This window comes from Paenibacillus sp. FSL P4-0127, from assembly GCF_038007325.1.
Lineage (GTDB): Bacteria > Bacillota > Bacilli > Paenibacillales > Paenibacillaceae > Fontibacillus > Fontibacillus macerans.
In genome coordinates, this window is record NZ_JBBOWY010000001.1 from 1,497,406 (window position 1) to 1,612,748 (window position 115,343).

Here is a 115,343-nt window from a genome sequence, read left to right on the forward strand (position 1 = left end):
CATGCCGCTAATCCATATGGTGATGGGAAAGCATCTACGCGAATTGTCAATGCGATTTATCACTATTTTGGAATAACGGACGAGCGTCCGGAGGATTTTCACAGAAAGTTCACAAATTGACGAAAATTTGTTTTGATCGCAAGCATAAAAAAGTATACAGTATTACTGTACGCTGTATGCGTTTGCCCCAGGATTGCAAGGACAAATTTAGCATTTCACGACTTTAAACCGCTAAAAAACCTCAATTGACAAGAACTGTTCACAGTTAGTAAAATAAATTGGGATTATTAGGGTGAATTGAAATGGAGGATCCGATAAAACCTGGAGGCAACAACAGTGTATGGAAGGTTGCCGCTTTGGTAACGGCCTTAGGGACGAATTTTGCCATATGCACGATCGGCGGTTTCTACTTCGGTTCCTGGTTGGATAAGCTTTGGCTGACGAATGGTGTCGGTATCGGTCTGGGCGTTCTAACAGGAATTGCGGTCGGGATCGTCGGCATCGTAGCGCTGATCAGATCGGTCATGAGGGGGAAATAATGGATGAGCTGTCGAAATTAAGCCGCGCTTTGACAGCCGGGACGCTTGGTTTCTTGGCCCTTTGCTTTTTGGGAGGCGCTTTATTGCCGGGATTGCAAAGCATTATGCTCGGTATGGCGCTGGGTGCGGCGGTAAGCTGGATCAATGCGTATTACCTGGGCCGAAAGGTGCGGCGTCTGGGTGATGCGGCTGCGGCCGGCGAAGCCAAGCGGATCAACATGGGTTTTCTTACCCGGACGGCTACGGCGGTCTTGGCGGTATTCGCCGCCATGAAATATCCGCAGTACCTCAACGTGTATGCGGTTGCCGGGAGTCTGGTTTTTGCGCAACTTTACCTTCTTATTATAGGCATCAAATATTCTCGCAAACCTTGAGTTGTATTCAACCTGAGATTGGGGGTGAGAAAACATGCATGAAGCTCCGATTATTGAATTGGGCGGCCTGCGTTTCGACTTGTCGATCATTTTGATGCTGGTCGTAACTTGCACCATCGTTTTTGTGCTGGCGAAATTGGCTACGCGAAACCTGTCTGTCGAGAATCCCGGAAAATTGCAAAATTTTTTGGAATGGGCGGTTGAATTCGTTCAGAACATGATTTCAAGCACGATGGACTGGAAGAAAGGGAAGCCTTTTTTATCCCTGGCTATGACGATGATTATGTTCATTTTTGTGGCCAATATGCTTGGACTTCCGTTAGGGATCGCCACGGAGTATACCGACCCGGCAAAAGCAACCATTTTCGGACACGAAATTACCTCCGTTGTGAAGGTGCTTGAGGAAGAACACGCGAAGCACCCGGATGAGGAAGCGCACGCCGAAGTGGCCTGGTGGAAATCCCCGACCGCGGACGTAAGCGTGACAATGGGGCTGGCATTGCTGGTATTCCTGATATCCCACGGACTTGGACTTACGAGAAACACGAAAAATTATTTGAAGCACTATATCCAACCGTATCCGTTTTTCCTGCCGATTAACATCATTGAGCAGCTGTCGAAGCTGCTGACGCACGGCGTTCGTCTATTTGCCAATATTTTTGCGGGCGAGGTGTTGATCTCCACGATCATGACTTTGGCGAAGGCCAGCGTCATCGGGATGATCGCTTCTGTACCGCTGCTGATGATTTGGCAGGGCTTCAGTATTTTCGTCGGTGCGATTCAGGCGTTTGTGTTTGTCATTCTGATGATGGTGTATATTTCGCAGAACCTGGAGAGCCATGAAGAAGAGCATTGATAACATGAGATTTACGCTGCAAGGTTTTAAAAATCAGTTTCAAGTTACGGAATGGAGTACTGCTTCATCCTGACTGAACTATACAAATTGAATTTATTTTTAAGGAGGATATACAAATGGGAGCAATGGCATTATTGGCAGCAGCTATCGTAGCAGGTTTGGGCGCGTTTGGCGCAGCGCTGGGTAACGGGATGGTTATCAGCAAAACGGTCGAAGGGATCGCGCGTCAACCGGAAGCGAAATCCACTCTGCAAACGACGATGTTTATCGGCGTTGGTCTGATCGAGGTCCTTCCGATCATCGGCGTGGTCTTGGCCTTCATGTTCTATGGTTTGGCCGGCTAAATGAAAAGGGAAAGAAGAACTGGCGGGGAAGGCCACAGCCGTCCACGCCTTCTTTTTAGCCCAGGCAGAACGATCTCGCTATATGCGGATAGGCTTCGGAAAGGAGTGACTTGAGATTGAGTTTCGTATGGGAAAATACCGTCATCGCACTGATTGCGATCGGAATTCTATACTTCTTGTTAAATAAATATGCTTTTGGCCCGCTGTTTTCCGTGATGGAAAAACGCCGCGAGCTCGTGCAGCAGCAGCTGAACGAAGCCGCGCAAACCCGCGAGCAAGCAAGCGCTTTTGTGGAGGAGCAGAAGGCGGCCCTGCAGCAAGCGCGTAAAGAGGCGTACGACATCATCGAGCAGTCCAAGCAAACGAGCAGCAAGCAAGCGGCTCAAATGCTGGAGCAGGCCAAAGATGAGGCCACTCGTTTGAAGGAAGAGGCGCTGCGCGATATTCAAAACGAGAAAAACCGTGCGGTGGAACAGCTTCGCAACGAAGTGGGAACTGTCTCCGTGAAGATTGCTTCCAAGCTGATCGAAAAAGAGGTCAGCGATACCCAAGTTCAAGGCGAACTGGTTGACAAGTATCTTAAAGAGGTCGGTGGCCGCTCATGAGCCGCGAATCCGTAGCAGCCAAACGGTATGCCAAAGCGTTGTACGAGATCGCGGCGGGGGAAAACCGGACGCTGGAAGTGGAAGAAGAGCTGAAAGCGCTCGTCGGCGCCTTCCGGTCCGGAGCAGAAGTCTCGCATTTTATTTCTTCGCCGAACATCACCGAAAGCCAAAAATGGGAAGTGATATCCCAAGCGATCGAGGGCAAGTTGTCCAAGTCCGTCGTCTCGCTGGCGAAGCTGTTGGTGGAACGGGGAAGAATCGGGATTTTGCCGGAACTGCTGGACGCTTACATCAAAATCTCCAGCGATGCTCTTGGAATCGCCAATGCGGTGGTGTTGACCACGTATCCGCTCAACGAAGAAGAAAAAGGGCAGGTTGCTGCCGAATTCGGCGCGCTCGTGGGCAAAAAAATCCGCGTCGAAAACGAGATCGACAAATCGCTGCTCGGCGGCATGAAGGTCAGAATCGGCGATACATTATACGATGGAAGCTTGGCCGGCAAGTTGGAACGGCTTGAAAAGTCTTTTCGAAGACAAGCACTGTAGATAGGGGTGAAACACTTGAGTATCAGACCTGAAGAGATCAGCACGCTGATTAAAAGTCAGATCGAACAATATAAATCGGAAATCGAAGTGGCCGAGGTCGGCACCGTTATTCAAGTTGGCGACGGTATCGCCCGTGTCCACGGACTTGAAAACGCCATGGCAAACGAGTTGCTTGAGTTTGAAAACGGCGTTTTTGGTCTTGCGCTCAACCTGGAAGAAAGCAATGTCGGTGTCGTTATCCTTGGCCCTTACAGCGAGATCCGCGAAGGCGATCAAGTAAAACGCACCGGGCAGATTATGCAGGTTCCGGTCGGGGAAGCTATGCTGGGACGCGTCGTGAACCCGCTCGGCCAGCCGGTTGACGGCAAAGGGCCGATTGAGACGACGGAATTCCGTCCGGTAGAAAACAATGCGCCGGGCGTTATTGAACGGAAATCGGTACATGAACCGATGCAGACCGGGATCAAGGCAATCGACTCGATGGTACCGATCGGCCGCGGCCAACGCGAGCTCATTATCGGCGACCGTCAAACCGGTAAAACGGCGATCGCCATCGATACGATCATTAACCAAAAAGGCAACGGCGTGAAATGTATTTACGTAGCCATCGGGCAAAAGCAATCCACCGTCGTAAACGTGGTGGAAACGCTGCGCCGTCACGGCGCGTTGGATTACACGATCGTAGTAACGGCTTCCGCTTCGGAACCGTCGCCACTCTTGTACATCGCTCCATATGCCGGCGTTGCCATGGCGGAGTACTTCATGTACAAAGGCGAGCATGTTTTGATTATCTATGACGACTTGTCGAAGCAAGCCGCGGCTTACCGCGAATTGTCCTTGCTGCTTCGCCGTCCTCCGGGCCGCGAGGCGTTCCCTGGCGACGTATTCTATCTGCACTCCCGTCTGCTGGAACGCGCCGCGAAGCTGAGCGACGAGCTCGGCGGCGGCTCGATTACCGCGCTGCCGTTCATCGAAACGCAGGCGTCCGACGTCTCGGCCTATATTCCGACGAACGTTATTTCGATCACGGACGGTCAGATCTTCCTGGAGTCCGACCTGTTCTATTCCGGTCAACGTCCGGCCGTTAACGTCGGTATTTCCGTTTCCCGGGTAGGCGGCTCGGCGCAAATCAAAGCGATGAAGAAGGTTGCGGGCAGCCTGCGCCTTGATCTCGCCCAATATCGCGAGCTTCAGGCGTTCTCCCAATTCGGTTCCGATTTGGATAAATCGACGCAAGCGCGCCTGACGCGCGGTTCGCGGATGATGGAGATCCTCAAGCAGGGCGTAAACCAACCGCTTGCCGTTGAACTGCAGGTTGTCAGCCTTTATACGGCGGTTAAAGGTTATCTGGACGATATCCCGCTGGGCGATGTGCGCCGTTTCGAAACGGAATTCCTGTCCTTCATCCAAAACAATCATGACGATGTATTGCAGTCGATCCGCGATACGAAGGATTTGACCGCAGACAACGAAGAAAAGCTGAAACAAGTGATCGAGCAATTCAAACGCGGATTCGCGACGAAGGCATAAATGAGTTGAAGCATAAACCGGCTTTGGCTTTATGGGCAAACGCCGGTTTGTGGCTGTGTAAAACAACTTTGGCTTCGCCAAAGTTCAAGCACTTGCTTACGAAGCGGTTTTGGCCCCGCCAAAACTTAGACTATGCTTACGAAGTAACTTTGGCTCCGCCAAAGTTTTGAGGTGGTGAAATCATGGCAAAAGGGATGCGCGAAATCAAGCGCCAGATCAAAAGCGTTCAGAACACCCGGCAGATCACGAAAGCGATGGAAATGGTAGCCTCGGCCAAGCTGCGCAAAGCGCAGGAAAGAGCGCAGGCTTCCCGCCCTTATGCGGAAAAGTTGAAAGAGGTCGTTTCCAGCATTGCCGCCGGAACTCAAGGGGTTAGCCATCCGATGCTCGAATCGCGTCCGGTGAAGAAAACGGCGTATATCGTCATTACTTCGGACGGCAGTCTGGTCGGTGGCTACAACGCGAATATTTTGCGGAAAGTAACGGATCTGATCAAGAGCAAGCACACCTCTTCGTCGGAATACGGCATCTTCGTGATCGGACGAAAAGGCAGAGACTATTTCAGACGCCGCAATTATCCGGTCGTTGAAGAAGTGACCGAACTGTCCGATACGCCGAAATTCGCGGACATCAAATCGTTGACGTACGCGGCCGTTCAAGGTTTTGAGACGGAACAGTTCGATGAAATTTACGTTTGCTATAGTCGGTTTATCAATGCGATTACGCAGCTGCCGACGGTCGAGCGCTTGCTTCCGTTCGAGTCCGTGCAAGCGGAAGGTCCAACCAGCAGCTATGAGTATGAGCCTTCGCCAGATGGTGTGCTCGAAGTGCTGCTTCCGAAGTATGCCGAAACGTTGATTTTTGGCGCGCTTCTTGACGGCAAAGCGAGCGAGCTTGGCGCCAAAATGACGGCGATGGGCAGCGCGACGAAAAACGCGACGAAAATGATCAATGAGCTTACCCTGACATACAACCGCGCTCGTCAAGCCGCGATTACCCAAGAAATTACGGAGATTGTCGCAGGGGCGAACGCGCAAAGCTGATAGTTCCGAAAGCATTATCTAGGAGGGAAACGAAGATGAACAAAGGACGCGTTGTCAGCGTAATGGGTCCGGTTGTTGACATCGAATTTCAGCGCGGTCAACTGCCGGAAATCTTCAACGCAATAAAAATTGAGAAACAGGATGGCCAGTCCGCCCTGGTTCTGGAAGCTTCCAATCATCTCGGCGACAACCTGGTGCGTTGTATCGCCATGGCCTCGACGGACGGTCTTGTGCGCGGCACGGAAGCTGTCGATTTAGGGGCGCCGATTTCGGTTCCGGTAGGGGAAGTGACCCTAAGCCGCGTATTTAACGTCCTTGGCGAAACGATCGACAATAAAGGCGAAGCCGCAACGGAATTAAGATATCCGATCCACCGCGAGCCGCCGAAGTTCGAAGAGCTCTCGACGCAAGCGGAAATGCTGGAAACCGGGATTAAGGTTATCGACCTGCTGGCGCCTTATGCGAAAGGCGGCAAAATCGGCCTGTTCGGCGGCGCCGGCGTAGGGAAAACCGTTACGATCCAGGAACTAATCAACAATATCGCGCAAGAACACGGCGGTATTTCCGTGTTTGCCGGTGTAGGGGAACGGACGCGTGAAGGGAACGACCTTTACATGGAAATGACCGAATCCGGCGTAATTTCGAAAACGGCCATGGTATTCGGGCAGATGAACGAACCGCCGGGTGCGCGCTTGCGCGTAGCTCTGACCGGCCTTACGATGGCCGAGTATTTCCGCGATCAGGAAGGCCGCGACGTGCTGCTGTTTATCGACAACATTTTCCGGTTTACGCAAGCCGGTTCGGAAGTATCGGCCCTGCTCGGCCGGATGCCTTCCGCGGTAGGTTATCAGCCTACACTGGCTACGGAAATGGGTCAGCTGCAAGAACGGATCACCTCGACCAAAAAAGGTTCCGTTACTTCGATTCAAGCCATTTACGTGCCTGCGGACGACTACACCGACCCGGCGCCGGCTACGACGTTCGCCCACTTGGATGCGACGACGAACCTCGAGCGGAAAATTTCCGAAAAAGGGATTTTCCCTGCGGTTGACCCGCTGGCTTCCAGCTCGCGGATTTTGACTCCGGAAGTCGTGGGACAGGAACATTACGATGTTGCCCAAGGGGTAAAACAAATTTTGGCTCGTTATAAAGAGCTTCAGGATATCATCGCCATCCTCGGTATGGATGAACTTTCCGATGACGACAAGACGCTGGTGGCCCGCGCCCGGAAAGTCGAACGTTTCCTGTCGCAGCCGTTCCACGTAGCAGAGCAGTTTACCGGCTTCAAGGGCAAATATGTGCCTGTTGCCGAAACGGTCCGCAGCTTCAAGGAAATTCTGGACGGCAAACATGATGATCTTCCGGAAGCCGCGTTCCTCTTCGTTGGTACGATTGAAGAAGCTGTCGAAAAAGCAAAGACGCTGTAAAACCGCGCCGTTAAAGCGGATGCTTCAGAAATGAACTATCCCGCGAACAGGAGGGATAACAAGTGAGCACCTTTTTATTGGAAATCGTCACGCCGGAGCATGTGGTGTTCTCGCAAGAGGTGGACAGTCTGACTGTCCGGGGCAGCGAAGGGGAGCTTGGCATTATGCGCGGCCATATCCCCCTTGTAACGCCGCTCCAGGTGGCACCGATCGTGGCCAAAAAAGGCAAGGAAACCCGTTTGATCGCCGTACACGGCGGATTCATAGAAGTGCAAAGCGACAAAGTGATCGTACTCGCCGAAAGCGCCGAGCTGCCGGAGGAGATCGACGTGGAGCGCGCCATCGCCGCCCGGGAACGGGCCGAACGCAGATTGGCTTCGCGCAGCAACCAGGACCGTATCGATCATCGCCGGGCCGAGCTTGCGCTGCAGCGGGCGGTCACGCGGATCAACGTATCCTCTAAAGCTAAGAAATAGGCCAAAAAGACCGGGCACCCTTAGGTGTCCGGTTTTTTTGGCGATTAGTACGTTTTGCTTATTTGATTTCGCTTAAAATTAGGACTTTCGCAGGAAATCTTGCCGTTTATGAAGAACATACTAGGAGAACATACTAAAAATACGGTTTTTCAGCAAGAGAAATCCTTAAAAAATTGATATTTTGTAACCCTTTGCAGACAAAGAAATGCTGGATTATTCCTTCGCGGGCAAGTATGATATATAAGGTTCTATATTTTTGACCAAAATCAAAAATCGGGAGCATAAGCGAAAAGGACTGCTTTGCAAAGAGGCATTAACCGATTAGGTGCTTGCAGCATAAATATAAAACGTAATGGAGTGGATGTAAGCATGAGCCCGGTCGAGACTGTGTCAACCTCGGTTGGAGTGAATGGCTTGACGGCGATCCTTGTTTTATTGGCCTGTATCGCCATCTCCTGGTGGTCGCTGCAGAACTTGAAGCTGGACCTTGTCATCCGGCATCCGAAAAGCCCGCAAGGAAAGCTGCTGCAGCTGCTGCTCGCCATTGTGCTTGGGCGATTGGTCGCCGACTTTGTAATGGAATATTGGGGTTATACCCAAATGTTGAAGTATATGTTTTGAAACACCCGTGGCAAGAAAATGTCGAATAACATCATTTCATTGTGTCAACAATGGTGAATAAGGACTACGGCTCAAAAGCAAGCCCGAGAACTGGACAAAAGCCAGTTTTCTAGTCAAAATGAGCTTATTCGACAAGATTAGCGCCTTGTACGCCTTAAATGACAGGTGATATGATGGAATTTAGGGTATATACGGGATACCTTCTTCCAATCGGGGAAAAAAAGTGAAAATGAACGCGCGGAGGGAACCATGATGAGCAAATTTATCGTCCGCGGTGGCAATGTATTGGCCGGGAACGTAAAAGTAAGCGGTGCTAAAAATTCAGTGCTACCGATCATTGCAGCGTCTTTATTAGGTGAGGAAGGAATCAGCGTCATTCGCGATGCTCCTCCGCTTGACGATGTAATGACCATCAATAAAGTTTTGGAGTCACTTGGAGCGACAGTTACATATGACCGGGAAGTGATCACGGTGAACGCGCAGCACATCGCTTCATGTGAAGCCCCTTATGAATGGGTGCGCAAAATGCGGGCGTCTTTTCTTGTCATGGGTCCTTTGCTGACACGGATGGGTTTCACCCGAATTTCGCTGCCGGGAGGATGCGCAATCGGAACGAGGCCGATTGACCAGCATCTAAAAGGGTTTGAAGCGATGGGAGCGGAAATCAACCTTGGTCACGGCTTTATTGAAGCCAAATCGCAGGGGCGGCTTCGCGGCGCTAAAATATATCTCGACGTGGCCAGCGTCGGAGCGACGGAAAACATCATGATGGCAGCAACGTTGGCGGAAGGGACGACCGTCATCGAAAATGCGGCCAAGGAACCGGAAATCGTCGATCTGGCCAATTACTTGAACGGAATGGGCGCGAAAGTTCGCGGCGCGGGAACCGGCGTCATCCGCATCGAAGGCGTGGAGAAGCTGCACGGCTGCGAGCATACCGTCATTCCCGACCGCATCGAAGCCGGAACCTTTATGATTGCCGCCGCCGTTACGGGCGGAAACGTGTTTGTCGAAGGGGCGATCGCCGATCATTTGGGGCCGGTCATTTCCAAACTGGAAGAGATGGGCGTGATTGTGGAAGTCCAGGAAAACGGCGTCCGCGTCATCGCCGGCAAGCCGCTTAAAGCGGTAGACGTCAAAACCTTGCCGTACCCGGGATTCCCGACCGACATGCAGTCGCAAATGATGGCCCTGCTGCTCGTGTCCCAAGGAACGAGCGTAATTACCGAGACGGTTTTCGAAAACCGGTTTATGCATGTGGACCAATTCCGCTTGATGAATGCGGAGATTAAGGTGGAGGGCCGCAGCGCAATCGTCACCGGCGAGTCCAAGCTGAGCGGAGCCAAAGTTTGCGCGACCGACCTGCGCGCGGGTGCGGCGTTGATTATCGCCGGGCTGGCTGCCGACGGAACGACGGAAGTGAGCGGAACGCATCACATCGACCGGGGTTACGTTCATTTGGCCGAGAAATTGTCCGGACTTGGCGCGGACATTTGGCGGATCTCCGTAGACGAGAAACAGACCTCGCAGGAAGCCGAAAAAGTTCCGGTAACCATCAAGGAGGAAATGCCTGTTTTGAAAATCCAGCCTTCCTGGGCGTAATGAAGCAAGCTTTTTTCCGTGCATGACCGAAATGATGGTTATTATCATAGGAGTGAAAAGAACCATGCTGGTGGCAGCATGGTTTTTTGTTTAAAGATATCAGCATCCTGATAACGGAAGGAAAACTACCGCGAGGGTGAACCGTTGAATAGTTGCAAAACATAAAGTTATTAATACGGATATGTAGCCAAGCGCTTGTATAATTGCAAACCCTACAATTATATCTGATTAATCAGCAAGGCTGGCGGACATGTTTGGGTGTAGATGCAGGAAATACATTTAAAATATACAAATCCGTATCTTGGATTAAATCCAGTTGTAACTTTTGCAACTAATCGTCCAAGTACGTTGGTCAACTAAAGTTCTCTAGAACGATTTTGCCGATGGTCCGGCCTGTTTCCACCATGGCGTGAGCTTGGCGCAAGTTGGCGGCATTGATCGGTTCCAGCTTTTCAGCTATCGTTGTACGAATTTTGCCCTTATCCACGAGCCGGGACAACTCGCTTAGCAGCTTATGCTGTTCGATCATGTCTTCCGTTTGAAACATCGGGCGGGTAAACATCAGCTCCCAGACGAACGTTGCGCTTTTATCCTGCAGGAGCGTCAAATTCAGCAGCTCATCGGTTTCCACGATCGAGCAGATTTTTCCTTGCGGGGCGATCGCTTCCGCCATGTTTCCCCAATGCTTTTCCGTGCTATTCAGGCAGAAGATGTAATCCGCGTGCTTAATGCCGATCTTTTGGAACTGCGGAACAAACGCTTCATAATGATTGATAATGTGATCGGCTCCCATTTGTTTGGCCCAATCGGCGGACTCGGGCCGCGAAGCGGTGCCGATGACCGTCAACCCGGCGAGTTTGGCCAACTGCGTGGCGATGGAGCCGACGCCTCCGGCAGCGCCGATAACGAGCAGCGATTTGCCGGCGTTATCGCCAGCGTTTTGGGAGATGCCAAGCCGGTGGAACAGGCCCTCCCAGGCGGTAATCCCGGTCAAAGGCAGAGCCGCCGCCTCGGCAAATCCTAGCGATGCCGGCTTGCGTCCGACGATCCGTTCATCCACAAGGTGGAATTCGCTGTTTCCCCCGGCCCGGACGATGCTCCCGGCATAATACACTTCATCGCCAGGCTGAAACAACGTCGTTTCCGGACCAACTTGCTCCACAATCCCGGCGACATCCCAGCCGATTACGCGCGGCGTTTGTTCGGTACGGTTTTTGGGGGAACGCACCTTAACGTCTACCGGGTTTACGGAGATCGCTTTGACTTTTACCAGCAAATCTTTGCCGCCCGGCACCGGCTTTTCAATTTCCACATCCAGCAGACTTTCCGGATCGTTAATCGGTAAATACTTATAGAACCCTACCGCTTTCATCATTTCTTTAGCCATCTTTATGAACCTCCGTATCTGATTAAATGGATTTTCCCTTAACACTTGTTAATGTAATGCATGTGCTTTAAAATTGTAAGTACGCACAATCATGTTATGTAGTATTCATTTGTATACTATTAATGCGAATTTAATAATGCGAATTCAAAAAGTCGGATTTTAGCCGAGGCGGGCGCACAAACTTGGGAGACAGACCGCGTTAGCGTTGTTTTTCTTGCGATGAAGGAAGCTAAGGCTAGGACATCTGTTTCTTTCTTAATGCCTTCAAAAGATGACTTTTTGAACCGCCTCTATTAAGGAGTTGAATAAGGATGCGCGATCGCAAAAGCGGCTACGGTGCCTGTCCTAATGAAGAAGGCTGCCCGGTCGAATATACGCTGGACGTCATCGGCGGCAAGTGGAAAGGCTTGCTGCTGTATCATTTAATCAACGGACCGATCCGGTTCAATGAATTCCGGCGGATTTGCCCGACAATCACCCAACGGATGCTGACGCTGCAGCTCAGAGAACTGGAGCAGGACGGCATCGTTCACCGCGAGGTTTATCATCAAGTGCCCCCGAAGGTGGAATATTCGTTAACCGAATTCGGCCAGACCCTGGTCCCGATCATTCTAAAAATGAAGGAATGGGGCGAAACCTACAAAAGCCAGAAGCCGCTCCCGAAATCGGCGGAGGTACAGTCCTAGTTTCAGCTTTAAGCTGGGAAGGAAACGGGATGAGCAGTGTGAAATGGATGGGCAAAGGTCAGGCAAGTGAAATAGATAGGCGGACTAGATTAATGATCTAAACAAGTAATTGGACAAATCATTAAATAAGCTAATCAGATAAGTAAGCTCGATGAGCAGCTTGAAGACGGTATGGTATTCCATGCCGTTTTTTTGTGCCCAAAACAGTCATGAGCTTTGCGCGGAGCGCCGGGGTCAATTCGGCCATCGCCGTGTTTGCCCCATATCCTTAACGGGCATAGTAGGCGGGAAATGGCCAAACCGAGGGCGGGAACACTGGCGTTGCGTAAACTCAAACTCCTGCACAAGACAACTTGTTGTCTTGATACATTTCAGTTTTCCCGCAAAGGCTTAGTGTTCGAAATAAAAGTGGGCTTGCAGGAAATCTAACGGTCGTAGCAGCGGCTATTTTCCGAAAAAAGCCCTTTTCAAAATTTTAACGGATGTGAGAAGCGTTATTTGCCTGAGTTTAAGCAAAATGAGCCGGGTGTCAGTGAAATAAGCGCTATAGTAACCGTTACAATTTGAAATCAACGTTTTTTGAGCGGATAGCGGTTGTGGCAACCGTTAGAATAGTTGTGGCTTAATGCAGCGCTAGTGGGGGAGAGAACTTTTTCGGACCTAGGAGCTGCTTGTATCATCAAATTAACGGAAGTCGCCTTATCGGGATCTTTGCAGTCTGAACCGCAGCTGCTTTTGATTTGTTATGCTTTTTTGTCCTGAAACGAACCTTTCAAAACATCGGAAATTCGGTAGCTTGCCGTCACATTCTAAGTTTTTCGGTTCTAGCAGATTCTGAAAACTCATATCTATGAGTATAGCGATCAAACGATATAACGGGGCAAAAGCTAGGATGCGATCGTTATGGAAGATCGCGGCAGTCAGAATCCGATGGAGGTAACTCAGTTGCTGCAGGAAAAAACGCATTCTTTGAAAATAAACGTCGCGCCAAGGCAGGAGAGGCCGGCGGGCAGTACGGCGGAGGGAAGGCCGCCGGCGGCACGGGCAGACGGCCGTAAGCCGGAGGAGGCGGTTGGCGGGGCGAGGCTGGCGCTGGCGGGGAAAGCCGCTGGCGATGCAACGGCAACGGTGGCAGGGAAAAGCGCGAGTGATGCCAAGCTCGCGGGGGCGACAAAGGCTGCAAGCGGTGCGCAGCTGCAAGCAGTAGGAGGGGGCGAGCGCGGAGCGAGGACGGGGGCAGTGGAAGAAAGTGTTAGCGGTGGGAGACCGCAGATAGCAGTAGAGACCGTACGTGGCGCGAAGCCGGGGACAGCAGAAACCGCAAGCCGGGCAAAAGCGGGTGCGGCGATAGAAACAGCGAGCGGGGCGAAGCCGCGGGTAGCGGGAGGGGCCGTGCGCGGGGCGAAGCCGGGGGCGGCGGAATCCGCCAGCGGGGTGAAGCCGCGTGTGGCGGCAGGCGATCCGCGCGGCGCGGAGCGGTCCGCGGCGGAGGCGCCCGCGCGCGTCGCAGACGCCCGCGCGCGGGCGGGCACGGACCGCGTGCGCGTCAGCGTGCGCACGCGAAAGCCACCCATCCGCCGCCAGGCGGGCGGATGGGGCGGGCGGCGCGCCGCCTGGCAGGCGGCGCTCGCCGCGCTGGCGCTGGCGCTGCTGCTGCCAGCGCTGCACGCCTGGCGCGCGGCGCATGCGCCGGCCGCGCGCACGGACCCGGCGGCGGTGCCGGGCACGCCGCCCGCCGCTGTGCAGGCGCCAGCGCCGCCGGGCGCGGCTGGCGCCAATCCGCCGCAGGCCGGCGAGGCCCCGGCCCCGCTGGCGGACACGCCGGTGCGCGTTTACCTGTCGCGCACCGGCGCCGTCGAAACCGTGCCGCTCGAACAATACGTGACCGGCGTCATCGCCGCCGAAATGCCGGCGGACTTTGAGCTGGCGGCGCTCAAAGCGCAGGCGATCGCGGCCCGCACTTTCATCGTCCGCCGCCTGGCCGCCGGCGACACGAGTGGGGTTTCGGCGGAAAACGCCGACGTTACCGATACGGTCGACCATCAGGTCTACCTCTCGCGCTCCGTTTTGAACGCATGGAAAACGGACGGCAAAGCGGAGCAGTTGGCCAAGCTGCAGGAAGCGGTCCGGCAAACGCAGGGAATCGTCATGACCTACCGAGGCCAGCCTATCACCGCCTCCTTTTTTTCCTCCAGCGGAGGATACACGGAAAATTCCGAGGAATACTGGTCTTTGAAAATACCCTATTTGCGCAGTGTTCCAAGCCCTTGGGACGCGAGCGTCAATCCCGGGAATCGGGAAACCGTCCGTTTGCCGGTGGCTGAGCTGTTCGGCAAACTGGGTCAAGAGATGCCGGAGGATGTCAAAGCCGTTTTTGGGAGCGGCGGTACAAACCGGCAGGCACCCGCCTCCCTCAAATCCGCCCCGTTTAAAGTGCTGTCCTGGACGACCGGGAGGCGAGTAAAAGAAGTCCGCGTCGGCGGCAAGGTGTATACCGGACGAGAAGTTAGGGAAAAGCTGGGTCTGCGCTCAAGCCAGTTTACGATGACGCTGGACGCAGGCGAGGTGAAGATCACCACCTACGGGTACGGCCACGGCGTCGGAATGAGCCAGTGGGGGGCCAACGGCATGGCCAAGCAGGGTTTCACGGCCACGCAGATTTTAAAACACTACTATACGGGGATTGCCTTCCAGCAGGCCTCGCATTTTTTAAAGTAGCCGAAAAGGATGCAAACTTGTATTCTAACTTTTTTTGAAATTTTAATATAATCCGAGTATAAAAGAATCCGCCCCGGTAACAATGGTTACTGAGGTGATAACCAAATGAATGAACAAGACCAAAAGAAACAGTCCCGCGAAGAATCTCCTAAAATTGGATTGGGAGAACCGGCAGCTCCGGTATCTGCGTGGAAAAGATTATTGTCGAAGAGATGGGTTTACCCGGCAGCATATGTGGCGGCAGCGGCAATTATACTAACCTTAGTGTGGGTCTACCAGGATGCGAGCAACAAGCCGATGGACTCGACCCCCGCCAGCGTGACCGACTCCGTAAACCTGTCCGGCGATGAAGGAGTGACGGGCCAGGAAGAGACGCAAGGAGGAGAGGCAGCCGAGGTGATCGCTTCCTCCGAAGATCTGGCATGGCCGGTCGCGAATGTGTCCGAGGTATCCGTCGTCAAGCCGTTCTATGAAAAGGACGCTACGGCGGAGCAGCATCAGGCGGCATTGGTGCAGTATAACGATACGTTTACGCCGAACACCGGGATCGACCTGGCGCGCGAAGACGGCAAGCCGTTTGATGTGCAAGCCGCGATGAGCGGGAAAGTGACGCGGGTGGAGGAAGTTCCGCTGCTCGGTTATGTCGTGGAAATTACCCATGCCAACAACCTGAAAACCGTGTACGAAAGCTTGTCGGAAGTAAAAGTGAAGAAAGACGCCGAAGTGAAGCAGGGCGATGTGGTCGGCAGCGCCGGACGCAACGAGATGGAAAAAGATCTCGACAACCACGTACACTTCGCCGTTTATGAAAACGACGAGCTGGTGAATCCGGAAACGGTGCTTCCGAAAAACTAACCAACCCGGCTAAATTAGTATCAACAGAACGCCGAACGATCCGGCCACCCGGATCGCCGGCAATGGCGGAGGGCGAAAGTCCTCCGCTTTTTTATCCGTTAGGCAAGCATTCTTCAGCCCCCCTATAATCTCTCCAAAGAAAGCAATGCCGTTTGCACTTTTCATCCGTTTATCGGCAGCCGTTTGCATGCCCCGAAAATAAATTGGTTCCACGGAAGCTTGTCAGGCTTGGAAACAAAGAATATATAGGCCCGCCACTCATATAATGTACCAAACTATCTCGAAGCAGAGGGAGGCGGGAGCGTGCACGATTACATCAAGGAACGGACGATTAAAATAGGCCGGTGCATCGTTGAGACGCGGCACACGGTTCGAACGATCGCCAAGGAGTTTGGGGTGTCGAAGAGCACGGTGCACAAAGATTTAACGGAACGTCTGCCGGAGATCAATCCGGATTTGGCCGATCAGGTCAAACACATTCTCGAGTACCACAAGTCGATCCGTCACCTGCGGGGTGGAGAAGCGACCAAGATCAAGTATAAGAAAAAAGGGCAGTCTAAACGCGAGGTGATTAGCACGGTAAACTAATGGGTAAATATTAAGATTGCTTTAAGCGGATTAGGATTGAATACATCCCCTAAAGTATGGTATTTTTAACTAAGGTATAAGATCGTGGACTTCTATCCATCATTCCCGAATTTTAACGATTATGATCGGCTTTTGTCGAATCCGACTTCTGAGATGTGGGACTTTTACCATAGGGCTCTGGAAATGGCTGTACCGTCTTTTCCGTGATCCGTTAAAAATACGCTTTGGGGGAGCATCGTAATGATGAGCAAGGATATTGGTATTGATTTAGGCACGGCCAATGTGGCGATTCACGTTAAAGGAAAGGGAGTTGTTCTGGACGAACCTTCCGTCGTGGCGATCGACAGCGAAGGAAAACGCGTTATGGCCGTTGGCGAAGAAGCGAGGCGAATGGTTGGGCGTACGCCGGGCAACATCACTGCGATCCGTCCTTTGAGGGACGGGGTTATCGCCGATTTTGAAATTACGGAAACGATGCTGAAGTATTTTATCGATCGCGTTGGGGGAAGAAGCTGGTACAGCCACCCGCGGATTCTGATCTGCGCGCCGACGAACATCACCTCGGTTGAGCAGAAAGCGATTCGCGAAGCCGCTGAGCGCAGCGGCGCCAAAGAAGTTTTCTTGGAAGAGGAACCGAAGGCGGCAGCCATCGGGGCCGGGATGGATATTTACGAACCGAGCGGCAACATGGTTGTCGACATCGGCGGCGGGACGACGGATGTGGCGGTGCTCTCCATGGGGGACATCGTCACGGCTTCGTCCATTAAAGTCGCGGGGGACAAGTTCGATGCCGCCATTATTAAATATATTAAGTCGAAGTACAAGCTGCTCATCGGCGAACGGACGGCGGAAGATATCAAAATCAAGATCGGAACGGTTTATCCGAACGGACGGTTGGATGAAATGGATATTCGCGGGAGGGACATGGTTTCCGGGCTTCCGCTGACCGTGACGATTAAGGCTAACGAGGTGCAGGAGGCGCTTGCCGATCCGGTTTCGAACATCGTGGCGGCGGCAAAATCGGTGCTGGAGCGCACTCCGCCGGAATTATCCGCCGACATTATCGACCGCGGCGTGATTTTGACCGGCGGTGGCGCTCTGCTGAACGGACTTGACGAACTGCTCGCGGAGGAGCTGCACGTACCGGTGCTGATCGCGGAAGATCCGATGCACTGCGTAGTGAAGGGGACCGGCATCATGCTCGATAATTTGGACAAGGCCCTCAAGAAAAAGATCTGATCCGACGATATTATTAATGTAGGAATGTTATTGCCGCGGGGCAATTGAACATAAAATTGGGCAGATGGAGGGATGGCCATGTTAAGAGGTCTTTATACGGCGGCTTCGGGGATGCTTGCGGAGCAGCGCCGCCACGATACGGTGACGCAAAATATCGCCAATCTCAATACGCCGGGGTACAAACAGGTGAATTCGGTAGCGCACTCTTTTCCGGAGATGCTGATCGCATTGATGGGGGACAAGCGCTCGGGAAGCCCCGCTCCGATCGGAAAGCTGGTGACCGGGGTGTTTGCGGAGGAAAGCTTGCCTGCGTTCGTTCAAGGCGATCTGAAGGAGACGCAAAAAAGCACCGATTTTGCCCTCGTTTCCAGCTTGAGTTTGGACGATCCGGCTACCGGTGAGCCGATTGCTTTCGACGCCTCGGGGAAATACGTCGGGCAGGACGGAACGGTGACTTATCAGCCCCAGGCGTTTTTTGCCGTGGCGGATGAGAACGGCAATGTCCGATACACGAGAGATGGCAATTTTAACGTGAACGCTGCGGGCGAGCTTAGAACTTCGACCGGTTACCGCGTTTTGGACGATCAAGGAAACGCTATTGTTCTGGCCGCCGGAATGTCGGTAGACAGTTTGAAAAGCAGTGCCGCCGGGCAATTGACGACTTATGATAACAATACGGGAACGACGGTTCCGGTTGCCGCCCTCGGCATCGTTGTTGCGGACCGTCCGCAGCAATTGGTCCGTGAAGGGAACGGTGTGTATGTCGCCCAAGATGAAACGGCCGCCGGCATCCGAACTTTTGATCCGGCCGCTGACGGTGCGTCCGTTCGTCAGGGATATCTGGAAGTATCCAATGTGGACGCGGCCCAGTCGATGGTCGACCTGATGGCTGCCCAGCGGGCGTATGAGTCGAATCAGAAAATTATCCAATATTATGATAAGAGTTTGGAAAAAGCGGTAAATGAAATCGGCCGCGTATAACGCGGGCTAGGGAATAGGGAGGTATGGCATGAACAACTCCATGATCAGCGCCATGGTATCGATGGGCGGAATCCAGCAGCGTCTCGATTTGCTTGCCGATAACATCGCGAATGTGAATACCGTGGGGTATAAGCGTAAAGAGGCCTCGTTTGAAGATACATTAACCGAGGTGCAACAGCAAATTCCCAAATTCAATAATTTGACGGGCCGGGCGACGCCGTCCGGGTTCAATTTGGGCTTTGGTTCGAGATTGTCTCATGTGGCGTTGAATTTCCAGCAAGGCTCGATCAAGGAAACCGGGAACGCCACCGATCTGGCGATCGAAGGAAACGCTCTGTTTAGCGTACTGACGCCGGATGGGGTCAAAGCTTATACGCGGGCCGGGGATTTTCACATTCAGCCGAATCCGAATGATGGGGAAAGCTCCTATCTAATGAACAACCAGGGATATGTGGTGCTCAACTCTGACGGAGAACCCATTGAAATCCCGGCCGGAGCCAAACTGGAAATTGACGGTGCGGGCAATATCCGGGCGACGCTTGGGGAAGAGGTGACGGAAGTAGGCCGGATCGCTTTGCTGACGCCGGAGCGGCCGGAGGCGCTGCGTCAACGGGACGGTAATTTGTTCGTATTGGCTGACGGCGTAAATGAAGCCGATGCACTTGTCGATACGCTGACGCTTCCAGTGGGGAAACAGGCAGGAGTCCGGCAGGGAGCGGTGGAACAATCCAACGTGGATTTGACCGATGAGATGGCGGAGATGGTTCAGGTGCAGCGGGCTTATCAACTTTCGGCACGCGCCTTGACGTCCAGCGAGACGATGATGGGTCTGGCCAACAACTTGCGCGGATAGGTGGGGAGTTCCATGACTGAAGAACGTCGCCCTGAACCCAAGCGGGCTGCCTGGATCGTAATCCTGCGCATCGTACTTATCTTATTGTTCCTGCTCGTCGCTTTGGTGGGAGGCGCCGTCGTCGGTTACGTTGTGTTCGGGAAGCAGGACGCATCGGACATCTGGCAATGGGCCACCTGGCGGCATGTGTTTGATCTGGTGTTCGCCCCTTAAGAGGACACATTATTATAGTAGAAATTGAGCGGAAATGTCCACAACTCCCTGCAATGGGAGTTTTCTTTTTGCCTGCGGAAAATGTATAATGATGGGGGACCGTATGGCGAAAAAACAGTTCAAAAGGGCTTCATCCGTAAGCGGCGCTGACGCCGTCTGCGGATAAGCCCCTTATCTTAACCTTCGCTTTGCGCAGATGCGAAGGATAACTACAGTTTGACCGAATGCCGGCCGTTTTATTCAGGCGAGGTCATCCGCTATTTCTTTAAAACCGAAAGGAGATACATATGCTGGATATTAAACAGATACAGGAGATCATTCCGCACCGCCCTCCGTTTTTGCTGGTTGACCGGATCGTGGAGCTGGAGGTGGGAAAACGGGCGGTTGGGATCAAAAACGTAACGATCAACGAGCCGTTTTTCACCGGACATTTTCCGGAGTATCCCGTCATGCCCGGCGTACTGATTACGGAAGCGCTCGCCCAGGTAGGGGCGGTAGCGATTTTGCAGGTCGAGGCCAATCGCGGCAAAATCGGCTTCCTGGCCGGTTTGGACAATTTCCGGTTCCGCGGCCAAGTCGTTCCCGGCGATACGCTTCGCTTGGAGGTTGAGATTATCCGCCTGAAAGGCTCGATCGGCAAAGGACACGCGGTGGCCAAGGTCGATGAGAAAGTGGTTGCCGAAGGCGAGATTATGTTCGCATTGCAATAAGGAGAAAACAAGGAGGAGCATGAACCATGACTGAAATCAGCGCATCCATCAAAGCGAAAGTGGAGGGATGGTTGCAGGACCCTTCCGTAGATGAAGCGACCAAGCAGGAGCTGCGCAGTTTAGAGAACGATCCGAAGGAACTGGAGGACCGGTTCTACCGGGATCTCGAATTCGGAACCGGCGGGCTTCGCGGCGTGATCGGCGCCGGCAGCAACCGGATGAACCGCTATACGGTGGCGCGGGCTACGCAAGGCTTCGCCCAATATATTCTGGAAGCGCATGCCGGCAAGGAAGGGAAACCGTCGGTGGTTATCGCTCATGATTGCCGCCATTTTTCGCCGGAGTTTGCGCTGGAGGCGGCGCTGGTTTTGGCCGGCAACGGAATCGCCGCCAAGCTGTTTCCGTCGCTCCGTCCTACGCCGCAGCTATCTTTTTCCGTACGGGCTTTGAACGCGACGGGGGGGATTGTCATTACGGCCAGCCATAACCCGCCGGAATACAACGGGTACAAGGTGTACAACGCTTCGGGCGGTCAATTGGTGCCGCATGAAGCGGAACGCGTCATCGCGAACATTCAGGAAGTCAGCGCGTTTGCGCAGGTGAAGCGCCTGACTCGCGAGGAAGCGGAAGCGAAGGGGCTGCTCGTTTGGCTAGGCGAAGCGGAGGATGAGGCGTTTGCGGAGACGGTTGCCCGCACCAGCGTGAACCGGGAGCTGCTGTTGGCGGGAGCGGCCAAAGAGTTGGTCGTCGTCTTTACGCCGCTTCATGGCACAGGTAATGTGCCGGTGCGCCGCGTATTGGAGAAGCTGGGCTTCACGCAGGTGCACATCGTGAAAGAGCAGGAGCAGCCGGACGCGAACTTCTCCACCGTGAAATCGCCGAATCCGGAGGAGCGCGAGGCGTTTGCCATGGCGATTGAACTGGGTAAACAAGCGGGAGCCGATCTGCTGATCGGAACGGACCCGGATGCCGATCGGATGGGAGCTGTCGTCAGAACGGCAACCGGAGAATATGAAATACTTACCGGTAACCAATCGGGCTCATTGCTTGTACACTATGTATTAAGCCAAATGAAAGCAGCCGGTACGCTTCCGGCGAACGGGGCGGTCGTCAAAACGATCGTCACCAGCGAACTCGGCGCGGCGATTGCCCGCCATTACGGAGCAACGGTGTTTAATACGCTGACCGGTTTCAAATATATCGGCGAAAAAATGGACCAATTCGAAAAAACGCAAGACTATACTTATTTGTTCGGCTATGAGGAAAGCTATGGATATCTGGCCGGCAATTATGCTCGCGACAAAGACGCGGTAGTGGCGTCGGCTCTGATCTGCGAGGCCGCGGCTTATTACAAGCGCCAAGGCAAAACGCTGATCGACGTGCTGGGGGAGCTGTACGCGCAGTTTGGGTATTACCGCGAAGCGCTGGCGTCCCGCACGCTGAAAGGCAAGGACGGTCTGGCTAAAATCGGCGAGTTGATGGAGAATTTCCGCAGCAATCCGCCGCAGCAAATCGGGGGCGTGCAGGTTAACGAAATGCTCGATTACTCGCTTGGCCTGGACGGCTTGCCGAAGGAGAACGTGCTGAAATTTTTGCTGGAGGACGGCTCCTGGTTCTGCTTGCGGCCTTCCGGTACGGAGCCGAAAATCAAATTTTATTTTGGCGTTTGCGGTACGTCGAGTGAAGATGCTTCAGCGCGGCTTGGACGAATCCAGGACGAAGTACTGGCTCGCGTCGACGCTTAATCGACTAGAACTCCTGTTACAATTTCTTAGATTTTAAATGACAATTTGAGAAGATTTAACTGCAATGGTGCATTTATGATGGAAATATTGGTTTCGTGGACAGCTCATCGTATGTGCGCTTTTGCAGTTGTCTTCTTGATAGGGTGACCCAAACTTTCAGCCGTTAAGCAACTGCATTTATGCATTTTGAGGAGGTACCTTTGTGATTCGAAGTTGGCAGCGGTGGAATAACTTTTCCCGCAAATGGTTGTGGATATTGGTGATTGTCGGAATCGTGGCTTCCGTGCCGGTAATTTATGAACGGGTGGAAACGGAGTCGTCCTCCAATAAGGTGGAGTTTGTTTTCAATTATCGCGGTTTGTTGGAGATCGCTTCTTATCAGGCGGATCCGGCGGCGTATATGAACGAACAGCTCGAACGGCTGAAAGCGGCCGGAATTCACACGATGGCGATGTTTGAAAGCACGCTCGACGAGTTGTCGAAAGCGCGCCGGATCATGGTGTTTAGCGCGCTTGAAGCGGCGAAGTTGAACCAGTCCGTCATTTCCCCGGACGGCAATTACACCTATATCGCTTTTACCAGCGAGGAAAACGAGAAGCAGCTTCGGCCGATGATTGAGGAAACGTTCCGGAATCTGGGCGCCTCGGTGGCCGATTGGGAGTATCAAGGCCATGGCGGCTTGATCATTGGTATGGGCATGGAAGAAGCCGTGCTGAAACCGATGCCGCAAGATCCTATCGCGTTTGCTATGCTGCGGGACAAAGGGTTTCATATTTTGCCAAGGCTTTCGGACAGCAAGCCTTACGATCAGCAAGCGATGGACCGGCAACTGGCTTTTTACGCCGAAAACGGAGTAACCCGCATTTTGTTCGACGGGGACTCCGTCAAAGGGTATAACGACAATGAAAATATGAACAGCTTGCAGGGTTTTGCCGAGCTGCTGAACAAATATCACATCGGCATCGCCGCGATCGAAGGCTTGAAGGCGCCGCAAAAAGGCTTCAACAAGCTGGCGTATTTGATCGATTACAACGTTGTCCGGCTGCATTCTTTGGCAGATGCGGAAGCCGGTCAGGATACGGCTACTTTGGCTGACCGCTTTGTATTGGCCGCTAAGGACCGCAATATCCGGATGATTTACTTGAACGCTTCCCCGTCCAAAGATGCCGGAAAAGCAGCGATCACCAACCCGCTCGACAATCTGGTTCATTCCCTGCTGGCACCGGGCAATGCGATTCAGCGTATAGAAAACAACGGATTTGAACTAGGGACGGCGGAGCCTTTCCAAATTCATGATTCCAGTTGGCAGAAATATCTAAAAGCCTTGGCCGTTTTGGGCGGTGTCGCTTTTGTCGCTCTGCTGATTTCCTGTTTTCTGCCTTCGCTCACGCTGGCTGCGTTTGCCCTCGGTTTGATCGGCTCGGCCGGGCTGTATGTGCTGAAACCGGTGATGCTGGAGCAGGCGCTCGCTTTGTTCGTGGCGATCAGCGCACCAACCGTGGCGATGGTGCTGGCGATCCGCAAGATTCAGGAGCTGGGGGACAAGCATCCGGGCATGGCAAGCGGAAGAAGATTAATGCATACGTTAGTATTGTACGTCAAAACCGCGATCATCTCGCTTGCTGCGGTTCCGTTCGTAATTGCACTGCTTAACAATATTACGTACAGCCTGGTGTTGAATCAGTTCCGCGGCGTCAGCCTGCTGCATTTGATGCCGATTTTGTTAATCGCCGTTTACGTCTTCCTGTACCGGGGCAATTCCGTATGGGAAGAGCTGAAAAATTGGCTGAAGATGCCCATCACGGTGATTTGGGTCGTGCTTGCCGCGGTACTTGCCGCCGCTGCGTATTATTACCTAACTCGTACAGGGAATGCGGGTACGCTGCTGCCGGGCGAAGCGGTCTTCCGTTCGTTCCTGGAGAACACGTTTGGCGTGCGTCCGCGCAACAAGGAGTTTTTGCTGGCGCATCCGTTGTTTATCGTCGGTATTTTTGCCGCTTTCCGTTACCGCTGGGCGTTTTTTGCGATGATCGTGGCGGTGATGGGGCAGTTGTCGATGGTCGACACGTTCGCCCATATTCATACGCCGGCGGCGATTTCCCTGGTTCGCGACGTATTGGGCCTCGGGCTTGGTTTGGTATTCGGATTGATTGCCGTACTGGTTTGGCAAATCATTGAAAGGTGCTGGGATAAATGGTCGCCGCGACTGCTAGAACCATAGTTTTGTCGGGGTATTACGGATTTCGCAACAGTGGGGACGAAGCGGTGCTAAAGTCGATCCTGCTCGCACTGGAAGAAGAGGGGCTGACCTCGGGGGTCGACATTAAGCCGGTTGTGCTGTCGAACGATCCGGAATGGACGCGCCGGACGTATGGCGTCGAAGCCGTGCACCGGATGAAACTCAGCGAGGTTAGGAAGGCTATAAAAGACAGCGACGGGTTGATCAGCGGCGGGGGAAGCCTGCTGCAGGATGCGACGGGGGTCATGACGATTCCTTATTATTTGGGCTTTATCAAACTGGCCCAATGGATGGGCAAACCTACCTTTGTTTATGCCCAGGGGATCGGTCCGGTAAAACGCAAATTTTTCCGCCCGCTGATCGCCGCGGTTTTCCGGCGCTGCGATTACATCTCCGTCCGCGATGCGGAATCGGCCGCCCTGCTGCGCAGCATGGGGTTGCGCGGCGGCAACGTGGAGGTGGTCCCGGATCCGGTAATGGGGTTGACGCTGCCGGAAGGCGGCAGCAGAGCGGACTCACCGGTTGAACGTGATTCGAATGAGAGCATTTCCGTTGCAACCCCTGGGCAAACGGAAGGTTCAAGCATAGACTCCGCCTCCCCTCTGCCGGTCGTTGGCGTATCGGTCCGCTTCTGGAACCGGCAGCGGACCGAGCTAACGCAGCTGGCCGAGGGGCTGTCGCTCCTTTGTCGACGCAAGTCGGTGCATATCCGCTTTTTGCCGTTTCATTTCCCGGGTGATGACGAAGCTTCGCGTTTCGTGATGGAACGGCTCGGAAATGTGGCGGAATGCGGCTGCGCCGTAAGCATTGCGCCGGAGACGGAGCACCCGCAGGATATGCTGCGGGAGGTAAGCGAGTGCAGCCTGCTGATCGGCATGCGGCTGCACAGCTTGATCTATGCCGCCTCGCAAAACGTGCCGCTGCTCGGCGTCTCGTATGACCCGAAGATCGACCAATTTCTCGGCCGAATCGGGAGCGTTCCGGTCGGCACGGCGGAGGAGTTGGACCCGCGGATTTTGGCCGCCGAGGGCGAGCGTCTGCTGCAGGAAGGCGATGTCTGGCGTAAAACGCGTGCATCGCAAATCGCCGGCCTCAAACGCGAGGCGCGCGTGCCGGCGCGGCGGATCGTGGAATTTTTACGGAGCAAAGGGTGAGCAAGGTGATGACGAAGTCAAAGGACCGGATTCCTACGGTATCGGTGTACGGCGTTCCCGTCTGCAAGTGGGGAATGAAGGATACGGTAGCCTACTTGACCCGGGCGGCCAACGAAGGAAAGCCGCATCAGGTGATTACGGCCAATCCGATTATGATGATGGCGGCCCTGGAGAACCCGGACTATATGGAGATCATGAAGAACGCCGAGCTTATAGTTCCGGATGGCACCGGGCTGGTGTGGGCTGCACAAAAAGGGGGCGACCCGGTAACCGAGCGGGTTCCGGGGTACGAGCTGCTGCACGAGCTGATGAGGCAGGGGGAACGTCACCAATGGAAGGTGTATCTATTAGGCTCGGCGCCCGAAGTGGTCAAGGAAACGGCCCGGCGGTTGGCGCTGCAGTATCCCGGGACGGAGATCGCAGGTTACCGCGACGGTTTTTTTGGGCCGGATGAAGATGAAGAAGTCGTGGAACAGATCGTCAAAGCCGCTCCGCACCTGCTGTTTGTCGCCCGGGGAGCGGACAATCAGGAACCCTGGATCGCCAAGTATAAGGAAAAGCTGCGCGTGCCGGTGATAATGGGGGTCGGCGGCAGCTTTGACGTCATTTCGGGCCGCGCCAAAAGAGCTCCAATCGCTTTTCGCAAGCTCCGCTTGGAATGGTTGTACCGTTTGTTGAAGGAACCTACGCGTTTCCGCAGAATGCTTGCGCTGCCCAAATTTGCGTTGCGCGTACTGCGGGATAGAGAAAACCTTACGAAAATGGGCTAAAAGTCGCGTTTTATTTGCAAAACATCGGAATTTTGCGTAAATACGGGGTTGGTGTTTCTCGCTAAACGGAGTATAATTCATTCCGGCAGAACAATTGGAGGTCGAATACTTAATGTTGTGGATGATTTATATCATCGGATTCATCGTTTCGCTCGGCTTGGCCCTGGGATTAACGCCGCTCGTCAAAAAGTTCGCTTTTGCCGTCGGCGCCGTGGACGTGCCAAACGCCCGGAAAGTTCATACGCGAATTATGCCGAGACTCGGCGGATTGGGTATTTTCGCTTCGTTTATTATTGCGATGCTTCTGCTTTTCCCGTTTATTCCGGAGATTTTTACGCTTCGTGAAGTGAACTTCATCAAGGCCTTTCTGGTCGGCGGTTCGATTACCGTGCTGCTGGGAGCCTTGGACGACCGCTTCGATTTACCGGCCAAGCTGAAATTTCTCGTGCAAATCGCGACGGCCTGCATCGTTGTGTTCGGTTTCGATATCCGGATTGAATTTGCAAATATTCCGTTCCATTCTTATGCTGCCGTGGAAACCTGGATCGCGATTCCGTTCACTATCCTGTGGATCGTGGGCGTGACGAATGCGATCAACCTGATCGACGGACTGGACGGCTTGGCGGCAGGCGTATCCGCGATTGCCATCGGCACGATCGCCGTCATGGCCTTTGTTATGGGCAATGTTATGGTTGCGCTTTTATGCTTGCTGCTGCTCGGCAGTATTCTGGGATTCCTGTATTTTAACTTTCACCCTGCCAAAATCTTTATGGGCGATTCGGGCGCGCTGTTCCTTGGCTTTTGCCTGGCGCTCCTGTCGCTGCTGGGCTTCAAGCAGGTAGCGATTGTATCTTTCCTGACGCCGCTCATTCTGATTGGCGTGCCGCTTTCGGATACAATGTTCGCGATCGTGCGCCGCTGGATGCAGAAGAAGCCGATCTTCTCCCCGGACAAGGGACATCTGCACCATTGCCTGCGCGAGTTGGGCTTCAGCCACCGCCAGACGGTGCTGATTATCTACGGCATCGCCGCGTTTTTCGGCGTACTGGCGGTCATCCAGTCTTCGGCGGCGATGTATAACGCCAACTGGGTTACCTTCGTCGTCATCTGCGTCATGGTATTTTTCCTGCAAATCGGCGCCGAAATCATCGGCCTCATCGGCAAAACGAAACGCCCGGTGCTCGACTTCTTCGCGCGCCTGCGCATGAAGGTCGGGGAAGAGCGGGGATCGAAGTAGTCTGAAAAAAGAAAAGACAAGCCTTGATGCAACAAATGTTGTTGCGGCAAGGCTTTTTTAATTGCAGAAATTATTTGGTGAGTCCGTCGCACCAGGAAATGAATGATTTAGTTGTAAAATGCACAATTCTTTATCGGCGATTGAAGCCAAGCGCTTGCTTAAATGCAAAACCCGCAATTAAAATCGGCATTTTCGAAGGACTGGCGTAGAAGTTTGGGGGGAGTTGTAGGAAATGCAATTAAAACTGGCTAACCCGCTTCGTTGTTGAAATCTAATTGCAGGTTTTGCAGCTGACTGTCCGGGTCCAATTCAAAGAGCAAGGCTTCTCTATGGGATCAACTGCAAAAAGACATTCTACTTTCCATAAGTGGCCGTTTTGGGGCGAGTGAAATGCAATATATCTGTATGTGGTATTTTGGTAGAAAATTTTTTCTTGGCGACAACAAACGCGATACTTCGACACACTAACTGGGATAAGCTTATTATGTAATATAAACCATATTATGGAGGTATTACTGTATATGAAAAAGTTAAAGCCAATGTTGCTGGTAATGATCGCTGCTTTTCTGATGTTTTCGTTTTCATCAAACGCCTTCGCCGGAAGCAAGTAGGTCTATGTAACTAAAGCTGAAGATGATATGCTTGTAAGGAGTGAGAAGCTGTATATTGATAATGAAGAAGTTGAATTATCCATTGATATGATGGCAGCCGGAGAAGCTAGTGTCTATTTATTGTTTGAAGATGCAGAGACTGAGGATACAATATTAATGAGCCAGCTAATTTTAAGGCCAGAAATGAAAAGCCTGAATATTAGGAGCCATCATAAAAATCCTCGCCCTGGCTATTACTACATCCAAATTTCAGGAGATAATAACGCTTTTGTCATAGCACAGGTTAGGACAGCATTTCGTTAAGAAGATAAAAATCTCGCTAACCTTAATTGGGTTGGCGGGATTTTTTTAATTATTCTCTTATTCTTGTAGCATAATCCATACGAAAGGATGATTTAACCATATAGTACAACAATAACTCAAAAGGCACTATCAGCATTTTAGCTGGAAGAGCCTTTTTTGTAGATTTAACAAAACTGAGGGAGCCGATATTCAAAATCATAGATTGTAGTTTCTGCTTTCCTCCTAGGAGAAGTGGCGGACGGAATACCTGATCTAATCTCTCTCTTGGGGTTAAATTTTTAGTTCCTGCGGCCGATATAAAGTTTATGTGGCTGGATTTCGTCGCTCATCGGGTGACAGAAGGGCAGATTATGCGAAAACCAAAGGGGGATTTGAGTTGAAGAAAGTAATGTCCTTATTGATGACAGCGTTGCTGATGATTGGTCTGTTCCCGGCCGGTTTGACCAATACCGCACATGCTGCATCGGGGAGTTTTTTCGTGTTTCCGAACGAAAGCTATGATGTGGGCTCTGCCAGAGTCGTAAACAAGGACGAGGTGAATCTTGTCGGCTCCATTAGTAATGTCAATGGCAACATCTCATATAGCGTTTATCAAATCGCTGAGAACAAGTCCGGAAAATGGGAAGTTGTCGACTCCAATGTAGGGCAAACCGGAGGCATTACGGTTGACGGCTATGATATTAAAGTTACGGACTTGCAGCTATACCCCGGGATGAACAAAATTACGTTCAAAGGAACGAATGGTTCTAAATCGGTCGAAGAGTCCATCTATATCGAGTTTCGCAACGGACCGACGCTTTCCAATTTGAAAGCAAGTCTGAGCGGAGAAACCGTTGACTTAAGCGAGGACTCCACGGCTGTAGTAACCGCATCCCCAAGATCAAAGGATTATGGGAAGAGCTCGGCTGAAGTTATCATTAGCGGGGTGGCCAAAAATGCTACGTCCGTCACGGTAACTGTAGACGGGAAGAGCTGGTCCTATAAAGTATCCAGTTATAACGATTACAAATTTACGGCTTCATCAATTAAGGTGAATGAAGGCAAAAACCTGATCACGATCAAAGCGACCAACGGTGACCAGTCGGTTGAAACGACACGAGAGCTTGCGTTTAATAACGGTCGTGCTACGTTTTACGATACTTATCTGACGGCCGGAGGTTCGAAATCTCCGGACCTGGCAACGGCCCCGGATTTTAACGTTGCTCCAGGCAATGCAGGATCCATTGACCTCAACGGGAAAGCCATCGTTCCAATTACGGGCGGTACATTTACGGTAGACTATACATTTTCCGGCGGAGCTACAGGGACAGGGAGCGTCAATGCTACGGTTGATTCGACGGATACCAGCAGCGGGTTTACGGTAATCAGCTATTCCATTGATGCCCCGGCAACCATTGCCTACGATCAAACGGTCAAAGTCGAACTGAAAGTTATGAACTCCAGCGGTACAGGGAATCCGGTCGGGGAATTTACGGCTTATTTTACGTTGCGCGACAGCTTGCAACCCTTTATTTATCAAGTAAACTACCTTGATGGCTATAACAGCAATACAACTGCCGACCAGGCTCTGAACTTGACGGGTACGTTGACAAGCGAAACCAGTTTTACCGATATTTATGCATTGCCTGCCGGTTTTGAAGTGCTGGTAGTTAACGGAGATAATTCCACCGATGTTGGTCTGGACAAGATCACAGATTCCAAGGGGAATGATCTGGATATCAGCGGCGTGAAACCGGAAGTGGTGAACCGTAAGTTGTCGACACAGTCGATTAATGGGGTCCAGACGGATGTGATGCGAATTATCGTTAAATTCGATAAACTTCCTTCCGACGGTACCCAGTACATTACCTTGTCCGTCGGAGGCAGCAAAAAGACGGTTGCGGCCAGCGTGCTGTATGGTCCTTATGTTCAATTCGACAAGCTCTACGAAGGGCAGCAAATCTCGGTCGATACGACGTCGGTTGACAGCATGACGAACAATATTTTGGATGCGGTCGGTGATTTTTCGGGTACTTTGTTCAATATTCCTGATTCCGGTACTATTAAATACAGCGGCTCCACCCGTACGGTCTATTTGTATATCAATAATACATTGGTTGATCTGGAGGAGAACGGGGCACCCAATAAATTTAAATTAGCCAGCGGGGATAAGAAAACGGCGACTAATGCGATCAGCACGGGGAACAACGTCATCAAGCTGGTTTATAAATCCGGCAATAGCTCTTACACCAAAAGCGTGAAAATTAATGTGGCGCAAACCAATGTACCGGATATCCCGGTTAATGACACTTTGGGGGTCATTCCGTTTACCACTGGCAACGCCTATGAGATTCCGGCGGCTGCCGACCCTGCTTTCAAACAAAACGGCTCCACGTTCTCTACGAAGGAGTCGGAAATTAAAATTTACGGCACCTTTGATTTTCTGGATTTAGGTATTAGCAATAGTGCGGTAAATGCTGCGCTGGAGGATTTGGACAATCCTGAGGATTACATTTTGAACATTAAATCCTCCGAGGACAGCGCCAGTTCCGATGGCATTACCTGGACCCTGGACAACGAACTTTATTCCGAAGATACAGGTAAAGTTTACGAGAAGAGCACAGGGAAGAGTGTAAATGACCTTCGCGTTTACTATAATGAAAAAGGTCAATATTTCAGCTTCGTATTAATTAATCAGGAACTGCCTAAGGACGGTTCTCCTGTCGTTTACAATTTCACGGTCACCAGCAATGGAGCTACTTCGACCTATCGTATTGAAGTTTTATACGAACGCACCGTGTTTAACGTCATTCGGCCATTGCCGGAGAAACGCATTTTGAATCAAAATTTTGTGGAGGTTGTCGTTGCCTCAGAAACTGCCGATAGCGTGACGATTGACAAAAAAGAAGCGGAGCAGGTTGCTTACGATGCCGATTTGGATGGTAAAAGTGATTATCCGCGTGCCTTCCGGACCGTTGTCACTGGCTTGAAGGCGAATAAGGATACGAAAATCAACATTGTCGTCAAGGAAGGAAACGACGAGTTGAAGGAGACCGTCACGGTCAAATATGTACCGACCAATATTCCAGGCGGTCAATTCATGGCTGCAATGGCAAGCTCGCATAAAGTGTTTGACGGAGCTTTGTCGCTGAAATTTACAAAAGGCACCAGTTTGATTCGCCGGGATTATGATCTTCCCGAGCAATTGAAGAACCAGGTGTTCTCCGGCCATACGATTCGTTTTGCCATCGGCAACAACGAAGACGGCGTCGTGGACCGCCATGAATTTGAGGTTAATTATGCCGACTATAACTACTTGGTAGATACGGGACGGCAATATTTTATCAGTAATTTCCCGGATCGTTTTGCCAAGGCCAGCCCGGTGTTCTGGATTGATGCCGGTATTGCGGACGATATCACTACAGCGGGATATGACCCGATCACCGAAGGGGCGGATCCGTATCAGTTTGATTTTTCGAAGATTCCAAGCTTCTTTAAACGGGACCCGGAAAATGAGCTGGTTCCGTCAAAACGCGGCGAATTGACGTTGGCTTACGATGCGTCGATGGCTCAGGATGCCGGCCGGCTCGTGACCGTGTTCCATTTTGATCCGGAAAACAAAGAATGGGAGAACATCGGCGGGGTTGTAGACGCCAAAAAGCATACCATTAAAGTTCCGTTTGACCGATTTGGCTATTATGTGGTCGCCAAGTTAAGCTCTACTTACACGGACATTATCGATCACGCCTATGGACGGGAGTTTATTGAGACTGTTTTTGCTAAAGGGGTTATGAATCCGATAGATCCGTCTACGCAATTTGGTGTAGATAAGAAAATCTCGCGTGCCGAATTTGTTCGCATGATTACCAAAGCCCAACAGCTTCCTTTAAATTACAGCGGCCAGCAGCACTTTGGGGACGTGCCCAAAAGCGCAGTGATTGACCTGGACGCCTTATGGGATTACCGCTTCATAGAAACTGCGGCAAGGGCAGGCTATATTAAGGGGGCGCAGCCTGGTGCCTTCAATCCGGACAGTCTTATTACACGTCAGGATGCTGCGGTCATCATTGCAAAGGCGTTGAACCTGAAACTTGACACTGACCGTGCGAAGATCGAAAAAGGACTTCAAAAGTATTTCAAGGATTATTCAACGATTGATTATTACGCCCAGGCTTCCGTCCTGGCCATCGCGAAAAAAGGATTTATTACCGGTTCGCCGATAGATTCGAAAGATCCATCAAAAGGTTATAATTTTAATCCTGAAGCATCCACGCTTCGCGGGGACGCTGCAATTATTATTTCCAAAGTAATGATTGACCAGAAGAAACTGCCTAAGATGTAATCATGTTTCTTTAATGCAAAAAAGTGCGAGTGTAGAGAAATGGCTCTGCGCCCGCACTTTTTTTGACATTAGGCGTTGTCTTATCGCAAGTCCTAACCCTACCTAGACTCTAGACTAGGCTTCTTTTGAACTAAGGTACATGTACGAAAGTACGATTTAAAGGGAGGGGTTAGGCTTTATAATAATGAAAAAGGAGGGGGCGAATTGGAATTTTATTCGTGCTTGGAAAATTTGACTGCTAAATATGCAGGATGCATAATGATTAATGTAAATCTTGAGCTTGATGGCCTATTTCTTAACAGGGAGGAGCAGTACCGGAAAGTAGATTGCAAATGCAACCTAAGGAATATTTAGCCGTAGTAAAATCAGGAGCCCGAAAAATAGATTAAAGAAATAAGTGGGGGTGGAGAAATGTCCCAGTTTTCAATACGCCGTCCCGTAACCGTCTTTATGCTGGTTGTGGTTTTGTTGATCGGGGGCGTTATTTTTGGGTCAAAGCTGCCGGTAGAACAGATGCCGGAGCTAAAGTTTCCTGTTTTGGTCGTTGCCACAAGCATTCCAGGGGCGACACCGTCTGAAGTCGAGGAGTTGGTGACCAAGCCAATTGAAAAAAACCTTGCTTCAGTACAGAACATAGATACGATTAGTTCTCAATCGCAGGAAGGAGCGTCCATGGTCCAGATCATGTTCAACTGGGGGACAGATCTGGACCAGGCTAGTTTGGATATCCGGGATAAGTTGGACGCAGTCAGGGGCGCTTTGCCTGATTCGGCCAATGCTCCCAGACTAATGAAGTTTGATATAAATTCAACTCCTATTATCAATCTTGCGTTCACCGGAGATCGGGATGTCAATTCCTTAAAGCCGATCGCGGAAGACATTGTTCAGCCCAAGCTTGAAAGAATTGCGGGTGTGGCGTCCGTAAGCGTGGCGGGTGGACAAGACAGATTGATTCGCGTGAATTTGGATCCCGCCAAACTCGAAAGCTATGGGATCACCCTGGATCAAGTAAGTCAAGCGCTGGCCGCCAATAACCAATCCGGTTCTGCCGGTGCTGTGAGAAAGGGCGGCTCGGAAATTCAAATACGTGTTGATGGCGAATATCGGGCCGTTTCGGAAATAGGAGAAATTCCGGTTGCAGCGGGATCGGGGACCATTAAACTTAAGGAAATAGCAACAGTAGAGGATTCCTACGCTGATGTAACCTCCATTTCTACATACAATGGACAACCGAGCATCAATATTGGGGTTACCAAAGCATCCGGCGGCAACACCTTGCAGATCGCGAATGCCGTAAAGGAAAGACTGGATTCGATCCGGCAGGAACTGCCGGAAGGAACTAAGCTGGAGCTTGTAACGGATGCCTCCGAGCCGATCCATGACTCGGTTGACCTGTTAGTAGAGCACGCTATTCTTGGCCTTGTTATCGCATCCGCCATTCTCTTGTTGTTCCTGAACAGCGTCCGCTCAACCATCATTGCGGCTGTTGTCATTCCAATTTCGTTTGTGGCCACTTTCTTAATGATGTACTTCACAGGCCAGACGATCAATATTATTTCGCTCGCCGGTTTGCTCCTGGGCCTGGGTTCGTTTGTAGACTTCGCGGTCGTTATTATCGAGAATATTTTCAGGCAGCGGCATGAGGGGAAAAGCATGCTGCAGGGCGCAATTGATGGTTCCAAGCAGGTCGGCAATGCCGTTATGGCATCAGCGCTTGCGCAGATCGTAGTTTTTTTGCCGATTGTATTCACGGAAGGGATCGCCGGCGAATTGTTTAAGCCGCTCGCTTTAACGGTTATTTTCTCTCATATCGCAGCATTGCTTGTTTCCCTGTTGATCGTTCCGATGCTCAGTTCACGCTGGTTGCCGAAGCTTCCGGACGAGTCGGTGTATACCTCGGGTAATTATCGGGGCTTCAATCCGATCGTATGGTTCAATATCGGGTTCGAAAAGTTCAAAAACGGCTACGGCAAGACGCTCAAATGGAGCATCCATCACAGAAAAAGTGTGCTCATTATAACAATTCTTATGTTTATAGGTGCAGGTGCCCTAACTCCATTGATTAAGTCGGAATTTATTCCGGCTCAAGATATGGGACAGTTCAATGTGTCGGTGAAATTACCGGATGGAACCAAGCTGGAGGAAACCAACAAAGTTGTTCAGCAAATTGAGAAAGAAATCATGAGCATCCCTGAATTGGATAAAATGTCGGCAAGTGTAGGTTCGTCTGGAGGGTTCAGCTTTGGTAGTCCGACGAACGCAGCTACATTGGATGTGACGCTTGTTGATGAACGTTCACGTTCAACGGATCAAATCGTTGCCGAGCTCCGCAAAAAAATCACCAATATTCCGGATGCGAAAGTAACCCTTACGGCGGGTGAAAGTTTCGCTGCAGGTGCAGCTGTTCAGATCAACCTCAGAGGCGACGATATGGAGGTGCTGCGGGAGCTTTCCGATCAGCTTGTCAAAGGCGTAAGCGATATTCCGGGAGCGGTTAACGTTAAGAGTTCACTAGACGACGCTCGCGAGGAATTCCAAGTCATCGTTAACCGCCAGTTGGCTGCAGAGTATGGGCTGTCTACATCACAGATATTGTCTGCGGTGCGTACTTCATTCAATGGGTCGGTTGCTACGACCTACCGCACTGGTGACGATGAAATTGATGTTAAGATTTCCATGCCTGAGCAGTTCAAGGAAGATGCTTCTTATCTTGAAACTTTGCGGATTACCACGCCGCGGGGTATTGATGTACCGTTATCTTCAGTTGCGAGCCTGAAGCGAGCCGAGGTTCCTGTCACCATTACCCGTGAAAATCAGACTCGCCAAATTCAGATTACGGCAGGCGTTGAAGGCAAAGATCTACTCAGTGTTAACCAGGATGTGGCCAAACTGCTGAAGCGTATGTCGATGCCTGATGGCTATACCGTGGATACCGGCGGCGGGCAAGAGGAACAAATGATGGAATCATTTACGAGTCTTGCTATTGCGCTTCTGTTGTCCGTAGTCTTGATTTACATGGTTATGGCCGGACAGTTTGAATCTATGTTTACACCATTTGTCATTATGTTCTCGATCCCGCCAACGTTTATAGGCGTTGTTCTGGGATTGGTTTTGACAGGGACTGCCTTGAGTATCATGGCCTTTGTCGGGTATATCATGCTGGCCGGACTTGTTGTTAACAATGCGATTGTCCTGATTGACTTTGTTATTCAGCTCCGTAAAGAGGGGATGGAAAGGGATAAGGCCATACTGCTTGCGGGATCTGAACGGCTGCGGCCAATCCTGATGACGATGTTCGCGACGGTTCTTGCCTTGGTGCCGATGGTTGTATCTAGTGACCCGGCAAATGAATCTATGGCGCCTATGGCCGTTGTCGTTGTATTTGGCCTGGCTTTCGGGTCCATCATTACGTTGATTCTGATCCCTGTCGTATATATTTTGCTCGATAATATCACGGTTAGACGCAATAACCGCAAGCTTAAACGCCAGCAGAAAAGAGAAGCGAAGAAACAGGCGAAACTTGAGCAAGGCAGTTTGCAGCTCTAATAGATAAAGCGGGACATAGTGAGGTGGGAAAACCATGAATAAAAAAAGTGCAGTAATATTGTTGTCGGCCTTGGCTTTATCGGTGGCATTAGCCGGCTGCTCAGGAGGCCAGCCTCCTGCAGCGGCTCCGGCGGAACAGGAAGTGCAGGCCGTGTCTGTCGAAGTAGGGAAGGTAACCAAGGGCAGTATTGAAGCTGAAGCAGGCGTTGTCGGTACTCTGGCCCCCAACAAAACCGTCCAGGTAGCTCCAAAGATCAATGGTACGATCGCAAGCATCAATTTAAAAATCGGGCAGACCGTTGCAAAGGGCCAAGTATTGTTTACATTGGATCAAAAGACTATTCGCGACAGCATCAAGCAATCCGAGGAATCTTATAATGTTGCGCTTGCTAACCTGAAGCAAGCGCAGAGCAGTACGGAGCAATCGATTCAGCAGGCGGAATCCGGCGTTGATCAGGCTAAAGCCGCCCTTGATCAGCAGCAAAGCTCTATAGATACGGCGAAAAACACAATTAAGGATGCAGAGACCTCTTTGAAGGACGCACAAAACGCCCTGAACCGTACGCAGCAGCTATTTGCGGCAGGAGCTGTATCTCAGACGGATCTGGAGCAGGCACAAACGACAGTAAGGCAGGCCCAAACCAGGCTGGACAATGCAAAGCTGACGTTGAGCAACGCTCAAACTTCTTTGGAAAACGCGCAAACGTCATATCAAAACGCCTTAAAATCGCTTGAGCTGGCCCGTAAAGGGGCCGGTATTGATGTGGCTAAGGCCAATGTTGAACAGTTGCGCTCCGCTCTTGAGACAGCTCGCAGCCAGTTGGATGACGCTACGGTTAAGGCTCCTATGTCCGGTACGCTTTCGGCTGTCAACGGCAATGTTGGACAGATTGTGGGTCCTCAGTCGCCTGTTGTCACGATTGCAAATACCAATCCGATTCTGGTGAAAGTAAATTTGTCCGAGTCTGAAATGATGAAGGTTAAAGTCGGTTCATCCGTGACAGTAGGCATTCCTTCCGTCGACAAGAGAATTAACGCCAAGGTTACGGCGATCAACTCTGTCATGGATCAGGATCTGAAAGCTTATCCGGTTGAAATCTCTATAGAGAATTCTGCTAATACACTTAAGGCAGGCATGGTAGCCAACGTGTATATCCAATCCGGGGCCGCGGAAGGGCTGCTTGTTCCGCAAGCCGCTGTTAGTGAAAAGGCGGGTGTAAAGTACGTCTATATCATCGAAGGAAATGTAGCAAAACAAGTGAAGATTCAGACAGGAGAAGAGAGCGCCGAGCAGGTGGAAGTGACCGAAGGGCTCTCAGAGGGGCAACAAATCGTCGTTAAGGGTGCAGCTATGCTTACTGACGGCGCGCAGGTTACGATTATAAATCAGTAATAATGTCTCCTTGTTTGGCATATCTTTGTATGTCATTACCTTTTCCGGGCAGAATGATGCGTTTTAGAACCCCTATCCGTATCATTCTGCACCTCCTTATTTATGTAGATATTAGGAGATCTAGGAAATAATTGCTGGATGACGCTAGATAAGCCTTTAGAGTATAATTATAACTGCAAGAAGGGTGAATACATACTTTTTAAAAAAATCAAAAACTTTTTTAAAAGTATCGCAACTTTTCGAACTCCAAAACGTCTAATTGTGTGAGTATGATACAGATGATTACAATTTCAAAAGACAAAATATGATAAAAAATCTTTACGGCGTTGTAATCACATTGTATAATACTGGAGTAAGTTGTGAGTTTTTCGCCTGCTTCATTATTTTGGTTTCAAGCTTCTGTGATATTGTCACAGATATCATTTTATAAGAGTTGCATCCATACTCGGAAAGGAGGTGTAACGACTGATGAGTGACACGACTCGACACAAAGAAAATAATACTGTAATTGATGAAGTTCAAGGAGGAGAAAAAAAGGTTATGACAAAGTTTAACAAAAGAATTATTAACGTGCTTGCTACAGCAACATTGGTTGCTGGCGTAGCGGCGCCTGTAACAGCAATTGTTGCTCCATCCGCTGTTGAAGCTGCTAGCAATGGTGACATTACTGTTCTGAGCACACCGAGCGTAGTTAATAATGGTAAAGTACAGCGCGTTGGCAACATCAAATTTGAGATTCCTAAGTTCTCTACTCTTCGCACTGGCGACACGCTTAATATTAGCTTGCCATTTGATTTGGCGGAAAATGCCAGCGTCACTAAATCTGTTTATACCATTGCGGGACGCGAATTTGCTGCATTTAGCGGTTTGAACAAGGCGGAATATAAGGATTTTGCAAACACCTTGAAATTGGCTAATGATGACAAAAACGGTCTTTCAAATGATGATTTTGAAATTTCGGATGTTTCCAGTGCAAATACAATTGTACTTAAATACGTTGGTGAAAATGGCAAGGTTCTTTCGGATGACCCGGCAGTCTTCACGCTGGTTCTCGGTGGTTTGATCATTGACAGCAGTAAGGAAGCTAAGGTTGAATTCACGGCTCCTGGAAGCAGTCCTTTCCCGGGTGGCTCCAGAGTTGTTGCTACAGTTGCTAAAAACAAAAACAATCTTAACGTGTCTTTTGGCAGCTTGGATACATCGAATGAGAGATTTGATCCTAAGATCGTTATCGAGGAGCCGTATGCTGGTGCACTGGATGTAAACACCGAATTAAGAATTAAACTGCCTAATGGATATGTTTGGGTCGACAATAATAAAGCAATGAAACTTATGTACGGTGATTTTAAACCTGAGTGGCTTAATATCACACGTGAGAAAGACGCTCAAGAACTGGTTATTACGGTTAAAACTGATGAAGATACAAAGGCTGCGGTGGAAGCACGTAATAAAAGTGCCAATAAAATTGAGACCAAAATTGAAATTCCTTATGACTTCAGAGTTGATGATTCCACAAAAGTCAAGAAAGGCGATATCATTGCTCGCCTGAGCGGCAGAACCACCGCTAACATTTCTGAAGCCAAGATTGGTACTTATGGTGAATATGAATCCACGCTGAAGGCTGAAGATGCACCTACTTTGGTTTCCGGCCAAGATGAACAGAGAATTGCTGATTTCCATATTACTGAGACTGTTGGTGACAGTATCGTAACTGGCACGAACGGACGTTATCTTGAACTGACGCTGCCGGAAGGTGCTAGATGGCAGGAAGAGTATGAATGGGATCTTGCCGGTAAGAATAGGGATAAAAAACCAAATGCCCTTCCTACTATAACAGATGAAGGTTTGACATTGACGTTTGAAGGATTTACAGGAAATAACAATCGTACAGCCAAGTACTTGGTAAACCCGCGTCCTCAAAATGATACAGATGCAGCGACGCTTGACTTCGAAGACCTTGAAGTAGCTTTGGCTCCTGACTTCACCGGCGATTTGAAAATTTCGGTTGGCGGTTCCGCAGGAGTTAAAGGGGACGTTGTAGTAGCTAAGGTTGTTGCTCCGGTTACTGCCCAAGTAGCTTCGGCTCCTGATGTCATTATCGGTGCACGCGAACAAAAGGCTGGTGATTTCACGATCACTGAAGGTAAAGCCGGCGCTTTGGTGGACGATGGCGAAGTTCGTTTGGTTCTGCCTGATGGCGTTAAATTTGCAAGCACACCAACGGTTAAAGTATCTGGCGGGGACCTGATTATCAACAATGTTAGAAGATCGAGCGATGACAGAACTGTGATCTTCGACGTTGAGGGCGAAAGCGATACGGCTAGCACGATTTCGGTATCGGGTGTTAGCGTTATTCTTGACCGTACTGTTCCGGAAGGAAAAGTTGAACTGTCCGTTGAAGGCGACGCTGTATCCGAAACTCAAAAGTATTCGAATTGGAAAGATAACAAAGCGGTAGCAAAAGCAATTATCGCTAAAGTTTCTACTCCGGCACCGGTTGAAGACTCCAAAGGTAATACTGTATCTATCTTCAAAATCGGTAGCACGAGCTACACTGTAAATGGTGCAACTTATACAGCCGACGTTGCTCCTTACATCGAGAACGGACGCACTTTCCTGCCTGTTCGTTACGTAGCCGATGCTCTGGGTGTTGCTCCGCAAAACATTAAGTTTGATAAGAAGACTTCCACAGTCACGCTGTTGAAAGGTGACCGTATCGTACAAATCAAACTGAAAACTAACATCCTGACGGTTAACGGTGCAGTAATTAACATGGACGTTAAGGCAATCACTAAGAACAACCGTACTGTTCTGCCAATCAGCTGGGTAGGTCAAGCTTTGGGAGCAGATATCAAATGGGACAAAGATACTAACACAGTTACGGTAACACAAGTAAAATAAGAACCGTTATCGCTGGTTCTAACGTCTTATGAATAATGAAAAAGGGGTTCCTATTAGGGGAGCCCTTTTTTCATAGTATATCCCGCAATACAGATTTTATTCATTATGGAATCGTAATAAGTCTACAATCTACAATATAGTGTAAGGAGGAGTGGTGTGAGATGAAACGACTGGGTTCCGCTTTAGTTTCCACAGCACTGTTGTCTTCCGTTGTAGTGGGTGCAGCTTCTGCGCAATCGGCAAACGATATTCATGTAACCCTCAATGGAATAACTCAGACATTTAATCAACAACCCATTCAAAGCAATCATGTAACCTTGGTTCCGATGCGGGCTCTGTTTGAATCGCTTGGCGCGCAAATTGATTATGATACTGCTACCGGATTAATTACTGCAACCAAGGGTGCGGATACCATTGAATTGAAAGTGAATAGTACTACCGCTCACAAGAACGGTCAATCGATCACTTTGGAGACGCCCGCTAAACTCATAAATGGATCTGCCTACGTACCGTTACGTTTTGTTGGGGAATCGTTCGGCGCTAAAGTGAATTGGGATAAAGCAACTTCAACTATTCAAATTGAGCTGCCTGTGCAGACGGAAAGTGAACAAAACAATTCATATCCTGCTCCGATTGCCCCTGTTACAACTACGGAAGCCATTTATGAGACCAACACGGAGCCGCTGGCCTATGAAGACGCTGTCGCTCTTGCGGTCGCCAACAACAATAAAATCAAGATGCAGGAGAAATCGCTTAAGGCAGATGACAACAGGTTGGTAGACTCAGCCGATAAGATCGATTATATCCCTACTCCCGGCCCGAACGGCAATCCTGAAGCAAAAGCCGCTTTTAATAATTACAGTCAGGCGCAAATAGGCTACCTGATATCCAAGAAAAAATTAGAGGTATCCAAAGAGGCCTTGGCATTTCAGGTTAAAAAAAGCTATAATGCTATCATTAACGCCATTGAGGATAAGCGCTTGGCCGATCTCAATGTAACGGACGCAGAATGGAAGCTGCGCATTGCACAGACCAAGTTATCGAATCAAATGGCCAGCGAATATGAAGTAACCCAAGCGCAGAATACGTTGGCCCAGACTAAAGCTGCCCAGGAAGTAGCGGCTAAAGCTCTGGATGAAGCCTATCGAACTTTAAATGCGTTAATCGGCTATAAAGCGGATCAGAAGTATGAAGTTACGGATCTTCCCAAATTTGAAGTATTTGAAGATAATGTGGACGCTCATATTGGCCGGGTTCAAGCCGATAGTCCGACCGTGTGGATGGCAGAACGCGAGGTTGAGCAGGCTGATCTGAATGTTAATTATTTTACTTTCGCTACTGGGCAAACGATCAATGCTTATGAAAATACAAAAATTGGCGTTGAAGTGAAAAAGATTAGTGTCACTGATGCCAGGAAACAACTTGAAGATGCCATCCGGCAAACCTATGATCAAATTAAACAGCTTGAAACTCAATACACTCAGCTTCAGGCTTCCTTAACAAGCGCCACTGACGCCTTGAACGTAGTACAAAAACGTTATGAACTGGGCATGGCGACTCAATATGAAGTGTTTCAAGCCCAGCTTCAATTGGAAACCTTGAAACAGAAAATATCCGCCATCGTCACAGGTCTGGATAGCGCCAAACTGGCCTATGAGAAACCGTGGATTGCAGCACCACAATAAAATATTTTTATAACAGAATGAATAATTTTCGAGGGGTGGAAGCAGTGCTTTCGCCTCGTTTTTTGTTTATACGAAACTATTTTTATCTAAAAACGTCTAAATAATTAATCATGCTAAACGGGGAGGAGACATTTTGAGAAAAGTTTCAAAGACTGCAGCGGCCGTTGTTTTGACAGTATCCGCATTAGTGCCTCTGTCATCACAAACCTGGGCTGCACCAACACCAAAGACTACCAACTCGGCTAAAACTGTAAAACAGGAAACTGTACATACATTGGCTAATCTGCCTCCGGTGAAGATTACCGCAAAAAGTTTGGTTCAATTGAGTGATGTCAATATTTTAACTCTGGACGGCGAAAGTATTCTTACGTATACGCTGACGATCCAAAATAAGGACAGCAAGACGATCGATTTGCTCGATTACTGGTCCAAAGTAAAAACTACAAGCGGGACAACTTACAGTACGTCGTTGATGACCAAAGACAAGGACAAGAAGAAGCTGGCGGCCGGTTCTTCCACGACGTTGACGTATACAGCTCGAATTGCGAATCACATCAAGCCGCAAAATCTGATATTCCAGGTGGTCAAATGGGATTTTAGCCAGCCTGAGTACGAGGCGTTAAAAGGACAGTTCAAGATTCCAGCAGATTATTTGACGTCGACCCCTGCGAATCAATCCAAAACATTATGGATTGCCGATGCCCGTGTTAAGGCGAAGGTAGGGCAAGTGGCTTCTTATGTTTCAGGCGACTATAAATATGTCAATGTTTTGCTAAATATGACGAATGTCGGCTACAAGCTGTTTGAAGATCCGAAAATGAAATTTGTGATCCGTTCATCTGCAGGTGCAAGCTATCTAATGACAGCGGATCCAACAACCAGTGTGGATTACAAAATCCAACCCAAGGATACGAAAACCCTTCACCTGATGGCTCAAATCCCAAAGAAAATCGAGTTGTCGAACATGGAGCTGCAAGTGGCGCTGGATGACGAGACGGCCAAGCAGAGTCTGCCGATTGCAACGATGCAATTACCTGGCGAAGGCGATAACCTGATGACGGTTAAGCCCAATGTCGAAAAGTTCATTCAAGCCGGCAACGGCAAAATAGCCGTGCAGGTGACGAGCGCTGTCGTGAACAAAAATGATCTTGAACATGAGCTGTCTGTACGCTTTGCTTTCCGCAATACAAGCGGGGCGACGATCACTTTGCCGAAATATCAATTTGAACTGCAAACCTCGGATGGATACCGTATGCCGATTAAGGCGCCAGCACTGGAAAATATGACCCTTCAACCGCTGGAGCAAAGATTCATAACACTCCCGGTGACGGTGCCGCCCGATATCAGCATTGCCTATCCGCGTCTGTTCATGAATCTGCCGACTGCGGAGGACAACAAGGAGAAGATCGCCTATCCGCTCGCGATTTTTGCGCTGCAGACCATTCATACCGCCGATAAAATGGTCGGAACCGAGCAGTTTATACAGACGAAGGACGGTGTTTTTGGCGTTACCTTGTCTTCGCTGCAAAGACTGCCTTGGAGTGATGGCGATCTGGTCAACGCCAAAATTACGATTAGCAATGATAACATCAAAACGTTACAGCTGCCGGAACTGACCGGGAGCTTGCAAGTGGACTCCGTTAAGCTGACTGAAGGAACCAAGCTGATATTCACACAGCCGGACAGATTAATTGGAGCCGGAATGTCGATGGACATTTTTGTGACAGCTAAAGTGCCTAGCTATCTGAAGTTTGACCAACTGCAGGTTGCCCTGCTTGAGAAGATAGGGGAAGAGAGTACTGACTGGATTCAATTCAGCAATACGGGCGCAATACCGGAGGTGGCCGGTATAGCCAAGGGAGCCTCCTTTACGTTCGATACGCCTGGACGCAAACAAGAGTTGGGTGTGATAAGTTCCCGTGTTTACTTAGGTCCATCCAGCGATCTAGTTTATACCGAACTGGATGTCAAGAATCTGGAAGAACATCAAATGGATCTTTCGCAAATTGTCGGGGCATACCAGACATCCGACGGCCAGACATATAAAGCCACGGTCAGCCAGATCGACACCCCGGCCGGACCGGAAGAGAAAAGTGTGGTTGCAGTATGGACTAAAATTCCTAAGCGGGTCTCAATAACCGATATGAAGCTGATTGTTGGGGAAGGGATCACCGACAATAAGCTGACGCCGGTCAAAGGCGAAGCGACAGGTTATATAAATGCGGTGGCCCTAGAGCTTGGGGTTTCTAATCCAACAGCCAATAAAAAACTGAGAGGCCTGGAGATATTCCCATATAAGTTGGCCGTGACAGACGTGGAATCTACTCTCTCCGGCAGCTCCATGAATCTGAGCTTTACCTATGATCTGACCCGTAATAGGGACTATACGATCGGCGAGTTTGGGCATAAATATCTGTTTGAGGTCGAGGATTCCAGCGGTCGAGTATTCGAGAAGGAGTTCGTCCCTGAAACCGACTTGCTTCTTGCAGGCGACGGCAGAGCAAGCTTCAGTTTTAATGATCCGCTATTTAAAGATCTCACCGAAGACGACGAATTTAAATTAACGGTTTATGACCTGTTCCAGGGATACAAAATCAAGCTTGGCAGCCAAAGCTTTGAATATGATGATGAGACCGATACGGATGAGTAGTAAAATCGGGCTTGTTTCATGTCTGTATAACCTCTATCATTATCGTAATGAGAGATTTGAGGAGGAACATGATGAAGACAGTATGGAAAGTCATGTCAGCGACGGTGGTGATTGGTGGTAGTATTTGGGCAGGTTCGTTGCTGAATTTGACGGCGGAAGGCTCAAGCGTAACGGGTCAACCAGGCACTGCTGACGATCCGGTGGTGACGAAGAGTTATGTGGACCAAGCCATTCAGCAGGCGCTCAAGGGAGGCGTGACCCCAACAAAGCCTTCGGCTCCTTCGACGAGCGGCAGCACCGGCAGCAAAGGAGGCGGCTCAACCGATGCAATTGAAGTTGTAACGGTAGAGCCGGGTCAGACGTTGATTGCGGCAGCCGGAGCGGAGTTCGTGGTTCGGGCAGGAAAGGCTGTAATTTACAGCAGCGACGCCGACGGTGTTACGGATTTGACCGATGGCGTAGATATCAAAAACGGAGGAGCGGTAACGAACAACCACCTGCTTTCGTTTCCCCGGGATGGACGCGGGGTTCAGGTTCAGGCCGGAAATAAGTACAGCCTGACGGTGTTGGTTCGCGGTGGATATTCGCTAAAATAGGACAGCCGATTTCTTCCTGAACGAACAATAATTCTATAGGGTATTTTTCACGGCTGAGCACATCCTACTCCTGAACGACAATATTTATGGGGGTGGATTAAAGATGGCAAGAAGCAATTCCAAGCTGGTTCCGGAATGCCGTCAAATGCTTAAACAGTGGAAGTATGAAATTGCGGCAGAGTTCGGGTTGCCGGTCGGCGGCGGGGCAGCCGGTGAGGCGTCGGATACGGAATTCGCGGGCGAACTCGGCGCTTTGGGGACAAGCGGTGATTCCGGCGGCAGCTGGCGGCATCTCACATCACGGGAAAACGGCTCGGTCGGCGGAGAAATTACAAAACGGCTGGTCGCTCAGGCGCAGCGTGATTTGCTTTTGCACTAATCTTTTGACATGACATGGCAAATGCGATAATATGACTTTGAGGATTGTCAAACAACCTTTTCCGATCAGGGAAAGGTTCATTTTTTGGTAAATAAAGTCGGTAAATCTGCCCATAATCCATTGGGGGCATTTTTAGTATTGGATACGAAGGCTTTCGCCATACTATCCATGGGGAGGTTGAAATTTTATGTCCGTACAAGGGCGACACTTATTTACTTCCGAGTCCGTTACGGAAGGACACCCTGATAAAATTTGCGATCAAATTTCCGATGCGGTTCTTGACGCATTTTTGGCCAATGATCCCTATGCCCGGGTTGCATGTGAAGTTTCCGTAGCCACCGGGCTAGTGCTCGTTATCGGGGAGATCAGCACCAAATCCGAATATGTCGATATTCCTGCTATTGTTCGCAAAACGGTGAAAGAGATTGGCTATACCCGTGCTAAATATGGGTTCGATTTCAATACTTGCGCGGTCCTCACCTCGCTTAATGAGCAGTCCGCCGACATCGCCCAGGGCGTAAACGCCGCTCTGGAAAGCCGGGATCCTGCCCAGGTCGATAAGGAAACGGAAAATATCGGCGCCGGTGACCAAGGTTTGATGTTTGGTTTCGCTACGAATGAAACGCCGGAGCTCATGCCGCTGCCGATTGCGTTGTCGCACCGTATTGCTCGCCGCCTTTCCGAAGTGCGGAAGGACGGCACGCTGGGCTACCTCCGGCCGGACGGCAAGACCCAAGTCACGATCGAATATGTCGACGGCAAACCCAAACGGGTGGACACGATCGTTGTATCTTCGCAGCATGCGGAAGAAATTACGCTGGAACAAATTCAAACAGATATCAAGGAACACGTCATTCTTCCGGTTGTACCGGCGGAATTATTGGATGGGGAAACGAAATATTTCATTAACCCGACAGGCCGTTTTGTTATCGGGGGGCCACAGGGAGATGCCGGTTTAACGGGCCGCAAAATTATTGTCGATACGTACGGCGGATATGCCCGCCACGGCGGCGGCGCATTCTCTGGGAAAGACCCGACCAAAGTTGACCGTTCGGCCGCTTATGCGGCGCGTTACGTGGCGAAAAACCTCGTTGCCGCGGGGCTGGCCGACAAAGTGGAAATCCAGTTGGCTTATGCGATCGGCGTCGCTAACCCGGTATCCATTAATGTCGATACTTACGGAACAGGCAAAGTACCGGAAGAAAAATTGGTGGAGCTCGTTCGCCAGAATTTCGATCTTCGTCCGGCGGGTATCATTCGTATGTTGGATCTTCGCCGTCCGATTTACCGCCAAACCGCAGCCTACGGTCATTTTGGACGTACGGACATCGATTTGCCTTGGGAACGCATAGATAAGGCCGAAGCGCTGAAAACACAAGCGGGATTATAAACTATCGTTAATAGAAACGGATATCGTTCTCCTGGAAGGGAGAGGGTATCCGTTTTTTACGCTGCGACTCTCGTTTCTTATGTATCGAGAATTTTGCGTGCTTATAAAGTTGAAGAGTTGTAAAACATACAGTTATTTAGCTGATGACGTAGCTGGGCGCTAGTTTAAATGCAAATCCTACAATTAAAACGGCATAGTTGAAGGGATTGGTGAAGATGTCTGGATGTAATTGCATTAGCCCGCATCTAAATTTATCCTACCTGTAAGTTTTGCAACTAATTCGTCGGAGCCAGGCTCCTAACTAGTTCAACACCCAGGTAACCAACTATTTGGAAAAATATCTTATGGATCTTGCCTATGTCAGTCAATCATCTCCCAACTTCCTTGAAGCAGTTCGTAGCGATGAATTCTTTTTCCGGTTCCGTTTCGGAATGGCTGCATCCACCCTTTGCCAGAAAGAGAATGCAGCAAGCGCACCGCAGTCCGGTAATTGATGCCAAAATATTGGCACACCTCTTTAGGACTGATGGACCCGGCAGAACATAATGCCAGGCGGAGAACTTCCTTTTCTGCGAAAACAGAACATTCTTTAGGCTGCGGATAGGCTTGGTACCGGTTAAATAACATTTGCAGGAGATTTCTACACAGATCAGGCCTTTGTTCAATATCATCGTAGGCGATAGAAACTACTCGAAAGCCGAGGGATTGCAGGTATAATTCACGATTTAATTCATTGCCAAACTTCTGACGATCCATTTCCTGTACATGAGGACCATATCCCTTAATTTCAATCATAAATTTAAGAAGCCCCGGCAAATAGGCAAAATCGCCAAAATATGAGCGCCCTCGCCAATCGAGAATCTCATATTCGGGATGAAGATATTCGAAATTTCCATACAGCGGCCACCATACGTTTTTCAAAAATAAGGTTTCTCCATGTCCGTGTCCCCGTAAAAGGCGGGCTTTGCGCTCTCCCTTTCGTGAGTCTGAGTGCTGATTGATGAAGGTTTTATGCGCCTTTTCGAAAGTCAACGTTTTCATTTATACCGATCATTCCTCCTAATTTTTTATATAGTAAAATAAAAAGTCCTGACCCTCTATCCACAGAGAAGATCAGGACGTGTTACGTCTCATATATTCAAATAGTAGCATTTTATCCGCCGAGTTTCCACAATGTCCACATTATCCACAAAAACAATCCACAATATCCACAGTTTTTATCCACATAATCCACGATATTCACAGCCAGCAACCACTACTTTTTAAAAACATAGAGAACTTTGACAATCTTGCTTTTTTTCGTAACTTTTCGGCGGGAAAATAGTCTATAATTTATAGATTAGGTTTCCAAAGGGATAGAGCAGGCTGTTCGCTTTGGATAATTATTGCAAAAGTTGGGAGAGTAGCAAATTAATATGGTAGTGGATAAGAATCAGGACTCGAAATGGATGCGGATTGTAGTGCGGGGCGGGAAACGATTGGCGATCGTCTCCTTGGCGGGAATGATTTGGATTCAGCCGGCGATCGGATGGGGACCGGTACCTATTGGAGGGACGGCTTCTACGGCGTATGCCGCAAGCAATCAAGCCGTAAAATTAAGCGAAGAAATCATTACGTCCGGGGCGAAACTTGTCAAATATCAATACACGGTGACGCGTTCGGGCAAGTCCGTTAAAGTGCTTACGGATGTGGTCGAAGTCGATTTAACCAATCCTTACGTCAGTTTGGATGTCATGACCGGCAAGGGGGGGCAGTTGACGACCCGGCAATCGGTGGAAGGCATGGCCAAAGAGACCGGTGCCGTGGCCGGGGTAAACGGCGATTTCTTTGCCACCGGAGGGCAAGGCGTGCCGATGGGAGCGGCGGTTTCCCAAGGCACGCTTGTCACAAGCCCGGCGCAACTCGAAGGCATGTACGCGTTTGGGGTGAAAAATGACGGAACGCCGTTCATTGACCGGTTTGGCTTCAACGGGACGGTGGTTGCCGAGGACGGCTCGTCGTTTGAGCTTGCGGGGATCAATCAGGAATCTTATGTAACGGAACCGGATAAAACCCGCAGCCATGTCAACAAAATGTTTATATACACTAGCGCCTGGAAATCCGCGCAGCGGCCGGTGGACACTTCGACAACGCCGACGGAAGTGCTTGTACAGGGCGATGTGATCACGCAGATTTCGATCAAAGCGCCGATTCCGGGAGCCGTGCCGGCGGACGGATATATTTTGCGCGCCCATGGAACGGCGGCGGACTTTGTCGCTAAACATTTGGAGGTCGGACAGCACATCGATACGCAGTATGAACTGCAGTCTTTAACGACTGGGAATAGCGTAAATCCGGCGGATCTCAAGGTGATGATCGGCGGCCATACGCTGCTGGTCGATCAAGGCCAAGCCTCGGCGTTTACCCGTGCAACGAACTCGATCAGCGGAGGCAGCACCGTGGCGCGTACGGCCGTCGGCTACTCCAAAGACGGGAAAACGGCTTATATTATTGCCGCCGAGAAAAACAGCAACAGCTCCGGGATGACGTTAAAGGAACTGCAAGGTTTTATGACGAGCATCGGGGTATGGAAAGGGCTGAACCTGGACGGAGGCGGTTCAACAACGATGGTGAATCGTCCGCTTGCCGAAACAAGTGCGCAACTCACCTTCACGACGTCCAACGGATCGGCGGGACAACGCGCCGTCGCCAACGGCCTCGGCGTCTTCACTTCGGCTCCGCAAGGCACGCTGAAAGGCTTTAAAGTCAGCGGATCGTCCACGCTGCTCATCGGACAGACGGTCCCTTATGCCCTGAAAGGCTACGATACGTACTACAACCCGATTGCGACGGAAAGCACGGCGGCTTCCTGGAAAGCGAGCAACGGAAACGTCAAGTGGACAGGCAGCGGATTTAAAGGCGTTAAAGCGGGTACTGCAAAAATCACCGCTACAAACGGCTCGGCCAGCAGCAGCATGGAGGTGACGGTGCTGGGCGGCAGCGATCTTGCGAGCCTGACGCCGGCTACGACGTTTGCACCGCTCGAAGCGGGGGTTTCCGTATCCGTGCCGGTTACGGCGGAGCTGAAGAGCGGAAGCACGGTAAACGTTCCGGCGGAATCCGTGAAATGGACCTTCAGCGGCATGAAAGCCAGCGTAAAGGACGGCGCGCTCACCGTGCAGTCGATAAATTCCGGCACGAAGGTTGCGTATGCAACGCCTAGCTATGATGGCTTCACCGGCACGCCGGTTGTCTTGTCCGCTTCCACGGACACCATTTGGGAAAGCTTTGAAAACGTGTCTTACCCGGTTTCTTTTACGGGGCTTCCGGCCGAGTCGCAGGGAACGGCAACGATTGTTCAAGGGACGGGCGAACGCGCGAATTCGAAAGTGCTGCAGCTTGACTACGATTTGACCGGCGGCACGGGCAATAAATTCGCTTACGCGCAAATCAACGGAACGACCGGCAAGGAGATTCCGGAAAACGCCACGGCGATGACGATCGATGTCCTGGGCGATGCCAGCTTGAACTGGGTGCGCGCGGAGCTGGCGGACGCCGACGGCAAACCGGTGTATCTCGATTTGGCTCGGCCGCTGGACTTCACGGGCTGGAAAACGCTGAACGTCGACTTAACGGCAGCGGGCATCAAATATCCTGCCAAGCTGAAACGGCTGTATGTCGTAAGTGTGGAGGAAGGGCAAGATGAACGTATGCTGACGGGCAGTGTTTCTTTTGACAATATCCGGTTTACCGCTCCAGCCGCCGCTCCCGACGCCGCTACAGAGGAAGCCGCCGCCGTGACCCAGCCCAGCGTCAAGGCCGTCATGGTTGTCGGCCAAAAATCGATGACGGTGGACGGGGCGAAACAAAGCCTGGAAGTGGCTCCGCTGCTGAAGGACAACACGACGTATGTACCGATTAAATATGTGCTGGATGCTTTCGGCGGGACCTCTACCTGGAACAATGCCGCGAAAAAAATTACCGTAAAGCGCGGAACGGACGTACTCGAGTTAACCGTGGGGGAAAAGGAATTTTTTGTGAACGGAACCGGCAAGCAAGCGGAGGTTTCTCCAATTGTTGTGAACGGCAGGACTTTAGTCCCATTACGTTTGGTATCGGAACAGCTGGGCATTGGCGTAAATTGGGAAAAGAAAACCAAATCCATCACCCTCGAATCATGATATGATTAGTCTGGGACTATTCGGACTACAGAAACGGAGAAGGTATAGGTGGATTTTCAAGCAGATGCCATAGATCGCGTAATAAATAACGCTGTTAACGTACTTGAAAATAGCAAGCTGCAAATTCTCGAAATTTTGGACTCGGCGCGAAATGAGCTGAAGACGCTGAACACGGAGATGCAAAACGTAATGAAAGAAACGGCGGAAACCGTGGAGAAGGTCGACCAGCTCGAGGTGAACTACAGACGTTCCCGCATCCGGCTGACGGAAGTCAGCCGGGATTTCGTGCGGTACAAAGAAGAAGACATCAAACAGGCCTACGAGAAGGCGACGCAGCTTCAGCTTGATTTGCTGATTTATCGCGAGAAGGAAATGTATTTGAAGGCCAGACGCGATGAACTGCAAAAAAGAGTTCGAAACGTGGAAAAATCGGTCGAACGAGCTGAAACGATCAGTACGCAAATGGGCGTTGTGCTCGAATACTTTTCCGGCGAATTGGGACAGGTTACCCGAATCTTGGAATCCGCTAAGAACCGGCAGCTGATCGGTCTCAAGATTATTTTGGCGCAGGAAGAAGAACGAAAACGGATTTCGCGGGAAATTCACGATGGTCCCGCTCAGCTTCTCGCGAATCTAGTGCTTAGGACGGAAATTGTAGAAAGAATGCTCGCTAAGCAGGAATTTAAACTGGTACAGGACGAAATAGTAGATTTGAAAGCTCAGGTCCGCTCCAGTCTCGAAGAAATGCGGAAAGTCATCTTTAATTTGCGTCCGATGGCGCTCGATGATCTCGGTCTGATTCCAACGCTGCGCAAATACGTTCATGATTATGAAGAGAAGACCAAGATTCGAGCCACCTTTGAAACCAGGGGCAAAGAGCATCGGTTATCCTCTCCGATGGAAGCGGCGATTTTTCGGCTGGTGCAAGAAGCGCTCACCAATGCGGCGAAGCATGCTTTTCCGACCTATGTTGGCGTGGAGATCACGTATCAGGCGCAAATGCTGCGCATCGTTGTGCGAGATAACGGCCTTGGCTTCAAGGTGGACCAATTGGAGCAAAAGACGAAAGGGCATACCCATTTCGGACTGATTGGCATGCGGGAAAGAGTCGAATTACTCGAAGGAAGAATGGAAATCGAATCGGCAGCGAATATGGGTACCAAAATCGTCATCCACATTCCAACGAACACAGAGAAGAGAAAGGAGTACCAGGATGGATAATCTTACGAGTGGCAGCAGACAAGCAATCAAAGTTCTCTTGGCTGACGATCACCAGTTGTTTCGGGAGGGTCTGAAGCGGATTTTGAACATGGAGGAAGACATCGAGGTTGTAGGAGAATGCGGCGACGGCACTCAAGTGTTGGAATGCTGCCAGCAGTTTGCTCCGGAAATCGTGCTGATGGACATCAATATGCCGCAATTGAACGGCGTGGATGCCACGGCTGAACTCCGCGAGTCGTATCCCGAGGTCAAGGTCATCATTTTGTCGATTCACGATGATGAAAGCTATGTGTTTGAAACGCTGCGCAAAGGGGCAACCGGCTATTTGCTGAAAGACATGGAGGCTGAATCGCTGGTTAATGCCATCCGTACGGTGGCCGAGGGGAATGCGTTTATTCACCCGAAAGTAACCGGCAAACTGATTCAGCAACTGCGCCGCATGGAATATTTGAGCGAGACGGGGGCGATTGCCGAAGACAACGCGATCCGCGAAGCGGGCGTTAAATTCGTTGCCGGCGATGACAATCCGCTGACGAGAAGGGAAGCCGAAGTGCTTCGTTTGATGGCGGAAGGACGCAGCAACAAAATGATTGGAGAGCATTTGTTTATTAGCGAGAAGACCGTCAAAAACCACGTCAGCAGCATTTTGCAGAAAATGGACGTTGACGACCGTACCCAAGCGGTTATTAATGCGATTAAGTTCGGTTGGGTCACTCTTTAACCGGCTAAAATATTTACAGATATAAATTCGGTTTGGCGCGGTTGATATTAGCCGAGCCGATTCCGCGGCAGCGGATGGTGTCTACACGTAAAGGCGGCGGCAGCTCGTAGTTTTAGGACGGCAGAGATAGCTGAATGTTCATTAGAGTTGATAGACACAGCAGATGATGCGGAAATCGTTTTTGACTGGCCTTCTCTGTGCCTTGGTTTCCATATTATTCATGATATTGAAATGTGAGGCGAGTTCCTATTTTTTTGAATGCTATAGGGACAGGGAAGCGGCCAGGTACATAGTACAGCGCTGTCTGCGAGTTGCGGAAATTGATGAATTTAGCCGTAATGCAGTACGCCGGCCCAAACGGGCAGGTGGGCTGTTATTCCGGCACTGTGGCGTTAAAAAGGTCTAGTCATCTGTCCAACTGCGATTGGATGAAAAGGGCTGGAAGGCTCCCGTTATTGCAGGCAGCGGTCTGTTTGACGGGAGCCCAGTAACCCTCCTTTTGCTAGCGGCATATATTGTCGCTATAAGGGAGTGTTCAAAAAGTCAGGTTTTCAGCACCAAGAAGGTTGGATGAAGCTTAGGGACGAAAGGAGCGGAGCGTAGGAGGAGCCTGCGTGAGCAACTGAAATGTTTCTGCAGGAAACATACTTCGAAAGCATATGCCCCACCCGGCTGAATTCAAGATTCAACGCCCGATCCGCTTCATGATCTGCTTCGTGATTAAAAGATGACTTTTTGAACTACCTCTACAAAGGAGTGTTCAAAAAGTCAGGTTTTTAAGCACCGAGAAGGTTGGATGAAGCTTAGGGACTGAGTAGCGGAGCGTAGGAGGAGCCTACGTGAGCAACGGAAGGCCCGGCTGAATTCAAGATTCGACGTCGAATCCGCTTCATGATCTGCTTCGTGATTAAAAGATGACTTTTTGAACTACCTCTACAAAGGAGGTGAGTTCCGTGGTTCCCTATATGGGTTGGGTCCTGCTTAGCTACGGATTGGCCGCGGCGCTGGTTCATTTTTTGCACGGGATATATTTACGGCGGAAGTCTACAATCAAAACGATGCATTATATTCTGGTGACGAGCAATCATGAGAGCCAAATGGAATGGTATTTGCGGGCATTGTCATGGTATGCGAGACTGCGCGGATTGCCGCTGCGGGTAACGGTGCTCGACGAGGCTTCGGAGGATGATACGCTTGCAATTATGCAAAAGCTGCAGGCGCAAGGCGATATGGAGTTGACCATTATCGGGCTGGCAGCGGTCCGGGAAGAAGATGTGGAGGCGCAGGCTGCCAAAACGGCTGGCGACGCTCCTGTTTGCATCGACCTTCGTATTCCGCAGGAGGCGGGTAAGATTCCCTATGTCCATGTGTAAGCCGCCAAGTCATATGTTCGCATCAGGCTGCGCTTGGGAGCGTACGGGGTTTTGGAAGCGCGCCGAATATTGGGTTTCAAAAGATTTCCAGGGGTTGCAGGAAAACGCCGAGCCGCAGCGAATACCAATAAGTGAGCCGAAACAAAATCATAACTTTATACTCGCGCATCGGGATGCGCGGCGCAAAGTGTGAAGCACACTCTTTATCAGGCCATAGGCCGGAGGGGTGTGCTTTTTTGCGTCTTGCGGTTTGTGAAGAAAGGGGATGTCGAAAAAAAGGCTTAGAACCGAAACCAGGGCTTGACAGGGACTGGACGAAGCTGCTCGGAGTACGTGGGGAGGGCTAACGGACCGAAATAACCTTATTTCGTTGAAATCAAGCGTTTTGGCACCAGCGTTGCATTAATTCTTGCTCAAGATTCCCCAAAAAGGCTGCCCGGAAATTTAACGGTTGTAGCAGCGGCTATTTTCCGGAAAAAGACCTTTTCTAAATTCTAACGGTTGTAAGCGTCGTTATTTGCCTGAATCTAAGCAAAAATAGCCTGATTTCTGTGAAATAAGCGCTATGGCAACCGTTAAAATTTGAAACCAACGTTTTTGGGACAAATAGCGTTTGTGGCAACCGTTAGAATATGTGTGGCTAGAAAATGTATCTTGTCAGATTTAATGCCACAGAAAAGAAGCAAAAAATAATGAAGGAATATAAGTAAATGGAGGAATTATCTTGAAATTGTTGAAGTATGCAATAAACTACTGTTTTTTGGCGGGGAGAGGTGGAAATGAAGGCGGGTTTGTATGCGGTAAAGCTCATGACGGAGTGGCGGCTTTGGATCAGTTTGGATTTGCGGGTTGATTTGCTTTGGTGGGTTGTGGGAGGAAGCCGGTGGATGAGGCTGGGGGATCAGGGGGATGCAGCAGCATGCAGTGTTGTGGACGTTTTGAATGGGCAAGGGGGGCTTGAAAGACAGGGAGTGAAGAAAAAGATGGGTTTAACCGATGGGCCGATCTTGGCCGGCGGGACCGTGGGTTCAAACGGGGTTCTGCGCGGCGCTGGATTTTCACATCATGCGGGAGCTGGACTCGGGGCCTCGGCGATATATCTGCTTTCGGACGGTTTGCCCTTGGGTTGGGCGGTGAAGCTGCGCGGCCGGTTTAAAACGCAGGAGGCGATGGACCGGTGGAATGAGAGGGATTGGGAGGGCTTTTTAAAGCTTGGCTTGAAGCCGGAACTCGCGGCCGAAAAGAAGCTAAGCGATGATGAACGGGGGGGCGTTCGGAAAAATGCAGAACGTTTGAGTTCCTTAAGTGGAGTGAATTTGAGCAATACGCCGAGGAGAGCCGGGGAAAAGGATTTGAATTTGACGGGAAATCATGGCTGGTTATGGAGAGGGGAGGCGGGCTTGACTCCGCTAGGTCTCAGGTTGTTGGAAAGCGTGCCTGGAGGCGGTGAAAACGCAAAGGCATGGCGGGATAGCAAGCGGGGATGGAAGGATAACCGGGATAACAAGCTTTTTTTAAGTCAGGCCGATTCGGTGGAGAGGGAGTGGCTTGCCGCAGGGGAAGCGTGGCTTGTGCACACGCTTGAGGAGGCGCGGAGGCTTGCGGACGCGCTCGCGGGCAGGTCGCTGCTGGAAGCGGAGCTCCAGCAGCTGCTGGCGGAACGCCTGCCGGGCCTTGCGCCGGCATGGCGCTCCGCCGCCCAGCTCGCGCACCTGCAGGGGCGCGTGCGATTCACCTCGGGCGTGGGCGGGACAAGCCGCGCCCGAGGCTGCGAGGGCCCGCGCTGGCGCCGGGCCCGGGCGGCCTTACGCTGCCGGCGCTGCGGCAGCGAAGTGCATCGCCGCACGCCCTGCGGGGCGTGCGGCTCCCGCGGCTGCGCCTACTGCGAGGCCTGCCTCGCGCTGGGGCGCAGCCGCTCTTGTGCGCTGCTGCTTCGCGGCAGCGCTGGCGCCGAGCCGCCCGCGGCGCCGCAGGCGGCGGGCGGCTCGGCCGTGGCCCCCGCCGCGTCCCTGCTGGACCGGTGGGGGCTGAGCCCCGCGCAGCGCAGCGCGGCGGGGCAGGCGCTGCGCTTTCTATCGCAGCCGCACGAGTCCTTGACGCCGTCGCACAAGCTCTTGCCGCAGTCGCACAAGCCTTTGGCGCAGTCGCACAAGCCTTTGGCGCAGCCGCACAAGCCCTTGACGCAGCCGCACAAGCCTTTAACGCAGCTGCACAAGCCCTTGACGCAGCCGCACGAGCTTTTGCCGCAGTCGCACAAGCTCTTAACGGAGGCACACAAGCTCTTGCCGCAGTCGCACAAGCCTTTGCCGCAGCCGCCCGAGCCTTTGACGCAAGTGCACGAGCCCTTGGCGAATCTGCCCGAGCCCCCGGCGGAGCAGGCTTTGGCCAACCCGCCCGGGCAACCTGCCGCCCCCCGCTCCGCGCCCTTTGCCCGGCTTTTGCGCCTGTTGCCCTTCGGCAGGCCGGCGGATGCCCGGCCTCCCCGGTTTTTGCTGTGGGCCGTGACCGGGGCCGGCAAGACGGAGATGATTTTTCCGCTGCTGCGTTACGTGTTGGACCAAGGAGGGCGAGCGCTGGTCGCCACGCCCCGCCGGGACGTGATGCTCGAACTGGCGCCGCGGGTGGCCAAAGTTTTTCCCGATGTGCCCATGGCGGTGCTGTATGGCGGGAGCGAGCAGCGCTGGGAGGAGGCCAGGCTGTTTATTTCCACGACCCATCAATTGATGCGTTTTTACGAGGCCTTCGATTTGGTTATCATCGATGAACTCGACGCGTTTCCGTATCATAACGACCCGATGTTGGAATTTGCCGCAGAGGCGGCCTGCAAAAGAGACGGACGGTTCATCTTCCTGTCCGCCACGCCGCCCCCGGCCATGCAGCGGGAAATTCGCGCCGGAAGGCTGCCTCATGCCAAAGTGCCGGCCCGTTTCCACGGCCATCCGCTCCCGGTTCCGGTTCGGATTGCGATGGACCCGGTCGGGACCTGTCTGCGCCGCTGCTCCCTTCCGCGCAGCTTGCTTCGGCCCCTGGAGGAATCGGTCCGCCGCGGCGCGCAAATTTTTGTGTTCGTCACCCGCATCCGGCAGATCGAGCCGCTTACGGGGCTGCTCCGGGGCTGTTTTCCCGGATTGCCGCTTGCGGGAACCTCTTCCCAGGACCGGGAAAGGAATCGGAAGGTGCTGGAGTTCCGCGAAGGAAAAATCAGGCTGCTGGTGACCACGACGATTTTGGAGCGCGGCGTTACGGTGCCGCGAAGCGATGTATACATATTGGATGCGGACAGCGACCTGTTCGATGAAGCATCCCTCGTGCAGATGGCCGGACGGGCGGGGCGCTCAAAGGATGACCCGAACGGGACGGTGATCTTCGCCTCGCGCGAATGGACGAAATCCCAGCGCGGAGCTCTGCGGCAAATTCGCTGGATGAACAAGGCCGCGCTAAGGGGCGGTTTTTTGAAACAAAAGGAGGTAGTCTAAATGACGAAGTCATCCCAAAGTTTGGCGGTTCGGGGGCCACGCAGAAGAAGACGGAGCGGGACGCGGGCCTATGCGGCGGGCGGCAGGCTCCGCTTGCCGTCGCCAGGAGTTCAATACGCTTTGACGGAGGGGAACTCCCCTTTGGCGGGGGTGTTCTCCTCGCTGCATACCCTGCTTGCTCCTCCGGGAATTCCGTGCTTAACCTGCGGCAAGACGATTTCCGACCGCGTTCGGGGTTATCCGGAAATCTGCATGTCCTGCTACCTTTCGATTCCTTGGATCAAGCAAATCCGCTGCCGGTTTTGCGGGCGGCCCGTGGGCTGTCCGGATTGCAGCAGACCGGAACGTTCGCATTCCAGTTTTGTGATGAACCGCAGCGCGGTAAGCTATAATGCGGTCATGCGCGAATGGTTAGCCCAGTATAAATTCAGAGGAAATGAATCTTACGGGGCGGTGCTTGCCAGAATGACGGCTCGAGCATACAGGGCGATGCTGCGGGAGTTGGAAGAAGCTTATGGCTTTGGGCGTTTCCGGTTTGATGCCGTTACCTATGTGCCGGTCAGCGGCGACCGCATGCAGGAACGGGGATTTAACCAGGCCAAGCGCCTGGCCTACGGCGTTGCCGCCGCCGGACATCTTCCGCTGCTTAGTTTGGTGGAGCGCTCCCGGCATACCGAAAAACAAAGCTTTAAAAGCCGCTGGGAACGGCTGCGGGATTTGCATGACGTTTTTCAGCCGGACGTTCACGGGGCACAGCAGCTGTCGGCGGCTCTGGCGGCCGCCGGCCGGAGGCGAAGCGGTTTTTCCCTTCTCGCTGACCGCTGGTTCGGTAAAGCCGCCCCCGTGGGGCATGTCGCCGAGTCCGGTGTAACGGGGACGGGACAGCATTCCGTTTCATCGGCCTTTACTTTCCCGGATGCGGCAGCCGTCAAGTTTGCCGATCCTTCTGCGCCTCCCGTGCGCATTGTTCTGATCGATGATGTATATACGACAGGCAGCACCGTGGAATCATGCTCCAAGGCGCTGCATGATATTTGCGGGCGGTTGGGGCGCCGGGCGGAGGTTTACAGTTTGACATGGGCCCGTTCCTGATTCTTACATTTTTTGGGCGATCCTTATGTAAAAGATATAGACGAATCCCCCTCGAATAGAGTAATCTAACATTATATAGATGTTATGTGAAGGGACGATTAAGCATGGGTATGAATCTTGGGAATTGTCCGCGTTGTGGGAGATTGTTTGCCAATAATTTCAGAGACATCTGCCCCTCTTGCATTAAGGAGATCGAAGAGGAGTACGAGAAGTGCCTGGATTATTTACGTGAGGAGAAGTTGGCTACAATTCAGGAGGTCCACGAGGCAACGGGCGTTTCGATCCGGCAAATTACCAAGTTCATCAAGGAAGGTCGCATTTCGGTCGCCAACAACCCGAATATGATGTATCCTTGCGAGGTATGCGGGGTGCTGATTCGGCAAGGCAATATGTGCGATTCCTGCCGTACCCGTTTGACTCGCGATTTAACAGCCGCTACTAGAGATGATGCGCCCAAAACGGCCGGCTTAAACGAAAAAACCGGACAAGGAGCCTACAACGCCATCGACAAATTCCGTAATCCGTAATCGACAAAAAGACCGTCGGTTCGGTATAATATTCTTTATAAACCAATAGTTCGCTATTAAAAATGATTCAAACGCCGCCGATAAACTTAGTAAAGATTATCGGCTTTTTTATTTGGAAAGAAAGGTGGAGCCCATGAAAATCAATGAAACCGGACGGGCCGGAGCCATTAACAATTATCAGCGCCAACTGGATTCCCAGCGTAAAGATACAGACAGTAGAGCACGCCGCAAGGACGAACTTTCTATTTCCGAGGAGGCCAAAGAGCTTCTCAAGGCGCAGGAGGAAGGCACGGACGCGGAACGCGCCAAAAGAATCGAGGATTTGAAATCGCAGGTGTCCGCGGGAACGTACCAGGTAGACGCCAAGAAACTGGCGGAGAAGCTCGTTCCCTACTTCAAATCTTTTTTCAATGATAATTAGGGGGCGGCTATGTCAGTTCAGTTAATCATCGGCAGCTTGTCGCAAATGGATGCACAGCAATCGGCTTTATTGGAAATGATGCTGCAAAAAAAACAGGCTATATTAGACCGTGACTTTGATGGATTGGTACGCATCTTGTCGCGTGAATCCAAAATGCTGAAATCGATTGAAGAGCTGGAACAGCAGCTTCTAACGGTTGCCCAGACGTTTTTGCAGTCCAAGGGAATCAAATCAAAACTGAACTTGACGATTACGGAAATATCAAGACTCGTCTTTGACCCCGAAGAGAAACGAATGCTGATGGAGTTAAAGGAGAAACTGGAGGGCCGTTTGGCTGAGGTGAAACGGGTGAACGCGCTGAATCAGGAATTGATTAAGCAGAATCTTTCGTTTATCGATTTTTCCTTGAATTTAATGATCGGCAACGAAGACGATGATACAACCTATTCGCCGCCGACGGGACAGGACAGAAAAACCGCGACCCGAAGAATGTTTGATACAAGAGCTTGATCCATATATAAACGCGTAGAGGAGATGGGACAAAATGACCTCCACTTTTCATGGAATAGAGACCAGCAAGCGAGCCCTTTTCGTAAATACCACTTCGATGCAAACGTTAGGGCACAACATAGCTAATGCCAATACTGAAGGTTATTCCAGGCAACGCGTGAATCTTACCGAAGCCGACCCGATTTGGGCTATGGGGATGACGAAGAGCCAGCAGCCCGGGCAATTGGGCACCGGGGTTGAGTACACCAGTATTACTCGGGTAAGGGACAGCTTTCTGGATGTCCAATACCGCCGGGAGAATCAACTGCTTGGCTCCTGGGAAGTACTGAATTCGACGTTGACGTCCATTCAGAATATTCTGAACGAGCCTTCGGGCAGTGGACTTAGCGCGGTGATGGACGATTTCTGGAATTCCTGGGAGACCTTGAACCGCGATCCTTCCCTCCTTAGCGCGCGTGTAGCCGTGGCCGGGGCCGCCAGCAATCTGGTGGATACGTTGAAGCATATCAGCGAATCGCTGACCAATTTATCGACCGATGTGAATTCCAACATAGACAAGAAAGTGCAGGAAGCCAACAATATCGTGGAAAATATCGCGAGATTGAATGTGCTGATCCGCGATAACGAAAGCTTTGGCGACAATGCCAACGACTACCGCGACCAGCGGGATTTGCTGCTCGATAAGTTGTCGGCGATCGTTGACGTCCAATATACCGAGGATGAAAACGGTATGGTCAGCATTACGTCCGCAGGCGTCAATGTTTTGGACGGAGAAGCGGTGACCGCTTTGAATGCGGCTAACGCCACCACGGCAACGGCTGGTCAGCTGTATGGATATGTTCAATCGCTGCAGGAAACCGATTTGATCCGCAACCAGTTGAACGGTTTGGTCAGCACGCTTGTGACAGGGGATATTAAAGTCACTTTAAGCAATGGTTACATCGCTTCCAGTGATATTGTCGCTTTGAACGATGTAACGGTGGAAGGCATGGGGACGGTTGTTGCCGGCACCACGATACCTGCGGGCTCCAAGATCACTTCTTCTATGGATATCATGGTGAAAGGCTTTAACGGACTTCATCAACTGGGTTACACGCTCACCGAGCCTACTTCCTCGGGGATTCCCTTTTTCGTATCCAACGGCGGGGCATTTTCGATTGACAATATTCAAGTGAATCCGGCAATTCTTGCCGATACCAATAAAATTGCCGCTTCCTCACAGTATGAGGTTAAAGATGGAGTAAACAAAGTTATCCGCGGGAACAGCGACATTGCGAATGCCATTGCCAGTTTGCGGGACGGTCTGTTTACTTTCCCTAACGCGCTTACTTCTTTGTCGCAGGGGACAACGGACGACTACTTCCGGGCATTGACCGCCGACTTGGGGATCCGCGCGAGCAATACGGAACGGAACTACGAGAATCAACAAACGATGACGGACAATCTGCAAATCCAACGCCAATCTGTCAGCGGCGTCTCGATGGATGAAGAATTGGCTGACATGATTCGATTCCAACAAGCCTACAATGCGGCAGCACGCAATATGACCACGGTGGATGAAATGCTCGACCGGGTCATCAACCAAATGGGCCGGGTAGGTTTATAACATAGATAGCTTGTAGCTTTGGATTTATAAGGAGGTTTATGGAATGCGTGTAACAGGTATGATGCAGAACTTGCAGCTGTTAAAAAACGTGAGAAATATCAACACGGCGATGATGACCGGCCAACAGCAGCTGGCAACCGGGCAAAAAATCAGCAAACCGAGCGATGATCCGATCGGAACCGGTTATCAAATGCGATACGATACCGACTTGGCGCGGAGCCAGGAGTTTTTGACGAATGCGCAGACGGGGACGGAGATTTTGAAGACGATGGATTCCTTGCTGCAGCAGGCATCGGATGTGCTGAAGCGTGCGCGTACCTTGGCGCTTCAAGGGGCCAACGGGACTTTGGATTTGCAGCAAAGACAAACAATCTCGTCGGAAATCAAACAGTTAAAGGAACAGATGGTTACTATCGGTAATAGCACCTTTAACGGTAGGTACCTGTTTAACGGGCAGAAAACGGATCAGGCTCCCTATACCGTAGCTGGAGCTGCTAATGCGGAAACGGATCCGGGATTGTTTTATCTTAACGTAAGCCCGTCCGTAAAGGTGCCGGTAAGCATTACCGGCGAAGTTGTATTCGGAGAAGCCGGAACAAATAATGTCTTTAAGGTTCTGGACGATCTGGCGAATGCGCTCGATACCAATAATGAGGCCGGAATTCAGGCGGCCATCGATAATATCGACGTTGTTTCCGACCGCATTAATGTCAGTTGGTCGGAGATAGGTGCGCGAATGAATCGGTTCGATTTGATGATCAACCGGATTCAGGATGAACAGGTAAATATAAAGGAACAAAGATCAAACGTGGCCGACGTAAATTTTCCGGAAGCAATCGTGGATTTAAAGATGAAAGAAAATGTACTTCAAGCAGCCTTGTCCACGGGAGCGAGAATTATGCAGACGTCGCTGGTTGACTTCCTGCGATGATTAGCGCCATCCTGCCAAATGACTGGGGGAAGTATAGACCGGCGGAAATTAACGTTCGCCTAACTCCTCCCGAATTGGAAACCGATTGGACAGGCGTTTATAATGATTTGGATCTGAAACGTCCACGTTCACTTACGAGGGAATTAGACGGACAAGCTCAGGCGGCGATATTAAGGGAGATTGCTTCCAAGGCTCAGGAAGGTGACCGGGTGGCCAATATTTCCTCGGGCGAAAAAAACGTGTTCGGTCACATGGCCCACGAAAGATACATGCGAAAGGGACAAAAGGAAGTGACGATCGAAGCTCTTCCAAAGCAGGGAGTGATTATCGACTTCCGGATTTATCCCCCAGAAATTCAAGTTGATCCGAGAGGAGCACTTCCAAAATGATGCAGATTCATAGTGAGACATACGGGGTGCTTGAAGTTAAGGAAGAGCAGATTTACTCCTTCGAACCTGGAATTTTGGGCATTCCTGAAATCAAGCAGTATGCGTTGCTTCCTATGCAGGACACTCCTTTCTATGTATTGCATTCTTTAGAGGATGAAGTCAGTTTTATTTTACTACCTTCTCATCAGGTGGTTGAAAATTACAGCTTTCGCATTCCGGAAGAAATCGTGGACTCGCTGGAACTTTCATCACCGGATGATGTGGGCGTGATGCTTATCGTCAATGTCCAGTCGAGCGAACTGTTTGTAAATCTGATGGCTCCGGTCCTTCTTGCTCCGAATTCGCATAAAGGATGCCAGTATATTATCAAGGATCAGGAGTTTCCGATCCGGCATCCCCTTCTTATACAAAAAGGAGGCGTGTAGATGCTGGTCCTGAGAAGGAAAATCGGAGAAGCGGTTATGATCGGAGACGAAATCCAAGTGCAGATTTTGGGGATCGAAGGCGATCAAATCAAGCTGGGCTTCGTGGCCCCTAAGGATGTATCTATTTTACGCCAAGAGTTGTACCAAGGAATCGTTGCCGAAAATTTGGCGGCAAAGGAGCAAACCAGTCTATTGCAGCAAGAACAAATCCTGGACCTGCTAAAAAAATTTAAAATGTAAATCATTTTGAAGGTAGGTGGGTTGGGTTATGAACCTGAATCGGTTGGATGCAAATGTTCAAGAGTTAAGGTCCGGGGATTACGGCTTGTCAAAGACGACCCCATCTCTTGCTCAAAACAGCAGCAAAATTGAAGAGCAAAGAGTTCATGCGCTGACCAAGGATGAACAGGCGAAGTTAGAGGAGCAAATCAAGAAGCTTAACGAGTCGATCGCGGCCTCGGGCAAGGAACTCAAATTCAAGTACAACGAGGATGCAGAGCAATTGTACGTAGAGGTGCTGGATGCGAAGACGCAAGAAGTCTTAAGCAGCCTGCCGCCGGAATTTCTCATCGATCTTTCGGTCAAGATGAAGGAATTAATCGGCATGTTTTTTGATGAAAAAATTTAAAACGAGAGGAAGAGGTGTAGATCATGGGAGTAGCTTTATCGGGTTTGGCATCGGGTATGAATACCCAGAATATCATAAATGGCTTAATGGATATTGAAAGAGTTCCTTATAAGAAGCTGGAAACTAAAAAAAGTACAATTACAAACAACAAAAGTATTTTTAATAGCATTAATTTGAAATTGAAAAACCTGCGGGACGCAGCTTCGGCTTTCACGGACCTCGGTTCTTTTCAAGTAAGCAGCGCAGTCAGTTCCGATACGACCAAATTGACGGCTACGGGCGGAGGAGCTTCGGTCAACGGCAATTATACCGTAGAGGTTACGAAATTAGCCAAGCAGCAGATGAATGCAACAACCTCGATTCAGGTTAAGGATGCGGACGGCAAAGATATTAAGTTTAGCGCTGATGATCTGGCCGCAGCCAAGTCGATTTCGATTGGCGGAAAGAGTCTTGTCCTGAGCGACGACCTGGACTTAACCAATAAAAGCTATAGTGATGCGCTTTCCGCCATCGCAGGGCAAATCAATAAGCAGTTCGGCGATGTTCAGGCTTCCGTCGTCCAAACGTCCGATGGGTATAAAAGCTTGGTTGTCACGGCCAAAGACGGGAAGACAATCGACATGAGCGGTACCGGCTCGTTTACTCTAGAAAATAAAGTAACGGCGCAACCGGCCATTTTAAAAGTTAACGGTATAGAAATTACCAGTTCCAGCAACACGGTAAAGGATGCGATTCCCGGGGTAACCCTGCAGCTGTTGGCCGAAGACACCAAAGTCAATGTAGAGGTCAAACAGGATGTGGATAAGATTGCCGAAAAAGTTCAGACTTTTGTCGATGCGTACAATGATGTTGTTAAACTTATTCGCGAAAACACCAAAAAGATTGAGAACGAAAAGAATGCGGACGGCTCTTATAAAGATTTTAAAACGAATCTCCAAAGCGACTCTCTGCTAAGACAGCTAAGCACAGAATTGTCCGATATCATCAGCAGTGTTTCTGGAAGTGCGGATAACCTTAGACTTTTGAGCGATATTGGCCTGGAAATCGATAAAGGGAAAAAATCTGCTTCGGAAATGACCGGTGAGATTTCCTTTGACAAAGAAGTGTTTAAGAAGAAATTGACAGATAATCCGAACGCTGTAGAAGAATTGTTTAATGGCGAGTCGGGGCTAGGGACTCTGGCTAAGGACCGGTTATATAACTATACTAAGGCCAACGGTCTGATGGATTTGAAAAAGAAAGGGCTCGAACAAGACATCGATTTTATTGATGAACAAATGGAAAATATGGAGGCAAGATTAACGCTAAAAGAGGAGAGGCTTAAGAAACAATTTGACCAAATGGAAGTAGCGTTGTCGAAGCTGCAAAACCAACAATCCTGGATGGCCGGTCAGCTAAGTTCGTTAATGTCGTCCAGTAGTTGATCGTTTTTATAGTTCCTTTTAGGAGATGAACAATCCATGGCTATGCCCAATGCTTACCAAAGCTATCAAAAAAATAAATATGAGACGGCTTCGCCTCACCGCCTCACCTTAATGCTGTATAATGGAGCCGTGCAATTTGCCGAACGGGCCCATAAAGCCATTCAAAGCGGAAGCTTGGAAGATACCAACAAGTACATACAGAAGGTCCAAGACATTATCTATGAATTGATGACTTCCTTGAATGAGCCGGAAGGCGGCGAATTGGCCCGTAATTTAAAAAATATTTATGTATATTTAATTGATAGATTAGTGCAGGCTAACATCAAGAAAAACGCCGACTACGTAGAAGAGGTTATCCGTCATCTCAAAGAGCTGCAGTCTGCTTGGGAGCAAATCGGAAAGGAAGTCAGCCTTGGATAATCACGACACTTCAATCATGGCGGAATATCGGGAGCTTTACGGCCAATTGCTTGAGTGTACGAAACATCAGTTGGAGTTAATATCGCCTGAGGAGTCGCTGGAACGCATGACGGATATTTATCTGCAGTCGGCGGAAAAGTGGGAGGAGATCAGAGGACGGATTGATCGTATGGCTTTGGAATTTCCAACTTTAAAAGAAATTCAGGATGCGGCTTTAGCAGAGACGATGAAGAACATCCAGGCCTACCTGCAGATGATTGAAGCCCGGCTCAGCGATTCGATCCATGAAACGGGCGGTGATTTGCGGACAGTAAAGGACCAAAAGGTGCTGATGAACGCTTATTACGGCATGAATCGAAGAGGATATCATTCTATTTATTTTGACGAAAAAAAATAAGAAAAATTCTTTGGATAGGTATAAAGTTATATTTTAACGATGCCGATATATTGATTAGGCCACAAGGATGTAGCCAATATAAACCAATCACGGAGGATGATTAGAATGGGAATGTTTATCAACACGAACGTTGGCGCATTGAACGCTAACCGCAACCTGAACTTCAACAACACGCAAATGGGCAAGACAATGGAAAAATTGTCTTCCGGTTATCGGATTAACCGTGCTGCGGACGACGCTGCTGGTCTTGCGATCTCCGAAAAAATGCGCTTCCAAATCAATGGTTTGACGCAAGCGCAACGCAACGCTCAAGACGGTATCTCCCTGATTCAAACGGCTGAAGGTGCTTTGACCGAAGTTCACTCGATGCTGCAACGTCTGAACACGCTGGCTAACCAAGCGGCCAACGGAACTTACGACAGCACGGACCGCGAAAAAATCCAATTGGAAGTTAAAGAGCTTGTTGGTGAAATCAGTAACATTGCTAAAACAGTTAACTTCAATGGTATTAACTTGCTGAATAATAACAATAAGGTGGACTTCCAGATTGGATCGGATGCTAACACTGAAATTTCTATTCAGTTAGCTTCTTTGACGCCTGCAGATCTTGGTAGCGCTGCTATGAAATTGAGCGATCTTTCAGTTTCGGGCGCTGATGCAACAAAGGCGAATCAAGCTATCGATGCTATTAAATCGGCAATCAGCACAGTCTCCACTCAACGCGCTACCTTTGGTGCCGTGCAAAACCGTCTGGAGCACACAGTTAATAACTTGGGCGTAATGGTAGAAAACCTGTCCGCTTCCGAATCGCGGATTCGTGACGCTGATATGGCTACTGAAATGACGTCGTTCACGAAGAACCAAATCCTGGTACAAGCAGGTACAGCGATGTTGGCACAAGCGAACTCTGCTCCACAATCCGTTCTTAAATTGCTCGGATAATATCGAACCTTTTTTTGGACCCCCTTCTGGGGGTCTTTTTGCTTTATTTTACCTATACAAATCCACTATGTTTATTCCGATATATTAGGTATATATGAATAAGGACGTGAGTGAATTGAAGGTAATGATTAACCAGCAGCAGGAACAAGTCATTGACGGATCGATTGAGCAGCTTGATAAATGGTGGAAAGAGGCGACAGGCTCTATTTTTCAAACCGGGCAGCTTATCCACTGCGTTGATATTGACGGTAAAACTTTTTATACCGGTTACGAACAATATCTATTTCTTAATGTGGATCAAATACAGTGCGTTAATATTAATAGTTTGTCGAGATTGGAAAGTATAGTGTCTACTGAACAAGAGTTAGACCAATACCTCAGCCGATTTATTCCAGCGGCCAAAAGTGTCGCTAACCAGTTATATGGTGGACTTAATCAAGAAAATTTAGGTTTGTTGTCTCAACTTGTGCAAGGGCTGGAATGGATAAGCAGTGCAGTCGCTTTAAATGTCAAGCTTTATACTGAGGAAACAGAGAATCTTCCGGAGTATCTTGCTGAAGTTACTTCGGTAAATCAATATATTAGCGTTATGCATACCAATATCCAACAAGATGATTTTGTGGGAGTAAGTGATGTATTGGAATACGAAATCATTCCTGCTCTCGAAAACTATCATTCACAATATAAAGAAAAGGTGTCAGCATGAAATTGTTGGAAGCTAACGAACAGATTTTACATGACAAATATCCCGAGCTAGTCCGGGTTATTAATCACAATGTTCCCGATCGGGAACGATATGAAGTCGTTTATACGAAGAACAATGAGTTTAATCTGAAGCGGCACGAAGATGGTGTTGAATATTTTTTTCATAGTAAATATAATGCCGAAGTGGAAGCTGTTAGATGGATTCAGGCAGCTCTGGATGGGAAATCGGATAATGAAGGGCCTTTACTGCTGTTTGGAGTGGGGATGGGTCATTTTTTGAAAGCTGTATTGGAAAAGACCGAGGTTAAACAGATCATTGTATATGAGCCTGATATAAATGTATTCCATAGCATGTTACAGCACCGGGATGTCAGTGAATTGTTAGACAATGATCGTGTTAAGATGGTGGCTTTGGGAGAACATGAGCTGGTCCTTTCAGAGCTGGCAGATTATATCAGCGGACAGTTGTCCGGAACAATTACACTGATTGCAGCACAAATATACCGGCGGCTATATAAAGAAACGTTTAATCAATTGGAAGAAGTGATTAAACACGGAGTTCTCAATAGTCAGTCCAACTTTCAAACCTATCAAAGATATCAAATGGAATGGGTGCGGAACATCCTTTATAATATCCCGCATTGTATTGTGAATCCTTCTATAGCTCCTCTTAAAGGAATTAGCAATAAAGGAGCGGTTGCGGTTATCGGCTCTGGTCCATCATTGCAAGAAGATATTCATTTACTTGAGCAATTGAAACAAAAATGTATTCTGATTGCAGCCGGTTCCAGTATTCAGGTTTTGCAGCACCATCACATCAATCCGCATTTTATAGTAACAATGGATGGCGGTGACCCAAATCTAAAAGTTTTTAATAATATAGATTGTGGACGGACTCCCTTGATCTTTGTCAATCATAGTCATTTTCAAATCCAAGATATGTACCAGTCGGGGATGTTTCATGCCACTTTTGAAGGCGATACGATAAGTCAATACTTGTTGGAGGAGGATATGGGCCCCTCATTTAGACCAACTGCGTCAGTCACTGGAACAGCCATACAATTAGCGGCTTATATGGGCGCAAAGGATATCATTTTGCTCGGGCAGGATTTATCTTTCCCTGATCAAAAGTATTATAGCGCTGGTGCTAATCATGTGACAGAACAGGGCTTGGCCAACGCTCTAAGTAGTGCAACTGAATATGTAGAAAACGTATTAGGCGGCATGAATCCCACTAATGCGGTTATGACAATTACTCGTAGGAACATAGAAAACATTATTTCAGTTTTACAGCTTGATGGAATTAAATTCATAAATACTTCCGCCAAGGGAGCGAAAATAAAAGGCGCAGAGTGGGAAAGCCTTGAGCGCATCATAAAGGTATTGCCGGCAAATCCGGTGCCTGCTTTGTATGGTTTAAATTCCATGCCAGTAATGGAAGAAAACTTAAGTGAGAAAGTTTCGAAGAAAATGAATCATATATTAAGCGAAGCCCAAATGCTGGATAAAAGTTTGACTAAGATAAAGCAAGAATTGACTTCAATGGCTAGGAGCGTAAAAACCAAAAACGTAAATAATTTAAATAAAAATTTGCTGAAAGTCAATAAGCTATGGCAATCAATAACGGACCAAGACATCTTTAAATATTTTCACAGTTTTGGACTGGCTCATCATATTAACCACTATATGAGATTTGTTCCCAAGATCGTTGACGCAACGAATCCATTCGTAAAAGCCTCATTAATTATGGAGCACTTAGGCAAATTAGTAGATGAACTAATTTCCTTCAACCCCAAAATGACTAATTATATCCAACATGCCCTTCATCGCATGGATCGATTGCATCAGCAGGAGGAAAAGCCGTGAGTTTATATAAAGGCAAGAAAATTTTAATAACAGGGGGGACTGGGACAATAGGTCAACGTCTTGTTAGACGTTTGTTGCAGGAAAAACCCGGTGTTATTCGCATATTCAGCAGAGATGAATTCAAACAGTTTGAAATGGCGCAGGAGCTGCAGCAGTATGCTCAACAGTTGCGTTTCTTAATAGGCGACGTAAGAGATGCGCAAAGATTGTCCCGGGCCATGGCGGACATAGATTATGTCTTTCACTGTGCTGCTATGAAGCATGTCCCGGCATGTGAATATAATCCTTTTGAAGCCGTACAAACCAATATAATCGGCACGCAAAATGTAATACAGTCTGCATTGGAGGCTAGAGTGAAAAAAGTCATTTTTGTGAGTACGGACAAAGCCATTGCCCCGACAAATACTTATGGGGCATCTAAATTAATGGCCGAACGTCTAATTTCTTCTGCACAATACCAAGCAGGTTCAGCTAATACCACATTTGCAGCTGTGCGTTTTGGAAACGTTATGGGGTCAAGAGGATCTGTTATACCGCTTTTTAAAAAGCAGATCGAATCTCAGCGTAAGATTACAATTACTCACAAAAATATGACTCGTTTTATGATGACTATGGAAGAAGCCACTGAGTTAACCCTTAAAGCTGCAGATTATGCTCAAGGTGGAGAGGTTTTTGTATTAAAAATGCCTGTAGTTAGATTGGAAGATCTAATAAAAGCTGTAATTCTAGAAATGTCCAAAAAAATAGGAATAACTCCTGAGGAAATAGAGATTGAAGAAATTGGTTTGCGCCCCGGTGAAAAAATGTATGAGGAACTTATGACGGAAGATGAAGGAAAACGGGCCAAAGAACTAACGGAAATGTTTGTCATTCCAAATGAATTTTATAAAAAGGGAGATTATCCAAATTCAAAGCCTGTTAAAGATGGGAAGTATAGCTCAGAGGATCAAACAACGTTGGAGTTTGACGAGGTAACAGAGTTGCTAATACGATCAGGGGCTTTGGCCTGATAGAACGGGTATAAAGGTTATTCTATTCTCCGTTTAGCGTGGGGCAACGAAAATCCATAAATACCGGACAAGGTATATGGTTGGTGGACAAAGGAATCGTGTTCGGTGAGATGAGCGAATTGTGGCTCTATACTGATAGCGATTCTTTTTCGTTAAAGGGTGGAATCAATTTCCAATAAATAAATCCTCTATTCAGTAGAGTAAACTGCCGATATATTATATAACGGTAAGAAAAGTATAATTTGATTGAGGAAGCACGTTATCATTTGAATGAAATTATTGAAATAGCTTGGAATTGGCATAAGAGAAAATTCGGAGGGCAGTCATGAAAAAGATATTAGTGACGGGTGGCGCTGGTTTTTTGGGATCACACCTAATAGATCGATTGCTAAAGCAAGGGCATGAAATTGTTTGTGTAGATAATTTGCAGACAGGTTCACTTAGGAATATTGATCATGTGATGGATGCCATTACTTTTATTCAGCATGATATTACTGAGCCTCTTCCTGAACTGGGTGAATTTGATGAGATTTATAATCTGGCCTGTCCTGCTAGTCCGATTCATTACCAAGCCAATCCAATACATACTTTTAAAACAAATATACTTGGCTCTCTACAGCTGCTTGAAATTGCCCGCAAATGTGGTGCGAAAATAATGCAAGCTTCGACTTCCGAGGTATACGGAGACCCCTTGGTACATCCTCAGCCTGAGCAATATTGGGGACATGTGAATCCTATAGGAATTCGCAGTTGCTACGATGAGGGCAAGCGTGGGGCAGAAACTTTGTTTTTTGATTATGCACGAATGTACGATGTTCGAATTAAAGTGGTACGTATCTTCAATACGTATGGTCCAAGAATGGATGCAAAAGATGGCCGTGTTGTAAGTAACTTTATTGTACAGTCGCTGCATAACAAACCGCTGACAGTGTATGGTGATGGACAGCAGACTCGATCATTCTGCTACGTGGATGATTTAATCGAAGGCTTCCTGCGAATGATGGAGACTCCGGAGGAAGTAACAGGCCCCATTAATCTGGGAAACCCGGATGAGTTCACCATGTTGGAGCTTGCCGAAAAAGTCATGAAATGGACCAAGAACAATACGGAATTAAAGTATGAGTTATTGCCTGAGGATGATCCTAAGCAGCGCAAGCCTGTCATAGAAGAAGCTAAAAGAGTGCTTAATTGGTATCCAAAAGTAACTCTTGATGAAGGACTTCAAAAGACGATCCAATACTTTGTAAATATAACTTGAATACGAAGGAGCAAATAGATTAACTCGAAGGAAGGCTTGAACATGAATGTAGCAATCATCGGTACTGGTTATGTTGGATTAGTGACGGGAGCAGTGTTATCTGAGATTGGACATACGGTTAGTTGCTTGGATATCAGTGAGCATAAAATTAATATGCTGCGGTCTGGAAAATCACCAATCTATGAGCCGGGACTTGAAGAAATTTTGCAGCGAAATATAGAGAATGGGCGGTTACATTTTACAACGAAGGCTGAGGAGGCCTTCCATACATCGGAGGTTATCTTTATCGCTGTAGGTACTCCACAGGGGGAAGATGGAGCAGCTAATCTTACTTATCTTGAGCAGGCTGCCAAGGATATTGCGCTGCATATCACGCACGATGTAGTCGTAGTCGTTAAAAGCACCGTTCCTGTTGGTACCAATGATACTGTGGAAAAATTTATTCGAGAGTATGCTAAACCAGGCTTAGAAATTCACGTTGTCTCTAATCCCGAATTTTTACGTGAAGGACATGCAATTCATGATACCTTGAACGGTGATCGTATTGTGATCGGAGCAGAAAGCGAACAAGCAGGAAATACTGTTGAGAGTTTATTTAGCCCCATCCATGTTCCTGTCTTGCGTACGAATCGAAGAAGCGCTGAGATGATTAAGTATGCCTCCAATGCATTTTTGGCGGTAAAGATTAGTTATATTAATCAAATTTCTAATTTGTGTGAAGCTATGGGAGCAGATATTCAAGCAGTAGCTGATGGTATGGGAATGGACCATCGTATTGGACGAGATTTTCTTAATGCAGGTCTAGGATATGGTGGTTCTTGCTTCCCTAAGGATACTGAAGAGCTTGTTTATTTAGGAAGAAAGAGTGCTGTATCTATGAGTATTGTGGAGTCTGCTATCCAAGCTAATATGCAGCAACGGCAATTATTTGTAAATAAGGTGATGCAGCATTTTAATGGTGATGTTAGCGGCAGAAAAATTGCAGTATTGGGGCTGGCATTCAAGCCTAACACTGATGATATGAGAGAAGCCCCATCTATAGATATCATTAAGGCCTTATCTGTTAAAGGGGCAGATGTCTTTGTGTACGATCCAGTTGTGAAGCATACTTCTTTATTGGATGACGTTGATGTGGTCTATGCCAAAAGTATTAATGACTGTGTGGAAGCTGCCGATGCGACGCTACTTATTACAGAGTGGGAACAATTTATCAAGGCAGATTGGTCGAGTTTAAGGCTTTTAATGAAATCAGATGTAATTTTTGATGGAAGAAATATGTTGCCGATCAAGGAGAGAGAGATTATATGTTATTAGTATTCGGGGCTGGGGACGGTGGGAAACGAATTCTTGAGCAGCACAGATTCCTAACTATTGATTACTTTGTTGATAATAACTCTTCGAAATGGGAAACAGACTTCTATGGATATTCAATAAAGAATCCCCAAATTTTGTCTGAACTAGATAAAAAGAATCTAAGAATTATTGTAGCATCGTCTTTTTATAGTGAAATAAAGGAGCAATTGCAGTCGTTTCATCTAATTGAGAATATTCATTTTTGGGATGGACTGAAGGAATTAGAGGAAAGACTAAGTGAGAATCCCAAAAAAGTAATAGACTCACATTTTTTTGACATCAAAAGGGAGCTGCAGAGAAGAGCTCTTGAGCAAACAGTTGATTTTATAGAGGACCATTTGGTAGATATTAAGTCTTTTGAGAGTAAGTTTGAATTATTAGAATTTGCGTTAAAAAGCTGTGAAACTGATGGATTATTTATGGAATTTGGAGTCTATACAGGAACCACTATAAACTTTATTTCTTCAAAAGTTCATAAGACTGTTTACGGGTTTGATTCATTTGAAGGATTGCCAGAGTACTGGAGAGACGGTTATCCAGCTTCGCATTTTAAAGTCGAGAAACTTCCGGAAGTAAACAGTAACGTTCAATTGATTAAAGGTTGGTTCAATAAGAGTCTGCCTCAATTTGTTGGACTCCACAATGAAAACTGTTCTTTTTTGCATATTGATTGCGATTTGTACTCCTCCACGAAAGAAATATTTAACTTATTAGAGGGGAAGATAGTAAAAGGGACAGTTATTGTTTTTGATGAGTTCTTCAATTATCCTGGTTGGCGTAATGGAGAGTACAGGGCATTAATGGAATTTGTAACCGAAAACAATATTCCATTTCAATATATTGGGTACACCAGCAATTCTCAACAAGTTGCCATCAAAATTGGTTAACAGACTGCTATATAAATGAGGTTGTATTATGAGTGAGATACTTGCCATCATACCTGCTAGATCAGGGTCTAAAACAGTAAAGCATAAAAATATTCGTCTTCTTAACGGAAAACCAATGTTAGCTTATTCTATTGAACATGCTCTTGCTTCAAAGAGCATCAATAGAGTCATTGTAAGTACTGACAGTGAAGAGTACGCGGAAATTGCCAGGCAATACGGAGCTGAAGTTCCGTTTTTAAGGCCGATGGAAATATCCGGTGACCACTCGCTTGATATAGAAGTATTTCAACACGCATTAAATTACTTAAAGGATCAAGAGCATTATACTCCTGATGTGGTTGTACAACTTAGGCCTACGTACCCCATAAGAAACGTTCTGGATATTGACGCTATGGTAAATATTATACTATCAGATGAAACATTGGATTCAGTCAGATGTGTATCCCCAGCCAGGGAACTTGCTTATAAAATGTGGCGAATGGATGATTACAATAAAATGACCCCACTGCTTTCCGATATTCCGGAAGCCTTTAACATGCCTAGACAACAGCTTCCTATAATCTATTACCAAAATGCTTGTATCGATGTGGTAAGGACAAAAGTAATTACAGAACTAAATTCGATGACAGGTAACAATATTAGAGGATACGTTATGCAACACAATTTTGATATTGATACGGAACAAGAATTCTTAAGAGCGGAGCAGTATATAAGAATATTAGATGGTAATCAACGATTTGTATTTGATATAGATGGTGTTATTGCACAATTTAGAGAAGACCTGGATTATACGAGGGCAGAACCCAACCAACAGCTAATAAAAATAATTAATAAACTGTACGATATGGGTAATGAAATTGTTTTGTTTACTGCAAGAGGATATGTGACGAAATATGATTGGGGAGAAGTAACTAAAGCCCAGATGGACAAATGGGGAGTAAAGTATCATGAGCTTATATTCGGCAAGCCTAATGCGGATTACTATATTGATGACAAAATGCTGGATATAGATTTCTTGCATTGGATTTTCAACTGATAAATAAGGAGGAATTGGCGTGAGTGTATTTGATGATTTGGTTATTTTTGAAATGGCGAATAGCCATCAAGGCAGTGTAGATCACGGTATTAATATTATAAAAGAAATGGGGAAGATCGCACGCAAATATAATGTTAAAGCTGCTGTCAAGCTGCAATATCGTGACTTAGATACACTTATACATCCGGATTATAAAGAGAGAGAAGATGTTAAGCATATTCCAAGATTTATGAGTACTCGTCTTTCTTTTGAGCAGTTTTGTGAACTTGTAGCTGCAGTGAAGGATGAAGGTATGGTAACCATCAGTACTCCGTTTGACGAAGAAGGTGTGAAATGGTGTGTTGAACAAGGATTGGATATTATTAAAATCGCAAGTTGTAGTTCTTTGGATTGGCCGTTGCTAGAGGAAGCATCACAGACGGGCAAGCCATTGATTATCTCAACTGGTGGAAAAACAATATCTGACATCGATAAAATATATAATTTCTTCACGCATAGAAATGTTGAGTTTTCATTATTGCATTGTGTGGCTGAGTATCCTGCCCCATTAGAACGGCTACAACTGGATTTTATTGACCGCATGAAGAGTCGGTACCGTAACGTTCAGATTGGCTATTCAGGGCATGAAGATCCTGATGATCATATAGTGTCTATGCTAGCAGTAGCCAAAGGAGCGAAAATATTTGAGAGACATGTTGGCCTTCCAACTGAAACTATTACTTTAAATGCTTACTCTATGAACCCTCAGCAAGCTGATCAGTGGGTTAACTCTATTGTTAAGGCTCGGAGTATTTGTGACTTGAAGAAAGACAATACGAAATATATTAGCCAGGAGGAAATCGATTCACTGAATTCGTTAGTTAGAGGAGTATATGCAAAGAGAAAAATAGTTGAAGGTGAAGCACTAACAAAACATGATGTGTTTTTTGCAATGCCCTATCAGGAAGGTCAACTCGCGAGTGGTGATTTTTATGAGGGAATCATTGCATCGAGAGATTATGAAGTGAATAACGCAGTTTATGAGAAAAAATATATTTCAGACATTAAGAGTGCCAGAAGTGTTATACATGATGCCAAAGGAATGCTGTTTGAAGCTGGAATCGCCGTTGGCAATCAATTCGAGTTAGAACTATCGCATCACTATGGGATTAGTAATTTTAGACAATTCGGTGCTCTTATTATTAATATTGTCAATCGTGAGTACTGTAAAAAACTAATTGTTGTGCTACCAGGACAAAAGCACCCTCGTCACTATCATGAGGTAAAAGAAGAGACTTTCCAATTATTATATGGGGATTTGGAAGTGGAAATTGACGGTAAAAAGACGCAAATGAAACCTGGAGATATGCAAACCGTCCTAAGGGGACAAGTACATTCATTCTCTTCTAAAAACGGAGCTGTTTTCGAAGAAATATCAACTACTCACGTGAAAAATGATTCTTACTATGAGGATAATAACATTCGTAATAAAGATCCTATGGAGCGAAAGACGATTATTAAGGAGTGGTAGTTGGAATGAAAAAAACTTTAATTTGGGGGGCAACTCCCTCTATTCAAAGTATTTTGCAGGAGGTTGAACGAGAGTACCTAGTTGTAGGTTTTTTGGATAACAATTCTGAGAAATGGGGATCCGTTGTTTTCGATAAAAATGTTTATTCACCATCGCTTATTTCTACAATCGACTTTGACTACATTGTTATTGCCAGTCTTTCGAGCATGGATAGTATCAAGCAGCAAATTATTAACTTGGGTGTATCCGAGGACCGAATATTAACAAAGTATGTTGAAAATAGAGTTCGAGCAAGAATAAATTTTCTAAGGAATTTATCCATACAGATACGAGATGATTCGATTTCTGGAAATGTAGCCGAAGCTGGTGTGTTTCAAGGGGATTTTGCAAGCCATATAAATAAGTATTTCCCAGATAAGAAGTTATACTTATTTGATACTTTTAGTGGTTTTGATAAACGGGATATAGAAGTTGAACAAATGCATAAATTTTCAAGTGTTGCCGAAGGCCATTTAAACAATACTTCTGTTGATATGGTTTTACAGAAGATGAAGTACCCTAATAATGTTGTAATCAAAAAAGGATATTTTCCTGAGACTGCAGTAGGATTGGAAGAAACCTTTTGTTTTATAAGTATGGATCTTGATTTATATAAACCTACTATTGAGGGCTTGCAATTATTATGGGATAAGTTAAGTGTGGGAGGGGTTATTTTAATCCATGATTATTACTCAGTTGGATATTTAGGTATTAAGCAGGCAGTTAAAGAGTTTAGATTATCGGCAGGAGTAACAGCTGTTGTTTTTCCTATAGGCGATGATTGTAGTATTGGATTAATGAAAGCTAAGGATTGAACGAGCAGTATTATAATAAAGGGTTTTTCCTTAACTCGTAAAGTTATTTCAAATGGGGTGACCTCACGTGAGGACGATTTGGATAGGAGCTTCAAGTTTAGCCAACAAGCTATTAAAAAAATGGCTAAAGGTTAGCGAAAAATATTCGCCTCATGTTATTTTAGATAACGATATTAATAAAGTTGGTACTCTTTTAAATGGTATCCCAGTGGATTTAGTTTCAAATATACGACATTATCTTGTTGAAGATTGTGAAATTATAATTACATCCTCTTATGTATCAGAAATAAAAGCCCAACTAGAAAAAATGAATATAACTAATGCGATAGATTATATAGAAAAGGAACGGGATGTTAACATCCCTATACTGTCAAGAAACAAGCAACTATACTCACAAAAAAAATCTAACCGATGTTTTGTTATCGGAAATGCTCCTTCATTGAATTTAATAGATTTAAATAAGATTCTAAAAGAAGATAAAATAATGGTGAACAGTTTTTATAAAAAAGCAGAACTATTGGATTTGAAGCCAAACTTTTGGGTGCTGGCCGACCCCATCTTTTGGTTAAATGAAGAGGAATTCTTTGAACCAATAATAAATGTACTTGATAACTCACTGGTTGATACCCGATTGTTTATCCGGGATGAAGCAATGTCTTCCTTGGAAAGAGATATATACAATAAGGAAAATATTTATTTTTACAACATGAATGATTCTAATGATACTTTGGACAATGATATCGATTTGACAAGATCTGTTCCTCATTTTGCACAAAATGTAATATCGCCAGCACTGATGCTAGCAATATACTTGAAGTATGATGAAATAATCCTTATCGGTTGCGATCATACCTGGTGGGGTTATAGTAAAGAAGAGATAGAACAAGGAGTAATCCAACCCCATATCTACACAAAAAGTGAAAGTGATATAGCTCATAATATGAAGACTTTTCAAAATTATGGATATGAGGGAATTCAAGAAACCATTGAAAGACAAAAGTATGAGTATATGGAATTAGACAGAGTTGCCAAGAAAAATAACATAAAAATTATAAACGCAACTAAAGGTGGTTATTTAGAAATATTCGAGAGAATGGATTATGAGGATTTGTTTAAATAGGCTTGATTCAAGACATTAATTCTTGTGGAGTGATTAAAGGTGTATATAGATGAATCAACCTTATTTAATCAGGTAATAACCACGAATAAAAAAATGGTAATCTTCGGTACGGGTTCGCTGGCTGAAAAGTTCATTTTGAATAATATGTGGCTATATAAGTATGTTGGTTTTTTTATCGATAATAATCCTCGATCCTCATCTTATATGAAAAAAGAGGTTATCTCGTTTAAGGATTTCCGAGAGCAGAAGAATTTATATGATTATTTTATTGTTGTCGCCAGCTCATTTTATAAAGAAATTTTCAAGCAACTTCATGGCATTGGATTACAAAAGAACGATCACTATATACAGATTTTTGAGAAAGAAATTGATCAGCAAACTACAGTAAATCGTGTAGTGAACGGCGTGCAAGTAGGAAGGTTCACATATGGTTACAGTAAACATTGCTATCCGAACTCCATTTTAAAACAAATTGGTTCTTTTACTTCAATTAATGAATCTGTTCGTATAGGCGAAGTAAATCACCCGTTAAATTTTATTACAACGCATCCCATACTATATACTCCTGAGAATGAAATTCTAGGTTATGAGGGTGTGCCGGGAATTCTTCCTAAAGAAGAAGTTATAGATGTATACAATATTCCTTCCAACAAAAAGGTAGTTATTGGGAACGATGTTTGGATTGGCGCAAACGCCGTAATATTGCCAGGAGTTACCGTTGGGGATGGAGCGGTAATTGGTGCGGGGGCAGTAGTTACCAAAGATGTACCTCCTTACGCAATTATGGGAGGAGTTCCTGCTAAGATTATTCGTTACCGTTTTACCCCAGAGGAAATCGAAATATTGCTCAATATTAAATGGTGGGAATGGGAGATTGAAGAGATTAAAAGCAAGGCACATTTGCTTAAGAATCCGGCTCTTTTTTTCAAAAATATGGACTAAGTAGGGAGATACAATGAAAAGAGCTTTTATCACAGGTATCACGGGTCAAGATGGTGCCTATCTGACAAAACTATTGTTAGAGAAAGATTACGAAGTGCACGGATTAGTAAGACGATCCTCTATCGATCGATATGATCGAATAGAGGAATATCTATATCATGAACGGATTCGTCTTCATTATGGAGACATGACAGACTCATCTAACGTTATCCGATTAATGGCAGAAATAAGACCGGATGAAGTGTATAATCTGGCTGCAATGAGTCATGTCAAGGTCTCTTTTGATACGCCGGAGTATACGGCAAATGCAGACGGAATTGGTACTCTGCGTTTGCTTGAGGCGATACGTATTCTAGGGCTGGAACAGACGACAAAGATATATCAGGCATCTACAAGCGAGTTGTATGGGAAAGTCCAAGAAACACCCCAATCTGAATCTACACCCTTCTATCCACGCAGCCCATATGCAGCTGCTAAAATGTACGCCTACTGGATTACGGTTAACTACCGTGAGGCGTACAATATGTTTGCTTGCAACGGCATATTGTTTAATCACGAATCTCCAATGCGTGGTGAGACCTTTGTCACCCGCAAAATTACAATGGCGGTAGCTAATATTAAGTATGGATATCAGGATTGTCTATTCTTGGGGAATCTGGACGCCAAACGTGACTGGGGGTATGCGGGAGATTATGTTGAGGCGATGTGGCTGATGCTGCAACAGGATATTCCGCAAGATTTTGTGATCGCAACCGGCGAGACAAGAACAGTGCGTCAATTTGTTGAGTTAGCCTTTAAGGAGGCAGGGATTGATATCGAATGGCATGGGGAAGGGGTACATGAACAAGGGATCGATCCGACAACCGGAAAGGTAATTGTGGCTGTAGACCCGCAATTTTTCCGTCCTACTGAAGTAGATCTACTACTCGGCAATCCGGCGAAAGCAAAGAATATTCTTGGTTGGAGTCCTAAAACTAGCTTTAACGAGTTGGTAGCTATGATGGTTCAAGAGGATCTTAGAAAAACAGCGAGCAAAGGCAAACACAATTAGCTTGAAAAGGTGATCGAAATGCAAGCAAATTCTAAAATTTATGTTGCTGGTCATCGTGGATTAGTAGGTTCTGCCATTGTGCGAAAACTGAAGGCGAAAGGCTACAACAACATACTAGGGAGAACTAGTCAAGAGCTGGACTTACGTGATCAGTCGTCAGTTAAGCGATTTTTCGAAGAAGAACAGCCGGAGTACGTATATCTAGCAGCTGCAAAAGTAGGCGGTATTCTGGCTAATTCCACTTATCCGGCACAGTTCCTATACGATAATCTTATGATTCAATCTAATATTATTGAAGCAGCTAGGAACTATGGTGTTAAGAAGCTGCTTTTTTTAGGAAGCACTTGTATTTATCCTAAATTGGCTCCTCAGCCGCTTAAGGAAGAATACCTGCTTACGGATGAATTGGAGCCAACCAACGAGCCATACGCCATAGCGAAGATTGCTGGCATAAAAATGTGCAATGCTTACAATAAACAATACGGTACGAACTTTATGAGCGTCATGCCTACGAATCTATATGGTCCCAATGACAATTTTGATTTGCAGAACTCGCACGTGTTGCCGGCATTAATGCGGAAAATACATGAGGCCAAAACAAACGGAAGTGAAACGGTCACCATCTGGGGCAGCGGTACACCTTTTCGTGAATTCCTGCATGTAGATGATTTGGCAGATGCCTGCGTCTATCTCATGGAAAATCACTCGGCAGAGGAAATAGGCACCTTCGTAAACATTGGCACTGGTAAAGAAATCTCTATTCGAGAGCTTGCAGAACAGTTGTGTAGTAATATTGGCTTCGAGGGAACACTGGTTTATGACTCAACCAAACCGGATGGTACGCCAAGAAAAATAACTGATGTGACAAAGCTGGAACAATTAGGTTGGCGTTATTCCATTGAATTAGAGGAAGGGGTTCGGGATACCTATCAATGGTACCTCGAGCATGTGGTGAACAACGATGAATAAACCTAAAATTTCTGTTGTTACAGTCTGTTATAATGCTGCCGATACGATCGAGCAGACCATTCAAAGTGTACTAAACCAAAGCTATTCTAATTTGGAGTATATTATCGTGGATGGTGCATCCACAGATCATACTTTGGATATTATTCATAAATATAAGGATCGTATAAATACCATTGTATCTGAACCTGATCATGGGATATATGATGCCTTTAATAAGGGCGTACAATTGGCCACCGGGGATTTTATTAACTTTATGAATGCGGATGATTTTTTCTCATCCGGACAAGTTGTTGCAGAGGTGGCCAATTACTTAGTATCGAATCCTGATGTGCTCATGCTTCACGGCAACGTGAGAGTGATGAATGATGCATTGGGGATTTGGCATATCGACGGACAACCGATTACAGTTGATGATATGAAAAACGGTAAAATGTGCCCTCATCAATCAGTCTTTACACATAAGAAGCTTTTTGAAGAGTTCGGAGGCTTTGATGTAAGATATAAAATTTTAGCGGATGTCGATTTTACTATTAAATGTATCAAAAAATACGAGGCTCATTTTGCGTATGTACCACTGGAAATAGCAACCTTCAGGCTTGGCGGTGTAAGCACCCATGTTCATCACGAAAGCAGAATGTATAACGAAAATGCAATTATTCACTTGGAGCATTTCCAATGTATTCCTAAACAGGCTTCTGATTATTTAGATAATGTAGATTTGGTCCAAAGCAGTAACCATTATCAATTATGGCTGCAAAACATACTGTTGGGCAATGCTGGCGCTGCCTCAAAGCTGCTGGCCAAGAATCTTGATAAAGTTATCATATTCGGTACGAGAAAGCTCGCAACATTTTTATATCTTGATCTTCAGAAGCAAGGCATTGAGGTGGAATATTTTTTGGATAATGATCAGAGAATGCAAGGAAATATGATGCATAATATTCCAATTATTTCGCCCCAGGAGCTGGATGCAACTGCCGAGATGACAATTATAGTATCTGTTGAAAGACATTCTGTAATGAGTGAAGTAAAAGGCATATTAAGTGAACGATTCACAAACGCTCAATTATACACTTGGCAAGAGCTTATCTCGTAAATCCTAGGGGAATATTATGAAAATTATATTGTTATCGGGCGGATCAGGTACCCGTCTATGGCCGCTATCTAATGATTCACGAGCAAAACAGTTCTTAAAGGTGCTTCATAATCAGGAAACCCATGAGATGGAATCGATGCTGGAGCGTGTCTATTGCCAGCTATTAAAGATTGTATCCGCGGATGATATTATTATTGCTACCAATAAGCTGCAGGTGGATATGATTGCTAATCAGTTGGGCAACATTCCGATGATTATTGAGCCAGAGCGTAGGGACACATTTCCTGCAGTGGCGTTAGCCTGTTCATATTTGTATTCCCATGTCGAGATTGCAAAAGATGAAATCGTCGGCGTTGTGTCCGTAGACACTTATGTGGGCACAGAATTTTATAGGATGCTAAAGGACTTGGAGCAGCTTGTTCGAACAACCGATGCTCAGATAGGTCTAATCGGAATTAAACCCACTTATCCTTCTTCAAAGTATGGTTATTTGATTCCTAGAGAAGTTCAGAACTATATGAGGGTGGGGCGCTTTAAAGAAAAGCCTACAGAAGAAGAGGCGGAGCAGTTAATCGCAAATGGATCGTATTGGAATAGTGGTGTTTTTGTATTTCAACTGCAATTAATTATGGATCATCTTGAGAATCTGAAGATGCCTGTCAGCTATGAGGATTTATTGGACAGGTTCACGATGTTGCCGAAAAAGAGCTTTGACTACGAACTGCTGGAGACTTTAGATTCTATTGTAGCTCTTACCTATGAGGGTTATTGGAAGGATCTTGGGACCTGGAATACATTGACGGAAGAGATGTCTCAAAATGTGATAGGCAACGGCGGTCTCAGTGATGATTGCCATAATACCCATATTGTCAATGAGCTCGAACTGCCTGTAAAAGTCTTAGGGATATCTAATGCGGTTATTGCTGTGAGCCCGGATGGCATATTGGTCACAGATAAGCCGTCAAGTTCCCGTATGAAGGATATGCTGCATGAAGGCTTGTTCTCAAGACCCATGTACGAAGAACGGCGCTGGGGCTGGTATAGAATATTGGATTATTCCAAGTCAGAGAACAATGAAGTGTTGACTAAACGTCTCTGTATCAAGGCAGGCTATCATTTCAGCTATCATTATCATAATATGAGAACTGAGGTATGGACTATTACGGCTGGAAGAGCCACTCTGGTCATAGACGGCATAGCTCAAATGGTAACGGCAGGGGCCGTGATTGAGATTCCGAGCGGTACCAGACATTGTTTACAAGCCCAGGAGGATACGGAGTTAATTGAAGTACAGATTGGAAGGGTAACGGTCGATGATGATATTGTCCGCCTGGAGGAAGATATTCAACATATCCTCACTATTTAGGCAGTGGTGAGCTTTAAGTTATAAAATCCCTATGTGCTTGGATACAGGTTGATGGAATTATGATTCATTGTATCCCGGCTTTGAGGAGGAACGCAATGCTGGTCTCTGTGTTAATCAACAACTACAATTATGAGGATTTTATTGTCCAATGTGTTGATTCGGTTCTTAATCAAACCTACAAGGATATTGAAATTATCGTATATGATGATGGATCAACAGATCATTCCCTAGAGAAATTATCACAGTATTCAGATATCAAGGTGATCTCCAAGGCGAACCACGGAAAATCCAATAATTTAAATCAAATGAATGCTGTCTATCAGGCATACCTGCATTCCAAAGGGGAGTACATATTCCTTCTGGATAGTGACGACTGGTTTAAAAGTAACAAGGTTGAACATATTATTAATATTTTTGAGAGCAATCCTAAGCTGGAAGTCATTCAGCATGCGTTGGAGGAAGTAAATTCCCAGGGGCAATCGAACAACGCAATCATTCCGGTGTTTAAGAATGTTCAGAATTATAAAGAATATATTTATTCATCTGAATCTCTGTTTCATTTATTCTCCATGACAAGTGGTTTGGCGTTCCGAAAAAGTTTCTTTGACAGAGTTATGCCTTTGCCTGAGGATGAATTGATCCATCTATGTGTGGATACCAGATTAATGATTATAGCGGCTTTGACCTCAACCATTCATACCTCGCTTGAGCCTTTGGCTTACTACAGGAGGCATGGCAAGAATACTTGGGGGAAGATGGCGGATCCGGATGTTCATAAAGTATATACAGAGCAACTCTATAACTTTTTTAATAGCTGTGCTCAAAAATATGGTATGCCAACCATTCAGTACACAACAGAAAGTTTCTTGGAAAATACCTATTTTTATAATCAAATCGATATAGAAAAGTGTAAACATTTTATTGGCGATGACCATTTTTGGATTTGGGGAGCAGGAGAGGCTGGGCAAAGCGTGTGTCATGCCTTGATGCCGCATCAGCCATTGATGAGTGGTTTTATAGATAGTGAAGCGAAGAAGCAAGGGCAGTTTGTGCTAGGTAAGCAAGTATACGCTCCACATAACATCGTAAATGCGTCCCCAAGTAAAGTGCTTATTTCTCCGTATCATGCCTATAACGCGATTAAGGCAACACTTACGGAAGCGGGATGGGTTGAAGGAATGCATTTTATTGATCCATATTTTAGGTGAATAAGGAGATCTATGATGAAGATATCCGCAGTTATACCTGCTTATAACGCTGAAGAGTATATAGAAAAATCGATATCCAGTTTAATCCTTCAATCCCAAACGCTGCACGAGATCATTATCATTGACGATGGTAGTTCCGATGATACAGTAAAGATAGTAAAAGCCCTACAAAGAACCTATGAGCACATTGTACTCCTGCAGCAAGCCAACCAAGGAGCATCGGCCGCAAGAAATACAGGCCTAAACAATGCGCAGGGTGACTGGATTCTTTTCCTGGATGCAGATGACGAATGTGCACCTACCCTGATCGAGACCTATACCCGGTTTTTGCAGGAGAATCCAGCGCGTTATTGTGCAGTGTATAGTCAGGCCCTTCAAGTGGATGAGAGAGGAGAAGCCATATCGGGAATATTTAGCGGTTACGATCTTCATGGACAGGAGGGGTTCGTCCAAATGCTGCTGCGTAACCCGATTATTTCCCCGTCCGGGAGCTTGGTTAAGAAGGCTATCCTGGATGAGATGAATGGTTTTGACACATCCATTAAGTACGTGGAAGATGTTGACTTCTGGTTAAGACTACTACTGAATGGCAACAATATTGGTCATGTGTGCGAGCCGCTATCTTTCATCCGTAGACACTCTAGTAATACGACGGCGAATATCGAATCGACGAGACATGGTGAAAAAAGGCTGTTAGATAAATTCGGGCTTGGAGTTATTAAAGAAACGATTTATGAAAGAAGATATACAATTGATCATAATCATTTAGATTATGTGAATTTCTTAATTCGATTTGAAAAATGGCCGGAAGCCGAGCAATTACTGGAGACAGTACAAATAGAAGCTTCAGATGATAAATATGGCTCTTATCTATTTGTGAAAGCACTTGTTGCGCTGCAGGTTGGAAAGTATGAAGTCGCGAAAGACCTGTACTTAGCAATTATCAAATGGAATAATACTCATGGCGCTGCTCTCAATAATATCGGCGTTCTGTATGCGGAAAACAACGAGCTAGAGAAAGCTAGAGAATCGTTCAAGCTTGCGCTTCAATATTATCCAGGTTATCTGGATGCTGCCTATAATTTAGAACAACTAGATACAGAAACTCCCATATTTCGTTTTACCAAACGAGAGTTAAGAAAAAGCTTGTTAAGATATTCTTGAAATATATTATTCAAACGAAAAGAGGCTGGCTATGGATTTTTATAGCAGTGTACAGCAATTAATCCGAAGTATGCCGGTAGACAACACATTTTATATGAATCAAACCATTTTACAAAGCGATAGGGTAGCAATATTTGGCGCTGGAAGTTTTGGACAGGATATGGCACAAAACCTCTTGAAAGCTAACAAAAAAATCGAATTCTTTATTGATAATGATGAAAAAAAACATCACAATTATATTTGTGGCATAGAAGTAGTTTCATTAGACCATATTTTAGGGATGAAGAAGGATGATCTCCTTATCATTATTTGCAGTACATGGCACAATGAAATAAGACAACAACTATTACATGCTAATGTATCAAATTTTATTGAAGCAGATCCTGTTGTTATTTCTAAATATTGTTATAAATATTCAGCGGTAAGAGAACAGTTTGAACGTTTTTTTACGAGAGAGCAAGATAAATTTGATGCAGTTTTTCATATGTTGGAGGACCATTCATCAAAGGAGCTCTTTTTACATTTAATTGCGTATCGCGTTTCAGGAAATATTCATTGTTTGAAGATATCGGATTTCAAGCAATACGAGCATCCGATTGTTAGACCTGAGAAGAGAGATGTCATTATAGACGGTGGTGGCTATATCGGTGACACTGCGCAACAATTTAATAAATTATTAGATGCTGATTGTCATATTCATTCCTTTGAACCATCAAAGGATAATTTTAAGAAGATGAAAGAATGGATAGAGAATAAAGGTATACAAAATGTAACGACCGTTCAATCAGGTTTAGGAATCGAAAATACTGAGTTGTATATGAATTCAATCGAAGGTGAAATTAATCCGTCTAATATAATCGTTGAACAGGGAAATGAAAAGGTTAATATTATGGCAATTGATCGTTATGTAAAAGAATATGCGCTACAAGATGTTAACCTTATTAAATTGGATATTGAAGGGTTTGAATTATCTGCATTACAAGGAGCGGATAAAACCATACAAAATTTTGCTCCGAAGATACAAGTATGTCTATATCACAAAAAAGAAGATTTAATAGATATTCCGTTGTTTTTTTATAATAAATACAAGGACAAGCATTACAAATTTTATATTGGTCATCATACGGACAACTATATGGAAACCGTTTTGTATGCAATCCGCGCGAAAAAATAAAGTTTCAGATATACAAAGGATGATCCGTATTATGCTGAAAGGAAAAAATGTATTTATCACAGGTTCTACAAGAGGGATTGGACGCTCAACTGCTTTCGTTTGCGCAGCAAATGGGGCGAATTTAGTGCTTCATGGTCGGGATCTTTCTGTGCTTAAGCAAGTCAAGGAAGAAATTACCGGTAAATACCACGTTGATGTTCACTTACTAGCTTATGACGTTTGTGATCCCGATGAAATAAAAAACGCATTTGTATGGATCAAAAAAAACTTAGGTAGATTAGATGTGCTTGTCAATAATGCCGGCGTGATGGATGATGCTCTGCTGGGCATGGTGAATGAGCGGCAAATGGAGTCTACCTTCTCGATCAATATCGAAGCAGTGATCTATCATATGCAGTATGCCTCTCGCTTGATGACCAGACAAAAGCAGGGCTCAATCATCAATGTCAGTTCTATTATCGGCAGAACGGGTAATGCGGGACAAGTAGTGTATGCCTCTAGCAAAGCAGCCGTGATCGGTGCGACCTATTCGGCCGCCAAAGAGCTTGGCGTGCATAATATCCGAGTCAATGCCGTTGCTCCGGGCTTCATCGATACCGATATGACCAAACAGTTTTCCGAAGAGGTGTATAAACAACGATTGAGCGGAATCAAGATGAATCGAATGGGAAGGCCGGAGGAGGTTGCTAACACGATTCTGTTCCTCGCCTCCGACCTCTCCTCTTATGTCACGGGACAAGTCATTGGTGTGGATGGCGGCATGGTGATTTAATACTTAATGGCTAAACGGTGGTGAGTTTGTGATTACCTTTAAGAAGCTGGATGAAGGTGATTTGGAGCAGGTACTGGAGTGGCGGACAAGCGAGCATGTAACCCGATATATGTATACCGATATTGACAAAAATCTGGATAATCAAATGAAATGGTATAAGGCTATTTCGAAGGATGACACGCAGTATTATTGGATCATTGAATATAAGGGTACGGCAATTGGTTTGATATCCATTAATAACCTGGATAGGATTAACCGGAAGGCTACATCTGGCTACTATCTTGGCGATCTAAGATACTCAATGATAGCAGGACACATTCATCCTTATCTTTATAATTTTGCTTTTTTTCAGCTGGGCTTAAATAAGCTCTATGCCGAAGTTATGGAAGGCAATGACGGCATAATGAAAATGCATCTTCACCACGGATATACACATACGGCTATCTTTAAGGAGCACATTTATAAATACGGGCATTATCATGATGTACATTACTTTGAATTGCTGGCCTCGATCTGGAAAGAGAACTGTCAGAAATTTCATAGGTTTACTGCACAGTTTACGCTGTAATACATCTAAAACGATAATGAGCAAAGACCGATATATGTTATATACGTCTTTAGTTAGGTGGGTAAAGAGATGAATAATGAACAAAAGCTGCGCGAAATCTTTGCGGAAGCGCTGCAAATCGATATAGAGCAAGTAACGGACGGTTTATCCTACAATAGCATTCCCGAGTGGGATTCGATTGCGCATATGACCTTGATTGCAGAGATCGATAATGTGTTCGACACGATGTTGGATACAGATGACGTGCTGGACATGAGTTCTTTTGCCAAGGCCAAGGAGATATTAGCTAAATACGACGTACAGTTCTAGGGATCAAGGGTGTGGTTAAGTGACCATGCCCTATTCTTTTACAGCCTTGAAAGGAGATTGCGATGTTTTTCAATATACTACAATATGGGGAACAATGCGCTGTAATTACGGAGCAACGCATGCTGACGTATGCTGAGCTGCAAGCCTTGGCTGATCAGTATGGCTTTCGATCTGACAATAAAGAACTGGTTCTGTTGCTCTGTGATAACGAAATAGAGATCGTGGCCGCTTATGTGGCGGCCTTGCAAGCGAAGCAGGCTGTAATGCTGCTGAATGCTTCTACCAATAGTGAACTTTTAAATCATATCGTTATAACTTATCAGCCGAAATGGATCGTTGCCTTAAACGAACTGACCTTTGATGGATACCGTCAGCGTGGCAATGTATTAGAGCGCGAACAGCATTCCGGAGCAGCCATTCATTCCGAGCTTGCCGTGCTGCTTAGTACATCCGGCACTACGGGCAGTCATAAATTTGTACGCTTGTCCTACGCCAATATACAGTCCAATGCCGAGGCCATCGCACAGTACCTGGAGATTGATGCTAGCGAGCGGGGAATTTTGAATCTGCCATTATCCTATTCGTATGGATTATCGATCTTGAACAGTCATTTTCATGCTGGAGCCGCCGTACTGCTAACCGGGGAAAGCGTTGTTGCCAAAACGTTTTGGAACTTCGTGCGGGAACAGCAAGCGACCTCCTTGCCTGGAGTTCCATTTACGTATCAAATGCTGGAACGAGTAGGCTTCTTTAAGATGGAGCTGCCGTATCTGCGAACTTTAACTCAGGCTGGCGGACGTCTGGAGGAACGATTGGTGCGTCTCTTGGGCGAGTACGCCAAGGAGCAGAGAAAACGATTTTTCGTCATGTATGGCCAGACCGAAGCTGCGCCGCGTATTTCCTATATTCCTAGTGACAGAGTATTGGATAAGCCAGGATCCATAGGCATCCCTATTCCCGGCGGCAGGCTGGAGCTTGCGTCAGATACAGGAGAACTGATCTACTATGGTAGCAATGTCATGTTGGGCTATGCGGAGTCGCTTGCGGATTTGGCCAAGGGCGATGAATGCGGCGGGGTGCTGTATACAGGCGATACAGCTACCGTGGATGAGGAAGGATTTTTTACGATTACGGGAAGAATGAAGCGGTTCATCAAGCTGTTTGGTCTTCGTATCAACCTGGATGAAGTAGAAAGAAAGCTGGAGGCACTGCTTCAACAGCCGATAGCGTGTGTCGGAAACGATGACAAACTGCTTGTTGCAACGGAATCCAGTCAGCATGTCGCTGAGATCAAACAACATGTGGACCAGCTGTATAAGCTGCATCCCACAGCCTACAGAGTGATTGTGGTCGATGAAATTCCGAGATTGGCCAATGGCAAAATTAATTATCAGGCATTAAAGGGTGAATGATCATGTGCTATCCCTATAACCTGTATAAAGAAGCGAAGCAGCAGCTGCTGCTGACTGGATTAAATGAGCTTACTTTGCATCATACAGAGAACAACGCGGCATACCGTGCAATGCTTGAAAAATCGGGTTTTCAGCCGCAAAATCATCTTCTCGAATCAGTCCCTTATTTGACCGTACAGCTATTTAAGCTGATGGACCTGGTTTCTGTCCCGCAGGAGAACATCGTGAAGGTGTTAACCTCAAGCGGAACTACAGGTCAGCAGGTATCCAGGATTCACCTGGACAAAGAGACAGCCGCGCAGCAATCCAAGGCATTGGTAGAGGTGATGAAGCCGCTGCTTGGGACTCAGCGCCTGCCAATGATTATATTGGATACGAAATCCGTGCTGAAGGACCGGCGTTCGTTCAGTGCTCGTGGAGCGGGTATATTAGGGTTTGCCAACTTTGGCAGGCAGCATTTTTATGCTCTGCATGATGATATGTCCGTGGACTGGGATGGCCTGGCCCAATTTTTAAACAAGCATGAAGGCAGCAAAATTCTGCTGTTCGGATTCACTTATATGATTTGGAAGCATGTGTATTTGGAAGCCAAACAGAAGGGGATCGCGATCGACTTTGGCGACAGCTTGCTGATTCATGGCGGAGGCTGGAAGAAGCTTCAGGATGAAGCGGTGGATGCCGCTACGTTCAGATCTGAATTGGGTCGTGTGCTGGGCATTCGCCGAATTCATAATTATTACGGTATGGTCGAGCAGGTAGGCTCGATCTTTGCAGAGTGCAAGCACGGTCACTTGCACACTCCTAATTATGCCGACGTCATCGTCCGGGACCCGATCAGCTTTGCTCCGCTGCCGTATGGACAGCAGGGTTTGATTCAGGTGCTGAGTCTGCTGCCCAAGAGCTATCCGGGCCACAGCTTGCTAACGGAGGACCTTGGAGTCATTCACGGCGAAGATGATTGCCCATGCGGCTGGAGAGGGAAATACTTCAGTGTGGCGGGCAGAATCCCCAAGGCTGAGCTAAGAGGCTGCAGTGATACCTATGCGTTCGGACAAGGGGGACGTAAGGCATGACGAAGAGATTTTTCTTTCCGCATGAACAAGGAGAGCAGGCCCTGCAGCAATTGTCGGGCAAGCCGCCGCTGCCCCCATTCCACCAGGTAGTGCTGGATTTTGTACAAGCCTTGTCGCAACGTTTTGTCAAAATGCGCCAGTACCCGGAAATCGTGGCTCTAGGATTTTGGATGCGCAAAGCGAATATGAAAGCCATTGAGCAGCAATGGGAGCAGGATACAAACGGGCGGATCATGAAAGCAAGAGGGACCGTGTTCCATATTGCACCGTCTAATGTGGATACCATCTTCATTTATTCCTGGATGCTGTCTCTATTGGCAGGTAACCGCAACATTATTCGCTTGTCCAGCAAGGATCAGCCGCAGCAGCATGCTTTGCTGCAAGCGATCCTTGAAGAGCTGACACAGCCGGCTTACCAAATGCTTGCTGAGCGGAATGTTATTCTAACGTATGAGCATAACGATCAAACGACAGCCGAGCTTAGCGGAATTTGTCATGTTCGTGTGGTATGGGGAGGCGATGAAACGGTAAAGGCTGTACGCCGCGTTCCGCTTTTACCGGTGGCTAGTGAACTGGTGTTTCCTGATCGTTTCTCGCTGTCTCTAATAAAAGCGCAAGCTATTATTGAATTAGAACAAGCAGCTTTCGTGCAACTCGTTCATCAATTTTATAACGATGCCTATTGGTTTGATCAATTGGCCTGCTCTTCCCCTAGGCTGATCGTATGGGACGGAGAACATGAGCAGGTTGAGCGAGCGCAGGACAGATTTTGGCAGCTGCTTGAGCAAGTGCACGCGGCTAAAGCCTCGGAGCTGCTTCCGGCGCTGCAGGTGCAGAAGCTGACGACAGGCCTATGGCTGTCTGCAGAGCAAGAGGCGATTCGGATGAATAACCGCCCTGCCTTTGCCAGAGTCATGTTCAATCAGGTCACGGCGGAAATCAGGGAGCGTCATTGCGGCGGCGGCTTTTTCCTGGAGACGGTTGTGAACGAACTGTCCGAACTGGTCCCCATGTTGAATGACAAGGATCAGACGTTATCCTATTTCGGTTATGACAGGGAGGAATTACTGGAACTGGCCGCCCGCATTCATGCTCGGGGCATTGATCGTATCGTCCCGATCGGCAAGGCGCTGGACTTTCATGAGATATGGGACGGACAAAGCTTTTTACGCTCGTTTACGCGAGAAATTGTTATTATATAATAGGTTGAAACGATACAGAAAAAGGAAGTGCGCAGCCTATGAAAACAATCGTGGTTATTCAAGCAAGAATGGGTTCCTCGCGATTGCCGGGAAAAATCTTAATGCCGTTAGGCGATCACGATAATTTGTACTATGTAACATCCCGCTGCAAAAGTATTCGCGGGGTCGATGAGGTGATTGTGGCTACTTCGAGGTTACCGCAGGATGATGCGGTGGAGCAGTGGTGCAGCAAGCACCAGATCGTCTGCTGCCGCGGCTCGGAGGAAGATGTATTAAGCCGCTATATGGAAGCGGCTCGGCCCTACCAGCCCACTTATGTTGTACGAGTCACAGCCGACTGCCCCTTTGTCGACGTGGAGATGGCGGAGGACATGATTCGTCTAATCCAGCAGGAGCAAGTCGATATCGTCGATCTGGGGGCTGTTTTGCCTAGGGGGCTTGCTGTCGAGGCGATTTCCTACCCCGCATTGCAGATGATAGATAAGCATGGACATGAGCCGCGCCACAGGGAGCATGTGACCTATTATGCTTATGAATATAGGGAGCAATTCACCAGAGCGGTGTATCATCCTCCTGTGAACCGGCTGCATCCTCAGCTTCGCATCACGCTCGATACAGAGGAAGATTACGCATTAATCTCTGCGGTGGCAAGACATTTCAATGATCCTTACATCTCCAGCGCAGAGGTCATTCAATACTTGCTGGACCATCCTGAACTTGCTAGCCTCAATGCTCACGTGGAGCAAAAGCCAGTCGTATGAACAATCACAGCTAAAATGCTCATATCAAATAAAAGCCGGTGGTATAGTTGGAAGATATCGTACTGATCCGGGCAGATGCTTCGGAGGAAATCGGGACTGGACACGTGATGCGATGTTTAGCTCTGGCGGATGAATTGCAACGTCATGGTCATCAGTCTCTGTTTATCTGCCGGGCGCTTAAAGGACATATGGCGGAGTACATTAAAGCCCGAGGATTTAAGGTTTATGTGATGGAAACGCAAGATCCTCTATCTTTGGAAAATATGGTGTTTGATGTTCAGTTTACTGCCGATATCGCTCTAAATTTAGAAGTAAAGCCTAAATGGATGATTGTTGATCATTACGGAATAGACGAGCAGTGGGAATCCAGAATCCGCCCTTACGTAGAAAAGCTGCTTGTTATTGATGATTTAGCCAATCGTAGGCATCATGCGGATGTTCTGCTGGATCAGAACTTAGCCAGAAACCCGGAGGTTAGATATCGTGATCTTGTACCGGATAAGTGCAAATTGCTGCTTGGACCATCCTATTTGTTGCTTCGGCCGGCATTTTACACAGAACGCCGGAAGTTAAAGGAAAGGACAGGGCAAATACACAGGCTGCTAATGTTCTTCGGAGGAAGCGACCCTACCAATGAAACGGCAAAAGCGATTGATGCGTTAAAAGAACTTTCGCTGTACGATCTAACAGTTGATGTTGTGATTGGTCATTCTCACCGATTTAAAGAAGAAATCAAGCGAAAATGTGAAACGATGGATCGTCTCACTCTACACATACAGATCGAGTATATGGCCGAATTGATCGCTGCCGCTGACTTTGCACTAGGGGCCGGTGGTGTCGCTATGTGGGAGCGATGTTACCTCGGTCTGCCTTCATCCGTCACTGTAGTGGCTGATAATCAACTGGAGGCTGCGCGTTTAGCCAATCAAATGGGGGTTATTTGGAATTCCGGGTGGTATGGGCAAATGAATTCACTAAAATATGCCGATATTTTAAAGAGAGCTATAGGTGCTCCTGAGGAGATGAGGGCTATGAGCAATCGCTCCCTGGAGTTGATGAACAGCCATGCCGAGACTAGTGGCAGTCAAGTTATTAAGGAACTTTCTTTCGCTGCTCATTTTAATGACTTTCAATAGGACAGGGTGGGATTCATGAAATTTCAAATCGGTAATCGGTGGATTGGTAAAGATCAAAAGCCATTTATTATTGCAGAAATGTCCGGTAATCATAATCAATCGCTGGACCGGGCGCTGGCCATTGTGGAAGCTGCCGCCAGAGCCGGGGCCGATGCGTTGAAGCTGCAAACTTACACGGCGGATACGATGACCCTGGATATTCATGAGGGGGATTTCTTTATCGAAGATCCCAATAACTTATGGAGTGGTTCGTCACTCTATAACTTGTATCAAGAAGCTTATACCCCGTGGGAATGGCACGAACCTATATTTAAAAAATGCGCCGAATTGGGCTTAATTGCATTTAGTACCCCATTCGATGAGACGGCGGTAGATTTTCTGGAGAGTTTAGATGTTCCAGCCTATAAAATAGCTTCATTTGAGAATACGGATATTCAACTTATTCGGAAGGTTGCGGCCACGGGAAAACCGCTTATTATATCCACGGGTATGGCTTCTATAGCCGAGTTGGATGAATCCGTTCGGGAGGCAAGAAATGCCGGCGCAAAGCATATCGTGTTGTTGAAATGCACAAGCACTTATCCTGCCTCGCCGAATAATACAAACATATTGACCATCCCTCATATGGAGCAACTGTTCAATTGCCAAGTCGGCATTTCCGACCATACCATGGGCATCGGCGTTTCAGTGGCAAGCGTTGCTCTTGGAGCCACAGTGATCGAGAAGCACTTCACCCTCAGCAGAGCTGAAGGAGGGGTTGATTCCGCTTTTTCACTTGAGCCTGATGAGTTGCAAGCATTGGTGGTTGAATCCGAGCGGGCCTGGCAGGCTTTAGGTACGATCACTTACGGGGCAACGAATCAAGAGCTCCCATCATTAAAACACCGCCGTTCTCTTTATATTTCCCAAGATGTAAAAAAGGGAGAAGCATTAACAAAAAACAATGTAAAGGCTATTCGGCCAGGCCTAGGATTACCGACGAAATATTTAGATCATCTCTTAGGAAAATCGGTAAAAAAAGATATAAAAAAGGGTACTCCTTTAACGTGGGATTTATTTTAGAATCTCAATATAATTATGGATTTCTGATAGAAACGTTTAGGCTGGAGTTGATTGGACTTGGGTGAAAATGAGATTGCCGAAATGGACGAGTTGTTTGATCGTTTGTTTCCGATATGCCGAAGTATAACCGGGGCGGGTTTGCGCGAAACTTTGAATATTTTGTCGGAGTATATTCCGCTTGAAAACTTTGGAGTAAAGTCGGGGACTGAAGTTTATGACTGGACGGTTCCTAAGGAATGGGTTATCAAAGAAGCTGTTTTGACAGGGCCGGACGGAAATACGGTTGTTGATTTTAAAGATCATAATCTTCATGTCTTGAACTATAGTGCAGCAGTCAATAAGGAAATGGAATTGGAAGAATTGCAGGAACACCTTTTTTCCATCCCGGCACTGCCAGAGGCTATTCCTTATGTAACTTCTTATTATAAAGAACGTTGGGGATTTTGCCTTCCGCACAAAGTAAGAGAAAATCTCAAGCCGGGAAAATACCGTGCTTATATCGATAGCGAATTTATAGACGGGGAATTAAATTATTCCCATGCTATTTTGCCAGGAAAGAGTAAAAAGGAAGTGCTGATTAGCGCGTATGTTTGCCATCCTTCTTTAGCGAATAACGAGTTAAGCGGGCCGATTGTATCAACTTTCCTATATAAACGACTGGCTAATCGTCCTAGAAGATTTACTTATCGGTTTGTTTTTCTTCCCGAAACGATTGGCAGTATCAGCTACTTGCATCGTTTTGGTGAAGAAATGCGGTCCAAGATATACAGCGGTGTCGTACTCACCTGTTTGGGCGGCACTTCATCATTAAGCTATAAAATGTCGAGAAAAGAAGATGCTCCAATCGACTTAATATGGAAACATCTAAATCAGTTTCATGTGCTGGAAGGAGATACTAGGCCGTTTACTCCGATTCATGGATCGGATGAGAGACAGTACTGTTCCCCAGGGTTTAACTTTCCGGTTGGGCAAATGGCCAGAAGTGTCTATGGGACTTATCCCGGTTATCACAATTCTCTGGATACCAAAGAAACGATGACGATTGAGGCGTTGCACAAAAGTGTAAATGAATTAGAACTGATGATTGAGGCTCTGGAGTGGGATGGATATTATATCAATAATTCCCCGTTTGGCGAAGTCAAGCTGGACAAACATGAGCTGTACCCTGATTTAAACGCTGCCGGGACGGGTATGGGGCTTTCGACTAATCAATTAAATGACAACAGAGTACAGTTATCGCGGATCTTAATGATTCTCAACTATTCTGATGGAGAACATTTACTAAGAGATATCGCTGAAAAATGCCAGTGCAGCATTTTAGAACTTGTACCTATCATAAACTTATTATTGGAGAAAAAAATCATCTCGGGACCATTTGACGAGAGAGGAGAACTATATTGAAACTGTTGTTATTAACCGGCTCACATCCCCGTCACCTATATGTTGCGCAGAGCTTATATAATGCCGGATATTTAACCTCTCTTATTATTGAGCAACGTGAAGAATTCCTTCCCTTGCCGCCGGCTAACATAGAAGAGAGAGATAAGAAGTTGTTTTTAAGGCACTTTCAAGATAGGGAACGGACGGAGCACCAAGCCTTCGGCGAGATTGACTTATCAAACTGGACTGTCCCGGTTCTGTACGTTAATACATCCGAATTAAACGGGCCGTCTGTGATGGATTGGGTTGCTAAATATGATCCCGATGTTGTAATCAGCTATGGGGTTCATAAACTGAATGACGAGGTGCTGCGATTATTTCCCCAGTATTCTTGGAATATTCATGGCGGCTTGTCTCCATGGTATCGTGGGAATACTACTTTATTCTGGCCATTTTATTTTATGAAGCCCAACTGGGCGGGAATGACCATACACCGTCTAACTTCGAAATTGGACGGCGGGGGGATCATTCATCATTCTGTGCCGCATTTAAATTACGGCGATGGGATACATGATGTGGCCTGCAACGCGGTAAAGCAAACTGCGATTGACTTGATAGAAATTTTAAAGAAAATTTCTTTAGGGGAAGACATTGTAGAAGTACCGCAAAAGAGCAGCGGTAAGTTGTTTACTTCGGCGGATTGGGAGCCTTATCATCTTCGTGTAATTTACGAGTTATATGATAACAATATAGTAGATCTCTATTTGGACGGGAAGCTTGGAAATACGTCCCCTCCACTGGTGCGTGCTTTTTGAAGAATTATATTTTAAGGAGTTTCTAACCTATGAATATTTTACTCACCGGCGGGGCCGGATTTATCGGGCGTTGGGTTGCCAAACGCCTTTTGGATGAGGGCCACAATCTTTGGATTTTGGACGATCTGTCCAATGGACGGGAAGAAAACATCCGCGAGTTTCACGGCCACCAAGGATTCAAACAGTTCATCAAAGGAACGATTTTGGACGAGCAGTTGCTCACCGATTTATTCGGCCAGCATAAGTTCGATATTTGTTATCATCTCGGGGCTTCCATAAACGTCCAAGATTCGATCGACGATCCACGGACGACGTTTAATAACGACACGGTGGGCACGTTTTATATTTTGGAGCAATGCCGCAAGTACAAAACCAAGGTTGTATTCATGAGCACCTGTATGGTTTATGACCGCTGCAATGATAACACCGGCATCACCGAGCTGCATCCGACAAAACCGGCTTCGCCTTATGCCGGGGCGAAGGTTGCCGCTGAAAATATGGTCCTGTCCTATTATCATGCCTATGGTTTGCCAACTGTGGTCATTCGCCCATTCAACACCTACGGTCCGTTTCAGAAGACCGGCGGTGAAGGCGGCGTAGTTGCTATTTTCATCAAAAATGAATTGGATGGAAAAGAGCTCCGCATTTACGGAGAAGGCACACAGACGCGCGATCTTCTCTATGTCGAGGATTGTGCAAACTTTGTCGTTTCGGCTGGTTTTTCCGATGCCGTTAACGGTGAGATTGTGAATGCCGGATTGGGACGGGATATTGCGATCAACGATTTGGCGTTGCTTATCGCGGGCGATCGCTCACGGATCAAGCATGTGGAACATATTCACCCGCAGAGTGAAATTCAGAAGCTGCTATGCAATTCGCAAAAAGCTACACGTTTGCTCGGTTGGGAGCCGCAGGTAACGCTGGAGGAAGGAATTGCCCGGACGCGCGAGTGGATTCGATCCGGAGGGTTGGATTAGCAACTGGTATAATTTGCATTTTAAGGAAGAAGGGAATGCGGAATGTCAAAGGAACACAGATCCAACCGGCCGGTTCGCGCTACACTGCTGCCTTATGGGCAGCAATGGCTGGACGAACAGGATATTGAAGCGGTGGTTCAGGTGCTGCGGGGGGACTTCATCACCCAAGGGCCTGCCATTCAAGCTTTCGAGCGAAAAGTCGCCGAATATGTCGGTGCCAAATATGCGGTGGCTTTTACGAACGGAACGGCCGCGCTTCACGGCGCCTGTTTTGCAGCGGAAATCGGCCCAGGCGATGAAGTGATAACGACGCCGATAACTTTTCTGGCCAGCAGCAACTGTGTACTTTATCAAGGCGGTACGCCGGTTTTTGCAGATATCGACATGGATACTTACAATGTCAATCCGTCGGAGATAGAGTCGAAAATAACCGAACGAACTAAAGCGGTCATCGCGGTTGATTTTACGGGGCAGCCGGTAGAAATCGACCGAATCTCGATGTTGGCGCATGACCGAAACCTCGTTTTGATTCAGGATGCCGCGCATTCGCTGGGGGCTTCTTACGCCGGGCGGAAAATAGGCTCCTGGGCCGATATGACCATGTTTAGCTTTCACCCGGTTAAGCATGTCACAACCGGTGAAGGTGGCATTATTACGACGGACGATGACCGTTACTATGAGCGGCTGCTGTTATTCCGCAGCCACGGGATGACCCGGGAACCGGAAAAGTTAACGCGAACGGACGGACCGTGGTATTACGAAATGCAGGAACTGGGCTACAATTACCGGATGACCGATATGCAAGCGGCGTTGGGCGCAAGCCAGATGGACAAGCTCGATGATTTTATTGCCAGAAGACGGGAAATCGCCGCAACCTATAATGAATTTTTCTCCACGTTGCCTGGTCTTGTAGTTCCTAAACAGCACCCTATGGCCGAGTCCTCATGGCATCTTTACATAATTCGCTGGTTACCGGAGTATTTTGCTGCAGATCGGAGAGCGATCTTTGAGGCGCTCCGTGCGGAGAATATCGGCGTAAATGTACACTATATTCCGGTTTATTTGCAGCCTTACTATCGGAAATTGGGTTTCCCCACTGGGCTGTGCCCCAATGCCGAAAATTACTACAATACGGCGGTGACTTTGCCCCTTTTCCCAAAAATGACAGACCATGATGTGGCCGATGTGCAGGCTGCGGTGAAGAAAGTGTATGACCGGTATTTGAAAACGGATAAATAAATTATGTCGCTATTTTAGGAGTTTATATCTAATGGAAGTTACTTTTCATAAAAAGCAAATATATGCAGAGAAGAGGAAAATACTCTATGAGCCAACCGGTCATTGTTATTTTTAAAGGCCAAAGCCAATATGATGTAATGCGCTACTTTGCTGATTATATAGCTACTGCTTTTGAGCAATACGGCTATCCCATTAAAATCATTGATTTTTTGGAAAAAGATGCAATAACCCAGTTAAATACAACTATACAAAACCAGGAGATTTTCTTCTTCTTTTCTTTTAACGGTATCGGTATTAACATTGATGTGCAGGGGAAATCGTTATATGACCAACTTAATGTGCCTCTTGTGGCCTTCTTTGTGGATGACCCGATATACCATATTGAAAGAATTAATCATAAAGTGGAGAATGTGATTTTTTCTTTTGTTGACCGAAACCACATGGATTTTACAACCAATCACTTATTCAAAAAACATACCAAAGTTTTTATACCTCATGCTTCAAGCATTGATGAACAACATCAGGTGACACCTATTAGTGGCAGAGAAGTGGATATTTTTTTGCCAGGCTCCTACTCCGATCCAGATACGTATCGGAGCCAATGGAAGCAGTTCGGACCTGTAATATCAAATTTGATGGATGAAATCATGGAATATACTTATAGTAATTGGGGTATCCCGCTGTACCAAGTTTTTCGAAAAATATTAAACAATAAAGGTATTGAGTATAATAATTACGGAGAGCGGCCTGTCTACTTCTTAAAATTAATAGATATGTATTTAAGGCAACGTCGAAGAAGAGAGATTGTCTTATCACTAAAAGAATTTAACCTGCATTTATGCGGTAACGGATGGGAAAGTATGAAGGGCTTGCCTAAAACTGTTCGAATTGATACGAATATGCCTTATCCGGAAGTAATAAATAAAATGGGAGATTGACTGTATTACCCTTATTCTTTAACGGATCTCATGAAAGAATATTTGATGCAGCACGAATGGGCGCTGTCCCGGTTACGGATTCAAATCAATACTTAAGTGAAAATTTCACTAATCGAAAAGATATTATTTTCTTTCAGGGGAATAAACCGGATATTGCAGAGATAGCAGCAAACTTACTAGCGAATGAAGACGAATTAAATTTAATTGCCATTGAAAGCAGAACCAAAGTAATAAATGAACATCTGTGGGTACATAGAGCAGCCAATGTTTTAGAAACCGTAATTATCCACAGGAATTTAAGCAATTAAGTAATGACGAGATTCAGATGCTTCCAGCCCCGGTGCAAGGGGTTCCAACCATGCATTAGGCGAGAAAACGGGAAATCGCTGCAAGCTATAATGAGATTTTTTCTCCACGTTTTCTGGGCTTGTCGTTTCTACACAGCTCCCTATGGACGAGTCTTCATGGCATCTTTACGTAATTTGCTGGTTGCCGGAGTACTTTGCCGCAGATCGAAAAGAGACCTTTGAGGTGCTCCGTGCGGAGAATATTGGTGTAAATGTGCATTATATTCCTGTCTATTTGCAGCCTTATTACAAGGGACTTGGTTATTGCTCAGATTTGTGTCCAATGCGGAGACATATTACAATACAGCCATAACATTGCTGCTCTTTCCGAAGATGACGGACAAAGATCTGGCGGATGAGGTGACAGCGGTAAAAAAGACCTATGATCTTTTTTGAAGTAATCTGAATGAAAAAAGGATCTTGAAAAAGATCCTTTTTGAATAGATTTTTGAATTAGTATTTAAATTGATTTTTTAAAGTGCTCATAAAATTCAGTAATTAAGTTTAGATCATGTCGATTATATTCATCATTATTATTGATGCTAGTTTTATAGAAGCTTTCTTCAGTTTTTTCAGCTTTTCCTTCGATTACTAGAATGAGATCTGTATCCTCTTTTCCTGGAGCTGCAACTAAATTTGATAGCTGGTACTGTGTAAAGATGAAGTTCTCATCACAGATATAGTATCTTTCGAAGCATATAATTTTTCATGATGAAATGTAAGGAATCAAAGTTAATTTAATCCACATCCCTTTTGCCATCAATTTTAAAAATTGGCGCTCATACGATTCGCGTTTAGGTAAATCAGCGATTGATTTCGCGCAAATACGTTTGGATGGTTGTTATAAATCTGCTTAGTTCAATGTTCTTGCACTCTCCCCAAACCCGGATAGTAATACGCCGGTGATCTCGGAATGCTACGACAATCGCTCACTCGATTTGCTCTACCTTTTGATCATTCAGCACCGTCCGCTGCTTGTGGGCTTCTTCTTTCCTCTCCCTTTTAAGAGCTTCTTCCTTGTGCTCCGGCAAAATAAATTTTGCGGACCAAAGACCACCTCCCAATCTGCTCAAGATACCTCCTAATATTTAGTCCAGTAATCTATATATCCTCTGTAAGCCTCTGGTTTGGCCTGCGCATGTGAAGGATTCTCCTGTTCCCTTGCCTTCAGAATGACGATTGTATCAAGCCGGGGATTGTCTGGCGAAAAAATATATTGCTCCTCGACCAATCCATGCAAGCCGGCGAAAATGTCTTCTTGATCCCGGCCAATTTTAATCTCCAGTTTCTCAATTGTGGGTATACGGTGCCGTTGAGTCGAGAAATTAAACAGGATCCAGAGCAATTTCCGCTCCAAGGCACTTAACACCTTACAACCCTATATACGAACGTTTGTTTGTGTTATATTCGAAATTATATTCCTCATTCAAGGAGAAAATTTTCTTGAGATTTCGACATCAATTTGCAGATATAGACATTATTGTTTAGACAAATAATTTTGTAGTGGTTTAAATTTATATATATATTACAAATTTGGGAGGAAGAAAATGAAAAAGAGTTGGATGGTTTTTCTGGCAGTATTTATAGCGTTATTATCCGTTTATCAACCTCAAATTGTTCACGGTGAAGAAAACGGATTATTACAAGGAAAGCAGGCGAAAATCTGGTTGACAACTGATTTTAAAGAACAGCAAGAAGACCTTGAAAAAATAAAACATTCTGGATTAACTGAAGCGGCGACTGATGGTGATTCGAAAACTTTTGTTACACTTACAAACATATATGGGGGTAAAAATACTCTTGTATTCAATTTTTCTACACCGGTTAACATTACAGCAATTAAAATAAATTATAAAATGAGCGGCTCAAATTATAATGCAGTAACTTATGAATTTTTTGACCCTAATAATAAGTATGTAGGTGCTGAAGGAGGATTGTACCTCTGTCAATAGAGTAGACACAAAGAATCGAGAAAATTATGCGGCAGATCGGTACATACGTTCGCACTCATTGGGCGTAGAATACCCAATCGCGGAATGGATTCGTTTTCCATTGTAGAAGCAGGTAATATATTCAAAAATGCGTTTCTTGGCTTGCTTGCGTGTTTTGAACTTCTCCAAGTAGACAAGTTCTTTCTTAAGCACACTGTGGAACGATTCAATACACGCATTATCGTAGCAGTTCCCTTTGCGGCTCATACTGCCTTTCATCTTGTAGGTGCGCAGCCGCGCCTGGTAGTCATGAGAAGCGTACTGGCTGCCGCGATCCGAATGATGCAGAACCTCTTCGCACGGTCGCTGCTGGCTGTGGGCGCGGTCCAGCGCCGTTAACACGAGTTCTTTCGTCATTCGCTCATCCATGTGAAATCCAACGATTTTACGACTGTACAGGTCCATGATGCTTGCCAGGTATAGCCAACCCTCATCGGTCGGGATATACGTAATATCAGCCACCCAGGCCTTGTTTGGAGCGGACGGATTAAACTCGCGGTTCAACACGTTCTCTTGGACAGGCAGGTTGTGCTTCGAGTTGGTTGTGGCCTTGTATTTCTTCACCGTGCGAGAACGTAAACCCAGCTCCTTCATGATCCGAGCGACTGTTTTCTCGGACACTCGTATGCCCTGCTTGTGCAGTTCTTTTGCTACTTTGGGGCTTCCATATAATCGACGGGATTCTAGAAAGATACGACGGATCCGCCGCTCCAGCTTGCGACGTCGCTTTTCACGTTTGCTGGCTTTTCGCTGGGTCCATTTGTAATAGCCGCTTCGGGATACTTCAAAGGCTTCGCACATCTTCGAGACTCGGCACTTGAAGCGATGATCGTGGATGAAGGCATAGATCAGCGCCGGTCTTTGGCGAAGTAGTGCATCGCCTTTTTTAAGATGTCGTTCTCCTCTTCCAGATCACGAAGGCGTTTCTGAAGATCTCTCATTGCTTTATCGTCGGCTTTCAGTTGCCCACTGCCTGGAAAGGCCTGTGCGCCGTCTTTCTTGTATTCCGCCATCCAACGATACAGGGTGTTGTCGCTGATCCCCAGTTCGCGGGCGACCTGCGCCACCGCTTTCCCTTCTTCCTGGATCATCTGAATCGTTTGCAGTTTAAATTCTTTATCGTATTTTTTCGTCATGGTAGCACCTCGAATTTGGATAGATTCATTTTACCCGATTCTCGGTTCTCCATGTCTACTTTTTAGTCTAGCAGCAGATTGTGGCCTATACCATCAAAATTTTATAATGGAGCAAAGCGAGAATTAAGCAAACCACTAAAAAATATAAAAAGTATTCTAGTAAGAAATGTGACTTATGGTGAGTCGGCAAATATTTATGATTTTGAAGTCTATGGAACTTTAGCGACTGGTCCGATTAACTTAACTGCAAATGCTCAGCAAAATAATATTTCACTTAGTTGGAACACCATTGAAGGAGCAGAGAGTTACACACTCCAAAGATCTTTGGTATCCGGCGGTCCATACGAAAGTGTCGCTACTAATGTTACTAATGCAACGTATACTGACACCAATATTATGTTGGACACAACATATTACTATATAGTAAAGGCTATTTCTAATGGTAATGAAGTTCTGGCATCAAATGAGGCTTCCGCGATTGTCCATAGTGGTTCTAATCCTAATGAACCGGAACCCAAAGGGAATCGTGCCATCCTTACCATCACTTTAACTACTGGTTTGGAAAAAGAATATGATCTCTCTATGGATGAAGTAAACTCGTTCATCGAGTGGTATGATGCTAAGGACACAGGAACAGGTCCTGTAAAGTATGCAATTAATAAACATAGTAACAACAAAGGACCGTTCAGCAAACGAACTGATTATGTGATTTTCAATAATATCCTAACGTTTGAAGTGAACGAATACAATACTGCTTCATCCGAGACAAAATAGTAAATAGATTATCTGGAGTCGCATTATGCGGCTCCTTATTTATTTACATGAGCAGTTATAGGGGAATATTCGTTCCGTATTCATTACGCAAGAATAACTGGTAAAATAAACTTAAGCAATTCCAAAAAGCATCTTGTTGTTTTTGAATATGAACTAAGATAATCAAAATAAACATGCTACTTTTTAACCAACTCTAGTACCTTGGGATAGAGTTGGAATGATGGGATCGAGGAAGGAATAAAAAAAATAATCAATCATCTCAGCAAGCGAGCAGATCAGGAGGATTCTGAATGAAGACTGTAGCGTTGACCATGATCGTCAAAAACGAAGAGAAAGTTCTGGCGCGCTGCCTTGACAGCGTCCGTAAGCTGGTGGATGAGATTATTATTGTCGACACGGGATCGACGGATCGGACTAAATCAATAGCTCAAGCCTACGGCGCGAAAATCTACGATTGGGCATGGAACCAAAGCTTTGCGGACGCCCGAAACGCCGCCTTGGAATACTCGACAAGCGATTGGAACCTGGTATTGGACGCTGATGAATATGTAAAAAGCGAGGACGGCGCCGCTATTCGCCAGTTCATAAACGGCGAGAAAGCGATCGGCAGATTCAAAATCATTAACCAATTTATAGGTGATGATGGTTTGGAATCCACCGCGCAAAGCTTTATATCGCGAATTTTTCCGTCCGGAGTCAGATACGAGGGCAGCATCCATGAACAATTGGTTTCCGATCTTCCCAGAATTAAGCTGCCTGTGGAGATTTGGCACGATGGTTATCTAAAATCGAAAGCTGAGCGGAATATTCCCATTTTAAAAACAGAGATCGAAAAAAGCCCCCACGACTCGTACTTTCATTTTCAGATCGCCAAAGAATACAGAGGGATTAACGATCATGTCCAGGCATGTCACCATCTTAAGCAAGCATACAGGCTGCTGACAAGAAAGGAATACTATGCTCCCAACGTTATCGTCAATTTGCTTTATGAACTGATAGCAACGGGCCAACTGGAAGCCGGCCTGCCGGTGATTCAGCGGGAAAGGGATTTTTTACGGGATTTCAGTGATTTTCATTTTGCTTGCGGGATATTTTACATGAAGCTGATTCTAAGCAACACCGCAAAATATGTCGAGTTGTTTCCGCTTATTGAAGCATCTTACTTGCGATGCCTGGAAATTGGAGAAACGGATCAATATAACAGCGTTAGGGGAACCGGGAGTTTTAGCGCATTGCATAATTTGGGCGGCCTTTATGAAGTGATGGGGAACATAAATAAGGCAAAAGAGTGCTATCGTGAAGCTGCAACAACATATGGTTACCAGCCATCGAACGAAAGGTTAAAACAACTGTAAGCTATTTTAGCAGAGCAGTATACGGAATTGATTGGAGCAGATGAGATGAAGACACTCACCAGCATCATTATCCTTACATACAACCAACTGGAATACACAAAGCAATGCATCGATAGTATTCGAAAATATACTGAACCGGGAACCTACGAATTGATTGTGATTGATAACAAGTCTACCGATGGAACCCCTGGGTGGTTAAGCCAACAGCATGATATTCTGGCCGTATTGAATGATCGGAATGAAGGCTTTCCTAAAGGCTGTAATCAAGGCATAACTCTTGCTAAAGGTGAGAATGTTCTTCTATTAAACAACGATGTAGTAGTAACCCCTAGATGGCTTGAGCTTTTGGTGGAGTCTTTATACAGCGATGAACGGATTGCAGCAGTAGGGCCTGTAACCAATAGCATGTCCAATTTTCAACAAATTGACGTTCCTTATCAAACGATCGAAGAAATGTTTGTTTTTGCCGATCAGTTTAATCGAAGTATGCTTAATACTCCTGAATTTCAAGAAGCACATGAATATAGATTGCGATTAATGGGTTATTGTTTGTTGATAAAAAGAAAGGTCATCGATCAAATTGGGCTGCTGGATGAAAGGTTTACTCCAGGCAATTTTGAGGATGATGATTATAGTTTTAGAATGATCGAAGCAGACTATCATCTCGTGCTTTGCAAAAATGTATTTATTCATCATTATGGATCGGTCTCTTTTGGGGCCAAAAATGAAAAGTACATGGCTTTAATGAACAGCAACAAACAAAAGTTTGTGGAAAAATGGGGATTTGAACCGGGACGATCATCATTAATCAGAAATGATATTATCCATATATTAAGCCCTTTTGATCGGAACGCAGTTATTCGAGTATTGGAGATCGGCTGCTTATGCGGCGGAACGCTCATGGGGATAAAAGGGAAATTTAAAAACGCGGAATTACACGGGATTGAAGAAAATAAAGCTGCGGCAGCGATGGCTTCAAATTTTGCGAGTGTTAAAACAGTAAATATTGAGGAATCAATTCCGGACTACCCAGCCAACTATTTCGATTACATTATTTTAGCGGATACACTCGAACACCTACAGGATCCATGGGAAGTTGTGAAGAATTTAAGCGGACTCCTAAAACCAAGCGGCAAGATCGTGGCTAGTATCCCTAACTTTATGCATTATAGCATTTTGCGAGAAGTGCTTTACGGAAGAGGTATATATAAGGAGCCGGGAGTAGTAGATCGTTCTCAATTGAGACTGTTTACGCAAAAAGATATTAAAGCCATGTTTACAAATGCAGGCTTTTTAAATCTTCGATTATACGGTGAGACGGGTTCTATTAATGATCTGGATCAACAGTTTGTTGATGAGCTTGTTAAATTGGCCGGTCCTTCGCTAAGAGAACAATATGAAACCCAAAAGTATCTGGTAGAGGCGAATTCGTCTAATTTCGACAATTACATAACGGATATTGTTGAGCGCTTAAGCTTGGATATGGAGAATGAAGAAGACCTGTTGAAATTATTGGATAGTGTCTGTGACGGGAACCTAACAAATGAGCATCTTATAAGAATTATCAATAGTTTATCTTGCAACAGAATAGAGTATGCCAATAAACTAGCGATTTTTTTCTACAACAATGGCTTATTTAATATGGTGATCCCATTGTTGCAATATGCGATACAACTGGATTCTAACGATGAAAACTCACTTTATAATTTGGGTTATATTCTATTTAAGGCTAATGAGTATGAATTAGCGCTGCATTATCTAGACCAGATTCAAAATAAAGATGAGGACATTTGTCAGTTAATGGATGAGATTAGGCAGGGGAGTGGAGGTTTGGCTTAATACTAAAGTTAGTACTTGAGCTACTAAGAACTCTGATCATGATCGACGTGCTTGCTCTAAAGCATCTGTCATTCCTTGAGTTGGATTATTCGTACAACTATCTGAAGGAATGCCAGGTGTTTTTCTATTTTTTTGAGCCTAAATCATCTGTTTGTTTTAAGTCTATGTTTTTTGCCTCTCTTTTCACAGGAAGCTTGTATTACCCAAAATGAGCTTAAGTAGGGTGGCTTTTACTTGGTCTATATTTGCACTAATGGACAACAAGAAAGAAGCAAGGAGCGAGCGATAGTGAAAATTTTTCGTTATTGACTTTACTTGTTATTGAAAATTTGGTGTCGGCAGGTAAATTTTCAACCTTACCACTGGCTACCAATACAGAGTTGCGATATACCTGATATTGTTTTTCCGAAGTATAGATGAGTTTCCAAACATAATTCCCTTTTGTTGTCATGACATGTGTCTTCCAAATATCCCCATCTTTAACGTAGACTGCACTTATTCCATCCCTTGAATAAACAATCCTCATCAGTCCCAAGTTAAGTTCTGCATAGTATTGGCTTCCATATGACATAATGTTATAACTAGTTTTGATTTCATAGTCTTTGTTATTTTCGTAGGACCATGCATCGGACCATGTTGCAGTTACAGTAGTGGCTCCGACTGAATCAACCCACTGTCCTGAACTTATACTACCGCGGTTAAAAGGGTTGGAGTTCATTTGATTATCGATGATTGTAGCAGCAAATACTTCTTTCGGAAATATCAATATTCCCAAAAGCAACACAAGATAAAGACTGGTTATGCAGCTTTGCTTACTCATTTTCTCACCTAATCTTTTATTATTTGAGCCGAAGGGCGCCTCTTCGGAATCTCACAATTTAAAAACATCTATATAGTTAATATGTATCTATGGGAATAATTGTAATGTTAGTGTTCTATTTTGTAAATGATTATTAGTCAATATGACCTAGTTTTTCTAGGCTTGGTCTTATCGCTTGTTCTCTATATATTGAAATAATAGGGTTATTATTTATTTATTTGTAATTAATGTATGGACATCCATAATTAAAAATGCTATTTTACTAGTATAAAAGAACCAATATATTGCCAAAGGAGGGTAAAAATTGAAACGAGTTGGGCATTTTATACTAGTTCTAGCGATTTTTTTGAGTGTGGTCATTGTCGGTCCTAAAAGCGTAAGCGCAGCATCCCAGTATACAGGCGGTTTGTTGGATAGTGTGCCGATACAAGTGGGCACCGCAATAGGCCAGTCATCAACAGCCGTCACGCAAATAACGGATGGTAACATATCCACTTTTACCGATCTCAGCAGCGGAAAGTTTGCTTGGTATACTTTTTCTACCCCGGTGGAGATTTCCGCGGTCGTTGCCAAAAACACCGGTACGGTAGCAGTTGAATTTTATGATGCGAGCAACAACCTGCTGCAAAGGTATCCATTGTTAAGTAACGATGGAATTCAGACGCTCCCGGCTCCTGTACAAGGTGTTTCCACCGTTGCTTTAAAGTACACGGCGGGGAGCAGTGCGAGGATTTACGAATGGAATGTCTTTACCACTCCATCCACGGCGCCATTGCCTACGACGATTAACTGGATTCAAAGCGGGGACAAAATCGTGAAATTGGAGTGGGCCGTGACGGGGGCGGAATCATATAACGTGAAACGCGCCGCTTCCCCCGGCGGGCCATATATTCAGCTGGCGAATGTGAAGGGAACTTCATATTCGGATACAACCGTCACCAACGGCACGACTTATTATTATGTGGTTTCCGCAGTGAACCGGGCGGGAGAAAGCGCCAACTCTCCGGAAAAAAGCATAAAGCCGGATGCGACGAGGTATACGGGAGGCTTGCTCGACTGGCTAACACTGCAGGTAGGGCAATCCATATCCAGTCCGGCAAGTACGACACGGAATCTGACGGATAATAACATATCCACCTTTACCGATCTTAGCGGCAACAATTTTGTCTGGTACAGCTTCTCCTCACCGGTGGAGATTTCCGCGGTCGTTGCCAAAAACACCGGTACGGTAGCGGTTGAATTTTATGATGCGAGCAACAACCTGCTGCAAAAATATGCACTATTAAACAATGACGGAGTTCAGGCGCTCCCGGTTCCCGTACAGGGAGTTTCCACTATCGCGTTAAAGTACACGGCGGGGAGCAGTGCGAGGATTTACGAATGGAATGTCTTTACCGCTCCATCCGCGGCGCCATTGCCTACGACGATTAACTGGATTCAAAGCGGGGACAAAATCGTGAAATTGGAGTGGGCCGTGACGGGGGCGGAATCATATAACGTGAAACGCGCCGCTTCCCCCGGCGGGCCATATATTCAGCTGGCGAATGTGAAGGGAACTTCATATTCGGATACAACCGTCACCAACGGCACGACTTATTATTATGTGGTTTCCGCAGTGAACCGGGCGGGAGAAAGCGCCAACTCTCCGGAAAAAAGCATAAAGCCGGATGCGACGAGGTATACGGGAGGCTTGCTCGACTGGCTAACACTGCAGGTAGGGCAATCCATATCCAGTCCGGCAAGTACGACACGGAATCTGACAGATAATAACATCTCCACCTTTACCGACATTAGCGGCAACAATTTTGTCTGGTACAGCTTCTCCTCACCGATGGAGATTTCCGCGGTCGTTGCCAAAAACACAGGTGCATTAGCGGTCGAGTTTTATGATGAAAATAACATCTTACTGCAAAGGTACGCGTTATTGAGCAATGATGAAATTCAGACGCTTCCAACCCCGGTGCAAGGGGTTTCCACAGTAGCTTTAAAATATACGGCGGGCAGCAGTGCGAGAGTATACGAATGGAATGTCTTCGGCAAAGGCGGGGAGACTCCATCTCCGCAAGAGCCGTTGAGTTTAACTGCAACCGCAGGGAACAAGAAGGTTAATTTAACTTGGAGCGGAGCCGGTAAAGACGTCACGAGCTTTAATGTGAAGCGGGCCACTGTTTCCGGCGGTCCGTATGATGTGATCGACACGGTAACGAGCGATACTTACAGTTACACGGACAGCAATGTTACTAACGGCACCACTTATTATTATATTGTCACTGCTGTTACAGATGCCGGTGAAAGCGGAAGTTCAAATGAAGCCTCCGCTACGCCGAAAGGCGATGTGGTAAATCCTCCCCTTCCTGGCGAAGAAGGAGAGCGGGCTTTGCTTCGGCTTATCCTCATTAACGGGATTGAGAAAGAATACGATTTGTCTATGTCGGAAGTAAAAGCCTTCATAAATTGGTATGAGGGACGTGCCAATGGATCGGGAACCGCTATGTTTGCCATTGATAAGCACGACAATAATAAAGGTCCGTTTGTAAATCGTAAAGACTACGTGTTCTTTGATAAAATCATTACGTTTGAAGTTAATGCTTACTGAGTTCTAGATCGATTTAAGCTCTTGGGACATGCCATAAGCGTTGCCCAAGAGCTTTTTTGCAGGTGTGCCGTTTCATTTTTTTCTCTGTGGGGTATTATTTATTAACAGACCTGACTCCAACAGTTCACCAATCGACAAGTTTTTACATATTATTTACAGTAAAACCTTTTCTTTGGTAATTGACACTGGATAAGTCGGGTGGTATAGTCAGAAATGTGGGGCTTGGTTTATTGGGGCCGCACGCTTATTTGAAAATGAAGGGAATGTTAGTGCATGCAAGGTAAAGTTAAATGGTTCAACGCAGAAAAAGGCTACGGGTTTATCGAAACTGAAGAAGGCGGCGACGTATTCGTACACTTCTCCGCAATCCAAGCCGATGGCTTCAAAACGCTGGAAGAAGGACAATCCGTCGAGTTCGAAATCGTTGAAGGCGCTCGTGGACCGCAAGCCGCTAACGTAATCAAATTATAATCATCCGGCATAGCCGACCTACATAGCACGGTACGATGGTTAACAATTGAAGATTCGCTAGCAATTGACCCTAGGGGAACCTGGGGTCTTTATTTGTTGAGGAGGTAGCTCTTGATTTGAAATTCCGAACATTTTCCCGGTGGATTCCGGCGATCATCGTCATGCTGATTATATTTCTGTTTTCCGCTCAGCCCTATGAACAACAAACGCTTAAACCCGAAATTGAAAAAAACGTTTCCAAATCGGTGATTGCCGAATTTTTCGACGGGATCACGTTCTCCTATGGCGGGCACGAAGTTAGCTTGCAAAGTCTGGGAGGCGCCGGCATCGTCGAGTTTTTCATTCGCAAGGCGGCGCATTTTTCGATCTATGGGCTGCTCGGTTTTCTGCTCGTTTACGCCTTGAATTCATCGCGAAACGGAAGAAGCTTTTTTGGGGCGGTGCTGATTTCCTTTCTTTATGCGTGTTCGGATGAACTGCATCAAATGCTGACGCCCGACCGCACCCCTTTATTCCAGGATGTGCTGCTGGACACGGCGGGGGCCGCATGCGGAGCGCTGCTGTTGTTGCTTCTTCGGAGTTGGAGACAGAGGAGAAAGCTTAAGCATTAACCAGCTCAGGGTGTGCTTTTTACACTCCCTTAACTCTTTTTACTTTGCCTTAACACCTGTGGTATAATGAAGGTGCAAAGCAAAGGAGGAGTGCCCTATGAATTTTAGTATTCGAGGACAGCAAATTGAAGTGACTGAGGCCTTGCGTGACTACGTAGACAAGAAGCTCAGCCGGCTAGACAAGTACTTTGATGCACCCCCCACCTCAGACGGTACTGTCACGTTAAGTGTGGTACGAGGTTTGCACGCGGTAGAGGTGACGATTCCTCTTACCGGCGTTGTGCTTCGCGCGGAGGACCGCAGCGACGACATGTACGCATCGATCGATGCGGTTGTGGACAAGCTGGAACGTCAAATTCGCAAGCACAAAACGAAAATCAACCGTAAGCTGCGCCAGAAAGGCGCCAAGAACGTCCTGTTCGCCGAAAATGCCAACGGTGGTTCCGTAGCCGTGGATGAAAGCGACGAGGAACTGGAGGTCGTCCGGACTAAACGCTTCACCTTGAAGCCGATGGATGTGGAAGAAGCGATTTTGCAAATGAACATGATAGGGCATAATTTCTTTGTCTTCTCCAACATCGACACGCGCGAAGTGAATGTCGTTTACAAACGGAACGACGGCAAATACGGTTTGATTGAACAGGGCTAACCCCTTGATTTCTCCAGCTTAAAGTGCGAGTTCAAAGAGCCGGAAAATGACTTTCTGAACAACCTCTTTATGACGATTAGGTGAATGAGGTGGTAATTCCTGCATCCCAAACGTAAAGGAAACGAGCCTTATCCCCTCGCGGATAGGGCTCTTTATTCATATACATGGCGCTTTAGCGCAATAGAGGTATGATCGGGCGTGTTGCGGCGGCCATTACAAACTGTTACAATTTAGGCAAATCATCTGTTTATGCGTGAAAGGGGTAAACCATGCTGGGATTAGTAAAAAAGATATTTGGCGACACGAATGAACGTGATGTCAAACGTCTTATGAAGACGGTGGACTATATAAATTCATTGGAGCCGCAATTTGAAGCATTGTCGGACGAGCAATTAAAAGAGAAAACGGCGGAATTCCGCGAACGGATCGAAAAAGGGGAAACGCTTGAAGAGCTCCTTCCCGAAGCGTATGCTACGGTAAGAGAAGCCTCCAAGCGCACGCTGGGCATGCGCCATTTTGATGTGCAGATGCTGGGCGGCATCGCTCTCCATGAGGGCAAAATTGCGGAGATGAAAACCGGTGAAGGGAAAACGCTGGTCGGGACCTTACCGGTTTATTTGAATGCGCTCCTCGGCAAAGGCGTGCATGTCGTCACCGTCAATGACTACCTGGCGCAGCGTGACAGTGAGCAGATGGGGCAGATTTACAACTTCCTGGGCATGACGGTCGGGATCAACCTGAACGGCATGGAGCACCATCAAAAACA

General features: G+C 47.1%; 104 protein-coding genes and 1 pseudogene (2 of these 105 only partly in view). 99 read left to right on the top strand and 6 right to left on the bottom strand.

Translation table 11 applies throughout. From position 1 onward, the window contains the following. The 13 genes from wecB to murA all read left to right on the top strand — a co-directional run. Positions 1-120, top strand: partial view of a non-hydrolyzing UDP-N-acetylglucosamine 2-epimerase gene (wecB, locus tag NYE74_RS06590; RefSeq protein ID WP_036619221.1) — the final stretch only. Its footprint begins 1,035 nt before the window's first position; only the last 120 of its 1,155 coding nucleotides appear in the window; its start codon lies off the left edge, out of view; the stop codon is at positions 118-120. 182 nt (positions 121-302) lie between these two features. After that, positions 303-539 carry an AtpZ/AtpI family protein gene (locus tag NYE74_RS06595; RefSeq protein WP_036619222.1) on the top strand — a complete coding sequence of 79 codons (237 nt, stop codon included), beginning with the start codon at positions 303-305 and terminating at the stop codon, positions 537-539. Continuing rightward, the gene (locus NYE74_RS06600; protein WP_036619223.1) at positions 539-913 is read left to right on the top strand and encodes an ATP synthase subunit I; all 375 of its coding nucleotides are present in this window, start codon (positions 539-541) and stop codon (positions 911-913) included. The genes NYE74_RS06595 and NYE74_RS06600 overlap by 1 nt, the downstream gene beginning before the upstream one ends. 34 nt (positions 914-947) lie before the next feature. Beyond that, the gene (gene atpB / locus NYE74_RS06605) at positions 948-1,769 is read left to right on the top strand and encodes a F0F1 ATP synthase subunit A (RefSeq protein WP_124333300.1); all 822 of its coding nucleotides are present in this window, start codon (positions 948-950) and stop codon (positions 1,767-1,769) included. 116 nt (positions 1,770-1,885) lie between these two features. Beyond that, positions 1,886-2,113 (top strand): F0F1 ATP synthase subunit C, encoded by a 228-nt coding sequence (gene atpE / locus NYE74_RS06610; protein ID WP_036619226.1) that lies wholly within the window; start codon positions 1,886-1,888, stop codon positions 2,111-2,113. A 116-nt stretch (positions 2,114-2,229) separates the two neighbouring features. Continuing rightward, the gene (gene atpF, locus NYE74_RS06615; RefSeq protein WP_036619228.1) at positions 2,230-2,718 is read left to right on the top strand and encodes a F0F1 ATP synthase subunit B; all 489 of its coding nucleotides are present in this window, start codon (positions 2,230-2,232) and stop codon (positions 2,716-2,718) included. Beyond that, positions 2,715-3,263, top strand: coding sequence for a F0F1 ATP synthase subunit delta (locus NYE74_RS06620; RefSeq protein WP_036619230.1), 549 nt, complete (start codon positions 2,715-2,717; stop codon positions 3,261-3,263). The genes atpF and NYE74_RS06620 overlap by 4 nt, the downstream gene beginning before the upstream one ends. 15 nt (positions 3,264-3,278) lie before the next feature. Continuing rightward, positions 3,279-4,793, top strand: a complete 1,515-nt coding sequence (gene atpA, locus NYE74_RS06625) for a F0F1 ATP synthase subunit alpha (protein WP_036619232.1) — start codon at positions 3,279-3,281, stop codon at positions 4,791-4,793. Between the two features lie 182 nt (positions 4,794-4,975). Further along, positions 4,976-5,836, top strand: coding sequence for an ATP synthase F1 subunit gamma (gene atpG / locus NYE74_RS06630; protein ID WP_036619234.1), 861 nt, complete (start codon positions 4,976-4,978; stop codon positions 5,834-5,836). Positions 5,837-5,871: 35 nt separating this feature from the next. Beyond that, entirely contained in the window at positions 5,872-7,263 is a 1,392-nt protein-coding gene (gene atpD, locus NYE74_RS06635; RefSeq protein ID WP_036619236.1) for a F0F1 ATP synthase subunit beta, read from the top strand. Positions 7,264-7,325: 62 nt separating this feature from the next. After that, on the top strand, positions 7,326-7,739 hold the full coding sequence (locus NYE74_RS06640; RefSeq protein WP_036619238.1) for a F0F1 ATP synthase subunit epsilon: 414 nt from the start codon (positions 7,326-7,328) through the stop codon (positions 7,737-7,739). Positions 7,740-8,108: 369 nt separating this feature from the next. Continuing rightward, the gene (locus tag NYE74_RS06645; RefSeq protein WP_036619240.1) at positions 8,109-8,360 is read left to right on the top strand and encodes a DUF1146 family protein; all 252 of its coding nucleotides are present in this window, start codon (positions 8,109-8,111) and stop codon (positions 8,358-8,360) included. Positions 8,361-8,612: 252 nt separating this feature from the next. Then, positions 8,613-9,962 carry a UDP-N-acetylglucosamine 1-carboxyvinyltransferase gene (murA, locus tag NYE74_RS06650; RefSeq protein WP_036619242.1) on the top strand — a complete coding sequence of 450 codons (1,350 nt, stop codon included), beginning with the start codon at positions 8,613-8,615 and terminating at the stop codon, positions 9,960-9,962. 352 nt (positions 9,963-10,314) lie between these two features. On the opposite strand, the gene NYE74_RS06655 is transcribed toward murA, so the two are convergent. Continuing rightward, on the bottom strand, positions 10,315-11,349 hold the full coding sequence (locus NYE74_RS06655; protein ID WP_124333301.1) for a zinc-binding alcohol dehydrogenase family protein: 1,035 nt from the start codon (positions 11,347-11,349) through the stop codon (positions 10,315-10,317). Between the two features lie 311 nt (positions 11,350-11,660). Here NYE74_RS06655 and NYE74_RS06660 point away from each other — a divergent pair, with 311 nt between their 5' ends. From NYE74_RS06660 to metK, 24 genes are all read left to right on the top strand, one after another. Next, positions 11,661-12,035 (top strand): winged helix-turn-helix transcriptional regulator, encoded by a 375-nt coding sequence (locus tag NYE74_RS06660; RefSeq protein WP_036619246.1) that lies wholly within the window; start codon positions 11,661-11,663, stop codon positions 12,033-12,035. A 903-nt stretch (positions 12,036-12,938) separates the two neighbouring features. Continuing rightward, positions 12,939-14,753: a stage II sporulation protein D gene (gene spoIID, locus NYE74_RS06665; protein ID WP_249732484.1), complete on the top strand. Its 1,815-nt coding sequence runs from the start codon at positions 12,939-12,941 to the stop codon at positions 14,751-14,753. 105 nt (positions 14,754-14,858) lie between these two features. Next, complete coding sequence (locus NYE74_RS06670; protein ID WP_213509698.1) at positions 14,859-15,608, top strand: M23 family metallopeptidase; 750 nt, start codon at positions 14,859-14,861, stop codon at positions 15,606-15,608. 303 nt (positions 15,609-15,911) lie between these two features. After that, positions 15,912-16,196, top strand: coding sequence for a sporulation transcriptional regulator SpoIIID (gene spoIIID, locus NYE74_RS06675; protein ID WP_124333302.1), 285 nt, complete (start codon positions 15,912-15,914; stop codon positions 16,194-16,196). Positions 16,197-16,436: 240 nt separating this feature from the next. After that, entirely contained in the window at positions 16,437-17,435 is a 999-nt protein-coding gene (locus NYE74_RS06680; RefSeq protein WP_036619254.1) for a rod shape-determining protein, read from the top strand. A 78-nt stretch (positions 17,436-17,513) separates the two neighbouring features. Then, positions 17,514-18,416: a flagellar hook-basal body protein gene (locus NYE74_RS06685; protein WP_036619256.1), complete on the top strand. Its 903-nt coding sequence runs from the start codon at positions 17,514-17,516 to the stop codon at positions 18,414-18,416. A gap of 28 nt (positions 18,417-18,444) precedes the next feature. Continuing rightward, positions 18,445-19,269, top strand: a complete 825-nt coding sequence (locus NYE74_RS06690) for a flagellar hook-basal body protein (protein ID WP_036619258.1) — start codon at positions 18,445-18,447, stop codon at positions 19,267-19,269. Between the two features lie 12 nt (positions 19,270-19,281). Then, positions 19,282-19,482, top strand: a complete 201-nt coding sequence (locus tag NYE74_RS06695; RefSeq protein WP_036619260.1) for a DNA-directed RNA polymerase subunit beta — start codon at positions 19,282-19,284, stop codon at positions 19,480-19,482. 287 nt (positions 19,483-19,769) lie between these two features. After that, entirely contained in the window at positions 19,770-20,192 is a 423-nt protein-coding gene (gene fabZ / locus NYE74_RS06700; RefSeq protein WP_036619262.1) for a 3-hydroxyacyl-ACP dehydratase FabZ, read from the top strand. A 26-nt stretch (positions 20,193-20,218) separates the two neighbouring features. Continuing rightward, positions 20,219-21,937, top strand: a complete 1,719-nt coding sequence (locus tag NYE74_RS06705; protein WP_341004660.1) for a phospho-sugar mutase — start codon at positions 20,219-20,221, stop codon at positions 21,935-21,937. A gap of 202 nt (positions 21,938-22,139) precedes the next feature. Then, positions 22,140-24,158 carry a DUF5693 family protein gene (locus tag NYE74_RS06710; RefSeq protein ID WP_341004662.1) on the top strand — a complete coding sequence of 673 codons (2,019 nt, stop codon included), beginning with the start codon at positions 22,140-22,142 and terminating at the stop codon, positions 24,156-24,158. Next, on the top strand, positions 24,131-25,330 hold the full coding sequence (csaB, locus tag NYE74_RS06715) for a polysaccharide pyruvyl transferase CsaB (protein WP_341004663.1): 1,200 nt from the start codon (positions 24,131-24,133) through the stop codon (positions 25,328-25,330). Before NYE74_RS06710 ends, csaB begins: the two co-directional genes overlap by 28 nt. Before the next feature lie 8 nt (positions 25,331-25,338). Then, on the top strand, positions 25,339-26,100 hold the full coding sequence (locus tag NYE74_RS06720; RefSeq protein WP_124333305.1) for a WecB/TagA/CpsF family glycosyltransferase: 762 nt from the start codon (positions 25,339-25,341) through the stop codon (positions 26,098-26,100). A 115-nt stretch (positions 26,101-26,215) separates the two neighbouring features. Further along, on the top strand, positions 26,216-27,337 hold the full coding sequence (locus NYE74_RS06725) for a glycosyltransferase family 4 protein (RefSeq protein WP_036627422.1): 1,122 nt from the start codon (positions 26,216-26,218) through the stop codon (positions 27,335-27,337). A gap of 638 nt (positions 27,338-27,975) precedes the next feature. Then, positions 27,976-28,251 carry a hypothetical protein gene (locus NYE74_RS06730; RefSeq protein ID WP_051985218.1) on the top strand — a complete coding sequence of 92 codons (276 nt, stop codon included), beginning with the start codon at positions 27,976-27,978 and terminating at the stop codon, positions 28,249-28,251. A gap of 376 nt (positions 28,252-28,627) precedes the next feature. After that, positions 28,628-32,572, top strand: coding sequence for an S-layer homology domain-containing protein (locus NYE74_RS06735; RefSeq protein WP_036619272.1), 3,945 nt, complete (start codon positions 28,628-28,630; stop codon positions 32,570-32,572). Between the two features lie 411 nt (positions 32,573-32,983). After that, positions 32,984-36,118 carry an efflux RND transporter permease subunit gene (locus NYE74_RS06740; RefSeq protein WP_316560933.1) on the top strand — a complete coding sequence of 1,045 codons (3,135 nt, stop codon included), beginning with the start codon at positions 32,984-32,986 and terminating at the stop codon, positions 36,116-36,118. Between the two features lie 34 nt (positions 36,119-36,152). Beyond that, a complete protein-coding gene (locus tag NYE74_RS06745) occupies positions 36,153-37,511 on the top strand; it encodes an efflux RND transporter periplasmic adaptor subunit (RefSeq protein WP_316560934.1) in 1,359 nt (452 codons plus the stop codon). 468 nt (positions 37,512-37,979) lie between these two features. Beyond that, the gene (locus NYE74_RS06750; protein WP_316560935.1) at positions 37,980-40,412 is read left to right on the top strand and encodes a copper amine oxidase N-terminal domain-containing protein; all 2,433 of its coding nucleotides are present in this window, start codon (positions 37,980-37,982) and stop codon (positions 40,410-40,412) included. 161 nt (positions 40,413-40,573) lie between these two features. Further along, positions 40,574-42,097, top strand: coding sequence for a stalk domain-containing protein (locus NYE74_RS06755; protein ID WP_316560936.1), 1,524 nt, complete (start codon positions 40,574-40,576; stop codon positions 42,095-42,097). Positions 42,098-42,230: 133 nt separating this feature from the next. Further along, positions 42,231-44,747: a hypothetical protein gene (locus NYE74_RS06760; RefSeq protein ID WP_341004664.1), complete on the top strand. Its 2,517-nt coding sequence runs from the start codon at positions 42,231-42,233 to the stop codon at positions 44,745-44,747. 71 nt (positions 44,748-44,818) lie between these two features. Beyond that, positions 44,819-45,343 carry a hypothetical protein gene (locus NYE74_RS06765; protein WP_036619283.1) on the top strand — a complete coding sequence of 175 codons (525 nt, stop codon included), beginning with the start codon at positions 44,819-44,821 and terminating at the stop codon, positions 45,341-45,343. Positions 45,344-45,446: 103 nt separating this feature from the next. Continuing rightward, positions 45,447-45,722, top strand: a complete 276-nt coding sequence (locus NYE74_RS06770; protein WP_341004667.1) for an alpha/beta-type small acid-soluble spore protein — start codon at positions 45,447-45,449, stop codon at positions 45,720-45,722. Between the two features lie 187 nt (positions 45,723-45,909). Further along, complete coding sequence (metK, locus tag NYE74_RS06775; RefSeq protein ID WP_213509708.1) at positions 45,910-47,112, top strand: methionine adenosyltransferase; 1,203 nt, start codon at positions 45,910-45,912, stop codon at positions 47,110-47,112. Between the two features lie 360 nt (positions 47,113-47,472). Here the strand turns inward: metK and NYE74_RS06780 are convergent, their stop codons facing one another. Beyond that, positions 47,473-48,153, bottom strand: a complete 681-nt coding sequence (locus NYE74_RS06780; RefSeq protein ID WP_341004668.1) for a hypothetical protein — start codon at positions 48,151-48,153, stop codon at positions 47,473-47,475. A 374-nt stretch (positions 48,154-48,527) separates the two neighbouring features. On the opposite strand from NYE74_RS06780, the gene NYE74_RS06785 reads away from it, so the two are divergent. The 53 genes and pseudogenes from NYE74_RS06785 (at position 48,528) to NYE74_RS07045 (ending at position 102,648) form a co-directional block, all read left to right on the top strand. Then, a complete protein-coding gene (locus NYE74_RS06785; protein WP_316560940.1) occupies positions 48,528-51,272 on the top strand; it encodes a stalk domain-containing protein in 2,745 nt (914 codons plus the stop codon). A gap of 48 nt (positions 51,273-51,320) precedes the next feature. Further along, a complete protein-coding gene (locus NYE74_RS06790) occupies positions 51,321-52,493 on the top strand; it encodes a sensor histidine kinase (protein ID WP_124333317.1) in 1,173 nt (390 codons plus the stop codon). Continuing rightward, positions 52,486-53,214, top strand: coding sequence for a response regulator (locus tag NYE74_RS06795; protein WP_036619290.1), 729 nt, complete (start codon positions 52,486-52,488; stop codon positions 53,212-53,214). The genes NYE74_RS06790 and NYE74_RS06795 overlap by 8 nt, the downstream gene beginning before the upstream one ends. 953 nt (positions 53,215-54,167) lie before the next feature. Further along, positions 54,168-54,587 carry a hypothetical protein gene (locus tag NYE74_RS06800; RefSeq protein WP_036619291.1) on the top strand — a complete coding sequence of 140 codons (420 nt, stop codon included), beginning with the start codon at positions 54,168-54,170 and terminating at the stop codon, positions 54,585-54,587. 779 nt (positions 54,588-55,366) lie between these two features. Next, on the top strand, positions 55,367-58,063 hold the full coding sequence (locus tag NYE74_RS06805) for a helicase-related protein (RefSeq protein WP_341004671.1): 2,697 nt from the start codon (positions 55,367-55,369) through the stop codon (positions 58,061-58,063). Beyond that, positions 58,064-59,155, top strand: coding sequence for a ComF family protein (locus tag NYE74_RS06810; protein ID WP_155620253.1), 1,092 nt, complete (start codon positions 58,064-58,066; stop codon positions 59,153-59,155). Positions 59,156-59,265: 110 nt separating this feature from the next. Beyond that, positions 59,266-59,682: a TIGR03826 family flagellar region protein gene (locus NYE74_RS06815; RefSeq protein WP_155620339.1), complete on the top strand. Its 417-nt coding sequence runs from the start codon at positions 59,266-59,268 to the stop codon at positions 59,680-59,682. A 133-nt stretch (positions 59,683-59,815) separates the two neighbouring features. Then, positions 59,816-60,103, top strand: a complete 288-nt coding sequence (flgM, locus tag NYE74_RS06820) for a flagellar biosynthesis anti-sigma factor FlgM (protein ID WP_316561089.1) — start codon at positions 59,816-59,818, stop codon at positions 60,101-60,103. A 9-nt stretch (positions 60,104-60,112) separates the two neighbouring features. Beyond that, positions 60,113-60,613: a flagellar protein FlgN gene (locus NYE74_RS06825; RefSeq protein WP_213509711.1), complete on the top strand. Its 501-nt coding sequence runs from the start codon at positions 60,113-60,115 to the stop codon at positions 60,611-60,613. 34 nt (positions 60,614-60,647) lie between these two features. Then, positions 60,648-62,219 carry a flagellar hook-associated protein FlgK gene (gene flgK / locus NYE74_RS06830; RefSeq protein WP_326048117.1) on the top strand — a complete coding sequence of 524 codons (1,572 nt, stop codon included), beginning with the start codon at positions 60,648-60,650 and terminating at the stop codon, positions 62,217-62,219. Between the two features lie 43 nt (positions 62,220-62,262). Beyond that, entirely contained in the window at positions 62,263-63,150 is an 888-nt protein-coding gene (flgL, locus tag NYE74_RS06835; protein WP_316561087.1) for a flagellar hook-associated protein FlgL, read from the top strand. Next, positions 63,147-63,539: a DUF6470 family protein gene (locus NYE74_RS06840; RefSeq protein ID WP_316561086.1), complete on the top strand. Its 393-nt coding sequence runs from the start codon at positions 63,147-63,149 to the stop codon at positions 63,537-63,539. Before flgL ends, NYE74_RS06840 begins: the two co-directional genes overlap by 4 nt. Next, on the top strand, positions 63,536-63,964 hold the full coding sequence (gene fliW, locus NYE74_RS06845; RefSeq protein WP_036619301.1) for a flagellar assembly protein FliW: 429 nt from the start codon (positions 63,536-63,538) through the stop codon (positions 63,962-63,964). The genes NYE74_RS06840 and fliW overlap by 4 nt, the downstream gene beginning before the upstream one ends. After that, positions 63,965-64,204 (top strand): carbon storage regulator CsrA, encoded by a 240-nt coding sequence (gene csrA / locus NYE74_RS06850; RefSeq protein ID WP_036619302.1) that lies wholly within the window; start codon positions 63,965-63,967, stop codon positions 64,202-64,204. Positions 64,205-64,232: 28 nt separating this feature from the next. Beyond that, on the top strand, positions 64,233-64,592 hold the full coding sequence (locus tag NYE74_RS06855; RefSeq protein ID WP_036619304.1) for a flagellar protein FlaG: 360 nt from the start codon (positions 64,233-64,235) through the stop codon (positions 64,590-64,592). A gap of 23 nt (positions 64,593-64,615) precedes the next feature. Continuing rightward, the gene (fliD, locus tag NYE74_RS06860) at positions 64,616-66,016 is read left to right on the top strand and encodes a flagellar filament capping protein FliD (protein ID WP_326048115.1); all 1,401 of its coding nucleotides are present in this window, start codon (positions 64,616-64,618) and stop codon (positions 66,014-66,016) included. A 36-nt stretch (positions 66,017-66,052) separates the two neighbouring features. Further along, entirely contained in the window at positions 66,053-66,436 is a 384-nt protein-coding gene (gene fliS, locus NYE74_RS06865) for a flagellar export chaperone FliS (RefSeq protein WP_036619307.1), read from the top strand. Further along, positions 66,429-66,833 carry a hypothetical protein gene (locus NYE74_RS06870; RefSeq protein ID WP_036619309.1) on the top strand — a complete coding sequence of 135 codons (405 nt, stop codon included), beginning with the start codon at positions 66,429-66,431 and terminating at the stop codon, positions 66,831-66,833. Before fliS ends, NYE74_RS06870 begins: the two co-directional genes overlap by 8 nt. 105 nt (positions 66,834-66,938) lie before the next feature. Then, positions 66,939-67,775, top strand: coding sequence for a flagellin N-terminal helical domain-containing protein (locus NYE74_RS06875; RefSeq protein WP_036619311.1), 837 nt, complete (start codon positions 66,939-66,941; stop codon positions 67,773-67,775). 115 nt (positions 67,776-67,890) lie between these two features. After that, on the top strand, positions 67,891-68,481 hold the full coding sequence (locus NYE74_RS06880; RefSeq protein ID WP_326048113.1) for a hypothetical protein: 591 nt from the start codon (positions 67,891-67,893) through the stop codon (positions 68,479-68,481). After that, complete coding sequence (locus NYE74_RS06885; protein ID WP_326048111.1) at positions 68,478-70,346, top strand: motility associated factor glycosyltransferase family protein; 1,869 nt, start codon at positions 68,478-68,480, stop codon at positions 70,344-70,346. Before NYE74_RS06880 ends, NYE74_RS06885 begins: the two co-directional genes overlap by 4 nt. Continuing rightward, positions 70,343-71,356, top strand: coding sequence for a UDP-N-acetylglucosamine 4,6-dehydratase family protein (locus tag NYE74_RS06890; protein WP_036619317.1), 1,014 nt, complete (start codon positions 70,343-70,345; stop codon positions 71,354-71,356). Before NYE74_RS06885 ends, NYE74_RS06890 begins: the two co-directional genes overlap by 4 nt. 325 nt (positions 71,357-71,681) lie before the next feature. After that, a complete protein-coding gene (locus tag NYE74_RS06895) occupies positions 71,682-72,614 on the top strand; it encodes a UDP-glucuronic acid decarboxylase family protein (RefSeq protein WP_341004674.1) in 933 nt (310 codons plus the stop codon). A 42-nt stretch (positions 72,615-72,656) separates the two neighbouring features. Beyond that, on the top strand, positions 72,657-73,928 hold the full coding sequence (locus tag NYE74_RS06900) for a UDP-glucose dehydrogenase family protein (RefSeq protein WP_341004676.1): 1,272 nt from the start codon (positions 72,657-72,659) through the stop codon (positions 73,926-73,928). Continuing rightward, on the top strand, positions 73,919-74,854 hold the full coding sequence (locus tag NYE74_RS06905; RefSeq protein ID WP_341004677.1) for a TylF/MycF/NovP-related O-methyltransferase: 936 nt from the start codon (positions 73,919-73,921) through the stop codon (positions 74,852-74,854). Before NYE74_RS06900 ends, NYE74_RS06905 begins: the two co-directional genes overlap by 10 nt. 28 nt (positions 74,855-74,882) lie before the next feature. Beyond that, positions 74,883-75,890: an acylneuraminate cytidylyltransferase family protein gene (locus NYE74_RS06910; RefSeq protein WP_341004678.1), complete on the top strand. Its 1,008-nt coding sequence runs from the start codon at positions 74,883-74,885 to the stop codon at positions 75,888-75,890. A gap of 19 nt (positions 75,891-75,909) precedes the next feature. Beyond that, the gene (locus tag NYE74_RS06915) at positions 75,910-77,400 is read left to right on the top strand and encodes an N-acetylneuraminate synthase family protein (RefSeq protein ID WP_341004680.1); all 1,491 of its coding nucleotides are present in this window, start codon (positions 75,910-75,912) and stop codon (positions 77,398-77,400) included. Between the two features lie 5 nt (positions 77,401-77,405). After that, positions 77,406-78,254 (top strand): TylF/MycF/NovP-related O-methyltransferase, encoded by an 849-nt coding sequence (locus NYE74_RS06920; protein WP_341004681.1) that lies wholly within the window; start codon positions 77,406-77,408, stop codon positions 78,252-78,254. Positions 78,255-78,321: 67 nt separating this feature from the next. Then, the gene (locus NYE74_RS06925) at positions 78,322-79,374 is read left to right on the top strand and encodes a hypothetical protein (protein ID WP_341004683.1); all 1,053 of its coding nucleotides are present in this window, start codon (positions 78,322-78,324) and stop codon (positions 79,372-79,374) included. Between the two features lie 660 nt (positions 79,375-80,034). Continuing rightward, positions 80,035-80,197 (top strand): annotated as a pseudogene (locus NYE74_RS33270) (DapH/DapD/GlmU-related protein); the annotation flags it as partial. A gap of 132 nt (positions 80,198-80,329) precedes the next feature. Continuing rightward, positions 80,330-81,367, top strand: coding sequence for a GDP-mannose 4,6-dehydratase (gene gmd, locus NYE74_RS06935; protein WP_213509729.1), 1,038 nt, complete (start codon positions 80,330-80,332; stop codon positions 81,365-81,367). Positions 81,368-81,385: 18 nt separating this feature from the next. After that, positions 81,386-82,336, top strand: coding sequence for a GDP-L-fucose synthase (fcl, locus tag NYE74_RS06940; RefSeq protein ID WP_036619326.1), 951 nt, complete (start codon positions 81,386-81,388; stop codon positions 82,334-82,336). Beyond that, positions 82,329-83,432, top strand: a complete 1,104-nt coding sequence (locus NYE74_RS06945) for a glycosyltransferase family 2 protein (RefSeq protein ID WP_051985223.1) — start codon at positions 82,329-82,331, stop codon at positions 83,430-83,432. Before fcl ends, NYE74_RS06945 begins: the two co-directional genes overlap by 8 nt. A 16-nt stretch (positions 83,433-83,448) precedes the next feature. Beyond that, complete coding sequence (locus tag NYE74_RS06950) at positions 83,449-84,798, top strand: sugar phosphate nucleotidyltransferase (RefSeq protein ID WP_036619327.1); 1,350 nt, start codon at positions 83,449-83,451, stop codon at positions 84,796-84,798. Between the two features lie 95 nt (positions 84,799-84,893). Beyond that, complete coding sequence (locus NYE74_RS06955; RefSeq protein WP_170180038.1) at positions 84,894-86,006, top strand: glycosyltransferase; 1,113 nt, start codon at positions 84,894-84,896, stop codon at positions 86,004-86,006. A gap of 15 nt (positions 86,007-86,021) precedes the next feature. Next, a complete protein-coding gene (locus NYE74_RS06960) occupies positions 86,022-87,170 on the top strand; it encodes a glycosyltransferase (RefSeq protein ID WP_170180039.1) in 1,149 nt (382 codons plus the stop codon). Between the two features lie 31 nt (positions 87,171-87,201). Further along, the gene (locus NYE74_RS06965; protein WP_124333325.1) at positions 87,202-88,344 is read left to right on the top strand and encodes an FkbM family methyltransferase; all 1,143 of its coding nucleotides are present in this window, start codon (positions 87,202-87,204) and stop codon (positions 88,342-88,344) included. 31 nt (positions 88,345-88,375) lie between these two features. Then, the gene (locus NYE74_RS06970) at positions 88,376-89,116 is read left to right on the top strand and encodes an SDR family NAD(P)-dependent oxidoreductase (protein ID WP_115311332.1); all 741 of its coding nucleotides are present in this window, start codon (positions 88,376-88,378) and stop codon (positions 89,114-89,116) included. Positions 89,117-89,144: 28 nt separating this feature from the next. Continuing rightward, on the top strand, positions 89,145-89,684 hold the full coding sequence (pseH, locus tag NYE74_RS06975; protein WP_278738768.1) for a UDP-4-amino-4,6-dideoxy-N-acetyl-beta-L-altrosamine N-acetyltransferase: 540 nt from the start codon (positions 89,145-89,147) through the stop codon (positions 89,682-89,684). 69 nt (positions 89,685-89,753) lie between these two features. After that, a complete protein-coding gene (locus tag NYE74_RS06980; protein ID WP_124333327.1) occupies positions 89,754-89,993 on the top strand; it encodes an acyl carrier protein in 240 nt (79 codons plus the stop codon). 62 nt (positions 89,994-90,055) lie between these two features. After that, positions 90,056-91,405 (top strand): AMP-binding protein, encoded by a 1,350-nt coding sequence (locus NYE74_RS06985; protein ID WP_124333328.1) that lies wholly within the window; start codon positions 90,056-90,058, stop codon positions 91,403-91,405. A 2-nt stretch (positions 91,406-91,407) separates the two neighbouring features. Beyond that, positions 91,408-92,478, top strand: a complete 1,071-nt coding sequence (locus tag NYE74_RS06990; protein WP_124333329.1) for a LuxE/PaaK family acyltransferase — start codon at positions 91,408-91,410, stop codon at positions 92,476-92,478. After that, complete coding sequence (locus tag NYE74_RS06995) at positions 92,475-93,680, top strand: acyl-CoA reductase (RefSeq protein WP_124333330.1); 1,206 nt, start codon at positions 92,475-92,477, stop codon at positions 93,678-93,680. Before NYE74_RS06990 ends, NYE74_RS06995 begins: the two co-directional genes overlap by 4 nt. A gap of 38 nt (positions 93,681-93,718) precedes the next feature. Further along, positions 93,719-94,441 carry a cytidylyltransferase domain-containing protein gene (locus NYE74_RS07000; protein WP_124333331.1) on the top strand — a complete coding sequence of 241 codons (723 nt, stop codon included), beginning with the start codon at positions 93,719-93,721 and terminating at the stop codon, positions 94,439-94,441. Positions 94,442-94,488: 47 nt separating this feature from the next. Further along, a complete protein-coding gene (pseG, locus tag NYE74_RS07005; RefSeq protein ID WP_270619516.1) occupies positions 94,489-95,577 on the top strand; it encodes a UDP-2,4-diacetamido-2,4,6-trideoxy-beta-L-altropyranose hydrolase in 1,089 nt (362 codons plus the stop codon). A 15-nt stretch (positions 95,578-95,592) separates the two neighbouring features. Next, positions 95,593-96,639, top strand: coding sequence for a pseudaminic acid synthase (gene pseI, locus NYE74_RS07010; RefSeq protein WP_036619341.1), 1,047 nt, complete (start codon positions 95,593-95,595; stop codon positions 96,637-96,639). Between the two features lie 57 nt (positions 96,640-96,696). Further along, positions 96,697-98,040: a DUF4910 domain-containing protein gene (locus NYE74_RS07015; RefSeq protein ID WP_213509730.1), complete on the top strand. Its 1,344-nt coding sequence runs from the start codon at positions 96,697-96,699 to the stop codon at positions 98,038-98,040. Continuing rightward, on the top strand, positions 98,037-98,834 hold the full coding sequence (locus NYE74_RS07020) for a formyltransferase family protein (RefSeq protein WP_124333333.1): 798 nt from the start codon (positions 98,037-98,039) through the stop codon (positions 98,832-98,834). The genes NYE74_RS07015 and NYE74_RS07020 overlap by 4 nt, the downstream gene beginning before the upstream one ends. Before the next feature lie 29 nt (positions 98,835-98,863). Next, positions 98,864-99,811 (top strand): dTDP-glucose 4,6-dehydratase, encoded by a 948-nt coding sequence (locus NYE74_RS07025; RefSeq protein WP_341004687.1) that lies wholly within the window; start codon positions 98,864-98,866, stop codon positions 99,809-99,811. A gap of 42 nt (positions 99,812-99,853) precedes the next feature. After that, positions 99,854-101,050, top strand: a complete 1,197-nt coding sequence (pseC, locus tag NYE74_RS07030) for a UDP-4-amino-4,6-dideoxy-N-acetyl-beta-L-altrosamine transaminase (protein ID WP_124333335.1) — start codon at positions 99,854-99,856, stop codon at positions 101,048-101,050. 86 nt (positions 101,051-101,136) lie between these two features. Continuing rightward, on the top strand, positions 101,137-101,988 hold the full coding sequence (locus tag NYE74_RS07035; RefSeq protein WP_124333336.1) for a hypothetical protein: 852 nt from the start codon (positions 101,137-101,139) through the stop codon (positions 101,986-101,988). After that, positions 101,985-102,296: a glycosyltransferase gene (locus NYE74_RS07040; protein WP_124333337.1), complete on the top strand. Its 312-nt coding sequence runs from the start codon at positions 101,985-101,987 to the stop codon at positions 102,294-102,296. The genes NYE74_RS07035 and NYE74_RS07040 overlap by 4 nt, the downstream gene beginning before the upstream one ends. 142 nt (positions 102,297-102,438) lie before the next feature. Further along, positions 102,439-102,648, top strand: coding sequence for a DegT/DnrJ/EryC1/StrS family aminotransferase (locus tag NYE74_RS07045; RefSeq protein ID WP_227872946.1), 210 nt, complete (start codon positions 102,439-102,441; stop codon positions 102,646-102,648). Positions 102,649-103,264: 616 nt separating this feature from the next. Here NYE74_RS07045 and NYE74_RS07050 read toward each other — a convergent pair. Together NYE74_RS07050 and NYE74_RS07055 are read right to left on the bottom strand one after the other, a co-directional pair. Beyond that, positions 103,265-103,408 carry a hypothetical protein gene (locus NYE74_RS07050; RefSeq protein WP_170180040.1) on the bottom strand — a complete coding sequence of 48 codons (144 nt, stop codon included), beginning with the start codon at positions 103,406-103,408 and terminating at the stop codon, positions 103,265-103,267. 8 nt (positions 103,409-103,416) lie between these two features. After that, on the bottom strand, positions 103,417-103,692 hold the full coding sequence (locus NYE74_RS07055; RefSeq protein ID WP_124333338.1) for a hypothetical protein: 276 nt from the start codon (positions 103,690-103,692) through the stop codon (positions 103,417-103,419). Between the two features lie 190 nt (positions 103,693-103,882). Here NYE74_RS07055 and NYE74_RS07060 point away from each other — a divergent pair, with 190 nt between their 5' ends. Further along, entirely contained in the window at positions 103,883-104,287 is a 405-nt protein-coding gene (locus NYE74_RS07060) for a hypothetical protein (RefSeq protein WP_124333339.1), read from the top strand. A gap of 24 nt (positions 104,288-104,311) precedes the next feature. Here NYE74_RS07060 and NYE74_RS07065 read toward each other — a convergent pair. After that, positions 104,312-105,462, bottom strand: a protein-coding gene (locus tag NYE74_RS07065) for an IS3 family transposase (RefSeq protein ID WP_248931314.1) whose coding sequence is annotated in 2 segments (ribosomal slippage) — positions 104,312-105,207 and positions 105,207-105,462 — 1,152 coding nt in all. Because the reading frame shifts where the segments join, the coding sequence is not laid out codon by codon here. 78 nt (positions 105,463-105,540) lie between these two features. Here NYE74_RS07065 and NYE74_RS07070 point away from each other — a divergent pair. The 3 genes from NYE74_RS07070 to NYE74_RS07080 all read left to right on the top strand — a co-directional run bounded on the left by NYE74_RS07070 (position 105,541) and on the right by NYE74_RS07080 (position 109,430). After that, the gene (locus NYE74_RS07070) at positions 105,541-106,236 is read left to right on the top strand and encodes a hypothetical protein (RefSeq protein ID WP_124333345.1); all 696 of its coding nucleotides are present in this window, start codon (positions 105,541-105,543) and stop codon (positions 106,234-106,236) included. Between the two features lie 290 nt (positions 106,237-106,526). Then, positions 106,527-107,591, top strand: coding sequence for a glycosyltransferase family 2 protein (locus tag NYE74_RS07075; RefSeq protein WP_240534086.1), 1,065 nt, complete (start codon positions 106,527-106,529; stop codon positions 107,589-107,591). Between the two features lie 45 nt (positions 107,592-107,636). Next, complete coding sequence (locus NYE74_RS07080) at positions 107,637-109,430, top strand: glycosyltransferase (protein ID WP_124333346.1); 1,794 nt, start codon at positions 107,637-107,639, stop codon at positions 109,428-109,430. A 250-nt stretch (positions 109,431-109,680) separates the two neighbouring features. On the opposite strand, the gene NYE74_RS07085 is transcribed toward NYE74_RS07080, so the two are convergent. Then, complete coding sequence (locus tag NYE74_RS07085) at positions 109,681-110,250, bottom strand: hypothetical protein (protein ID WP_278738755.1); 570 nt, start codon at positions 110,248-110,250, stop codon at positions 109,681-109,683. Between the two features lie 418 nt (positions 110,251-110,668). Here NYE74_RS07085 and NYE74_RS07090 point away from each other — a divergent pair, with 418 nt between their 5' ends. The 5 genes from NYE74_RS07090 to secA form a co-directional block, all read left to right on the top strand. Beyond that, positions 110,669-112,846, top strand: a complete 2,178-nt coding sequence (locus tag NYE74_RS07090; RefSeq protein WP_341004689.1) for a fibronectin type III domain-containing protein — start codon at positions 110,669-110,671, stop codon at positions 112,844-112,846. Positions 112,847-113,119: 273 nt separating this feature from the next. Beyond that, on the top strand, positions 113,120-113,317 hold the full coding sequence (locus NYE74_RS07095; protein ID WP_036619360.1) for a cold-shock protein: 198 nt from the start codon (positions 113,120-113,122) through the stop codon (positions 113,315-113,317). A 116-nt stretch (positions 113,318-113,433) separates the two neighbouring features. Next, a complete protein-coding gene (locus NYE74_RS07100) occupies positions 113,434-113,928 on the top strand; it encodes a VanZ family protein (RefSeq protein ID WP_036619361.1) in 495 nt (164 codons plus the stop codon). A 97-nt stretch (positions 113,929-114,025) separates the two neighbouring features. Then, positions 114,026-114,577: a ribosome hibernation-promoting factor, HPF/YfiA family gene (gene hpf, locus NYE74_RS07105; RefSeq protein ID WP_240752135.1), complete on the top strand. Its 552-nt coding sequence runs from the start codon at positions 114,026-114,028 to the stop codon at positions 114,575-114,577. Between the two features lie 269 nt (positions 114,578-114,846). Continuing rightward, positions 114,847-115,343, top strand: partial view of a preprotein translocase subunit SecA gene (secA, locus tag NYE74_RS07110; protein WP_155620276.1) — the 5' portion only. 2,011 nt of this gene lie beyond the right edge of the window; 497 of the gene's 2,508 nt are visible here — the first part of the coding sequence; it begins with the start codon at positions 114,847-114,849; the stop codon falls past the right edge of the window.

What these genes read in the sequence shown, in the direction of transcription:
- NYE74_RS06910 (WP_341004678.1), top strand. Translation starts at nt 74,883, where the DNA reads ATGAGTGAGATACTTGCCATCATACCTGCTAGATCAGGGTCTAAAACA.
- fliS (WP_036619307.1), top strand. Translation starts at nt 66,053, where the DNA reads ATGGCTATGCCCAATGCTTACCAAAGCTATCAAAAAAATAAATATGAG.
- NYE74_RS06600 (WP_036619223.1), top strand. Translation starts at nt 539, where the DNA reads ATGGATGAGCTGTCGAAATTAAGCCGCGCTTTGACAGCCGGGACGCTT.
- NYE74_RS07000 (WP_124333331.1), top strand. Translation starts at nt 93,719, where the DNA reads ATGAAAACAATCGTGGTTATTCAAGCAAGAATGGGTTCCTCGCGATTG.
- hpf (WP_240752135.1), top strand. Translation starts at nt 114,026, where the DNA reads ATGAATTTTAGTATTCGAGGACAGCAAATTGAAGTGACTGAGGCCTTG.
- fliD (WP_326048115.1), top strand. Translation starts at nt 64,616, where the DNA reads ATGGGAGTAGCTTTATCGGGTTTGGCATCGGGTATGAATACCCAGAAT.
- NYE74_RS06960 (WP_170180039.1), top strand. Translation starts at nt 86,022, where the DNA reads ATGAAGATATCCGCAGTTATACCTGCTTATAACGCTGAAGAGTATATA.
- pseC (WP_124333335.1), top strand. Translation starts at nt 99,854, where the DNA reads ATGTCAAAGGAACACAGATCCAACCGGCCGGTTCGCGCTACACTGCTG.
- NYE74_RS06900 (WP_341004676.1), top strand. Translation starts at nt 72,657, where the DNA reads ATGAATGTAGCAATCATCGGTACTGGTTATGTTGGATTAGTGACGGGA.
- NYE74_RS06885 (WP_326048111.1), top strand. Translation starts at nt 68,478, where the DNA reads ATGAAATTGTTGGAAGCTAACGAACAGATTTTACATGACAAATATCCC.
- NYE74_RS07075 (WP_240534086.1), top strand. Translation starts at nt 106,527, where the DNA reads ATGAAGACTGTAGCGTTGACCATGATCGTCAAAAACGAAGAGAAAGTT.
- flgL (WP_316561087.1), top strand. Translation starts at nt 62,263, where the DNA reads ATGCGTGTAACAGGTATGATGCAGAACTTGCAGCTGTTAAAAAACGTG.
- metK (WP_213509708.1), top strand. Translation starts at nt 45,910, where the DNA reads ATGTCCGTACAAGGGCGACACTTATTTACTTCCGAGTCCGTTACGGAA.
- flgM (WP_316561089.1), top strand. Translation starts at nt 59,816, where the DNA reads ATGAAAATCAATGAAACCGGACGGGCCGGAGCCATTAACAATTATCAG.
- NYE74_RS06685 (WP_036619256.1), top strand. Translation starts at nt 17,514, where the DNA reads ATGTTAAGAGGTCTTTATACGGCGGCTTCGGGGATGCTTGCGGAGCAG.
- murA (WP_036619242.1), top strand. Translation starts at nt 8,613, where the DNA reads ATGAGCAAATTTATCGTCCGCGGTGGCAATGTATTGGCCGGGAACGTA.
- NYE74_RS06765 (WP_036619283.1), top strand. Translation starts at nt 44,819, where the DNA reads ATGAAGACAGTATGGAAAGTCATGTCAGCGACGGTGGTGATTGGTGGT.
- fliW (WP_036619301.1), top strand. Translation starts at nt 63,536, where the DNA reads ATGATGCAGATTCATAGTGAGACATACGGGGTGCTTGAAGTTAAGGAA.
- NYE74_RS06645 (WP_036619240.1), top strand. Translation starts at nt 8,109, where the DNA reads ATGAGCCCGGTCGAGACTGTGTCAACCTCGGTTGGAGTGAATGGCTTG.
- gmd (WP_213509729.1), top strand. Translation starts at nt 80,330, where the DNA reads ATGAAAAGAGCTTTTATCACAGGTATCACGGGTCAAGATGGTGCCTAT.
- NYE74_RS06740 (WP_316560933.1), top strand. Translation starts at nt 32,984, where the DNA reads ATGTCCCAGTTTTCAATACGCCGTCCCGTAACCGTCTTTATGCTGGTT.
- NYE74_RS06750 (WP_316560935.1), top strand. Translation starts at nt 37,980, where the DNA reads ATGAGTGACACGACTCGACACAAAGAAAATAATACTGTAATTGATGAA.
- NYE74_RS06985 (WP_124333328.1), top strand. Translation starts at nt 90,056, where the DNA reads ATGTTTTTCAATATACTACAATATGGGGAACAATGCGCTGTAATTACG.
- NYE74_RS06660 (WP_036619246.1), top strand. Translation starts at nt 11,661, where the DNA reads ATGCGCGATCGCAAAAGCGGCTACGGTGCCTGTCCTAATGAAGAAGGC.
- NYE74_RS06995 (WP_124333330.1), top strand. Translation starts at nt 92,475, where the DNA reads ATGACGAAGAGATTTTTCTTTCCGCATGAACAAGGAGAGCAGGCCCTG.
- NYE74_RS06875 (WP_036619311.1), top strand. Translation starts at nt 66,939, where the DNA reads ATGGGAATGTTTATCAACACGAACGTTGGCGCATTGAACGCTAACCGC.
- NYE74_RS06680 (WP_036619254.1), top strand. Translation starts at nt 16,437, where the DNA reads ATGATGAGCAAGGATATTGGTATTGATTTAGGCACGGCCAATGTGGCG.
- NYE74_RS06825 (WP_213509711.1), top strand. Translation starts at nt 60,113, where the DNA reads ATGTCAGTTCAGTTAATCATCGGCAGCTTGTCGCAAATGGATGCACAG.
- NYE74_RS06720 (WP_124333305.1), top strand. Translation starts at nt 25,339, where the DNA reads ATGACGAAGTCAAAGGACCGGATTCCTACGGTATCGGTGTACGGCGTT.
- NYE74_RS06595 (WP_036619222.1), top strand. Translation starts at nt 303, where the DNA reads ATGGAGGATCCGATAAAACCTGGAGGCAACAACAGTGTATGGAAGGTT.
- NYE74_RS07095 (WP_036619360.1), top strand. Translation starts at nt 113,120, where the DNA reads ATGCAAGGTAAAGTTAAATGGTTCAACGCAGAAAAAGGCTACGGGTTT.
- atpG (WP_036619234.1), top strand. Translation starts at nt 4,976, where the DNA reads ATGGCAAAAGGGATGCGCGAAATCAAGCGCCAGATCAAAAGCGTTCAG.
- NYE74_RS06695 (WP_036619260.1), top strand. Translation starts at nt 19,282, where the DNA reads ATGACTGAAGAACGTCGCCCTGAACCCAAGCGGGCTGCCTGGATCGTA.
- NYE74_RS06905 (WP_341004677.1), top strand. Translation starts at nt 73,919, where the DNA reads ATGTTATTAGTATTCGGGGCTGGGGACGGTGGGAAACGAATTCTTGAG.
- pseI (WP_036619341.1), top strand. Translation starts at nt 95,593, where the DNA reads ATGAAATTTCAAATCGGTAATCGGTGGATTGGTAAAGATCAAAAGCCA.
- NYE74_RS06795 (WP_036619290.1), top strand. Translation starts at nt 52,486, where the DNA reads ATGGATAATCTTACGAGTGGCAGCAGACAAGCAATCAAAGTTCTCTTG.
- NYE74_RS06990 (WP_124333329.1), top strand. Translation starts at nt 91,408, where the DNA reads ATGTGCTATCCCTATAACCTGTATAAAGAAGCGAAGCAGCAGCTGCTG.
- NYE74_RS06970 (WP_115311332.1), top strand. Translation starts at nt 88,376, where the DNA reads ATGCTGAAAGGAAAAAATGTATTTATCACAGGTTCTACAAGAGGGATT.
- NYE74_RS06955 (WP_170180038.1), top strand. Translation starts at nt 84,894, where the DNA reads ATGCTGGTCTCTGTGTTAATCAACAACTACAATTATGAGGATTTTATT.
- fcl (WP_036619326.1), top strand. Translation starts at nt 81,386, where the DNA reads ATGCAAGCAAATTCTAAAATTTATGTTGCTGGTCATCGTGGATTAGTA.
- NYE74_RS06980 (WP_124333327.1), top strand. Translation starts at nt 89,754, where the DNA reads ATGAATAATGAACAAAAGCTGCGCGAAATCTTTGCGGAAGCGCTGCAA.
- NYE74_RS06815 (WP_155620339.1), top strand. Translation starts at nt 59,266, where the DNA reads ATGAATCTTGGGAATTGTCCGCGTTGTGGGAGATTGTTTGCCAATAAT.
- NYE74_RS06920 (WP_341004681.1), top strand. Translation starts at nt 77,406, where the DNA reads ATGAAAAAAACTTTAATTTGGGGGGCAACTCCCTCTATTCAAAGTATT.
- NYE74_RS06945 (WP_051985223.1), top strand. Translation starts at nt 82,329, where the DNA reads ATGAATAAACCTAAAATTTCTGTTGTTACAGTCTGTTATAATGCTGCC.
- NYE74_RS06755 (WP_316560936.1), top strand. Translation starts at nt 40,574, where the DNA reads ATGAAACGACTGGGTTCCGCTTTAGTTTCCACAGCACTGTTGTCTTCC.
- NYE74_RS06965 (WP_124333325.1), top strand. Translation starts at nt 87,202, where the DNA reads ATGGATTTTTATAGCAGTGTACAGCAATTAATCCGAAGTATGCCGGTA.
- NYE74_RS06895 (WP_341004674.1), top strand. Translation starts at nt 71,682, where the DNA reads ATGAAAAAGATATTAGTGACGGGTGGCGCTGGTTTTTTGGGATCACAC.
- NYE74_RS06785 (WP_316560940.1), top strand. Translation starts at nt 48,528, where the DNA reads ATGGTAGTGGATAAGAATCAGGACTCGAAATGGATGCGGATTGTAGTG.
- NYE74_RS07025 (WP_341004687.1), top strand. Translation starts at nt 98,864, where the DNA reads ATGAATATTTTACTCACCGGCGGGGCCGGATTTATCGGGCGTTGGGTT.
- NYE74_RS06780 (WP_341004668.1), bottom strand. Translation starts at nt 48,153, where the DNA reads ATGAAAACGTTGACTTTCGAAAAGGCGCATAAAACCTTCATCAATCAG.
- NYE74_RS07080 (WP_124333346.1), top strand. Translation starts at nt 107,637, where the DNA reads ATGAAGACACTCACCAGCATCATTATCCTTACATACAACCAACTGGAA.
- NYE74_RS07045 (WP_227872946.1), top strand. Translation starts at nt 102,439, where the DNA reads ATGGACGAGTCTTCATGGCATCTTTACGTAATTTGCTGGTTGCCGGAG.
- NYE74_RS06805 (WP_341004671.1), top strand. Translation starts at nt 55,367, where the DNA reads ATGAAGGCGGGTTTGTATGCGGTAAAGCTCATGACGGAGTGGCGGCTT.
- NYE74_RS06690 (WP_036619258.1), top strand. Translation starts at nt 18,445, where the DNA reads ATGAACAACTCCATGATCAGCGCCATGGTATCGATGGGCGGAATCCAG.
- atpE (WP_036619226.1), top strand. Translation starts at nt 1,886, where the DNA reads ATGGGAGCAATGGCATTATTGGCAGCAGCTATCGTAGCAGGTTTGGGC.
- csaB (WP_341004663.1), top strand. Translation starts at nt 24,131, where the DNA reads ATGGTCGCCGCGACTGCTAGAACCATAGTTTTGTCGGGGTATTACGGA.
- NYE74_RS07085 (WP_278738755.1), bottom strand. Translation starts at nt 110,250, where the DNA reads ATGAGTAAGCAAAGCTGCATAACCAGTCTTTATCTTGTGTTGCTTTTG.
- spoIID (WP_249732484.1), top strand. Translation starts at nt 12,939, where the DNA reads ATGGAAGATCGCGGCAGTCAGAATCCGATGGAGGTAACTCAGTTGCTG.
- NYE74_RS06770 (WP_341004667.1), top strand. Translation starts at nt 45,447, where the DNA reads ATGGCAAGAAGCAATTCCAAGCTGGTTCCGGAATGCCGTCAAATGCTT.
- atpB (WP_124333300.1), top strand. Translation starts at nt 948, where the DNA reads ATGCATGAAGCTCCGATTATTGAATTGGGCGGCCTGCGTTTCGACTTG.
- NYE74_RS06855 (WP_036619304.1), top strand. Translation starts at nt 64,233, where the DNA reads ATGAACCTGAATCGGTTGGATGCAAATGTTCAAGAGTTAAGGTCCGGG.
- NYE74_RS06810 (WP_155620253.1), top strand. Translation starts at nt 58,064, where the DNA reads ATGACGAAGTCATCCCAAAGTTTGGCGGTTCGGGGGCCACGCAGAAGA.
- NYE74_RS06620 (WP_036619230.1), top strand. Translation starts at nt 2,715, where the DNA reads ATGAGCCGCGAATCCGTAGCAGCCAAACGGTATGCCAAAGCGTTGTAC.
- NYE74_RS06705 (WP_341004660.1), top strand. Translation starts at nt 20,219, where the DNA reads ATGACTGAAATCAGCGCATCCATCAAAGCGAAAGTGGAGGGATGGTTG.
- atpD (WP_036619236.1), top strand. Translation starts at nt 5,872, where the DNA reads ATGAACAAAGGACGCGTTGTCAGCGTAATGGGTCCGGTTGTTGACATC.
- NYE74_RS06840 (WP_316561086.1), top strand. Translation starts at nt 63,147, where the DNA reads ATGATTAGCGCCATCCTGCCAAATGACTGGGGGAAGTATAGACCGGCG.
- csrA (WP_036619302.1), top strand. Translation starts at nt 63,965, where the DNA reads ATGCTGGTCCTGAGAAGGAAAATCGGAGAAGCGGTTATGATCGGAGAC.
- NYE74_RS06950 (WP_036619327.1), top strand. Translation starts at nt 83,449, where the DNA reads ATGAAAATTATATTGTTATCGGGCGGATCAGGTACCCGTCTATGGCCG.
- flgK (WP_326048117.1), top strand. Translation starts at nt 60,648, where the DNA reads ATGACCTCCACTTTTCATGGAATAGAGACCAGCAAGCGAGCCCTTTTC.
- NYE74_RS07035 (WP_124333336.1), top strand. Translation starts at nt 101,137, where the DNA reads ATGAGCCAACCGGTCATTGTTATTTTTAAAGGCCAAAGCCAATATGAT.
- NYE74_RS07060 (WP_124333339.1), top strand. Translation starts at nt 103,883, where the DNA reads ATGAAAAAGAGTTGGATGGTTTTTCTGGCAGTATTTATAGCGTTATTA.
- NYE74_RS06670 (WP_213509698.1), top strand. Translation starts at nt 14,859, where the DNA reads ATGAATGAACAAGACCAAAAGAAACAGTCCCGCGAAGAATCTCCTAAA.
- NYE74_RS06730 (WP_051985218.1), top strand. Translation starts at nt 27,976, where the DNA reads ATGCTTGTAAGGAGTGAGAAGCTGTATATTGATAATGAAGAAGTTGAA.
- NYE74_RS06655 (WP_124333301.1), bottom strand. Translation starts at nt 11,349, where the DNA reads ATGGCTAAAGAAATGATGAAAGCGGTAGGGTTCTATAAGTATTTACCG.
- fabZ (WP_036619262.1), top strand. Translation starts at nt 19,770, where the DNA reads ATGCTGGATATTAAACAGATACAGGAGATCATTCCGCACCGCCCTCCG.
- NYE74_RS06745 (WP_316560934.1), top strand. Translation starts at nt 36,153, where the DNA reads ATGAATAAAAAAAGTGCAGTAATATTGTTGTCGGCCTTGGCTTTATCG.